This window comes from Methylobacterium sp. Leaf111, from assembly GCF_001423285.1.
GTDB lineage: Bacteria > Pseudomonadota > Alphaproteobacteria > Rhizobiales > Beijerinckiaceae > Methylobacterium.
On record NZ_LMNE01000074.1, the window covers coordinates 55,736 to 148,394 of the forward strand.

Sequence of the window (92,659 nt, forward strand, 5' to 3'; positions counted from 1 at the left end):
GCTCGATGCGGCCCAGGATCTCGTCGCCGCTCAGTACGACGCGGCGCGCCGCGCCGCGCACCGGGCCCGGCGCGCGTTGAAGGACCTCTTCGGAGATTTCGACGCGATCCTGACCCTGTCGGCCCCGGGCCGGGCGCCGGCCGGCCTCGGCACCACGGGCGACGCGCGCTTCAACCGCCTCTGGACCCTGATGGGCGTGCCCTGCGTCACCGTCCCGGTCCCCGGGGACGGCCTGCCCCTGGGTGTTCAGGTCGTCGCCCGCTTCGGCGACGATGGCCGGGCGCTCGCCGTGGCGCGGATGATCGAGCAAGCCCTGTCGGTGTAGCGCCCCGACACCGCAAGCCGACGAGATAGAACGACGACTGCCCCTCGCCCCTGCCCGTATTACAGACGATCGCCCCGATGCATTCCTGGAAACAGGCCGTGGCCCGGGCCTTCGACGGGGCCGAGGGCTATGACGGCGCGGCGGCGATCCAGTCCGTGGTGGCGGAGCGCCTGGCCCGGCGCATCGGGGCCGAGCCCCTGGCACGGGCGCCGCGCACCCTCGAGGTCGGCTGCGGCACCGGCCTGCTGACCGCGCATCTGCGCCGGCGCCTGCCGGGGGGCGTTCTCGTGGCCTCGGACCTCGCCCCCGCCATGGTGCAGCGCTGCCGCGCCCGCCTCGCCGGAACCGCGGACCTGCGCTTCGTCGTCATGGATGCCGAGCGGCCGGCCTGCGCGCCCGGCTTCGACCTCATCGCCTCGAGCCTCGCGGCGCAATGGTTCGAGGACCTTCCCGGAACCCTGGCGCGCCTCGCCGCGCTGCTGGCCCCCGGCGGCCTGCTGGCGGTGGCGACGCTGGGCGCGGGCACCTTCGCCGAGTGGCGGGCGGCGCATGCGGCCCTGGGCCTGGAGGCGGCGACGCCCGTCTATCCGGCCTTGTCGGACCTCGCCGCGCTGGCCTGTCCGGGCTGCACCCTCGCGGTCTCCGCCGAGCCCGTGGTCGAGGCCCATGCCGACGGCCGGGCCTTCCTGGGTTCCCTGCGCGCCATCGGCGCCGGGACGCCCGGCGCCGCGCGGACCCTCGCGCCGGGCACGATGCGGCGGGTGCTGCGAGGCTTCGAGGCGGGGGGCGCGCAGGTCACCTACGAGGTCGCGACGCTGCTCATCCGGCGCGCGCGACAGGGTTAAGGGTTTTCACGTGCAACAGCGGCTCAGGCCGCGGGTTGGGTGTCGCCGTTCGTTCCGCCCCGACGCAGGAGGAACACGCCCTGCGCGCCCATCAGGTTCCAGACCCACCAGGGCATCGCGAAGCGCATCGGCCGGCCCCTGGCATCAAGGGCCGTGGCCTTCTCGATCTCGGCGTTCACGGTCCTGCACAGGCCGACGAAGTCGCGGATCGTGCAGTGATGGATGTTCTGGGTCTCGTACCATTCCTCGGGCATCAGGGCCGTGACCGGCATGCGACCCCGCAGGGCGAGTTCCGAGCGCACCCGCCAATGGCCGAAATTCGGGAAGGAGATGATCACCTGCCGGCCGATGCGCAGGAGGTGCTCCAGCACGATGCGCGGGTTGCGCGTCGCCTGGATGGTCTGGGACAGGACGACCACGTCGAAGGCGTCGTCGGGATAGTTCGCCAGATCGGTGTCGGCGTCCCCCTGGATCACCGGCAGGCCCCGGGCGAGGCAGGCGTTCACGCCCTCCCGCGACAGCTCGATGCCGCGTCCGTCCACGCCGCGCCGGTCGCGCAATAGGGCGAGCAGGGCGCCGTCGCCGCAGCCGATGTCGAGGACCCGGGCGTTCGCCGGCACGAGGTCGAGCACCACGAGGTGGTCGACGCGGGTGCTGCCGGCCTCCTCGCGCGGCAGCGTCTCCGCCGCCTCCCAGGGCCGGTGCGCGAACCTCTCCGATCCCGTCACAGGCCGCGGGCCCGGGCGGCGGCGTCGATGTAGCCGCGTGCGGCGGCGAACATCGCCGGCTCGTCGAGGAGGAAGGCGTCGTGGCCCTTGTCGCTCTCGACCTCCACGAAGGCGACCGGGGCCGAGGCCGCGTTCAGGGCGTGGACGATGGCGCGGGATTCGGAGGTCGGGAACAGCCAGTCGGAGGTGAAGGAGATCACGCAGAACCGGGTCTTCGTGCCCCGGAAGGCCTTGGCCAGCACTCCACCCTGGTCGGCGGCGAGGTCGAAATAGTCCATCGCCCGGGTGAGGTAGAGATAGGCGTTGGCGTCGAAGCGCTCGACGAAGCTGAGGCCCTGGTGGCGCAGGTAGCTCTCGATCTGGAAGTCGGCGTTGAACGAGAAGGTGGGTGCCGAGCCACCCTGGAAGCGGCGGCCGAACTTGCGGTGCAGGGCCGGCTCCGACAGGTAGGTGATGTGCGCGCCCATGCGGGCGACGCCGAGGCCCTTGGCCGGCCGGGTGCCGGCCTCGAGGTAGCGCCCCTCGGCCCAGGCGGGATCGGCCATGATCGCCTGCCGGCCGACCTCGTGGAAGGCGATGTTCTGCGCGGAGTGGCGGGGCCCGGTGGCGATCGGCATCGCGGCGAAGACCCGCTCGGGGTAGCTCGCGGCCCATTGCAGCACCTGCATGCCGCCCATGGAGCCGCCGATGCAGAGGAACAGGTCGCGGATGCCGAGCCGGTCGAGCAGCATGGCCTGGGCCCGGACCATGTCGCGGATGGTCACGAGGGGGAAGTCGAGGCCGTAGGCCCGGCCCGTGGCCGGGTCGATCGAGGCCGGGCCGGTGGAGCCCATGCACGAGCCGATGACGTTGGAGCAGACGACGAAGTAGCGGTCGGTGTCCACGGGCTTGCCCGGCCCCACCAGGGTCTCCCACCAGCCGCGCTTGCCCGTCACCGGATGGGTGTGGGCGAAGTGCTGGTCGCCCGTGAGCGCGTGGCAGATCAGGACGGCGTTGGAGCGGTCCGCGTTGAGGGTGCCCGCCGTCTGGTAGGCGATCTGGAACGGTGCGAGCTGCACGCCGGCATCCATCGCCAGGGGCTCGTCCAGGCCGAACTGCGCCACGAGGCCCTTGGGCTCGCGGGCCTGGGACAGCTCGGCGCCCGGCGCGTCGGCGCGCACCGATTCGTCTTCGGGCGTGCCTGGCTTGAGGGCGGTATCCAGCGACATGGTCATGAAACGGGTTGGAGGAGACGGCGCGTCGGTCCGGGCGGGACGGAAGGGACGGCTCGGCGTGCCATCCGGAGAGAAGACCATGCGTCGTGAGGCGTTGAGGTAGTGTGCGCTCCCTCACGCGTCAACGAAAGGGCCACGCACCGCGCTTGGGGCCCGCCCACGGTTTCACAACCGCCCGGTCGCGCCGGTTCCGGGCAAACGGCTCTGGCCCTTCGGCGCGCGCGATCGTAGACCGGGGCGGTGGCGCCCGGGAGGCGAGACCCCGGCGCCGGCTCCCCCGATCGTCCCCACCGCACCCTCGCGAGCCCCCGATGCGCTTCACGACGAGACCCGCGCCGCCCCTCGACAACCTCGGCGACCTGCGCGCCGAGATCGATCGGATCGACGCCGAGATGCACGCCCTGCTGATCCAGCGCGGGTCGATCATCGACCGGCTGATCGCGGTCAAGCGCACCTCGGCCAGCGGCTCGGCCTTCCGGCCCGGACGCGAGGCCTCGATGATGCGGCGCGTCGCCGAGCGCCATCGCGGGCTCCTGCCCCTCGACACCGTGGAGGGGATCTGGCGGGTCATCATCGCCACCTTCACCTACGTGCAGGCGCCGTTCTCGGTCCATGCGGACATCTCGGGCGGGGATGCGCCGATGCGCGATTCCGCCCGCTTCCATTTCGGCTTCACGGTGCCCTACCGGCCCCACCCCACCTGCCTCGCGGTGATCGAGGCGGTGGCCGCCTCCCGCGGCGACCTCGGCATCTTCCGCCTCGACCCCGACGGCTCGGGCGCCACCACCGACGCCGCGCCTTGGTGGGAAGGGCTCGTGGGCGCCGGCCGGCCCAAGGTCATCGCGCGCCTGCCCTTCATCGAGCGGCCCACCCACCCGGCCGGAACCCCGGTCTTCGTGGTCTCGAACCCGCTGGACGATCCGGCGGCGGCCCAGCGCGACTGGGTCCTCCATGCCACCCGCGTCGCCGCCTGGGAGCCGGAGGCCGCGCGCGCCCTGCAGGACCTCTACGGCGAGGTCGTCGCCCGCGCGCCCGGACCGGGCGGGCACGGCCTGCTCCTCGCCGTCCCCGGCGGGGTCAGCGCCCGGCAGCTGCACGAGGCCCTGACCCGGGCCGGCGCCGCCCCCGAGACCCTCGACGAGATCGGCAGCCACGCCGCCCGCTTCCGGGTCTGAGGCATGCGCGTCTGAGGGACGCGGATCTGAGGCATGCGGGTCCGAGGGACGCGGGCCGGAGGCACGGGGCCCGCTCGCAAAGCCGGGCCAGCTTTGTTAGACGGGCGCTTCGCCGATCCACCGGCGGCCGCCAGGTCCTCGTCCATGTCCTCGTCCCCGTCCTCCGCCTCCGCCCCCGTCGCTCCCTCACGCCCGGTGCCCCGCCCCGGCGTCCTCGCCATCGAGGCCTACGTGCCCGGCAAGAGCGGGGCGCCCGGCCATGCCAAGGTGCACAAGCTCTCCTCGAACGAGACCCCGCTGGGCCCGAGCCCGAAGGCGGTGGCGGCGATGCGGGCGGAAGCCGCCAAGCTCGAACTCTACCCGGAGGGCACATCCCGGGTGCTGCGCGAGGCGATCGCCGCCCGCTACGGCCTCGACCCGGCGCGGATCGTCTGCGGCGCGGGCTCCGACGAGCTCCTGTCCTTCCTGGCCTACGCGTATCTCGGGGCCGGCGACGAGGGGATCTTCACCGAGCACGGCTTCCTGGTCTACCGGATCGCCATCCTGGCCGCCGGCGGCACCCCCGTGGTGGTGCCCGAGCGCGACCTGCGCGCCGACGTCGACGCGCTGCTGGCCGCCGTCACGCCGCGCACCAGGATCGTCTACCTCGCCAACCCCAACAACCCGACGGGCACCTACCTGCCCTTCGACGAGATCCGGCGCCTGCATGCGGGCCTGCCGCCCCACGTCCTCCTCGTCCTCGACGGCGCCTACGCGGAATACGTGCGGGCGAACGACTACAGCGCCGGCCTCGACCTCGCGCTCGAGGCCAACAACGTCGTGATGACCCGGACTTTCTCGAAGATCCACGGGCTGGCGGCGCTCCGCATCGGCTGGATGGTCGGCCCGTCGGAAGTGGTCGACGCGATCAACCGCATCCGCGGTCCCTTCAACCTGTCGGGGGCGGGCATCGCCGCCGGGGCGGCCGCCATCGCGGACGACGTGCACGTGGCCGCCGCCGTCGCCCACAACGACACCTGGCTCGCCACGATGACGGGGGCGGTGCAGGAACTCGGGCTGACCGTGACGCCGAGCGTCGCGAACTTCATCCTCGTCCACTTCCCCGACGCGCCGGGCCGGACGGCCGCCGAGGCCGACGCGTTCCTCTCCGCCCGGGGCGTCATCACCCGGCGGGTCTCGTCCTATGGGTTGCCCCACGCCCTGCGCGTCACCGTCGGCGGCGAGGAGGCGAACACCGCCTTCCTCGACGCCCTGACCGCCTTCGTGCGGGGCGAGACCCGTGGCTGAGATCGACGCGCCCCCCCTGGAGACCCTGGCCATCGTCGGCCTCGGGCTGATCGGCTCCTCGATCGCCCGGGGCGCCCGGCAGTTCGGCCTCGCCCGGCGCATCGTCGCCCTCGACCGCGACGCCGCGGTGCTGGAGCGGGTGCGGGCGCTCGGCCTCGCGGACACGGCCACGGACGACCTCGCCGCGGGCGTGGCGGGGGCCGATCTCGTTATCCTGTGCGTACCGGTGGGCGCCGTCGGCGCGGTAGCCGAGATCCTGGGTCCGGCCCTGAAGCCGGGAGCCATCGTGTCGGATGTCGGCTCGGTCAAGGCCTCGGTGGTGGCGGCCGTCACGCCGCACCTGCCCGCCGGCGTGCATTTCGTGCCGGCGCACCCCGTGGCCGGCACCGAGTATTCGGGGCCGGATGCCGGATTCTCGACCCTGTTCTCCGGACGCTGGTGCATCCTCACTCCGGCCGAGGACACCGACCCGGCTGCGACCGCGCGAGTCCAGGCCTTCTGGGAAGGCCTGCGCGCCATCGTCGAGACGATGACGCCGGAGCATCACGACCTCGTCCTGGCCATCACCAGCCACGTACCGCACCTCATCGCCTATAACATCGTCGGCACCGCCGCCGACCTCGAGGCCGTGACCCAGTCCGAGGTGATCAAGTTCTCGGCCGGCGGCTTTCGCGACTTCACCCGCATCGCCGCCTCCGACCCGACCATGTGGCGGGACGTGTTCCTGACCAACAAGGACGCGGTGCTGGAGATGCTGGGGCGCTTCAACGAGGACCTCGCGGCCCTGGCCCGGGCGATCCGCTGGGGCGACGGCGAGGCCCTGCACGACCTCTTCACCCGCACCCGCGCCATCCGCCGGGGCATCGTCGCCATGGGCCAGGAGACGGCCGAGGCCGATTTCGGCCGCGGGCGCCCGAGCGACCCCGCGGCCTGAGGCGCGTCCCCCGCGCGGGCGGCCGCTCAGTAGAGCGGCGGCAGCTGCACGTTGGGGATCGGGAACGGGCCGAGCATCAGGCGGCCCTCGGCGAGGCGCAGGGGCGGCAGGGGCTTGAGGGCATCGTCGGCCGGGGCCGCGACGCCGGCCTCGGCACTGGCCTGGCTGCGACGCCCGAGGAGCTGGCCGACGAGGCTGCCGATCAGCGCGCCCTTCTCGGCACCGAAGCGCTGGCCCATGACCTGGCCGACCAGGGCCTCGACGCCGGCCGCGCGCAGGTCGAGCTGGCCCTGGAGCCGGTGCGCGGCGTCGAGGTCGAGGCGGCCCTTGGCCTGGAGCCGGCGCTCGCCCTTGGCCAGGGACAGCAGCGCGATGTCGAGGCCGCCGCCGGCCTGGCGCCAGTCCTCCAGCTCCTTGGCCACGGTGCCGGTGCCGAGGGCCGTGGCGCGGCTCACGGTGGCGTCGAGGGCGAGGTCGGCCGGGTCGGCATTGCCCAGCGCCGCGTCGACCAGCGGCAGGCAAATCCGGTTCGCCCGCAGGCTGATGTCGATGGACCCCTCCGATTCGAAGCGGCCCGGGGTCGGACGGGCGTGGAGCTCGAGGTGCTGGGTGTCGAACGCGATCGGCTCGGGACCGGCGCCGCGCACCACGCCCTTGGCGCCGTTGGCCACCACGGAGGCACGCACGAAGCCGTCGGAGGCGCCATGGAAGCTGCCCTCCAGGGAGGTCCAGGTCGCGTCCGCCGTGAGGTCGCCCTGCTCGACGTGGAACGGCCCGCCGACCTCGAGGATGCCCTGGCGCGGCTGGTAGACCTGGGTCACCGCCGTGACCGGCCCGAGGGTGAAGCGGCTGTCGGAGCGGCTGAAGGCCAGGGAGGCGCAGCGCAGCTCGATGCGGAAGGGATAGCCGGTGATGCTGCGGTCGGCGCAGGTCCAGGTCCGGCCCGCGGCCGCTTCCTGCGCGATCCAGCCATCCATCTCGGAGGCGGCCCGGTGGCGGATGTAGAACCACCCGAGCGACCAGGCGATCACGAGGGTGGCGAGGAGAATGTAGGGGAGGAACAGCCCCTTGCGCGAGAGGGGACGGGTCGGGGTCGGGCTCTGCGCCATCGCGTGTCGGTATCCTGCGCTCGCGTCACGGGCCTGCGGCCATCGTCGGGGCAGCCCGGATGCAAGGCTTGGCAGGGTCTCGGCGGCGAAAGCATGGCAGGGCCCCACGGGCGCTGCAAAACGCGAAGCCGTGACGTCAGCGGAGCGACCGCTCCGCCGCGATCAGTTCGCGGCGTCGGCCTTCTGCTCGCTCCCGAGATCGGCCACGATGGCCTCGCGCTCGGCCTCGTCCTCGGCCAGCCGGTGGACGTGCATCTCGGTCGCGCCCCTGTGCCGGGCCCGGGCGATCCAGTTCCGGTGCAGGCGTTCCCGCGGGCTCTGCCCGGCGGAGGCCACCGAGACGAGTTCGCCGACGCCCGAGGCGTCGCGGCGCACCGCCATCACCACGGCCTCGCCCATGTCGTCGAGCTCGGGCTCGGCCAGCTCATGGATGCCGACCACGTAGCGGCGGCCGGACCGGCCGCGCCAGGCGCTGAGCACCAGGGCGGGGGTCCCGCGCAGGCCGGCCGTCGTCCTCAGGCGTTCCTCGCGCACTTCCTGTCTCCGTGCTCGATCGTCCTTCAGGTCGCGCAGGGCGGCCGACCAGGACAGGGCTCTCTTGTTCGCCATTTGTTCCACGTTAATCTTAACGGTTCGTTGGTGTCAAGGACGACGCCCCGGCCTCCAATGAGATGGGGATGACGGAAGTTATCCACAAGTCGTACACAGGGGCAACCCGGCCCCGGCGACCCCCTCAGGCGACGGGCGATCCGTTCCGCCGGGCCTTGGCCGGAGAGGCTGGGACGGCATTCGGAATCGCGTGCCCGGCGGCCGCGAGCTCGTTCCGGCCGGCGGCCAGCAGCGCGTCCGACGCGGACTCGATCCGGCCCTGGACCACCTCGAGGAAGCGGGCCCGGTCCAGGCCCGGCGCGATCGGGGCGAGGAACTCGATCACCGCAGTGCCGGGTCGGCGGACCAGGCGGCGGCGGGGCCAGTGCAGGCCCGTGTTCAGGGCGACGGGCAGGCAGGGCACGCCGAGGGCGGCGTACAGGTGGGTGATGCCGAGCTTGTAGGCGGGGGGCGCGCCGGGCGGGCGGCGGGTGCCTTCGGGAAAGATGATGAGCTGACGCCCGTCCCGGATGGCCCGGGCGGCGGCCTCGTTCATGGCGGTCATCGCCCGGGCCCCCTTGCTGCGGTCGATGGCGACCATGCCGGAGCGCGAGAGGAACCACCCGATCAGCGGGATCCAGAGCAGCTCGCGCTTGAGGATGTAGGCGAAGTCCGGGAAGGCGGTGACGAGGGCCAGGGTCTCCAGGGCCGACTGGTGCTTGGCCGCCACCAGGAGGGGGCCGGACGGGATGTTCTCGACGCCCCGGAACTCCACCGTGATGCCGCCCACCACCCGCAGGAGCCACAGGGTGACGCGGCCCCAGAGCTGGGCCAGCCGGATGACCCCGCGCCGGGAGACGAGGGTCGGCAGCCCACCGATCGCGATGAGGGTCGTGGCGACGTAGAAGGCGAGGTTGAACGCGAGGGAGCGGACGAGGAGCATCGGGAACCTGGAGGAGACAGCCCGGGACAGGGCGCGGCCCGGCTCCCGTGTAGCGTGCGATCTCGTCCCAGACCATCCGAGCGCGGGATTATCCGCCCCCTCAGTCCCCCTCCGCCAGGGTGCCGCGCTGGCGCGGATCGGCGGCGCCCGCCAGCAGCCCGTCGGCGGCCTGCACCGAATTGGCCGAGCCGGAGGTCGCCCCGACCCGGACCGTGTGACCGCGGGCCCTGAGCAGGGCCAGGGTGTCGGGGGAGAGGCCTTCCTCGGCCATCAGCACGTCCGGCTGCCACTGGTGGTGGATGCGCGGCGCGGCCACGGCCTCGGCCAGGTTCATGCGGAAGTCGAGCACGTTGACGATGACCTGCAGCACCGTCGAGATGATGCGGCTGCCGCCGGGGCTGCCCGTCACCAGGACGAGCCGGCCGTCGCGGAAGACGAAGGCGGGGGTCATCGAGGAGAGGGGCCGGGCCCCGGGCGAGACCGCGTTGGCGACGCTGCCGACGAGGCCGTAGGCGTTGCGGGCGCCGGGCTTGGCGGAGAAATCGTCCATCTCGTTGTTCAGGAGCACGCCGGTGCCCTCCGCCACGAGGCCGAGCCCGTAGGAGAAGTTCAGGGTGGTGGTGTTCGAGACCGCGTTGCCGGCCCTGTCCACCACGGAGAAATGGGTGGTCTGGTCGGATTCGAAAGGGAGGGGATCGCCCGCCTTGACCTCGGCGGCGGGCCGGGCGCGGGCGGGATCGATCCCGGCCCGCAGGCGCGCCGCGTAGGGCTTGGCGATCAGGCCCTCCACCGGCACCTGGGTGCGGGCGGGGTCGCCAAGCCAGGTCGCCCGGTCGGCATAGGCCGGCTTCATCGCCTCGGCCAGGGTGTGGAGGGCATCGGCGCTGCCCGCCCCCATGCGGGCGAGGTCGAAGCCCTCCAGCACGTTCAGGATCTCGACGAGGTGGATGCCGCCGGAGCTCGGCGGCGGCATCGACGCGATGGCGTAGCCCCGGTAGGTGCCGCGCACGGGCTCGCGGAGCACCGGGCGATAGGCGGCAAGATCCTCGGCCGTCATCACCCCGCCCGCGGCCCGCACGGCGGCGGCGATGCGCTCTGCGATGGGGCCCGAGTGGAAGGCGTCGGGGCCGGATGTCGCGATGGCCGCGAGGGTGTCGGCGAGATCGGTCTGGACCAGTCGTTCACCGCGCTCCAGGGGTCTATCGCCGGCAAAGAAGATTTTTCGCGAAGACGGCCAGCGGCCGAGCAGGCCGGCGGCGCGGGGCAGCGAGTCCGCGAGGCCCGACTCCACCGGGATGCCCTCGCGGGCGAGTTTCTCGGCCGGGGCGATCAGGTCGGCCAGGGTGAAGCGGCCCGAGCCGTAGAGGCGGTGCGCCTCGGCCAGACCCCGCACGGTGCCGGGCACGCCCACCGCCTTGCCGGTGCGGGTGGAGGCGGCGCGGTCGGGCTCGCCCCGGGGGTCGAGGAACATATCGGAGCGGGCGGCGGCCGGGGCGGTCTCGCGGTAATCGAGGGCGATCGTCTCGTCGCCCTCCGCCCGGTGGATCATCATGAAGCCGCCGCCGCCGAGGTTGCCGGCCCGCGGCAGGGTCACGGCCAGGGCGAAGCCGACCGCCACGGCGGCGTCGATGGCGTTGCCGCCGGCGCGCAGGATCGCGACGCCGACGCGGGTGGCCCGCGCCTCCTGCGAGGCGACCATGCCGTGGGCGCCGAGCACCGGCAGCAGGCGGGCGTCGTCGGACTGGATCGGCGGCGGCTCCGGCAGGGCCGAGACGGGGCCGGGCCCCCCTTGCGCGAGACCCGGCCCCGTGGCGGACAGGACCGTGCCGGCCAGAACCAGGGCGAGGGCGATGCGCGAGGAGGTCAGCCGCATGTCAGGCGCGTCCGTTGTCGCGGGGCGGGAGGACGGGCGCGCCGCGATGGCGCCCCGCGATCAACCAGTAGACGAGGCCCGACGCCGCGCCGGTGAGGAACAGCACCGCGGTGATGCGCCCTTCCAGCGCCAAGGTCTCGGCGCTCGCCCCGGTGCGCGATAGGCCGCGGGCGAGCCAGGGCACGGCGGCGGTGAGGAGACCGGTCCCGGCGCCGTACCAGCTGGCGGCGCGCCAGCCCAGGACCGCCCCGAGGACGGCCACCAGGACCGGCGGCACCACCAGGAGCACGAACAGCGCGCGGGCGATGGCGGCGAGCGCGAACAGCAGGGTCTCGGGACCGATCCCGGAGGCGAGGTCGGTCAACCCGGAGAACAGCCCGACGAGGCCGAGGCGGGACAGGGTCTCGCTGGTGGCCGGGTCGAGCATCGCGCCGAGGGCCAGGACGGCCGCCCCGCAGGGGATCGCCAGGACCAGGGCGAGGCTCGCGATGAACAGGTCGCCGAGGAGACGCACCCCTCAGTCTTCGTCGCCGTCGTCGGCGCCCGCATAGACGCCCTCGGCGCCGATGCCGTCCTCCAGCATCATCCGGGCCCGGGCCCGCAGCTTCTCGGTCTCGCTCTTCAGCTGGCCACAGGCGGCCAGGATGTCGCGGCCGCGCGGGGTGCGCACAGGTGAGGCGTAGCCGGCTTCGTAGATGATGTCCGAGAACTGTTCGATGCGGTCCCAGTCCGAGCATTCGTAGGCGCTGCCCGGCCAGGGATTGAACGGGATCAGGTTGATCTTGGCCGGGATGCCCTTGAGCAGGCGCACCAGCTCGCGCGCGTCGGCGTCGCTGTCGTTCACGCCCTTCAGCATCACGTACTCGAAGGTGATGCGGCGGGCGTTGTTCAGGCCGGGATAGGACCGGCAGGCGGCCAGCAGCTCGGCGAGCGGGTACTTGCGGTTCAGGGGCACGAGGGTGTCGCGGAGGTCGTCGCGCACCGCGTGCAGGGAGATCGCCAGCATGGCGTGGGCCTCGTCGCCGAGGCGCTGCATCTGCGGCACCACGCCGGAGGTCGAGACGGTGATGCGCCGGCGGGAGAGGCCAAGGCCCTCCTGGTCGGCCATCACGCCGACGGCGTCGACGACGTTGTCGAGATTGTAGAGGGGCTCGCCCATGCCCATGAAGACGATGTTGGTGACCTTGCGCCGGGTCTCGTCGGCGCCGGGGGCGGTCGGATTCTGGCCGGCCCAGTCGTTGAGGTGGTCGCGGGCGACGACGAGCTGCGCGGTGATCTCGGCCGCCGTCAGGTTGCGCACGAGGCGCTGCGTGCCGGTGTGGCAGAACGAGCAGGTGAGGGTGCAGCCGACCTGGCTCGAGACGCAGAGGGTGCCGCGCCCGCGCCCCGGGATGTAGACGCACTCGATCTCGGCGCCGCGGTTGTGGTCGTGCTTGCCCGTGGGGGCCATGCGCATGAGCCACTTGCGCGTGCCGTCGCGGGACACCTGCTCGGTGACCACCTCGGGCCGGTCGAGGGTGTAGGCCTCGGCGAGCTGACCTTTCAGGCCCTTGCCCACATTGGTCATCTCGTCGAAGGCCTTGGCGCCGCGCACGTTGAGCCAGTGCCAGATCTGGCCCGAGCGCATGCGCTGCTCGCGCTCGGAGACGCCGATGGCGCCGAGCCGGGCCTTCAGCTGCTCGCGGGTGAGCCCCACGAGGGAGGCGCGCCCGAGAGGGGCCGCCTGCGGCTCGAACTCGGGCAGCTTCTCGATTGCGGGAACGGCGCTCGCGTCGCGCCGGGCGGTGTCGAACGACGCCGTCGCCATGATCTGGATGAACCTTCGGACTTGGGATGGGTCCGATATAGGGGATTCGGCTCGAAAACGCGAATGCGGGCGGGTGTCCCGGCCTCGGGCCTCGTCCCGGACCGGTCCCCAGGGCCGGCCGGCGCGCGCCGCCCGGCCGGCGGGCCCTTACTGTGCCGGCTTGACCTCGCCGGGCTTGGCCTCGCCCGGGGAGGCGCCGGCGGCGGGCGCTTTGGCGGGCGGGGCGGGCAGGAGGACGTTCTTGCTGATGCTGCCCTCGGGACCGTACTCCCCCGCCACGGCAACGCAGGCCTTCTCGCGGTTGAGCTGCATCTGGTTCGACATCAGGGCGAACATGGTCTGCACCCGCCCGCCGAACGGTCCGCGGGGGCTGACGTCGGCGGCGCGCACGTTCTGCTTCTCGAGGAGGGCGTCGAACTCCTCCGTGCCGATGCGGTAGCCGCAGACATTGGCGGCGGCGAAGATGTAGGCGGCGAATTCCAGGGCCCGCGGCGCGGGCGCGTTGCGGATCTGGGCCTGCGCGGCGAGCGGCAGGGCGAGACTGGTGGCGAGGCAAGCGACGCGGCCTGCGGCCTGCGGGAGACGAGCGAACATGCGTGGGGTTTCCTCAGGCGCGGAGGCTTCGCGCTCCGCTTGCGCGCTGAGATAGGCCCCGGGCGCGACGCGTCAAACGCCGGCCCCACCGCGAGTCTCAGCCGAGCCGGCTCAGCAGCCGGTCCATCAGCGGATTGTCCGGCGTGAAGGCATAGTCGATCTTGCGCACGTTCACGGCGCCCGCCCCAGCCTTCACCAGGGCGTCGGCGAGGTCGAACACGGCATCGACAGGGCAGTGCAGCACCATTTCGCCGCGGCCCTCGGGCGCGCCGTAGGGCAGGGCCGCGTCGTGCAGGGCGGCGATGCCGGCGAGATCGATGTCGCCGTCGTCGGGCATGGCGGCGCGGACCTCGCGGGTGGTGCGGGCGCGCTCCTCCGCCTGGATGCGGCCGAGGACGGCGCGCAGGGCCCGGCGCTGGGGCTCGCCCCAGGGAGCGTTCAGGGAGGCGACGAGGTTCGCCTCCGAGCGCAGGATGATCCCGTCCTCCAGGATCTTCAGGGCGTTGGCGGCCAGCGTCGCCCCCGTGGTGGTGATGTCAACGATGATCTCGGCCGAACCCGCCGCCGGCGCCCCCTCGGTGGCGCCCAGGCTCTCGACGATGCGGTAATCCGCCACGCCGTGCTCGGCGAAGAAGCGGCGGGTGAGGTTGATGTACTTCGTGGCGATGCGCAGGCGCTTGCCGTGGCGGACCCGCATCTCGGCGGCGACCTCGTCGAGGTCGCTCATGGCGCGGACGTCGATCCAGGCCTGGGGCACGGCGACCACCACGGTGGCCTGGCCGAAGCCGAGGGGCGTCAGCAGCTCGACCTGGCCGCGGGCGTCGGGCAGCGACTCGCGGATCAGGTCCTCGCCGGTGATGCCGAGATGGGCCGCCCCGCTGGCGAGCTGGGCCGCGATCTCGGAAGCCGAGAGGTAGCGCACCTCGACGCCGGGCACGCCCACGAGCTTTCCGCGGTAGTCGCGCGCGCCGGTGTTCTGGGCGAGCTTGAGGCCGGCCCGGGCGAAGAAGGCGGCGGCGTTCTCCTGCAGCCGGCCCTTGGAGGGAACCGCGAGGACGAGGGAATCCGGTTCAGCCAACGGTCGCGTCCTTCGTGGTGGGGGCGTCCGCGACGACCCGCGAGAGCCAGACGGCGCAACCGACGGCAGGCACGGGCACGGGGCTCCCGAGGTGCTGGAGCAGGCCGTCGTAGCGGCCGCCGCCCACCAGGGGCAGCTTCGGCGCATCGGGCGCCGTGCCCTCGAAGATGAAGCCGGTATAGTAGTCGAGGTTGCGGGCGAAGCCGCCGGAGAAGCGGAAGTTCTCCACGGCCAAGCCGCGGGCGGCCATGAAGCCGGTGCGCTCCTCGAACAGGTCGAGGGCCGCGTCGAGGGGCGGATGGTCGAGGCCGGCCTCCTGCACCAGGGCCCGCACCGCGGCGGCGGCGCTGTCGGGATCGCCCTCGATGGCGCGATAGCGATCGATGAGCGCGCGGTTCTCGGGGTTGAGTCCGGAACCCCCACTCGCCTGCGCGGAGGCCTTGGCGAGGAAGCGCTCGGCGATCTCGCCGGCGCTGCGGCCGCCGACCCGCGAGATGCCCGCGATCGACAGCACGTCCTCCACGAAGGCGCGAACCCCCTTCGGATCCTGGCCCTGGATCGCGGCGAGGAGACCCGCATGGGGGTCTTCCATGCGCAGGCCGTTGGTGACCGCGTCGAGGGAACGGCCGGCGGCCAGCGCCCGCAGGGTGCGGCGCTTGGCGGTGGGCGGCACGCTGAGGGCGTCCAGCAGGGCGTCGACGAGACCCATGTCGCCGAGGCGGACGGCGACGTCGCTGCGCCCGAGCAGGGCAAGGCCCTCGAGGGCGAGGCCGATCACCTCCGCGTCGGCGGCCGGCGTGTCGGTGCGCCCGACCGACTCGATGCCGGCCTGGAGGAACTCGTCCGGCTCGTCGCCGGCGAGCCGGAAGACGGGTCCGAGGTAGCTGTAGTCGGCCCCCTGCGGGTCCCTGGGCGCGGAAAACTTCGGGGCATGCGCGAGGTGGTGGCGGCAGACCGGAATCGTGAATTCCGGGCGCAGACAGAGCTCGCTGCCCGCAGCGTCCTGGGTCACGAAGATGCGCCGGCGGATGTCCTCGCCGGACAGTTCGAGGAACGGCTCCACCGGCTGCAGCACAGGCGGCGTCACGGCGCCGTAGCCGGCCTCCTGGAAATGGGCGAGCAGGCGCAGGTGCTCCTGCGATCGTTCGCCCGCGGTGCCCCCGCCTGCCTCCGGTCTCGTCATCGTCTCGCCTGCCGCCTCGTCGCGGGCTCTAGTAGCAACCGGGCCTGCACTTGGCGATGGCTTTCGGCGCTGCCGTCCGGCCCGGAACGCTAGACCCAGCCCTGCAATTCGCGCCGGACCACGGTCTCGATCACCGTCATGCCGAGGTCGCTGTCGTTCAGGCAGGGGATGTAGGCGAACTGCTCGCCGCCATTGTCCTCGAAGTAGTGCCGGTTCTCGCCGTCGAGCTCCTCCAGGGTCTCGAGGCAGTCGGCGGTGAAGCCGGGCGCCACGATCGCCATGCGCTTGACGCCGCTCTTGGCGAGGGTCTGCACCGTCTCGTCGGTGTAGGGCCGCAGCCATTCCTCGTTGCCGAAGCGCGACTGGAAGGTGGTGCGCATCTTCTCCGTCGAGAATCCCAGCGCCTCGCGGATCAGGCGCCCGGTCTTCACGCACTGGCAATGATAGGGGTCGCCCTTGAGGAGGTAGCTCTTCGGCACCCCGTGGAACGAGGTCAGGATCACCTCGGGCTCGAAGTCGAGCTTGGCCAGGCCCTCGCGGATCGAGGTCGCCATCGCGTCGATGTAGACGGGGTCGTCGTGATAGGGCGGCGAGACGCGCACCGTCGGCTGCCAGCGCATCTGCATCAGGGCCTTGAAGGCCTGGTCGCAGGCCGTGGCCGAGGTCGCGGCGGCGTATTGCGGATAGAGCGGCACCAGGAGGATGCGGTCGCAGCCCTGGTCGAGCAGGGCCTGGATCCGCACGGAGACCTCCGGCTTGCCGTAGCGCATCGCCCAGTCGACCACGACCGAATCCCCCATGGCCGCCTGCAGGCGCTCGGCCTGGCCGCGGGTGATCGTCTTCAGGGGGCCCTCGTCGCGCTCGTTGTTCCACACGCTGGCGTAGTCGCGGCCCTTCGGCCCCGGGCGCTTCGTCAGGATGACGAGGTTGAGGAGCGGCCACCAGATCAGGCGCGGCACCTCGATCACCCGGCGGTCGGAGAGGAATTCCTTGAGGTAGCGGCGCATCGGCCAGTAGCTCGTGCCCTCCGGCGTCCCGAGATTCATCAGGAGGACGCCGACCCGGCCCCAGCGCACCGGCGGATGCTCGGCCGGCAGGGAGGCTTGTCCCGGTGCGGGTCCGGGGGCGGATCCCGGAACCGGTCCGGGAGCGCTTCCGGGTCCGCCCGTCTGGGTCGGGAGCGACAGTCCGTCCTGCGGGAGCGGCGGTGCGACGCGTTCGTTCATCGGGTTTCCGTATCGCCCTGGATGTGAGCGCTTGAGAGCGGCGGGTTCAGAAAGGTTGTGTCGTTGGGGATATCTATCTAGAGCACGGAGCCTTCCAGCGACCACACGATGGATGAAGGCGCGACATGCCGTCTCCCCGGTACTTCCTCAACCACTTCATGCCCTTCACGGGTTATCCCTATACGGGGGGGCCGACCGCCTGCAATCTCTGCGGCTCCGCGGAGTCCGTGGTGGTGGCCGAGAGCGACCGCCGGCTGAAGACGCTGAAATCCATCGCCTGCCGCCAGTGCGGCCTGATCCGCACCGACCCGATGCCGACGCCGGCCGAGCTCGCGGACTACTACGCCAGCGCCTACCGGGCCGATTATCAGCTCGCCTTCGCGGGCGGCCCGCCCCGGGTCCACCTCAAGCGCTCCGCTCGCGAGGCCGCCTTCCGCGCCGGCCTCCTGGCGCCCATGCTGAAGCCGGGCGCCCGCGTGCTCGATTTCGGTTCCGGGTCGGGCGAGTTCCTGGCCGAGGCCCGCGCGAAGGGCTGCGAGGCGATCGGCGTCGAGCCGGGGCGGGACTATGCCAACTACGCCCGCGCCCATCACGGCGTCGAGGTGCTGGACGACGCCGACGAGGATGCGCGCTTCCCCGAGGGGTATTTCGACGTCGTCACCACCCGGCACGTGCTGGAACACCTGCGCGACCCTGCCGACGTGATGGAGCGCCTGTCCCGCTGGCTGAAGCCGGACGGCGTGCTCTTCGCCGCCGTGCCCGACATGGCCACCACGGGCAAGCCGGCGCACGAGCGCTTCCACTTCGCCCATGTCCACGGCTTCGTCCGCGAGACCTTCGACCTCACCGCCCGCCGGGCCGGTCTCGTGCCGCATCCGCACTACCCGCGCGAGAACACCGCGGTGGTCTATGCCAAGACCGACGCCCCGCCCGTGGCCCTGGCCAATCCCGGCCTCGCCGAACGCCTGGCCGTGGCGCTGAAGCCGATGCCGCCCGCCGTCTTCCTGGCCTCCGGCGCCTGGCTCTGGCCGATGGTCCGCCGCAACGCCAAGGCGGTGCGCGACACCTTCGTCTCGCGCTGAGGCGGCCGCGCGCGGGTCGCGGCCGTCGTAGCCCCTTCGTGAACGGCGTCCTAGAACCGGAGTCAGGCGGCGGCATCCGGCCGCCCGCCCGACACCCGAGACGCCGCCGTGACGAACCCCCCCAGGACGCCGCCGAACCGCCGCCAGACCCTTGGCCTCGGGGCCGGTCTCGCCATCGCTCTGGGCAGCCCGGCCGAGGCCGCGCCCGCGGCGACACCCGAACCGACCTTCAGCCTGCTCCTCGTCAACGACCTCTATCAGATGGCCGAGGTCGACGGCCGAGGCGGGTTCGCGCGCCTCGCCGCCATCGTGAAGGCCGAGCGGGCCCGGGGCGTGCCGATGCTCTACGCCCATGCGGGCGACACCCTCTCGCCGTCGCTGCTGTCGGGCTTCGACCGCGGCGCCCACATCGTCGAGCTCCTCAACCGCGCGCCGCCCGACGTGTTCGTGCCCGGCAACCACGAGTTCGATTTCGGCCCGGCGACCTTCGCCGAGCGGATGGGCGAGGCGAGCTTCCCCGTCCTGGCGGCCAACCTGCGCGACGGGGCGGGCCGGCCGCTGGCGGGCGTGCGCGACCGAATGGTGGTCACCCTCGGGGGCATCCGGGTCGGCGTGGTGGGGATCGCGCTGGCGAGCACGCCGGAGAAATCGCAGGCGGGCGACCTGCGCTTCGCCCCCGAGATCGAGACCCTGGCCCGCGAGGTCCAGGCCCTGCGGGAGGCGGGCGCCGACCTCGTGGTGGGCGTCTGCCACACGGCCCGGGCCACTGACGACGCCATCGTGGCCGCCCGCCTCGTCGACATCCTGCTCTCGGGCCACGACCACGACCTCGTGGTTCGCTACGACGGCCAGACCGTGATGGCGGAATCGAGCTTCGACGCCCATTACGTCACCGCCATCGACGTGACCGCGACGGTGACCGGCACCGGGCGGGACCGGCGCGTGGACTGGCGCCCGAGCTTCCGCATCCACGACTCGGCCCGGGTCACCCCCGATCCCGAGACCCTGGCGGAGGTGCAGCGCCTCCAGGGCGCGCTGTCACGGGAACTCGACGTGCCGGTGGGCGTGACCCGCGCCCCCCTCGACAGCCGCATCGCCGCGGTGCGCGTCCGCGAAGCGAGCTTCGGCAGCCTCGTGGCCGATGCCTTGCGGGCGTCCACCGGAGCGCAGGTCGCGATCACGAACGGCGGCGGCATCCGGGGCAACCGGTTCTACCCCGCCGGCGCGACCCTGACCCGCCGGGACATCCTGACGGAGCTGCCCTTCGGCAACACCATCGTGCTGGTGTCGCTGACGGGCGCGCACCTGCGCGCCCTCCTCGAAGGGGCGCTGGCCGATTGGGGCCACCCGGCGGGCCGCTTCCCGCAGGTCTCCGGCCTCGTCGTCACCCTGGATCCCACCGCGCCGGTGGGCAAGCGGATCGTGTCGCTGAGCGCGGCAGGCAGCATCGTCGACCCGGACGCGACCTACACGGTCGCGTCGAACAACTTCCTGTACGACGGCGGCAACGGCTACGGTGACCTCGCCCGGGGCCGGACCCTGATCGGCCGGACCGACGGACAGCTCGTGGCCAATGCCGTGATGGCGTATATCCGCGCCAACGCCCCGCTCCCCGCCCCCGTAGAGGGCCGCATCCTGGTTCGCTGATGTCCGAGACGCCCGTCGCCGACGCCCTCGCCCGCTTCCGAAAGTCGGGCTCGTCCTGGCTCGCGCTGCCGTTCTTCCAGGATGGCGCCGCCGACGCGGTGGCCGCCCGGATCGACGCCCGCATCGCCGCCGGCGCCACCGTGCTGCCGGCGCCCGAGGCCGTCTTCAACGCCCTCGCGCTCACGCCCCTCGACCGCGTGAAGGTCGTCATCCTGGGGCAGGACCCCTATCCCACGCCGGGCGACGCCAACGGCCTCGCCTTCTCGTATGTCGGCCCGCGGCGGCTCCCGGCCTCGCTCAAGGTGATCCTGGCCGAGCTCGCCGAACCGGGCGTCCCGCCGGCCAAGCCCCGGACGGGCGACCTCACCCCCTGGGCCCGGCAGGGCGTGCTCCTCCTCAACGCCGCCCTCACGGTGGAGGCGGGCAAGGCCGGGGCGCACCTGCGCTACGGCTGGTCGGCCCTGACCGACCAGGCGGTCTCGGCGGTCTCGGCCCGCCCGGAGCCGGCGGTGTTCCTGCTCTGGGGCGCCCAGGCCCGCGCCCGCGCCGCCCTGGTGGAGGCCGACCGCCACGGCATCGTCGCATGCGGCCATCCCTCGCCGCTCAACCGCGCGCGGGATTTTCCCGGCTCGCGCCCCTTCGACGCCGCCAATGCCTGGCTGTCGGGCCACGGCGTCGCCCCGATCGACTGGCAGCTCGACTGAGGGCCGGGGGGGCCGGCCTCAGAGCGGCCCCTGCTTGGCGAATTCCGAGAACACGGCCCGCAGGACCTTCAGCCGGCCATCGTAGGCTTGCGTCAGGCAGGCGACGTCGGCGCCGCAGGCGCGGCGCTCGGTGAGCCAGGCCTCCTGGTCCTCGCGCAGCTTGGCGTTGCCGCCCATGGGCAGCATCGCCCGCAGGATCTCAAAGCGGGTCGCCATCTCCACGTCGCGGTCGTTGAGGGGCAGGTGGGCGCAGATCGCCTTCTCGTCGGCGGCCTCCGCCTTCTCGCAGGGGAAGCTCGCGGCCTCGGCCGAGCCGGCCGCGAGGACGAGGAGCAGGCCGCCGAAGAGCGGGCGGAGAATCGTCAGCATGGAGCAGGCCTCGTGCGATCGGGATCAGAACGTCAGATGCTGAGCCAGCCCCGCGCCCGCAGCCGCGCCAGGAGCGGCAGCAGCGGCAGGCCGAGGATGGTGGACTGGTCGCCCGCGACAGCCGCGAACAGGTGGATGCCGAGGCCTTCCAGCTGGTAGCCGCCGACGCTGGAGCACACCCGCTCGGGCCCGGCGAGATCGACATAGCCCGCGATCGCCGCGGCCTCGAGGGGCCGCATGGTCAGGTGCGCGGTCTCGACGAAGCTCTCGACCACGGCCCCGTCGACGGCCAGGGCCACCGCCGCGTGCAGCGCGTGGGTCCGGCCCGCGAGGGCGCCGATCTGCGCGGCGGCGGCGGCGAGGTCCGCCGGCTTGTGGAACAGGGTGCCGTCGCAGGCCAGGACCTGGTCGGCGCCGACGACCACGCGCCCGGGCCGGCGGGCCGCCACGGCCCCCGCCTTGGCCTCGGCGAGTCGCCGGGCCAGGGCCTCCGGCGGCAGACCGGCGCACGCCGCCTCCACCGCGCGCTCGTCGACCCCGGGGCTCTCGGCGTCGACGGCAAGGCCGGCGCTCTCGAGGAGCGCGCGCCGCGTCGCGCTGGTGGAGGCGAGGAGGAGGGGCCGATCCCCGCGCCAGGGCGAGGCGGGCCGCGGGCGGCTTGGGACGCTCACGAGGCGATGAACTTCAGGCGGTGCTCGCGGTGCAGGTCGAGGATGGCGGCCGCCGTCTCCTCGATCGAGCGCCGGGTCACGTCGATGGTCGGCCAGCGGTGCTTGGCGCAGAGGCGGCGGCAGGCGGCGATCTCGTCCGCCACAGCCCCGCGATCGACGTAGAGGGAGGAATCGTCGGCCTTCAGGCTGAGGAGCCGGTTCTGCCGGATCTGGACGATGCGCTCCGGGCTGGCCAGCAGCCCGACGAGGAGCGGCTTTCGCGCCGTCTCGAGGCTCTCGGGCAGGGGCATGCCCGGCACCAGGGGGAAGTTCGCGGTCTTCAGGCCGCGATTGGCGAGGTAGATCGCCGTCGGGGTCTTCGAGGTGCGGCTGACGCCCACGAGGATCACGTCGGCCTCGTTCACGTCGAGGGGCAGGACGCCGTCGTCGTGGGCCAGGGTGAAGTTCATCGCGTCGATGCGCTTGAAGTACTCGGCGTTGAGCATGTGCTGCGCGCCGGGCCGGGCCGTCGAATCCGCCCCCAGATAGGATTGCAGCAGGGCGTGCACCGGCTGGAGCACCGAGAGGCAGGGCGATCCGGTCTCGCGGCAGGCCGCCTCCAGCCGCTCGGTGAGGTCGTGGCCCACCAGGGTGTAGAGCACGAGCCCCGGCGCGGCCTCGATCTCGGAGATCACCCGTTCGAGCTGCGCGGCGGAGCGCACCAGGGGATAAACGTGCTCGATGGCCGAGACGCCCTCGTACTGGGCGGCGGCCGCGCGGCCCACGTTGATGAGCGTCTCACCGGTGGAATCCGAGACGAGGTGCAGGTGGAAATAGCTACGGCTCATCGAAGGGCTGTCTCCTCCGGCCTGAGGTCCAGGATGCATGACGATCACCCGTCATGGTCTTGTCCACCGGGCTCGGTCAGGGGAGTCGATAAGGGTGGATAAGCCGGCTTGCCCGAAGGGTCCAGCGGGCGCCCGGGCCGTCTTGTCGACTCCGGCGTCAACACACCGTCACACCGGCGCGATTCCCAAGCGGTTTTGGGAGAATCCGGGACCGAGGCCCGGTCGGCGACCGCCGGGCAGGGGCAAGGCACTGTGGGCCATCACCTATCCGGGACATTGAACCCAATCCGTTAAAGGCTGATTAACGCCGCGGTCGCGGGGACGCCCTGTGGACGAATTTCCGCTCCCGCCATCCAGCCCTCTAAAAGAAAAAACAGAGTCCTAGAATCTCTCTTTCCTTTTAGAGAGCCGGTGTGGGGATGACGGCCGGGACGCCCCTCCGACACCCGGACGAGCACGAGGTTTCCGGGAGCGAGAGGTTTTCGAGACGCGGCGGTTTCGGGAGGAAGACATCCGACGCTTCGGTGCTACATACCGGCCACAGGGGAATGGAACGTCGGGAGATCGGATGAGCCAGGCAGTTGCAGGGGACCGCACAGGTGGGGACCGGGCGGTCCTGCGGGTTCTCGCGGGCGAGGCCTTGCCGCGTCCCCCCGCCTGGATGATGCGCCAGGCCGGGCGCTACCTGCCCGAGTACCGGGAGGTCCGGGCAAAGGCCGGGTCCTTCCTCGACCTCTGCTACAATCCCGACTTCGCCACCGAGGTGACGCTGCAGCCGATCCGGCGCTTCGGCTTCGAGGCCTCGATCCTGTTCTCCGACATCCTGGTGATCCCGGACGCGCTCGGCCAGCACGTGCGCTTCGTGGAGGGCGAGGGGCCGCGCCTCGACCCGATGGCGGGCCGGCCGGAATTCGAGCGCCTGCGCGAGGCCGGCGATCCGGCGATCTTCGCCCACCTGGAGCCGGTCTTCGAAACGGTGCGGCGCCTGCGCGCGCAACTGCCCCACGAGACCACGCTGCTCGGCTTCTGCGGCGCGCCCTGGACGGTGGCGAGTTACATGATCGGTGGGCGCGGCACCCCCGACCTCGCCCCCTCCAGGGCGCTGGCCCGGCAGGACACCGCCCTGGTGGAGGCTCTGATCGACCGCCTCGTCACGGTGCAGACCGAATACCTGGTGCGCCAGCTCGAGGCCGGCGCGGATGCGGTGCAGATCTTCGAGTCGCATGCGGGCGCGCTGCCCGACGCGCGGGGTGCCGACGCGGCCGGCAGCGAGGAGGCCGTCAACGAGGTCGCCGAGAGCGCGCTGCCCGAGAGCGCCTCGGCCGGGTCCAACGACCGCGACGCCCTGACCCGCTGGTCGCTCCAGCCCATCGCCCGGATGATCGCCGGGGTCCGCGCCCGAGTGCCGGGCGCGAAGATCATCGTGTTCGCCCGCGGCTCCGGCCTCGAGGGTCATGCCCGCGTGGTGCCCGAGACCGCCGCCGACGCGGTCGGCGTCGACTGGTCGGTGGACCTCAAGGCCCTGCGCGCCCGGGTGCCCGCCTCCACGGTGACGCAGGGCAACGTCCATCCCGAGACCCTGATCGAGGGGGGCGCGGCCCTCGACGCGGCGGTGGACGGCGTGCTGGCGGCCACCGAGGGCCTGCCGCACATCTTCAACCTCGGCCACGGCATCACGCCGCAGACGCCGATCGCCCACGTCGAGCGCATGCTCGCCCGATTGCGCGGCTGAGGCGGCGATGGACGGCCTCTACCCCTGGCTCAAGGCCGGGCACCTCGTCGCGCTCATCTCCTGGATGGCGGCGATGCTCTATCTGCCGCGCCTGTTCGTCTACCACGCAGCCCTGGTGCCTGGGCCGCACGCGGCGGCCCAGTCCGAGACCTTCAAGGTCATGGAGCGGCGCCTCCTGAAGGCGATCATGACCCCGGCCATGATCGCCACCTGGATCTTCGGGCTGATCCTGGCCTGGATGAGCGGCTACTACGCCGCCGGCTGGCTCCAGGCGAAGTTCGTCCTGGTGCTCGCCATGAGCGGCATCCACGGCTGGCTGGCCCGGATGGTGAAGGACTTCGCCGCCGACCGGAACACGCGGGGCCACAAGTTCTACCGCGTCCTCAACGAGGTGCCGACGCTCCTCATGATCCTGATCGTGATCCTGGCGGCGGTGAAACCGGCTATCTGGTGAGGGCCTTTGCCCTGTATCCCGGGATCACAGGATCCCTGGAGCCGGCGCCGGCCGCGCACGGGCGGCCCGGCGCTCCGGTACGGCCCAAGGCGGGACTGAAAGCGGGACCGATGGCTGAGCACGCGCACGATCATCACGATCACGACCACGCCGATCACGGGCATGCCCGCGCGCCTATCCCCAGCACTGCCCCTGCCGGGCACGGCCATTCCCACGGAGGCGGTCATGCGCATGGCGCTGGCCATTCCCACGGGGGCGGCGGGCATTCCCATGGCGGGCATTCCCACGCGCCGGCCACCTTCGGGCGCGCCTTCGCCATCGGCATCAGCCTGAACATCGCCTTCGTGGTCATCGAGGCGATCTACGGTTTCGCCAGCGAGTCCATGGCCCTGGTGGCCGATGCCGGCCACAACCTGTCGGATGTGCTCGGGCTGCTGGTGGCGTGGATCGCCTCTGTACTGGTGAAGCGCACCCCGACGCCGCGCTTCACCTACGGTCTGCGCGGCTCCTCGATCCTCGCCGCGCTGTTCAACGCGGTGTTCCTACTCGTCGCCACCGGCGCCATCGCCTGGGAGGCGATCGTGCGTCTGGTCGCCCCCGAGCCGCAGCCGGTGGCGGGGCTGACCGTGATGGTGGTCGCCGGCCTCGGCATCCTCGTCAACGGCGCCACCGCCTGGCTCTTCACTTCGGGCAAGGGCAGCGACATCAACATCCGCGGCGCCTACCTGCACATGCTGGCCGACGCCGCCGTCTCGGCCGGCGTGGTGGTGACCGGCCTCATCATCGTGCTGACGGGAGCGGCCTGGATCGACCCGCTGGTCAGCCTCGTCATCGCCGGCCTCATCGTCTGGGCGACCTGGGGCCTCCTGCGGGACAGCGTGGTGATGTCGCTCTCGGCGGTGCCCCCCGGCATCGACCCGGCGGCGGTGGGTACCTACCTACGGGCGCGCGCCGGCGTGGCGGACCTGCACGACCTCCACATCTGGCCGATGAGCACCACCGATATCGCCCTGACGGCGCACCTCGTCATGGCGGAGGGGCATCCGGGCAACGGCTTCCTCATCGCCACGGCCGAAGAGCTGCGGAGCCGCTTCGGCATCGGCCACGCCACCCTGCAGATCGAGGAGGCGGGCGGCCCCGCCTGCGCGCTCGCCGGAGATTGCACCGTATGATCCGTGCCTTCGTCGTCGGACATCCCATCGCGCATTCGCGCTCGCCGCTGATCCACGGACACTGGCTCGCCGAGCACGGCATCGACGGCCGCTACGAGCGCATCGACGTGGCGCCGGAGGCCTTTCCGGCCTTCCTGGCCGGACTGCGCGCGAACGGCTTCGCCGGCGGCAACGTCACCATCCCGCACAAGGAGGCGGCCTTCGGGCTGGTCGAATCCCTGACGCCGCGGGCGGAGAGGATCGGGGCGGTGAACACCCTGTTCTTCGACGGGTCCGAGCGCCTCTGCGGCGACAACACCGACGCCCCCGGCTTCGTCGCCCATCTCGACCAGAGCCTGGGCCTCGGCTGGACCGAGCGCGGCGGCGGCACCGCCCTGGTGCTCGGGGCCGGCGGCGCCGCCCGCGCCATCGTGGTCGGCCTCCTGGAGCGCGGCCTGTCGCGGGTCTGGGTCGCCAACCGGACGCCGGCCCGGGCCGAGGCCCTGGTGGCCCTCGACCCCACCCGGGTCGAGGGCGTCGCCTGGCACGACCTGCCGGACGCCATGGCCCGCACCGGGCTCCTCGTGAACACCACGTCGCTCGGCATGGTCGGCCATCCCCCCCTCGCCCTCGACCTCCTGCCCCTGCCCGAGGACGCGGCGGTGGCCGACATCGTCTACGCGCCCCTGGAGACGCCCCTCCTCGCGGCGGCCCGGGCACGGGGGCTACCCGCCGTCGATGGCCTCGGCATGCTGCTGCACCAGGCGGTGCCGGGCTTCGCCCGTTGGTTCCGCACGACCCCGGGCGTGACGCCGGCCCTGCGCGCCCGGATCGTCGCGGACCTGGCGCCCGCATGAGCCGGCCGGTCATCCTCGGACTCACCGGCTCGATCGGCATGGGCAAGTCGGCCACCGCGGCGATGTTCGCGCGCCACGGCGTGCCGGTCCACGACGCGGATGCGGCGGTGCATGCCCTCTACGGCGCCGGCGGTGCAGCGGCGGCCGCCATCGGCGCGGCCTTCCCCGGAACCCTGGACGCGGACGGCGCCGTCGACCGGGCGCGCCTGCGGGAGGCGGTGATCGGCGCGCCCGAGCGCCTCGCCGCCCTCGAGGCCCTGGTCCATCCCCTGGCCCAGGCCGCGGCCCGGGACTTCCTCGCCCGCCACGCCGAAGCGCCCCTGGTGCTCCTCGACATCCCGCTCCTGTTCGAGACCGGCGGCGAGGCCCGCTGCGACCGGGTCCTGGTGGTCACCGCCCCGCCCGACGTGCAGCGCGCCCGGGTGCTCGCCCGGCCCGGGATGGATGCGGCGACCTTCGAGGCGATCCGCGCCAAGCAGTGGCCCGACGCCGAGAAGCAGGCCCGCGCCGATTTCGTCCTCGATACCAGCCTGGGTTTCGACCACGCCGAGGCCGAGGTGGCGTCGATCATCCGGCAACTGACCGCGGGATCGGTGCCGGCGGCGCCTTGACGCCGGCCCTGGAGGGCGCAAGGTCGGAGCTTGCGGCCCCTGCCTCCGGGACCCTTCGATCAGGACCCTTCGATGCTGCGTGAGATCGTCCTCGACACCGAGACCACCGGCACGGATGCCAAGAACGGCGACCGCCTGATCGAGATCGGCTGCGTCGAATTGATCAACCACGTGCAGACGGGCAAGGTCTTCCACAAACTGGTGAATCCGACCCGGCCGGTTTCCCAGGGCGCCTTCGCGGTGCACGGCATCTCGGACGCCATGCTCGCCGACAAGCCGCTCTTCGCCGACATCGTCGACGAATTCCGCGACTTCTGCGGCGACTCGCCCCTGGTGATCCACAACGCGCCCTTCGACGTCGGCTTCCTCAACATGGAATACGCCCGCCTCGGCGCGGCGGCGCCCCCGCCCATCGACCTCGCCGACGTCGTCGACACCCTGCAGCTCGCCCGCCGCAAGCATACGGGGGCGGCCAACAACCTCGATGCCCTGTGTTCGCGCTACGGCATCGACACCACGCGGCGGACCAAGCACGGCGCGCTCCTCGACGCACAGATCCTGGCGGAGGTCTATGTCGAGCTCCTCGGCGGCAAGCAGACCAGCCTCGGGCTCGCCATGACGGAGGCCGAGGAGGTGGTGATCCTCGGCGATGGCGGCGAGGTCGTCCCGGTGGGGCCGCGCCCGCTGCGCCATCGGCTCAGCGAGGCCGAGCGCACCCGGCACGCGGCCTTCATCGCGACCCTCGGGGGCGGCGGTGCGGTCTGGCGCGATTATCTCGGCGAGGAGGAGACCGCCTGAAGGCCCCTCGAACCGGTCCGGACCGGCGTAGGTTGTTCGTTCCGTCCCGTCGCCGTCACGATGCTGCGACGCACGAGGCTCCTTATTGCATCGCAACAAAAGTCTCCCATATACCATCCCACTGGATGGTAACGGGAAGGTCCGATGCTCGATCTCGAGGATAAGCCCAGGGCGCCGATTCGGGTCGGCGACACCGAGAAGATCACGATCAATCTCGGCTACGTCGATCTCGGCCACATCGATCTTCTCGTGTCCGAGAGCGTCTACGCCAACCGGAGCGACTTCATCCGTACGGCCGTGCGCAACCAGATCGCGCGCCACGGCGACGTGACCCGGCAATCGGTGGCCCGCAAGGGCGTCGAACTCGGCCTGCGCCGCTACGACCGGGCCGAACTCGAGGCCGCGCGCGCCAGCGGCATCCGCCTCGACATCCGCGTCCTCGGGCTCGCCAGCATCGCGCCCGACGTCACCCCGGAACTGGCCCGCGAGGTCATCGCGTCGATCGAGGTCATGGGAAGCCTGCAGGCGACTCCGGCCGTGAAGGCGGCCCTCGCCGACCGCCTCCTCTGACAATCTCCAAAAACCGCGTTCCCGACCTCGCATGGTTCGACCCGTCGTCGAGCCGGAAAGCGAACCCCATGACCGACCCTTCGAACCGGATGCAGGACCGCCTCGCCGACATGATGGAGGCGACGCGCCTCACGGCAGCCGGACGCCTGCAGGACGCGACGGACCTGCTGCAGCGCGGCTTCGCCGGCACGCCCCCCCGTTCCGCGGCCGACCACGGCGCTCCGGCGCCCCAGCCCCACACCATCGATCTCGTGGCCGAGCGCGTCGAGACCGGCCCGGCGGCCAAGCCGGAATCCAAACCCGCGTTCCAGACCGAGTCCCCGTCGGGTTCGGCCGCCGCCGAGGAGGCGCGCCTCGCCGCGATCCTCCCCGAGAAGCTGCGCAAGGTCGTGGAAACGGTGACGCGGGGCATCGCGCCGGTGCTCGGGGGCCTCGGCAAGGCCGGTCCCGGCGGGGCGACCCCCTCCGGCCTCGTCGGCAATCTCGGCACTCTCGTCTCGGGCCTGGCCGGCGGTCTCGGCCCGTCGGGCTTGAACCAAGTTCGTGCGCCCCTCACCGAGGGCGGCAGCTTCACGGAGCACAGCTTTTCCAACGCGGCCGGGGCACGGGACTACAAGCTGTTCGTTCCCAGCGACGCCCGTGCCGACCTGCCCCTGGTGGTGATGCTGCACGGCTGTACCCAGTCGCCGGACGATTTCGCCGCCGGCACCGGCATGAACGCCCGCGCGGAGGCGGAGGGCTTCCTCGTGGCCTACCCGGCCCAGAGCGGGCGCGCCAACGGCCAGCGCTGCTGGAACTGGTTCCAGCCCGGCGACCAGGGCCGGGATTCCGGCGAGGCGGGGATCATCGCCGGGCTGACCCGCGCGCTCATCGCCGAGCATCGAGTCGATCCGACCCGGGTCTACATCGCCGGCCTGTCGGCGGGCGGTGCGGCGGCGGTGAACATCGCCCGGGCCTATCCCGACCTCTACGCGGCGGTGGGCATCCATTCCGGCCTCGCGGCGGGCTGTGCCCGCGACGTCTCGACCGCGCTCACGGTGATGCGCCTCGGCCCCGTGGCCGCTGCCGACGGCCCGGTCTCCACGGTGCGGGTGCCCACCATCGTGTTCCACGGGGAGAGCGACGGCACCGTGAACCCCCGCAACGGCGACCAAGCGTTGGCCCAGGCCGGCATCGACGGGCTGACGCCCGAGGCGGCGGAGGCGGTGAGCCCGGGCGGCCTGCCCTACACCCGCACCCGCTACGCCGATGCGGACGGACGGGTCGCGGTGGAGGGCTGGATCGTGCGCGGCCTCGGCCACGCCTGGTCCGGCGGAAGCCCGGCCGGCAGCTACACCGATCCGCGCGGGCCCGACGCGACGCGGGCGATGCTCGATTTCTTCCGGGCCAATCCCCTCGCGGCGGGACGGGCCTGAACGTCCGGTGGTTCAACCCACCGCGACGTTGTCGATGAGGCGCGTGCGGCCGAGATAGGCCGCCGCCAGCACCCGGGCCGGCCGCGTGGCGTGCTCCACCGGCGCCAGCGTCTCGGCATCGCGGACCTTGAGATACTGCACGGGCTCGAAGCCCGCCGCCGCCAGCGCGGCCCGGCCTCCCTCGACCAGGGGGCCGGCGCTTCCGCCGGCCGCGAGGCCTGCGGCGATCTCGGACAGGACGGCGTGGAGGCGCGGTGCGCGCACCCGCTCCTCTGGGGCGAGGTAGCGGTTGCGCGACGACAGAGCGAGGCCATCCGCCTCCCGCAGGGTGGGGACGCCCTGGATCTCCACGGGCAGGTCGAGGTCGCGCACGGCGCGGCGGATCACCAGGAGCTGCTGGTAGTCCTTCTCGCCGAACAGCGCGCAGTCGGGCTGGACCTGGTTGAGCAGTTTGGTCACCACCGTGGCGACGCCCGAGAAGTGACCCGGCCGATAGGCGCCGCACAGGCCCTCGGTGAGGCCGCCCACCTCGATCCGGGTCGAGAAGTGCTCGGGGTACATCCCGGAGACTTCCGGCAGGTAGGCGGCATCGACCCCCGCCTCCGCCAGCAGGGCGAGGTCGGCGTCGGTGTCGCGGGGATAGCGCGAAAAATCCTCGTTCGGGCCGAACTGGGTCGGATTGACGAAGATACTCGCCACGACGCGCCGACCGAGGCTGCGCGCCCGCGCCATCAGGGCGAGGTGGCCGGCATGGAGCGCGCCCATCGTGGGCACCAGCACCACCCGCTCGTCGGCCCGGCGCCAGGCGGCGACCGCGGCGCGCAGGGGGGCGACGGACGTGAACCGGAGCAGGGAGACGGGATCGGACATCGGCGGCTCGTCCTCGGCAAGGTCTTCGGCAGGGTCTCGCGGACGCGGATCGCATCCCGGCGCGAGACCTAATCGCCCTGCCGCCGGGACGCCAGACGCCTCAGGGACAATAGGGCCGCAGGGGCCGGCCGTAGGGATCGTCGACCCCGAGGGGCGGGGTGAAGCCGTAATAGCTCGGCTTGCCGAGGCCGTAGGCCGAGCCGACATAGCTCGGGTCGCCGGGGGAATAGGTGGGGATGGGTACCCGCCGCGGGATGCAGCCGGCCAGCCGGCGGCGCGGCACCGGTGCGTGGTGAGCCACGCCACCCTCCTCCTCCGCCCGCGGGAAGTAGCGCGGCAGGCCCTCGGGCTCCGCCCCGTAGCCCTCCACCGCGCGCCCGGGGGTCGGGAAGGCGAGGCCGCCGAGATCTGCCGAACCGGCGGGGGCTGCCGTCAATCCGGCCAGGAGCACGAGCCCCGCCCCGCCCCGTCTGATCGCCACACCGCCACGCCGCATCGGGTCCACTCCTCGCGGGACGACCGTGTCAGGCAGGCGTGAACCGAGTGTTAACCATAGGTCGCGGCGATGACCCGGCCAATCGCCGCATGGGCTGCGTCGCGGGCCTCGCTCGTGGTGTCCGACCCCGTGAGGTAGATGGCCGCCACCAGGGGCGCCCGGGCCGGGGGGCGCAGGAGCGCCACCACGTTGGCGGTGCCGTAGGCCCCGCTGCCGGTTTTGTCGCCGACGCCCCAATCGGCCGGAAGCCCCGCCCGCAGGCGCTTCGTTCCGGTGCGGGAGGCCGTCATCCAGCCCTCGAGCCGGGCGCGACTGGCCTCCGTCAGCGACGGCCCGAGCAGGATCTTCCCGACGGTCGCTGCCATCGCGGCGGGCCGGGTGGTGTCGCGGGGATCGCCGGGCACGGCCGCGTTCAGGTCGGGTTCGGTCCGGTCGAGGCGGGTCACCGGGTCGCCGAGGTCCCGGCCATAGGCGGTCAGGGCCGCGGGACCGCCGAGGGCGGCGAGCAGGAGGTTGGCGGCGGTGTTGTCGCTCCAGACCAGGGCGGCGGCGCACAGAGCCTCCACGGACATCGCCCCGGCCTCCGGTCCGCCCGCCCTCAGGGCGCGCGTGGTGACGGGGGCGTAGGTGTCGAGGTCGGCCTCTCCGTAGGCGAGGCGCCGGTCGAGCCGTTCGCGCCCCGCCTCGACCCGGGCCAGGATCGCGGCGGCGAGGAGCAGCTTGAAGGTGCTGCAGAGCGGAAAGGCGCCCTCGGCGTCGTGCAGCAGGGCGGGGCCGCCGCCCGTGTCGAGGACCGCGATCCCGGCCCGGCCGCCGAGGTCGCCAGCGATCCGCGCCAACGCCGCACCGGCCTCGGCGAACCGGTCCTGGGGGCCGGGATCGGTCTTACCCTGGTTTTGGGCCGTGCTCGGCCATGGCAACAGGGGCAGGAGGGCCCCCGCCCCGAGGAGGATCCGTCGCGTCAGGCTCATGCGGTTCCAGTCGATGGGTCTCGGATGGGTCTTGGCGAGGTCAGGGCCCGGCCGTCGAGGGGCGCGAGGCGCGAGGGGGCCGCCGTCGGCTGCGCTCCCGCAGCGATCGGCCGGCTCAGGGCCCGGGCGAGGCCGGGCAGGTCGGGGGCTGCGACGGTGCCGGGGCCGTAGAGGTGGGAATCCAGGGTATCGAGGCCTGCGGCGACCTCCGGCCGGGCCCGCCAGGCCCGCGCGAGGTCGGGCTGCTCCGTGAGGACGGGGTGGAGATGCGCGCGGAAGGCCCGCGCGTCCCGGGCCGAGGCGGCGCGGCCGAGCGCCCGGCGCGTCCGCGCGTCGAGGCGCCGGCGTCCCGAACGCCCGCCGCTGCCGAAGCCGAGCAGGGCGAGGCCGAGGCCGAAGGCGCCGAGGGCGGCGGTCGCCACCACGAGGGGGGAGGCCGGCAGGACGGGTTTCGCCTCGTCGTCCCGGTCGGGCAGGCCGCCGCCGATCTGGCGGGCGGGGATTTCGGCCTCGCGCAGAGTGCGGGAGACGGTGTCGAACCACGGGATCACGATCGCGTCGAGGGGGATGATCTCCTCGATCGCGGGGCGCACGTCCCACTGGTAGGTCGCCCGCGCCACCGGGCCGGCGGGGGTGATGATCGTCTCGCGGGTCACCGGCCCGGCGAAGGTGAGGATGCCGCGCGTGCGCATCACCGGACGGGGCGGCAGCCCCTCGGCGACCATGCCCTGGGCCTCCAGGGTGACGATGCGCCGTGTGGTCTCGCCGAGCTTCACCGTCTCGGGGTCGGGGCTCCAGGAATCCGTGATCGTCACGTCCTTGGCCGGGAGCCACCAGGGCTCCTTGGCGTCGGGCCCGCCCACCGGCTTCGTCCAGGTGGCGACGGGCAGGGTCACCGGAGCCGAGGGCACGTCGACGACGACCCGCTTGCCGCCGTCGTTGACGGTGAGGCGATGCAGGAACGGATCGATGGTGAAGTCGCCCGGATGGTGCGGGAAGATCGCCACCACCCGGTCGAAGGCGATGGCCACCTGCCCGTCGGGCAGGCGGGTCTTCGACCAGGCGTCGCGGCCGAGCTGCGTCCAGCTGAAATTGGCCAGCGACGGCTGGATCACTTCCTCCAGCAGGATCGGCTGGCGGTAGACCCCGTGGATGCGCAGCAGCACCATCTCGCGGGAGAACGGATCGGCGTTGCCGTTGCGCTCCGGCGTCACCGTGAGGGTGAGGTCGCCGGGACCGATCTCGGCCCGGGCCGGGAGGGGCGCGAGGAGGAAGGCGGCGAGGCCGGCCGCGAGGACGCCCCGCCGGTTTCGAAACGCGGACCGATCGCTCACCATGGGTTGCTTCCCCCCGGCACCGCTGTGCCGGCCTCGACGCGGGCTGCCTGTTCCGCCTTCAGGCGCAGCTTGAGATAGCGTCCGGGATCGTCCGGCAGGGTCTGCAGCCAGAGGCGGTCGGGTCGGATCTCGTGGGCCTCGAAGCTCTTCGTCACCCGGCGCACCTCCCGCTCGGGGGCGGCCGCGACCATGGCCGAGCCCGCCCCGGTGCGGCCGCGCCCCGCCGCGTCGCTGGCCGAGCCGCGGGCCTCGCCCTTGCCGGAATCCACCGAGACCTGCTCGGCCTTGCCGCGCCGGGCGACCTTGCTGTTGCCCGGCGTCGACGAGGTGGTGCCCCCCTCCTTGTTGCCGGCCAGGCCCTCGCCGCTGGAGGTCGCCTGGGTGTCGTCGTTAGGGTCCTGGTTCGAGGTCTTGTTGTAGCGCGCGCCCACCGTGGCGGTGGCGTTGGCCACGCCGCCGCCCTTGCCGGGATCGCCGGCGCCCTCGTCCACGAGGCGGGCGATCAGCGAGCGGTTGGCCTGCGCGTCGGCGTCGCGGGGGTTGTACTGGAGGGCGGCGTCGTAGGCGTCCAGCGCCCCCTGCAGGTCGCCGGATTTCGCGAGCGCGTTGCCGAGGTTGTAGGCGTTGCGCCGGCCGCCGTTGCGGAAGAGGGCGGCGGCTTCCGTGTAGCGCCCGGCCTGGTAGAGGGCCGGGCCGCGCCAAGCCGGGTCGTCGAGCACCCAGGCGGCGGCCCCGGGCAGGCCGGCCCCCAGCAGGGCGCGGCCAAGGCTGGTGCGGGGCTGAGCCGTCGCCGTCAGGGCCAGGATGCCGGCGCCCGCGAGCCCCAGGGCGGCGAGGCGTGCCCAGCGGGTCCAGTCGCGGGGGAGGGCGGGCAGGCGGTCGGACAGGACACCGAGGGCCATCAGGCGCTCCTGCGGAACAGGACGAGGGCGGGCAGCAGGGCCAGCAGCACGAGCCAGCGCCCGAGATCGGCGAAGGCCAGGACGGTGTAGCCCCCGGCGGCGAGGTGCTGGGCGGTGCTGGCGCCCACCGCGTCGAGCACCGGGGCGGGACTGTCGAGGAGGGCGAAGCGGCCCGCCCCCGCGTCGGCCAGGCGCTCGAGGGCGCCACGGTCGGGCTTGGGCGAGCCCGCCGGCAGGCCGGGTCCGGCGGGCACGAAGAGCCCGTGCAGGTGCCAGCCCTTGGCGCGGATCGCGGCGGCCTCGCGCAGGGCCGCGTCGCCGATGCCGTCGCCGTCGGTGACGAGGACGACGTCGCCCGCGATCACGCCGGCCTCCGCGAGGGTGCGGCGGGCCAGGGCGAGGCCGCGCTCGGGATGGGTGCCCCGGTCCGGCACGGTGTCGCCGTCCAGGGCGAACAGGGTGGAGGACAGGGCGTCCCGGTCGGTGGTGGGCGGGGCGGCGAGATAGGCGTCGCCCGCATAGACCACCACGGCGACGCTGCGGGTGCCGGCGGCCTCGGCCACCGCCTGCGCCACCTGGCGCACGTCCTTGAGGTGGCCGCCCTCCGCGATGGAGCGCGACAGGTCGCATACCACCACGGTCGCGTCGAGGTTGCGGAAGGTGGCGGCGTCCGGGCGCTCCACCGCCAGGCCGGTGAGGGCCAGGGCGACGAGCCCGGCCGCGAGCGCCGCGGCGAGGTTCGCCTGCCGGCGTCCGCCGAGCACCGCCCCGCGCCGGGCGAGCAGCGCCATCAGGCCGGGATCGACGGCTCGGGTCCAGTCGCCGAGGGGCGCCGAGCGCCAGGCGGCGCGCAGCGCCAGGGCGGCCACGACGGGAATCGCCACCAGCCACCAGGGCCGCAGGACCGCCAGGGTGTCGAGGAGACTCATGCGATCCGCCGCGACGCGAGGAGGGCGGCCGCCGCCAGGAAGGCGAGGGCGGCGGGCCAGGGCCAGAGGTCCTTGCGCAGGGGCACCGGCGGCGCCTTGGCGCGCCCGCCCTCGATCGCGTCGATGGCGTCCGCCATGGCGATGAGGTCGTCGGTGGTCTTCACGCGGAACATCCGGCCGCCGGTGAGATCCGCGATCTCGCGCAGGGTCTCGGTGTCGACGACGTCCTGCTCGCCGTCGGCGTTGGAGAGGTCGCGGGGGCCCAGCGCGATGGTGTGGACCCGGACGCCGAGCTCCTTGGCGAGGCCGGCCACGTCCCGGGGCGTGGTCTGGCCGGCATTGTTGGCGCCGTCCGTCATCAGGATCACCACCTTGGCGGTGGCCACCGGCGCGCCCTCGGCCTCCGGCCCCGCCGGGGTCAGGCGCTTGAGGGCGAGGCCCAGGCCGTCGCCGATGCCGGTGGAGCGCCCGACGAGGCCGATGGTCGCCTCGTCGAGGGCGCGGGCGACGGTGGCGGTGTCGAAGCTCGGGCTCGCGGCGACGTAGGATTCGTTGGCGAAGATGACGAGACCGATGCGGTCGCCGGCCCGGCGGCGGATGAAGTCGGTGCCGACGCGCTTGACCGCGGCGAGCCGGGTCACGGTCTGCCCGTCCAGGGCGAAGTCGCGCCGCTCCATCGAACCCGAGAGGTCCATCACCAGCATGATCTCGCGGCCCGAGGCCGGCAGGGCGGTGGCCGGCAGGACGAGGCGCGGTCCGGCGAGGGCGACCACCAGGGCCGCCCACAGGGTCCAGACCAGGAGGGTGCGGCCGCGGCCGCGGGCCGCCACGCTGTCGCCCCGGGCGGCCTCGGCCACCAGGGAGGGGGGGACCCGCAGGGCGCCGCTCGCCCCGACCCGCTCGGGCGGCATCAGCCGGGCCACCAGGAGCGGCAGGGGCAGGAGCAGCAGGGCATAGGGGCTCGCGAGGTCGAAGGCCGAGGCGAGGGCGGTAAGCCAGTGCGGCCAAAATTCCGTCAGCATGGCTCAGGCCCCGATCCGGGCGAAGAGCCGCGCCAGCTCGGCATCCACCGGGCCGGGCTCGGACGCGCCGCGCCGGTAGAGCCCCTCGGCGAAGATCCGGCCCGCGCCGGCGCTGAAGAAGGTCGTAGCGAAGAGCCGGTCGAGGGCGGCGGCCCAGGCGTCGCCCTGCGCGTCGGCCGCGGCGTCGCCCTGGAGGGTGCGGGCGAGGCGGCGCAGGAGCTGCGCCTGCGCCACCCGGCGGCGCTCCGGCGGCAGGGCGTTGGCGGCGGCGAGGTCGGCCAGGGCCGCGCGCCGGACCGAACCGCGCCGGCGCGCCCGCAACAGGCGCAGCAGGCCGAGGACGAGGGCCGCCGTGAAGCCCAGGGCGATGGCGAGCATCACCGCCCCCTGCGCCCCGCCGGTCTCGGCGGGCAGGTGCAGGCCGCGCAGCTGGTCGAGGCCGGGCGGAGTGTCGGGCGTCACCGGGCCCCTCCCTGTCGGCTTGGTACCCGAGAGCTTGGCGCCCTACAGCATCGCATCGAGGCGCTCCATCAGCGGCGCGTAGGCTTCCGGGCCGGCCTCGACGTCGAGGCGCAGGCCCTCGATGCCGCGCTGGGCGTAGGCGACGAGGCGGGCATCGGTGCCCGGGGAGGCCCGGTCGGTCCGGTTCGCCTGCACGGTGCCGCGCCGGCCGTCCGGCGTGGCGAAGGGGTAGAAGCCCGGAGGCCGGGCCCGCTCGAAGGCGTCGCTCACGAGGACGAGGCGGATCGACAGGCGCTCGGCCATGATCGTCAGGAGGGGATCGAAATCCGGGCCCGGCGCGTCGAGGGCGCTGCCGATGACGAGGTGACCGCCCGAGGGCAGCAGGCTCTGGGCCAGGGTCAGGGCCGGCGCGAGGGGCGGATCCGCGGCGGATCCGTCGGCCAGGGCCCGGGCATGGGCCAGGGCCAGGGCGCCGGTGAGGGCGGTCATCGCCCGCTCGCCGCCGGCCGGGCGGACCACCACGGGCTCGCCGGCCCCCGCCGCCACGAGGCCGATGCGGCCGCCGTCGCCGACGATGCGCCAGCCGAGCAGGACCAGGGCCTCGGCCGCCGCCACCGAGCGCAGGGCGCGGCGGGTGCCGAAGAGCATGGAGGGCCGGACGTCGACGAGGAGCACCACGGCACGGTCGCGCTCGTCGTGATGGGTGCGCACGTGCAGGATGCCGGTGCGGGCGGTGGCGTTGCGGTCGATGTGCCGGCGGTCGTCGCCCTCGGACCAGAGGCGCACGTCGTCCGGCTCGGAGCCGCGCCCGCGCCGACGGGTCACGATCCCGCCGGGCAGGCCCGCCAGCGTCCGGGTGGCCGGCCCGGAGCCGCGCCGGGCGAGGTGGCGCAGGCCCATCAGCGCCTCGCCCGAGAGGTGGATGCCCGGCGCCATCAGCGGGTCGGTGGCCGGCAGGGCGGCTGCGGCTTGGGCCGGGCTCGGCACGGTCATGGTCGCGCTCAGAGGGCCCGCACCCGCTGGACGAGGCCGCGGATGATGCCCCGGGCCGTCTGACCCTCGGCGGCGGCGCGCCAGGTCAGGCCGATGCGGTGGGCGAGGGCGTCGGCGGCGAGGTCCGCCACGTCCTCCGGGATGACGTGGTCGCGGCCGTGCAGATAGGCCCGCGCCTTGCCGGCGAGCATCAGCGCCAGGGTGCCGCGCGGGGAGGCCGGGTGCTCGATGGCGGCGCGCAGGTCGGGGGCCGCCGCGTCGGTGCGGGTGCCGGCGACCAGCCGCACGAGGTAGTCCTTGAGGGCCGGGGAGACGTAGACGTTGAGGGCGGCTTCCCGGGCGGCCCGGATCTCCGCCACGGAGAGCCGCACCGGCATCGCCTCGGCGTGGTGGTTCAATTCGCCCTCGACGAGGTCGAGGATGCGGCGCTCGGCGGCCTCGTCCGGCATCTCCACCAGGACGTGGAGGAGGAAGCGGTCGAGCTGCGCCTCGGGCAGCGGGAAGGTGCCCGCGTGCTCGATCGGGTTCTGGGTCGCCACCACCATGAACGGGTCGGGCAGCGCATGGGTGTGGCCCGAGACCGTGATCTGACCCTCGGCCATGGCCTCGAGCAGGGCCGACTGCACCTTCGGCGGCGCGCGGTTCACCTCGTCGACGAGGACGAGGGAGTGGAACAGGGGGCCGGGCAGGAACTCGAAGTCGCCGGCATCCTGGCGCCACACGGTGGTGCCGGTCAGGTCGGCGGGCATCAGGTCGGGGGTGCACTGGATGCGGGCGAAGCTGCCGTCGAGCCCGTCCGACAGGCGCTTGACCGCGCGGGTCTTGGCGAGGCCGGGGGCGCCCTCGATGAGGAGATGGCCGCCGGTGAGGAGGCCGATGAGGAGGCGCTCGACCATCGCGTCGGCGCCGATGAGCCCGTGCAGGAGGCCCTCGCGGAGCGCGAGGATGCGGCCGCGCAGGGCGGCGTCCACGGGTGGAGCGCCGGTCGCCGGCCGTTCGGCGAGGGCCGCGCCGCTCATGCGGAGGGGCTCGCGCCGGCCGGCCGGAGCGCCCGGATCGTCGATGGGGCAAGTCTCTGCAGGGCAAGCCTCTGCAAGGCAGGACTCTGCGGAACAGGACTCTGCGGAGCAGGAACGGTGGGCCGGTCCATGCGCGTCTCCTCGGTGATCTTTTTTGGGTCGGATTCTTGCGCGATCCGCCTCCTTCGGGTGTGCCCGCTGCGCGGGGCGGGCGTCAATCCCGCCCCGGCATCCGCGAGGCCGCAGGGCACGGGCCGGGTCACCCGGTCCGGACACAACTCTGCGGGCGCGGCCTCGTTTTCGCGTGCCGCCTCGTCTTCGACCACGGCCTCGGAGGGAGACGTCGTCCGGTCCGGCTCAGAGCTTCTTCGACATCGGGGCCGCGCCGTGTCCGGCCATGCCCGCGCAGCAGCAGGCGGCCTTCTTGGTCCGGGACGGCTTCATGGCGCCCGCCCGCATGTCCATCTTGCCTTGGCCGCACATCATGCCGGCGCCGCCTCCGCAGCACCCGGCGGCCTGGGCGGGAACGAGGCTGGCCAGGGCGAGGCCGGCGGCCAGGGCGAGGGCGGTCACACACGTGTGCATCGGGAAAATCCTGCTGAGGAGGGCGGATGGGGCGGATCTAGTCGGAAAATCGCCCGCTTCCAGCCGAAGCGACGCTGTCCGCGACTGCGAACCGGCGCCCGGCCCCGTGCGTTCCCCCGGCCCCTGCCGGAGGCGCCGCCCGTGACCACCGATCTCTTCCCCCGCTTCGCCGCCCCTTGGATCGACATCCCGGCCGGCCGCTTCTTCGCCCGCATCGGCGGGCCGGAGGACGGGAGGCCGGTGCTGCTCCTCCACGGCTTCCCGCAGAGCCACGCCTGCTGGCACCGGATCGCGCCGGCCCTCGCCGAGCGCCATCGGGTGATCTGCCTCGACCTCAAGGGCTACGGCTGGTCCGCCGCGCCGGAGGGCGACCCGCGCCACGAGGCCTACGCCAAGCGGACCCTCGCGGCCGAGGTGGTGGCGGTGATGGAATCCCTGGGCCACGTCCACTTCGCCCTGGTCGGTCACGACCGGGGTGCGCGCATCGGCTACCGCCTCGCCCTCGACGAGCCCGGGCGGATCGCCCGGCTGGCCCTCCTCGACATCCTGCCGACCCTGGTCCAGTGGGAGCGGATCGAGGCCAACCCGCGCAAGCCCTCGCACTGGCACTTCCTGGCGGAGGCCGCCCCGGGGCCGGAGCAGGCCATCGGTCGCGACCCGGACGCCTATTTCGAGGGGCTGCTGCGCGACTGGAGCGGGGACAAGTCCCTCAAGGCCTTCGCCCCCGCCGCCCTGCATCTCTACCGGCAGGCCTGGGGCGTGCCCGAGCGCATCCACGCCTTCTGCGAGGATTACCGGGCGGGGGCCACCCGCGACCGGGACGCCGATCTCGCGGACCTCGCCGCCGGGCGTCGGCTGGCCTGCCCGACCCTGATCCTCACCGGCGACAGCTATCTCGACCGTGAGCCCGAGACGCCGCTCGCCGCCTGGCAGCGCACCTTCGCGCCGGGCGCCGTCGCCGCCGAGGTCACGTCCGGCCATTTCCTGGCCGAAGAGAACCCCGCCGCGACCCTAGCGGCCCTGCAATCCTTTCTGGGGTGAGCGGGCGAGGCGGCCGGCAGAGCGTCAGATCCGCCCGCACCGGAGCTTCACGCGTGTGATCCTCGCGCGCGTTCGGACGGTATTTCCGTCGCTGTCGAAGACCGAGGGCAGGGTTTCGAGCATTTGGTTCGCCGCGACGCTCCGGCAGGCCTCAGAGCGAGATGGATAAGGGATCATCGCCCGGATCGGAAAACTTCGGAATACAACCAGGTTGCCGCTAAACTTCCATCAGTTGCAGAAAAATTCGCATACGTTAATCATTGTTTCAGCGCCGTATCACAGAAACGTGAGCACGACGCCGCGTCCCTGAGAGACCGATCAAGGTCCTGCGCCGGCGCCGGTCGCAGGGGCCTCATGCGCACGTTCAACAACCTCAAGCTTCTGGGAAAGCTCGCCGTCCCGAGCCTGATCCTCATCCTCGTGGCCGTCGGACTGGTGGTCCTGGCGCGGGCCAACCTCGACACCCTCGGGCGGAACACGACCCAGATCGTCGATGTCCGCGCCGCCCGGCTTTCCCTGGCCCAGCAACTGGCCCTGGCCGTGGACGAGGCGGTGATCGCCGAGAAGAACACCATCATCGAGACCGACGCCGCGCTGATGCAGCAGGACTTCGCCCATTACCAGGCGAGCCGGAAAGCCGCCCTCGAGGCCAGCGACCGCCTGCTCGCCCTGGCCGACACGCCGGAGCGCCGCGCCATCCTGCAGCGCGTCCGCGGCGAGCTGGAGGCGTTCTTCGCCACCGCCGACCGCTCCATCGCCCTCGGCCTGCGCAACGAGAACGCGGCGGCCGCCCAGATCTCGAAGCAGGAGGTCCGCCCGGCCCGGCTCACGATCGCCCGGAGCGTGGCGGCCCGCGTCGCCGCGAACCTGCGCGACCTCGAGATCGCCAAGCAGGCGGCGGCCGAAACGGCCGAGAGCGCCACGCGCACCCTCATCGTCACCGCCACCCTGGGCCTCGGCGTCGCGGTCGGCCTGCTCGCGCTGATCACCCTCTACGGCGTCACCCGCCCGCTCGCCGCCATGACGGCGGCGATGGGCCGGCTCGCGGCCGGCGACCTCGCCGTGACGGTCTCGGGCACCGAGCGGCGGGACGAGGTCGGTCTCCTGGCCCGCGCGCTCCAGGTCTTCAAGGACAACGCCCTGGAGGCCCGGCGCCTCGCCGAGGCGCAGGCGGCCGAGGACGCCGCCAAGATGCGCCGGGCCCAGCGTCTCGACGCCCTGACCCAGGCCTTCGAGGGCAACGTCTCGATCCTGACCCAGGGGCTGGCGGGCGCCGCCACCGAGATGGAGGCCACGGCCCAGTCGATGAGCAGCGTCGCCGCCCAGACCAACCAGCAGACCGTGATCGTCGCGGGGGCGGCCGAGGAGACCTCCGCCAACGTCCAGACGGTGGCCGCGGCCAGCGAGGAGATGTCGGCCTCGGTGCAGGAGATCGTGAGCCAGGTCAGCCTGTCGGCCCGCATCGCCGACCAGGCGGTGGAGAACGCCCAGCGCACCGACGCCACCGTGCGCCGCCTCGCCGGCACCACCGAGCGCATCGGCGCCTTCGTCGAGGTGATCTCCAGCATCGCCGCGCAGACCAATCTCCTGGCGCTCAACGCCACCATCGAGGCGGCGCGGGCCGGCGAGGCCGGCCGCGGCTTCGCCGTCGTCGCCTCCGAGGTGAAGGAACTGGCCGGGCAGACCGCCAAGGCCACGGGCGAGATCGGCGAGCGCATCACCGAGATCCGCACCGCGACCCAGGAGGCCATCACCGACATCGAGACCATCGGCCGGATCATCGGCGAGATGTCGAGCACCGCCGCCTCGATCGCCGCCGCCATGGAGGAGCAGGGGGCCGCGACCCAGGAGATCACCCGCAACGTCCAGGAGGCGGCGCGCGGCACCGAGGAGGTGACCACCAACATCGCCGGCGTGCGCGACGGCGCCGGCCAGACGGGGGCGGCCGCCTCGCAGGTGCTCAGCGCCGCCCAGGAGCTCGCCCGGCACTCCGAGACTCTGACCCGCGCGGTCGGCGGATTCCTCGCCGACGTGAAGGCGGCCTGAGGGGCCTGCGGGGGCGCGCCCATCTCCAGGCGATCTCCAGGGTTGACGCCCCTGGCGGTTGGCGGGAAGGAGAACGCAACCCTTCAGACGGATGCGCGGCCCCTCCCGGAGGCGGGACGGGGCCGCGGCCGCCGCCCGCACGAGAGCGAACCCGCGCATGACGACCTCCTTCCTGCCGATCGACCGCGCCGTGATCGCCCGCGAGGCGGCCAAGATGCTCCTCGAGATCAAGGCGGTGCACTTCTACCAGGAGACGCCCTTCACCTTCACCTCGGGCTGGGCGAGCCCGGTCTACATCGACTGCCGCAAGATCATCTCGTATCCGCGCCTGCGCTCCACCCTGAACGACTTCGCCGCCGCCACCATCGTGCGCGACATCGGCTACGAGTCGATCACCCACGTGGCCGGCGGCGAGACGGCCGGCATCCCCTTCGCGGCCTGGATCTCCGACCGGCTGATGCTGCCGATGCAGTACGTGCGCAAGAAGCCCAAGGGCTTCGGCCGCAACGCCCAGATCGAGGGCGAGGTGGTGGAGGGCGCCCGGACCCTGCTGGTGGAGGATCTCGCCACCGATGGGCGCAGCAAGGCGCTGTTCTGCAAGGCCCTGCGCGATGCCGGCGCCCAGGTCGACCACTGCTTCGTGATGTTCTTCTACGACATCTTCCCCAACAGCCGCGAACTCATGGCCGACCTCGGCGTCCAGCTGCACTACCTCACCACCTGGTGGGACGTGCTGGCGGTGGCCAAGGAGAGCGGCCACTTCGACCCGAAGATCCTCGCCGAGGTGGAGAGCTTTCTGCACGAGCCCGCCAAGTGGTCGGCGGCGCATGGCGGCATCTCCGACTACCCGCAGGCCTGATCCCGGTCGCGCCGTCATGGTCCCGTCACGGGACCGCGTCAGGGCAGGACGATGATCCCCTTCCTGTCCGGGCCGATGCCCGAAGCCGTCAATTCGGCGATCAGCCTCCTCGTCGCCTTCGGGCTCGGCACCCTGATCGGGGCCGAGCGCCAGTACCGGCAGCGCACGGCCGGCCTGCGGACCAACGTCCTGGTGGCGGTGGGGGCGGCCGCCTTCGTCGACCTCGGCATGCGCCTCGAAGGGGCGCCCGGCGGCACCCGCACGGTGGCCTACGTGATCTCGGGCGTCGGCTTCCTCGGCGCCGGCGTGATCATGAAGGAGGGCATGAACGTCCGCGGCCTCAACACCGCCGCGACCCTCTGGTGCTCGGCCGCCGTGGGCGCTTTCGCGGGCGCCGACTTTCCCCTGGAGGCGGCCTTCGTCACCGCCGCGGTGCTCGCCGGCAACACCCTGCTGCGGCCCCTCGTCAACGCCATCAACCGCGCGCCCATCGACGAGAGCCAGACCGAGGCGACCTACGAGGTGCAGGTGACGGTGCAGGCGGACGGCGCCGGCCCGGCCCGCGACCTCCTGGTGGAGCGCCTGGAGGCGGCGCAGTACCCCGTCGGCGGGATCGAGGTGGTGGAGCGGGGCGAGGACACCGTCGAGGTGGTGGCGACCCTGGTGGCGACGGCGGTGGCCGGCGCCGAGCTCGACGCCGTGGTGGCGGGCCTCGCGCGGATGCCCGGGATCGAGCACGCGACCTGGTCGGTGCAGACGGCGGATTGAGGCCCGCGCGGGTGCGCCCGCGCACCTCGGCGCCCGCGGCCCGGATTGCCGGACCGACGCCTTCGTCCAACCTCCCCGGACAGGGGAGGGCGGCGCCGCCCCCGGGCGCCAAGCCCTTCACGAACCCCTTCCGCGAACCAGGGACACGGATCACCATGGCATCCCAGAAGAACGCGCTCATCGTCGGGGCCTCGCGCGGCCTCGGGCTCGGCCTCGTCGAGACCTTCCTCCAACGCGGGTGGCGGGTGACCGCGACGCAGCGCTCGGCCTCCCCGGGCCTCGCCGCGCTGGCCTCCGAGGCCCTCACGGTCGAGACGGCCGACATCGACGACGATCGCGCGGTGTCCACCCTGCACGACCGCCTGGCGGGCCAGAGCTTCGACCTGATCTTCGTGGTGGCGGGCGTGGCGACTCAGGCCCACGAGCCGCTGTACCTGGTGCCACGCGACGTCGCCGCCCAGGTCTACCTGACCAATGCGATCAGCCCGGTGCGTTTCGCCGAGGCCTTCCTCGACCGGCTGGCGCCGAAGGGCCTCGTCGCCTTCATGAGCTCGATCCTCGGCAGCGTCGGCCTCAACGAATCCGGCGGCTGGGAGAACTACCGGGCGAGCAAGGCCGCCCTCAACACCCTGGTGCGCAGCTTCGAGATCCGCCACCGGGAGGCCGGCTTCGGCGTGCTGCTGCTGCATCCGGGCTGGGTCCGCACCGAGATGGGCGGGGCCGATGCCGACATCGACGTCGCCACCAGCGTCACCGGCATGGCCGACGTGATCGCGGCCCGGCTCGGACAGAGCGGTACGGCCTATCTCGACTACACCGGCAAGACTTTGGACTGGTAGGGTCCCCTGGACTGGTCGAGCGGCGAAAGACCCGGAGGGCCGGCGGAAAGCCGGCCCTCCGGTCAAGGGCGCCCGATCGGCGGTCGCCCGCGCCGCTCGACCACCACCGGCGGCCGGGTCCGGCGCTCGACGATGACGGTGCGCGGTGCCCGGCTCGGGCTGGCGGCGGTGAAGATGCGCTCCGGCATCCGCTCGGAGATCCGATCGGGCTTGGCCTCGGACCGGACCTTGGCGGCGGCGACCACGTGCTCGCGCACCGCCTCCGGCGGCAGGCCGATGAGGCCGGCGGCGATCTCCACCTGCTGCTCGATGTCGTCGGCGAGGTCCTGGGCCGCGGCGACGGCCTCCGGGATGGTCGGCGGCTCACGCCGCACGCGGATCGGCGGGAGATCCTGGAAGGACTTCGAGGGCTTCTTCACGGCGCGACTCGCTTGGGGCATCACCGGACCATACGCGCGATCTTAGCGTTTGTGCAGTGCACACATGCGGGGCGAGCCGCGCGTCCGATGCATCCCGGGGGCGTGATGGATTTTCGATCAGCGCCTTCGGCGAGCCGTTGAAGGGACCTGCCTGGACGAGAAGCGCCCTGCCGGCCGAATGGGCAGGGCCAGGCGTCGAAATGCCGCGTGCCCTCGGGACGCGTCCGGGCTGTTGCGATGCGGTCGGCGAGCGTCGATAGTCGGGGCCATGAGAGTGGGGACTATGGCGGATTCTCTGTTCGATCTCTCCGACGCGCGTCTCGTTCCGGCCCGGCCCGAGATCGCCGATGTGCGCCTGCGCGGCCATGTGGCGGCCGAACGCTACGTCGTGGGCGAGGCCCGCGCGGTGGTCGTACCCTCGGCCCCCTTGCGCCGGACGCCCCGCTTCGATGCCGGTCTCGAGACCGAGGCGGTGATGGGGGACGCGGTGACCGCCTACGGCGCCGAGGAGGGCTTCGTCTTCGTCCAGTTCGCCCATGACGGCTATGTGGGCTACCTCCCCGAGGCGGCCCTCGGCCCCGCGCAGGCGCCGACGCACCGCATCACCGCCCTGCGCAGCTTCCTCTATCCGGGCCCCGACCTGAAGCAGCCCGCCAGCGGCTGGCTGACCCTGGGCGCCCGCCTCCGACCGACGGAGACCCGGGGCGACTATCTCCGGATCGCGAGTGGCTACGTCTTTGCCGGTCACTGCGCGCCCCTCGACGCCGTCGAACCCGATTACGCCGCCACCGCCGAACGCCTCGTCGGCACGCCCTATCTCTGGGGTGGGCGCACCAGTCTCGGCCTCGACTGTTCGGGCCTCGTCCAGCTCTGCCTCGCGCAGGCCGGGATCCTGGCGCCGCGGGACGCCGACCAGCAGGAGCGCGGGCTCGGCGAGGCCCTGCCCCCGGACTTCGAGGGTCTGCGGCGCGGCGATCTCGTGTTCTGGCGCGGCCATGTCGGGCTGATGCTCGACGCCGCCCGCCTCATCCACGCCAACGGCCACCACATGGCGGTGGCGGTGGAGCCCCTCGCCGAGGCCGTCGCCCGCATCCGGGAGAAGAGTTTCGGGCCGGTGACGTCGCTCCGGCGGCTCAGCCCACGTGGCACTGATTCCAGTTGGAGGCCATGACCGCCGCGTTCCCCCGACGTCTGCTGCCGTGCAGGCCGGGCGCTCGCTCGTCCTGATCGACGAAGGCCTTTCGGTCCGGACTGTTCTGGCGGAACGCGACGCGCGCGCGGGGATTTCGTCGATGGGTTCGGCTCACGCGGAAGGCGGTCAGAGCGTCCGAATTCGATGGCTCGTCGGCGGCAGTTCGTACATGGACCCCGCCGCGCTGCGTTCGCCGAAGGTGACGATGTCATCCCAGAGGGCCAGGATGCGCTCGGCGTTCTTCACCAGCGGTGCCTTGTTCAGGCCCGCAGACAGGAAGAAGCCGATCAGTCGGGAGGTCCGGAAGGCCTGGAATTCGGACCTGTTCTTCCTGTTTCTGCGATCGGCCGAGAGGACGACCCAGCGTCCTTCGTGTCCGAGTTCAAAGATCCACTACAGGTCTCTCACCCCGGGCCCATAGCGATCCCGAATATGGATGATGTCGTGCTCACCGGCGAACAGGGCGTGAAGGGCACGGGCGAGGGCGGGCGGAAGGTTTTCATCGACGACGATCTTCACGCGGCCTGCAGATCGGCTTCGAAGCGAACGGCGTCCCGGACGATCGCGGACGGGATCTCGTAGAGGCGCGACACGCGCTCCACCGATCCTTCCGACGTCACGGCCTCGGCCAAGGCGACCGTCGGGACGCCGTATGCCGCGGCGATCGGCTGCCCGAACGCGCGCTGCGGGTCGATCACGATGGTGTCCTTGCCCCGAAATGGCCGCCACCGAGCGACGACCTCATTGTCGAGGTCGAGATCCTTGAACGTCCGCTCGATGACGGACTTGATGACGAACTGGCCCCGTTTCAGATCCAGGAGTTCGCTCTCGCCGGTTGCCTTGAGGGTGTCGAGGAAGATCGTCCGTCCGTCCGTCCGGAAGCGCCGTGTCGAGAATGGGCGCGGGTCCTGCACGGCCTCGCGGGCACGCTCCAGGCAGCTCCGGATGATCCGCAGATCGACACCTTCTTCCGCGAACGCGTGGACGAAGCGAAGTTCAATGAGGTCCCGGAAGCCAAGTTCGAGGTGGGCGTCGCTCGTTGCCAACTCGGGCAACCAGAGGGGCGGCATGCGGCGGGACGTGCCGTCCGAAGTGAACGCATAGCCGCCGAGCCAGCGCCGGATGGTGATCCCCGGCATGCGGACGAGCCGTGCCGCCTCGGGAACGGTATAGTAGCCGATCCCGAGAGGGGGCGCTTCGGGGGCATCCGACGATGTCATGCGCTCCAGCATCGGGTCGACCGTACGCGACGGCGCTGGGCGCCGCTATGGAAATCCGCACGGATCTTCGTCGTTTGAAATGCGCAGTCCAGTCCGCAGGCCATCGTATTTCGGCGGCCCGGCTCAGCCCTTCAGCCGCATCTTGATCCGGTAGACCAGACCGTCGCGGACGTCGCGGTAGGCGTCGAGGCGCTGCTCGCGGGTGCCGTCCTGGATGTGGGTCGGATCGGGGGTCGGCCAGTACTCGACCTCGACCGCGTTGGTGCGGGTCAGCTCCAGGGCGGCGTGGTGGGCTTCGGGCGCCAGGGTGACGATGAGGTCGAAGTTCAGGCCCTCCCACTCCTCGAGCTGGGCCAGGGTGCGCGGCTTGTGGCGCGTCGCGTCGATGCCGATCTCGTCGAGGGCCGCCACCATGAACGGGTCGGCGGGCTCGCCGGAGCGGACGCCGGCCGACTGCACGTAGATCGACTTGCCGAAGTAGTGGCGCGCGATGGCCTCCGCCGCGAGCGAGCGCACGGCGTTGAAGTTGCACATGAACAGGGCCGACTGCACGCGCGTCTTCTTCGGGCCGGTCGCGTCCGCCATCCGGTCTTCTTCTCAGCCTCGCGCTTCGAGTGGGGTCGCGGCTCAGGCCTTCCAGTGCAAGGCGAAGACCAGAGTGAAGAGGCGGCGCGCGGTGTCGTGGTCGAGGTCGACCTTGCCCTCGAGGCGCTGGCGCAACAGGTCGGACGCCTCGTTGTGCAGGCCGCGCCGGCCCATGTCGATCGCCTCGATCTGGGTCGGCGAGGCGGTGCGGATGGCGTTGTAGTAGCTCTCGCAGATCATCTCGTAGTCGCGGATCACCCGGCGGAACGGGGTCAGCGACAGGAGGTGGGTCATCACCGGGTCGCCGTCCGCGCGCTTGATGACGAGGGCGAGCTTGCTTTCCACGAGCCCGAGCGTGAGGGCGTAGGGCCCCTCGCGGCCGGGGACCGTGAAGCTGTTGTCCTCCAGGATGTCGAAGATCGCGATGGCGCGCTCGTGCTCCTGGTCCGGGTTGCCCCGCCCGATCGACTCCTCGTCAAGGGTCACCACCGCGAGGCGATGCGGCGACTTCGCCTCCCCCGCCTTCACGTCCGCCGCCTTGGCGTCCGCCGCCTCGGCGTCCCGGGATTTCGCTTCGCTCGAATTGGCCGCGCCGGACATCAGGCCCTCACAGGTTCAGGCGGATCGCCACCGAGCGGGCGTGGCCCTCCAGGCCCTCCGACCGTCCGAGGGCGATGGCCGCGGGGCCCAGCGCCCGGAGGGCCGCCGGGTCGCAGCGCAGGATCGTGGTGCGCTTCATGAAATCGAGCACGCCGAGCCCCGAGGAGAACCGCGCCGAGCGGGCGGTGGGCAGGACGTGGTTGGGGCCGCCGACATAGTCGCCGATGGCCTCCGGCGTGTGCGAGCCGAGGAAGATCGCGCCGGCGTTGCGGACCTTGGCGGCGAGCCCCTCGGCGTCCCGCGTCTCGATCTCCAGGTGCTCGGGGGCGAGGCGATCCACCAGCGGCACCGCCTCGTCGAAGTCCCGCACCACCACGATGGCGCCGTAGTCGCGCCAGCTCGCCCGGGCGATGTCGGCCCGCGGCAGGGTGCCGAGCGCCCGTTCCACCGCCTCGGCCACGTCGCCGGCCAGCGCTTCGGAATCCGTGATCAGGATGGATTGGGCCGCCGTGTCGTGCTCGGCCTGGGCCAGGAGGTCCGCCGCCACCCAGTCGGGATTGGCATGGGCGTCGGCCAGGATCAGCACCTCGGAGGGGCCGGCGATCATGTCGATGCCGACCTGCCCGAACACCCGGCGCTTGGCCGCGGCCACCCAGGCGTTGCCGGGCCCGACGATCTTGGCCACCGGTGAGATCGTCTCGGTGCCGTAGGCCAGCGCCGCCACCGCCTGGGCGCCGCCCACCCGGTAGACCTCGTCGACGCCGGCGAGCTGCGCGGCGGCGAGCACCAGCGGGTTCATCGTGCCCTCCGGCATCGGCACCACCATGACGACGCGCGGCACCCCGGCGACGCGGGCCGGAATGGCGTTCATGAGCACCGAGGAGGGATAGCTCGCGGTGCCGCCGGGTACGTAGAGGCCGACCGATTCCAGCGCCGTCCAGCGCCAGCCGGCGGTGACCCCCAGGCTGTCGGTGGCGCTGTGGTCGGCGGGCACCTGGGCGGCGTGGAACGCCTCGATCCGGGCGGCGGCGAAGCGCAGGGCCTCCAGGGCGTCGGGCGGGCAGGCCGCGACGGCGGCCTCGATCTCGGCCGGGGTGACGCGCAGCGACGCGACGGTGAAATCCTCGCCGAGCCGGTCGAAGCGGCGGGTGTAGTCGACCAGCGCCGCGTCGCCGCCCGCGACCACGCCCGCGATGATGCCGCGCACGGTCTCGTCGACATCCTCGGAGATCTCACGCTTGACGCTGAGCAGGCGCGCGAAGGCTTCGGCGAAGTCTTCGTCGCGGGAATCGAGGCGGACCATCAGGTGTTTCCTTCTCGGGCGTCGCCCGCGATGGCGGCGCGCCCGGCGACCACGGCCTCGTGGTCGGGGCGCCCCTCGACCTCCCAGACCGGGCCGAGATCCTTCAACTGGACCTCGATGCATTCGAGTTCGAGCTGGATCGCCGCGCCGCCGGCGAAGACCAGGGTGGCGATGCCGGACGGCGCCTCGGTCGGCGCGAAGGTGACGGCGAGGAGTTCGAGGGGCGTCTCGGCATCCGCGCCGGGCGTGATGCCGCGCGTGCGTACCTTCAGCACCCGTTCGAAATGGATGCCCGTCAGGCGCCGGCGCGGCGGCGCACCGTCCTCCGCCGACCAGTCGAAGCGGCGCGCCACCAGGACGAACCGATGCTGCGCGCCCAGATAGGCGAGGTCGCTCCCCTTCAGGATCGCGTCCTGCAGGTGGGCGGAGATGACGCCCAGATCTTCGGCGTCGAGGGCGGCGAGCCTGAGAAGCTCCATGATCGGATGTCGCGCTCTTGTCGGCGGGCCGGCCCGGTGCGGGCTCGGCCGTTCGCGGTATGGGAGCCGTAGGTAGCGAGGGGACCCGCCCACGGCAACAGGCGGGGGCGAACTCCGCCATTGTCCCGTTTGCCGGACCTGCTAGGGACGCGTCGCTGCGCCGGCTCCGTGTCGGCACCGGCGAACGGAGTTCGCACCGTGTCTCTTCCCCCTCTCACCGAAGCCGCCGGCTCCCCGGGCCAAGCCGAGTCCCCGGGCCAAGCCGAGACCCCGGGCCAAGCCGAGACCTCGGCCAGATCCACCGGTCCCGCCCTGGCCGCGCCCGGCGCGGTCGTCGCCATCCCGGTGCGCAACGAGGCCGAGCGCATCGCGGCCTGCCTGCGCGCGATCGACGCCCAGACGGGGATCCCGCCGGGGAGTCTCGGCGTCGTGCTGTTTCTCAACAACTGCACCGACGCCACCGAGGCGATCGTGGCCGATCTCGCGCCGCGGATGTCGGTGCCGGTCCGGGTCACCCACGTCACGTATGCCGGCGCCCATGCGGGCTGGGCCCGACGCGAGGCGATGAACCGGGCGGCCGACTGGCTCGGCGGGGACGGCATGATCCTCTCGACCGACGCCGACAGCCGGGTTCCGTCGGACTGGGTCGCACGCAACCGGGCCGCCCTCGACCGGGGCGCCGACGCGGTGGCCGGCCGCATCGCGCTCGATTCGGACGAGCGCGCCCTGCTGCCGCCCTCCCTGCACTGGCGCGGCGAGCGGGAGGACCTCTACAGCGACCTCCTCACCGAGGCGGAGGCGCGCATCGACCCCGATCCGCACGATCCCTGGCCCTGCCACCGCACCACCATCGGCGCCACCCTGAGCGTCAGCCTCGCGGCCTACCGGGCGGTGGGGGGCATGCCGGCGATCGCGCTCGGCGAAGACGGCGCGTTCGTGGCGCTGCTGCTCGCGCAGGGGCTGCATGTCCGGCACGACCCGGCCATCCTGGTCACGGTCTCGGGGCGCCTCGTGGGCCGGGCCCCGGGCGGCGTCGCCGACACCATCCGGGCGCGCTGCGAGAAGCCCGACAGCCTGTGCGACGCCCGCCTCGAACCGGTGCCGCGGGCGCTCTTCCGCTACGCCTGGCGGCGGCGCCTGCGCCGCCTGCACGCGGCGGGCCGGCTCGGCACCGAGCGTGGCTGGGCCCGGGCCCTGCGGATCACCGAGGCGGATGCCGTCCGCGTCGCGGCCCATCCCCTGGCGGGCCACGCGGTGGCCGAGGCCGAGCGCGCCAGTCCGCGCCTCGTCCACCGGCCGCTCGGGCCTCGGCAGCTGCCCGGCCAGATCCGGCTGGCCCGGGCGGTGCTCCCGGCGGTGCGCCTGGTCACCCGGTTCCTGGGCTGAGATGCGCCTCCCCGATCGCCGCATGCCCTCAGGGAGCGTTCAGCCCGGGGTCGCTAGATCGAGCGCCACTTCCGAGGGGATGCAGCCATGACACGCAAGGCCATGACGTCAAAGACCATCAGGACCGCGATTCTCGCCCTCGCCACCGCGGCGACGCTCGGCACCGGCCTCGGTGCTTTCGAAGCGCGGGCGCAGTATTACGGCGACGACGATCGTCCCCATCGCTTCGAGCGCCGCTACGACGAGGATCGCTACGAGCGCCGGCGCTACGACGAGGACCGGTACGACCGGCGCCCCCATGGCTACGGCGGCGGATTCGGACGCCTCTGCCTGACCCAGCGTGGCAACTGCATCACCCGCCCGCAGCCCTACGGCTCGCGCTGCGGCTGCGACATTCCCGGTTTCGGTCGCAAGCACGGCGAGATCGGCGGCTGATCCGACCCGCCCGCCGCCCGGAGCGGGCGGCGGGCGGGTCCCGTCAACTGCGGACGCGGGTGATCTCGGCGCCGCAGCGGGCGAGCTTGGCCTCCAGGGCCTCGAAGCCGCGGTCGAGGTGGTAGACCCGGTTGATGCTGGTCTCGCCCTCGGCCGCCAGGCCCGCAATGACGAGGGAGACGGAGGCGCGGAGGTCCGTGGCCATCACGGGCGCGCCCTTCAGGCGCTCGACGCCCTCGACGATGGCGAGGTCGCCCTCGAGCCGGATCCGGGCGCCGAGGCGGGCCAACTCCTGCACGTGCATGAAGCGGTTCTCGAAGATCGTCTCGCGGATGTTGGACTGGCCCTTGGCCAGCGTCATCAGCGCCATGAACTGCGCCTGCAGGTCGGTGGGGAAGCCGGGGAACGGGTCGGTGGTGATGTCGACCGCGGCGATGCCCCCGCCGTTGCGGCGGATGCGGATGGTATCGGTGCCCGTGGTGATCTCGGCGCCCGTGGTCGCCAGCACGTCGAGGGCCGCGTGCAGCAGGTCCGCGCGGGTGTTCTCCAGGGTCACGTCGCCGCCGGTCATGGCCACCGCCATGGCGTAGGTGCCGGTCTCGATGCGGTCGGGCAGCACGTCGTGGCGGGCGCCGTGCAGGCGCGAGACGCCCTCGACGGTGATGCGCGGCGTACCGGCCCCCTCGATGCGGGCGCCCATCTTGGTGAGGCAGGCGGCGAGATCGACGACCTCGGGCTCGCGGGCGGCGTTCTCGATCAGGGTCGAGCCGTTGGCCAGGGCCGCCCCCATCAGCGCCACGTGGGTACCCCCCACCGTCACCTTGGGGAAGTGGATCTCGCCCCCGCGCAGGCCGTTCTTGGCCTTCGCGACGACGTAGCCGCCATCGACCTCGACGGTGGCGCCGAGGCGCTCCAGCGCCATCAGCAGCAGGTCGACCGGGCGCGTCCCGATGGCGCAGCCGCCGGGCATCGAGACCCGGGCCTCGCCGAAGCGGGCGAGCAGCGGCGCGATCACCCAGAAGCTCGCCCGCATGGTCGAGACCAGCTCGTAGGGCGCCGTGGTGTCGATGACGTTGGAGGCGGTGAGGCGGATGGTCTGGCCGGTCTCGGTGGTCTGGCCCGGGCGCTTGCCCACCACCATGTGGTCGACGCCGTGATTGCCGAGGATGCGCAGCAGCGCGTTGATGTCGGCGAGCCGCGGCACGTTGCCGAGTTCCAGGGTCTCGCCGGTCATCAGGCTGGCGATCATCAGGGGCAGCGCGGCGTTCTTGGCGCCCGAGATCGGGATCACGCCGTGCAGCGGGCGGCCGCCGATGATGTTGATGCGGTCCATCGTCTCTACAACCTTGCCTAAAATCTTGCCCGCCGGGGGCGCAGGCCGCGCCGCGGGCCGGAGAAATCGAACGTGAAACCTGGCGGGACGCGAGCCGCCCCCGTGGAAACAGCACCGTTATAGCCAAGTTTTGTCGAAAAGGAGGTTCGGGGCGCCCGATTAGGCTTCGCCGCCGGACCCGGGTGTTTCGTCGGGTCCGGAGCCGAGCGAACGCCCGCGCACCTGTGCCTTGCGACGGCGCAGGTTGTCGCGCAGGGCAGCCTTCAGGCGCTCGGCCCGCTGCTCGGCGGCGCTCTTGGGCGGCGCCTTAGCAGAGGTTTCGGGAGACTCCTTCCCGTCGGGTCCGGTCTCGTCGTCCGTCATGGCGCGGAAATCGGGTCAGGCTGGGATCGGATGCGGCGGCGATCCGGTTTGAAGGCTCGCATGGTCCCGGCGCGTTCCATGGTCTCAATCGGGTTCCAGGGTCTTATCGGGTTCGAGATCTTGTCGGGTTCGAGATCTCGTCGGGTTCTAAGGTCTCGTCGGATTCATCTGGCGAAGGGTCGGGGCCGGCACGGCCCGCGCGACCCATCGTCGCCACGTCACCGTGTCGGCTTTGCAGGCCCTGGTCGATGGATGCAAAGCAGGAATGCGGATGTCGACTTGAACCAATTCCAAGTTCACCTGTATCGTCGCCATCGCGTCGGGGAAACCCGCGTCAGGACGAGCATCGTCAGCAACTCCTTCACGGAGTCGGCGCCACGCTCGTCAACGAGACCGATTGCATCAAGGGCCCCCCGCACGAGGGTCCGCGTGGAAACGATCCCGCCAGAGGCCGCGATCCCACCGCCGGCCCCTCAGCCCAAGCGTGAAGGACGGATGCCCGTGAACCGCATGCCCGCGACGATCAAGATCAGCGACACCAAGCAGGGAACGGGCCAGGGAGCGGGCTGCGAGGCCAAGTCTGTGGGATCCATCGGTCAGGGCCGGACCGACTACGAGGCGCATTTCCGCACCGCCCTGGATCGCCTGCACGGCGAGCGTCGCTACCGGGTGTTCGCCGATATCGAGCGCATCGCCGGCCGCTTCCCGACCGCGCATTGGCGCAAGCCCGACGGCGGCACCTCCGAGATCACCGTCTGGTGCTCGAACGACTACCTCGGCATGGGCCAGCATCCGGACGTGGTCGGCGCCATGACCCGCACGGCGGCCCGCTGCGGCGTCGGCGCCGGCGGCACCCGCAACATCGCCGGCAACAATTCGCCGCTGGTCGACCTGGAGCGGGAGCTCGCCGACCTGCACGGCAAGGAGGCCGGCCTCGTCTTCACCTCGGGCTACGTCTCGAACCAAGCCGGCATCTCGACGATCGCCAAGCTGATCCCGAACTGCCTAATCCTATCGGACGCCTTCAACCACAACTCGATGATCGAGGGCGTGCGCCATTCCGGTTGCGAGAAGCGCGTCTTCCGCCACAACGACCTGGCCCATCTCGAGGAGCTTCTGATCGCGGCGGGCGACCGCCCGAAGCTGATCGCCTTCGAGAGCGTCTATTCCATGGACGGCGACGTCTCCGACATCGGCGCGATCTGCGATCTCGCCGACCGGTACGGCGCCCTGACCTACCTCGACGAGGTCCACGCGGTCGGCCTCTACGGGCCGCGCGGCGGCGGCATCTCCGAGCGCGACGGGGTGATGCACCGGGTCGACGTGATCGAGGGTACGCTGGCCAAGGGCTTCGGCTGCGTCGGCGGCTACATCACGGGGTCCGCGGTCCTGTGCGACGCGGTCCGCAGCCACGCCCCGGGCTTCATCTTCACCACCGCCCTGCCGCCGGCCATCGCCGCCGCCGCCATCGCTTCGGTGCGCTACCTCAAGCGCTCGAACGCCGAGCGCGAGGCGCACCAGCGCCAGGCCGCCCGCACCAAGGCCGCCCTGGAGGCCGCCGGCCTGCCGGTGCTGCACACCGACACCCACATCGTGCCCGTGATGGTGGGCGACGCCGAGCTGTGCAAGGCGGCGGCCGACCACCTGCTGGAGCATCACGGCATCTACATCCAGCCGATCAACTACCCCACCGTCCCGCGCGGCACCGAGCGCCTGCGGATCACGCCCTCGCCCTTCCACGACGATGCCCGCATCGCCAAGCTGACGGCCGCGCTCGCCGAGACCTGGGACACCCTCGACCTCCCGCGCGCCGGGACGGTGTTCGTCGAGGCGGCCGAGTAGCCGGCCTCGCCTCAGTTCAGGCGCCAGATCGCGCCGGTGAGCACGGTCGCGAAGCCGACCCAGGCGGCGTAGGGCACCAGCAGCCCCGCCGCCGCCCGGTCGAAGCGCCAGGACAGGCGGATCGTCCAGAGGATCATCACCCACATCGCGGCCGAGACCACCAGCGCCGCCCCGAGGGCGTGCGCGGCGAAGAAGGTCGGGGTCCAGGCGGCGTTGAGGGCGAGCTGCACCGCGAAGGCAACCAGTGCCAGCCGCCACGCCCCCTGGCTCGGACCCGTGCGCGGCTTCACCCCGAGGAGCCGGAAGGCCGAGAGCGCGATCATCCCGTAGAGGATCGTCCAGGCCACCGGGAACGCCCAGTTCGGCGGGTTGAAGGCCGGTTTCGTCAGCCCGGCATACCATCCGTCGATGTTCGGGCCGGTGGCGGACGAGCCGAGCACGGCCGTCAGCACCACCGGCAGGATCGCCGCCGCCAGCCGCCCGGGCAGGGCCAGGGCGGGCGCGGTGGGAATGTGGATCGGCGACGAGGCGGGTGCACGGGACATGACGAACGGGATTCCTTGCCTTGGGCGAGATTTCTCTCACCTTTAGAGGGAGAGGACGCCGCACCTGCGGGTCCGTGCACCGGTCGGCGCGGGCCGGTCAACAGAACCCTGACGGACGAACACGCCCCATGTCGGAACCGAACGCACCGAAGCCGCCTTCGGATGCTGCGCCCGCGTTCGCGAAGCGCAGTCTCGCCGCCCAGGCCCTGGGCCATGTCGACCCGGTGACGCGGGCCGTGGTGGCACCCCTGCACGTGGCGACCACCTTCCTGCGCGATCCCGACAACGGCTACAGCTCGGGCTTCTCCTACGCGCGCCCCGACAACGCCACCGTGCGGGAGGCGGAGGCCGTGCTGGCGATGCTGGAGGACGCGGCGGCCGGCGCCCTGCTGTTCGGCTCCGGCATGGCGGCGGCCACCGCCGTCTTCACGGCCCTGGAGCCCGGCGACCACGTGGTGGCGCCCCGGGTGATGTACTGGGGCCTGAAGCGCTGGCTCGACGCCGAGATGCCGCGCCGGCGGATCGCGGTCGATTTCGTCGACATGGACGACCTGCCCGCCCTGGAACGGGCGATCCGGCCCGGCACCACGACGCTCGTCTGGATCGAGACCCCCGGCAACCCGCTCTGGACGGTCACCGACATCGCCGAGGCCGCCCGCCTCGTGCACGCGGCGGGCGCCCGTCTCGCCGTCGATTCCACCGCCGCCTCCCCGATCCACACCCGGCCGCTGACGCTCGGCGCCGACATCGTGATGCACTCGGCCACCAAGATCCTGAACGGCCATTCCGACGTGGTGGCGGGGGTGCTCGCCGGGGCCCGGGCGGACGCGTTCTGGGAGCGCCTCGCGGCGATCCGCTCGGGCGGCGGGGCCATCCTCGGCCCGTTCGAGGCCTACCTGCTGATGCGCTCGCTGCGCACCCTTCCGCTGCGGGCGGCGGCGCAGGCCGCCAGCGCGGCCGAACTCGCCCGCCGCCTCCAGGCGCATCCGAACGTCTCGCGCGTCCTCTATCCCGGCCTGCCGGACGATCCCGGCCATGCGGTGGCGGCCCGGCAGATGCAGGGCGGCTTCGGCTTCATGCTGTCGATCCGGGTGCGGGACGGCGAGGCGGCGGCGATTGCCGCGGCGGCGCGGGTTCGGTTGTGGAAGCGGGCGACGTCGCTCGGCGGCGTCGAGAGCCTGATCGAGCACCGGGCCTCGGTGGAGGGGCCGGATTCCCCGTGCCCGCCGGATCTCCTGCGGCTGTCCACGGGGATCGAGGCGGTGGACGACCTGTTCGCCGACCTCGACGCCGCCCTGCGGGACGCGTGAATTTTCGCGTGGTGCGGGGAAGGGGCTTCGCGCGTTGGTGGGCAGAATCATCGCGAGAGACCGCCCGACCATGCCGAAGCCTGCCCTGCTCACCGGAGCCTTCGCGCTCCTCCTCTTCGGCGTGCCCGCCCGTGCCGACAGCGGGCCGCCCGAGCTGAACATCGAGAAGACCTGCCAGTCGGCGGCCTCGGCGAGCGTCAGCGACAATGCCAGCCAGGAAGGTTGCCTGCGCTCCGAGCGTGCCTCGCACGACGAGGTCAAGCGCCGCTGGAACGAGTTCACCCCCGCTGCCAAGCGCCAGTGCGAGAAGCAGTTCGAGGCCGGCGGCTTCCCATCCTACGTCGAGATGGTGACCTGCCTCGAACTGGCGAGCGGCACCGGCCTGCCGAGGCAGGCCGACGATTCCCGCGCCGGCAAGGGCACCGGCAGCGCCACCAAGGAGCCGAGTCCGGCCCAGCGCACCGACCCGATCAAGGTGCTCGAGAAGCAGTGACGCGGGTCCGGGCCGGACGACTCGCGGGGCGGACGTCGTCCCGGTTCAGCTCGAGGAGGCCGGCACCTCGTCGGCGAGCCAGGTCGGCTCGGCCCGACCACGGCCGGCCTCGGCTGCCCCGCCGCGGCTCTGCGCCAGGGCGGTGAGCTCCGGCGCGCGGGCGGTGTCGTCCACGGTCAGGAACAGGCACCGGGTCTGCGAGATCCGGCCGAGGCGGGCGCTGCTCGTCAGCACGCTCTGGGCCGGGCTCGACAGCAGGCCGAGCGCCACCGGAGCCATCCAGAGGGCGAGCCAGGGATCGCCGGCGAAGGCGAGGCCGCCCGCCAGCAGGGCGCCCGCCACGAGGGTGTCGACCTGGAGCCGGCAGGCCTCGGCCCACGGTACGCGGCGGTCGTCGCGCACCTGCGCGTCCCAGCGCACGACGCGCCCCACGAAGGTGGTGGCGACGGCGCCCGCCGCGAACAGCGTCATCACCGGCCAGAGCAGGACCCAGATCGCCTGTTCGAGGACGGCGCTCTTCAGGAGCGCGGCGGTGCCGCCGAAGGCCGCGCGGCGTTCGGCCGAAGCCAGCACGTGGCCGAGGCTGAGGAGCTTCGGCACGGCCAGGATCGTGACCACCAGGGCGGCGAGGGCGTGGGCGGCGGCGCCCGTGCCGGTCAGGCCGTAGCCGAGCAGGCCGAGATCGCCGGTCCGTGCCGCCTGGAGCGTGCCGAAGGCGAGGAACAGCACCCAGAGCGGGCAGGCCACGTAGGACAGGATGCCGACGGCGAGGTGCCAGCGGCTGGCGGGGCGCAGGCCCGGCATGGCGGTGACGCGCAGGTGCTGCATGTTGCCCTGGCACCAGCGGCGTTCGCGCCCGAGGAGGTCGACGAGGTTCGTCGGCATCTCCTCCCAGGTGCCGCCCATCTCCGGCAGTAGGCGAACCTCCCAGCCGGCCCGGCGCAGGAGCGCGCCCTCGACGATGTCGTGGCACAGGATCTCGCCGCCCAAGGGGGCCTTGCCGGGCAGCACGGGCAACGCGGCATTGTTGACGAAGGCCGCGACGCGCACGATGGCGTTGTGGCCCCAGTAGCTGCCGTCCGGCCCCTGCCAGGTCTCCAGGCAGCGGATCGCCAGCGGCGCGTAGAGCCGCACGGCGAATTGCTGGATGCGGGCGAACAGGGTGTCGCGCCCGGTGGCGTAGGACACGGTCTGGATCAGCCCGACCCGGGGGTTCTCCTCCATCAGCCGGGCGAGGCGGCGCATGGCGCTGCCGGTCATCAGGCTGTCGGCGTCGAGCACGATCATGAAGTCGTATTCGGGCCCGTAGGTCTTGCAGAACTCCGCGATGTTGCCCGCCTTGCGGCCGGCATTGTCCCGGCGGCGCCGGTAGCGGATGCGCGGCAGGCCGGGGCCGTGCTGGCGGGTCCAGGCTTCGATCCGCGCGAATTCATGCTCCTCGATCGCCGCGATGGCCCCGTCCCGCGTGTCGGAGAGAACGAAGATGTCGATGTCGCCGCCGTCGCCCCCGGCCCGCTGCAGCGAGCGGGCCATGACGCGCAGCGCCGCGAACACCGCCACGGCGTCCTCCGCGTGGATCGCCACCACGGCCGCCGTCCGGCTCAGGCCCGAGGCCTCCGCCGGCACGGTGAGGGAGCGTCGCTCCAGGGCGGATTTCGCCCGGTCGCCGAAAGCCGTGGCGACGAGGCCGTAGACGTATTGCCAGGCCACGAAGGCCTGCCAGGTCATCACGAGGGCGAACAGCCCGAGCACCGCCCCGCCGAGGAGGCCGGACGGCGTTCCATAGGCGCCGAGCGCCAGGGCGGCGACGAGAGCGCCCAGGGCGAGGGGCGGGAGAGCCAGCAGCAGCCGGCGGGCCAGGACCGCGGCGGAGAAGGAACCGCGCGCCTCGGGCGAGAATTCCAGCGGACCCGGGATTTCAGCCGCCGGGGCGTCGTGCGACAACCTGTGGGACATGGGGCGCGGGAAACTCGAAGGAGGGGACACCGTGATCCCTCGACCGGGCGGGCCGGCGAAAGGGAACAGATGCGCGATGGCGAGGGTCTCGAGGGACGCGGACAGACCGAGTCCTTCTCGCGGCGGCAGACCCTTCGGACCACGCTCAGCGTGGCCGTCGGGATGGTCCTGCCTACCGCACACGATCTGAATGCGGGCCGAACGCGCGCGGCGGCTCCCGATCCCCTATCATTCGAGGTCGTGAAGGCGAAGGCGCGGGCGCTCGCGGCGCACCCCTACCAGGCCCAGCCGGACGATCTGCCGCCGCCGCTCGCCGGCCTGTCCTACGACGGCTACCGCGCCATCACCTTCCGGCCGGAGGCGAGCCTGCCGCTGGGCCGCCGCTTCTCGGCCCAGCTGTTCCATCGGGGCTTCCTGCAGCGCAAGCGCGTCGCCCTGTACCGGCAGCCGCGCAACGGTCCGGCCCAGCAGATCCCCTACGCCCCCGACCTGTTCGACCTCGGACCGAGCCTGAAGGGGCAGAGCTTTCCCTCCGACCTCGGCTTTGCGGGCTTCCGGCTGCATCATGCCTTCCAGGTCGACCGGCCGGCGGACCAGGAGGAATTCCTGGTCTTCCTCGGCGCCTCCTACTTCCGGCTGCGCGGGTTCGGCCAGGAATACGGGCTCTCGGCCCGCGGCGCCGCCCTGCGCACCGGGGGACCGGGCGCGGAGGAATTCCCGGACTTCACCGCCTTCTGGATCTGCGAGCCGGAGCCCGATGCCCGCACCATCGAGATCTATGCCCTGCTCGATTCCCCGAGCCTCGCCGGGGCCTACCGCTTCCGCGTGGCGCCGGGCGACCCCTCGGTGATGCATGTCGAGGCGTCCCTGTATCCCCGCACCGCCCTGGAGCATCTCGGGCTCGCCCCCCTCACCAGCATGTTCCTGCACGGGGCGAACGGGCCCGGCGCGCGGAGCGCCGCGCCCTTCGACGACTTCCGTCCGCAGGTGCATGATTCCGACGGGCTGGCGGTGGTGACCCGGGGCGAACGGCTGTGGCGGCCCCTGGTCAACGGCCGGGCGCAGCCGCAGATCTCGGCCTTCGGCGTCGACCCCCTGGAGGGCTTCGGCCTGCTCCAGCGCGCCCGCGACTTTCCCGCCTATCTCGACGTGCAGGCCCGGCACGAGGCGCGGCCCGGACTCTGGATCACGCCGGAAGCGGGGTTCGGGGCCGGCGCGGTCCGGCTCTTCGAGATCCCGTCGCGCGAGGAGTACATGGACAACATCGTGGCGGCCTTCGTGCCCGGCGCGCCTCTGCCGGCCGGGACCGAGCGAGCCGTGTCCTACACCCTCACGACGGTCGGGGCGGAGCCGGCGACGGTCGTGCCCGGCACCCTCGGTCGGGTCGTCTCCACACGGGTGGGTTCGGCCGAGCGCCTGCGCCCGACCACGCCGCCGAGCCCGGATCGTCGCCTCTACGTCATCGATTTCGCGGGGCCGGGCCTGCCGGCCGACCGCGGGGCGGACCTGGCCGCCGACGCGTCCGCCAGCGCCGGCACGATGGTCGACCCGGTGGTGGAGTTCGTGCCCCAGACCGGCGGCTGGCGGCTCTACGTCGAGTGGCGGCCGCCGACGCCGCTGCCGGCGGGCGACGTGATCCTGCGCGCCCGCCTCGTCCGGGACGGCCGGGCCGTAACGGAGACTTGGGACGCGGTCGCCTGACGATCCGCCCATACGATCTGGCCATGCCGGCGGTGGGTTTGACCTCCCGGCGGCCGGCCCTGTAGACACCCGGCCCCACCCGGAGACGCCTCATGGCCGCCATCAACACGAGTCTCGCCGCCGAACTCGGCGTCGCGGAATGGCAGGTTAAGGCCGCGGTCGACCTGCTCGACGGCGGTGCGACGGTGCCGTTCATCGCGCGCTACCGCAAGGAGGTCACCGGCACTCTCGACGACGCGCAGCTGCGCACCCTGGAGGAGCGCCTCGCCTACCTGCGCGATCTGGAGGCCCGCCGGGCGGCGGTGCTGGAGGCGATCGAGGCCCAGGGCAAGCTCGAGGCCGGCCTGAAGGCGCGGATCCTCGCGGCCGACACCAAGGCCCGGCTGGAGGACCTCTACCTGCCCTTCAAGCTGAAGCGGCGGACGAAGGCGCAGATCGCCCGCGAAGCCGGGCTCGCCCCCCTCGCCGAGGCTCTGCTGGCCCGGCCCGACCAGTCTCCCGAGGCGGCTGCCCGGGCCTACGTGGACGCGGGCAAGGGCGTCGCCGACGTCGAGGCCGCCCTGGAGGGTGCGCGCGCCATCCTGATCGAGCGCTTCGGCGAGGACCCGGAGCTGGTCGGTTCGCTCCGCGAGACCGGCTGGCAGCGGGGCCGGATGGTCGCCACGGTGAAGCCCGGCAAGGCGGCGTCCGGCGAGAAGTTCTCGGATTACTTCGACTTCTCGGAAGCCCTCGCGAAGCTGCCCTCGCACCGCATCCTCGCCCTGTTCCGCGGCGAGAAGGAAGAGGTGCTCGACCTCGCCATCGCCGACGCGGTGGGCGAGGAGCCTGCCAAGGGCCAGCCCGGTTCGCAGGAACTGCGCATCGCCAAGACCTTCGGCATCCGCGACCAGGGCCGACCCGGCGACGCCTTCCTGATGGAGACGGTGCGGCGGACCTGGCGCACCCGCCTGAAGCCCGCCACGGACACGGACCTGCGCGCCCGGCTCTGGGCCGTGGCGGAGGCCGGCGCGGTCACGGTCTTCGCCGGCAACCTGCGCGACCTCCTGCTCGCGGCCCCGGCCGGGGCGCGCCCGACCCTCGGGCTCGACCCGGGCTTCCGCACCGGCGTGAAGGTCGCGGTGGTCGACGCCACCGGCAAGGTGGTGGCCACCGACACGATCTACCCGCACGAGCCGCGCCGCGACTGGAACGGCGCCCTGATCGCTCTCGCCAAGCTCTGCCGGACGCACAAGGTGGAGCTCGTCGCCATCGGCAACGGGACCGCCTCGCGCGAGACCGACAAGCTCGCCGCCGAACTCATCGCCAAGCAGCCCGAGCTGAAACTAACCAAGGTGATGGTCTCGGAGGCCGGCGCCTCGGTCTACTCGGCCTCGGCCTATGCCAGCGCGGAGCTGCCCGAGCTCGACGTCTCGATCCGCGGCGCGGTCTCCATCGCCCGGCGCCTGCAGGACCCCCTGGCCGAGCTCGTCAAGATCGAGCCGAAGGCGATCGGCGTTGGCCAGTACCAGCACGATCTGGCCGAGGGGAAGCTGGCGCGCTCCCTCGACGCGGTGGTGGAGGATTGCGTGAACGGCGTCGGGGTCGACGTGAACACCGCCTCGGCGCCGCTGCTGGCCCGGGTCTCGGGCCTCACCGCGCGGGTGGCCTCCAACATCATCGGCCACCGGGACGCCCACGGCCCGTTCCGCAGCCGCGCCGGCCTGAAGAAGGTGGCGGGGCTCGGGCCCAAGGCCTACGAACTCGCCGCCGGCTTCCTGCGCATCCGCGGTGGGACCGATCCCCTCGACGCTTCGGGCGTGCACCCGGAGGCCTACCCGGTGGTGCGCCGGATCCTTACCGCCACCGGCCAGCCGATCCAGGCGTTGATCGGCAACACCGGCGCCCTGCGCAGCCTGGACCCGAAGGTCTTCACCGACGCGACCTTCGGCCTGCCCACCGTCACCGACATCCTGTCGGAACTGGAGAAGCCGGGTCGCGACCCGCGCCCGGCCTTCCGGACCGCGACCTTCCAGGAGGGGGTCGAGAAGATCGCCGACCTGAAGCCGGGCATGCGCCTGGAGGGTGTCGTCACCAACGTGGCGGCCTTCGGCGCCTTCGTGGATGTCGGGGTTCACCAGGACGGTCTGGTGCATATCTCGATGCTGGCCGACCGGTTCGTGAAGGACCCCCGCGAGGTGGTGAAGCCCGGCGACGTCGTGCAGGTCCGGGTGGTCGAGGTCGATCCCAACCGCAAGCGCATCGCCCTCACGATGCGCTCGGACGAGGCCGGCGCGCCGCGTCCCGCCGCCCGCCGCGAGGCGCCGCCCGCTCCGGCTCCGGCCGCGAGACCGGCACTGCGGGCTAATCCGGCGCCGGCGCCCGAGGCCGGCGGCGCCCTGGCCGAGGCTCTGCGGCGCGCGGCCCTCGCCAAGGGAATGCCGAAGCGCTGAGCGCCCCGTCCTCGCCCGGCGGGTGCCGATGGCGCGCCGCCGGGGACGGGCTCACGGGGACACGTTCAGTGGAAGAACGGCAGCGCGTGCGGCGCGTAGAGGCCGAAGCCCAGCAGGGCCAGGCCGGCGACGCCCAGGAGCCCGCCGCCGACCACCAGGGCGAAGATGCCGGTGATGACCTCCGCCGAGGCGAGCACGATGCCGATCTGGAAGGCGGCCGAGGCGATCTCGTAATGGTGGTAGCGGTGCAGGGCGAGGTCGCGCACCTCCTGCGAGTGCCGCGCCTTCTCGGCCAGTTCCTTGCGCCCCTCGCCGGTGGCGGGCTCGCTGTCCCAGCGGGCCATGGTCTTGGCCCACTCGGCGCGCTTGGCCTTCACGGCCTCGGCATTCGCCACCTCCGGCGGCAGCAGCGCCAGGGTCTCGTCGGCGGTCTTGAGGACCGTGCCCCGGATGGTGCGGGCCTGGAAGTAGGCCCACTGGTTGGAGGCCTCGACATTGGCCCCGAGGGCGTCGGTCTGCGCGCCCTTGGCCAGGGTCTCGGCCAGCGCCAGGAACAGCGCCAGCACCGAGATCAGCAGCGCGACGCGCTTGTTCGAACCGCTGCCCGCCCCGTGACCACCCGACATGCTGCCTCCTCCTGATTTGGATGGCGGCAGTCACACCCGATCGCGTCGGCGAGCGCAAGACGCTTTCCCGTCAGTCCGGAAAACCCACGCTAGTTCGGAAACACGTGGCCGCCGATGATCCGCAGGCCCACGGGGCTGCCGGCGGCGAAGCGGTTGGTGTCGGCGGCCTCCACCACCACGGTCTTGCCCTCGGGCCGGTCGACCTCGATGCGCTGACGCCCCTGCGTCCGGTAGGATGAGCGCACGACGCCCTGGAGATGGGCCTGATCGCCCTCGGCGAACTGGAGCTGCCAGGGGCGGGCATAGAGCTTGACCGGACCGACGAGGCCCTCGGGGGCCCGCACCGGCGTCAGGCGGCCGTCGACGCGGACCTCGCCGCCCTGCGCGATCGCCTCGACCTCGATGGTGTCGCCGAGGAACTTCAGCACGGTGGCGGAGACCGGCGCCTCCTGGACCTCGTCCGGAGTGCCGACCTGCTCCAGACGGCCCTTGTCGAGCACCGCGACACGGTCGGAGAGCTCCAGGGCCTCGTCCTGGTCGTGGGTCACGAAGATCGTGGTCTGGCCGGTGCGGTCGTGGATCTCGCGCAGCCAGCGGCGCAGGTCCTTGCGCACCTGGGCGTCGAGGGCGCCGAACGGCTCGTCGAGCAGGAGGACGCGCGGCTCCACCGCGAGCGCCCGGGCCAGCGCGATGCGCTGCCGCTGTCCGCCGGAGAGCTGGCTTGGATAGCGGTCAGCGAAGCCGGAGAGCTTGATGAGGTCGAGGAGGTCGCCGACCCGGCGCTTGATCTCGGCCTTGGCCGGGCGCTCGGACCGCTTCCGGGCGTTGAGTCCGTAGGCGATGTTCTCGGCGACACTCATGTGTTTGAAGAGGGCGTAGTGCTGGAACACGAAGCCCACCGCGCGCTGCTGCACGGGGAGCCGGGTCGCGTCCTCGGCCCCGAAGACGATGCGGCCCGCATCGGGGAAATCGAGGCCGGCGATGATGCGCAGCAGCGTGGTCTTGCCCGAGCCCGAGGGGCCGAGCAGCGCCAGCAACTCGCCCGCCCGCACGTCGAGAGAGAAGTCGTGCAGGACCGCGGCCGTGTCGAACGTCTTCGACAGCGCCTCGACCCGGATGGCGGTGGAGCCGCCCACCCGCTCAGTGGCCCCGGGCGCCCGCGGCGATCTCGTCGGCGTAGCGCCATTCGAGGAGGGATTTGACGCAGAGGGTGACGAGGGCGAGGCCGGCCAGGAGGGAGGCGACGGCGAAAGCGGCAACGAAGTTGTACTCATTGTAGAGAATCTCCACGTGGAGCGGCAGCGTGTTGGTGAGGCCCCGGATGTGGCCGGAGACCACCGAGACCGCGCCGAACTCGCCCATCGCGCGGGCATTGCAGAGGAGCACGCTGTAGAGGAGGCCCCAGCGGATGTTGGGCAGCGTCACCGTCCGGAAGGCGTGCCAGCCGGACGCCCCGAGGGTCAGCGCCGCCTCCTCCTCCGCCGTGCCCTGCTCCTGCATCAGCGGGATGAGCTGGCGGGCGACGAACGGGAAGGTGACGAAGATGGTCGCCAGCACGATGCCCGGTACCGCGAAGATGACTTGGACGTCGTGATCGAGCAGCCACGGGCCAAGGATGCCCTGCGCCCCGAAGACCAGCACGTAGATCAGGCCCGAGACTACCGGCGAGACCGAGAACGGCAGGTCGATCAGGGTGACGAGCAGGTTCTTGCCCCAGAACTCGAACTTGGCGACGGCCCAGGAGGCCATGATCCCGAAGACGAGGTTGAACGGCACCGCGATGGCGGCGGTCAGCAGCGTCAACCGGATCGCCGCGTGGGCGTCGGCCTCGGTGAAGGCGGCGAGGTAGGCGGCAAAGCCCTTGGCGAAGGCCTGCGCGAACACGGTGAGGAGCGGCAGCACCAGGAACAGCGCCAGGAACAGGATCGCGACGGCGATCAGCAGCCAGCGGATCCAGCGCCCCTCGGTGACGACGCTGGCCGGACGCGCCTCGGCGAGGGTGACGGGGGCGAAGGTCTCAGACATAGCCGAATCTCCGCCGGCTCCAGGCCTGGATCAGGTTGATGGCGAGGAGGGTGAGGAACGAGATGCCCAGCATGATCGTGGCGATGGCGCAGGCGCCGCCGTAATCGTACTCGGACAGCTTGATGACGATGAGGAGCGGCGCGATCTCGGAGACGTAGGGCAGGTTGCCGGCGATGAAGATGATCGAGCCGTACTCGCCGACCCCGCGGGCGAAGGCGAGGGCGAAGCCCGTGAGCACCGCCGGGATCAGCGGCGGCAGCACCACCCGCACCAGGGTGTGGACGCGCCCCGCCCCGAGGGTGGCGGAGGCCTCCTCGATCTCCTTGTCGATCTCGGCGATCAGCGGCTGCACCGTGCGCACCGCAAAGGGCAGGCCGATGAACACCATGGCGATGTAGATGCCCACGGGCGTGTAGGCCGCCTCGATGCCGATCCGCGCCAGCTGCGCGCCGACGAGGCCGTTGGGGGCGTAGAGGGCGGCCAGGGCGATGCCGGCCACGGCGGTGGGGAGCGCGAAGGGGAGGTCCACCACCGCGTCGACGATCTTGCGGCCGGGAAACCGGTAGCGTGTCAGCACCCAGGCGATGAGGAAGCCGAACGCCGAGGCCGTCAGCGCCGCCAGGAGGGAGACGCCGAAGCTGACGCGCAGGGCGCTGGCCACGCGTGGATCGGTGGCGACCTCCCAGATGCCCGCGAAGCCGAGGCCGGAGGCACGCGTCACCAGAGCGGCCAGTGGCAGCAGCACGATCAGGCCGAGGCAGGTCAGGGTGTAGCCGAAGGCGAGCCCGAAACCGGGGATCACGCTCGGACGGAGGAAGCGGCGCTTCGCACGGGTCGGCGGGTTGGCGCGCGGGGGCGGGGCCATGGTGGTGTCCTGCTCAGGTCTCGGGCCCCGCCCGGGTAAGCGCGGGGATCGGGGAGCGCCGGGTCAGCGCCCCGCCTTGCTCAGCTGGTCGAACAGGCCCCCGTTGTCGAAATTCTTCTTCTGAATCTCGTCCCAGTCGCCCTGCAGATCCTCGATCTTGAACAGCTTAAGCTCGGGCAACTGCGCCAGGTCCTCGGGCTTGGCCGCCGCGCGGTTGAGCGGGCGGTAATGGTGCTTGGCGAAGATGGCCTGCGCCCGGTCGGAATAGAGGAACTGAAGATAAGCCTCGGCCTGTTTGCGGGTTCCCTTCTTGTCGACGTTGACGTCGACCAGGGCGACCGGGGGCTCGGCGTAGATGGAGGTCGGCGGCACCACCACATCGAACTTGTCGCGGCCGAACTCCTCGAACACGAGGTAGGCCTCGTTCTCCCAGGTGGGCAGCACGTCGCCGAGGCCGCGCTGCGCGAAGGTCACGGTGGAGCCGCGGGCGCCGGTGTCGAGGACCGGGACGTTCCTGTAGACCGCCCCCACGAAGGCGTTGGCCTTGTCGGCGTCCTTGCCCTCCTTCTCGTAGGCGTAGCCCCAGGCTGCGAGGAAGTTCCAGCGACCGCCGGCGGAGGTCTTCGGGTTCGGGGTGATGACCTTGATGTCGGGTTTCACGAGGTCGCCCCAGTCCGTCACGCCCTTCGGGTTGCCCTTGCGCACGAGGAACACCACGGTCGAGGTGTAGGGCAGGCCCTGGTTCGGCAGCTTCGTCCGCCAATCGGGGACGATCTTCTTCGAGATCCGGCTGATCGCGTCGATGTCGGACGGGATGCCGAGGGTCACTACATCGGCCGGAATGCCGTCGATCACCGTGCGGGCCTGCGAGCCCGAGCCGCCATGTGCGGCGCGCACGGTCAGGGTCTCGCCGGTCTTGGCCTTCCACTCCTCGGAGAAGGCCGCGTTGATCTCCCGATAGAGCTCGCGAGTCGGATCGTAGGAGACGTTGAGGAGCTCGGTCTGGGCGCAGGCCAGGGTCGGCGCGAGCAGGGCCGCGGCGAGGCCGGCGCCGAGCAGGACTGCATGGCGGCGGGTGCGGCCGGTGGTCCGGGAAGAAGTCTCGCTCACGGGGGTCTCCGAATCTGGCTCGCGCAGCCGGAGCGGAGGCATCCGCATCGCGACCCCGGCGGTGCTGGTTTCGTTCGTTTTAACGAACGTTGTCAAGCGTCGGACTTGGGTCGGATAAGCCGGTATGGGTCCCTTCGTTCCCCGGAGACCCCCCGATCGAAAGCGAATTTACCTCGGGGGAGAACAGGATACTCCCTCGGTTCTCGACGGAAGAAGAAACTGCTGGTCGCGTCGGGGTTCTATAGAAAGGACATTTCCATCATTTTTCGAAGCTGGTCGGGTGTCCTGCGCCGGGGGGAGGCGATCGCCGCGATCGGTTGGCTTCACCGCGGAAGAAGGGTGCCCGGTGCCCGCCCCCTCGAGGATGAGGTCGGGGGCGCGGGCCCACCCGGCCGAGGCCACGCCGAACACCCCGCAGGCGGGAGCCTCGGGGCATCGGGGACCGCCTCAGGGCAGGATCCCGGCTACCGCTGGCGGCAGGCGGGAATGTGAGGGTGGCTGAGGAATGGGGCGCGCCGGCCTCAGGCTACGGCGCGGAACGCTCAGTCCGTCGCGACGGCGATGAGCGAGAACAGGGACGCCAGCAGGATGTTGCCGACGACGACGAGGGCGAGCGTGATCATGGAACTGCTTCGTGTGAGAGCGCGGCGGAGTGCGCGTGCTCATCGGATCAACGCACCACTAGCGATCCCGGCGTGAACCGTCCGTGAATTCACGCACATGCGAGGGCAAGATTCGGAAACGCGGTAAACGGGCCACACCCGGGGCTCAGCGCTTACCCTTGCCGAGCCGGGCGAGCAGCGCCTCGAGCCGTGCGCTCGGCGGATCGGCCACGATCTCGGCGTAGAAGGAGCGAAGGGTGTGCCCGAGATGGCGGCGGACGCTGGGGCCAAGCGTCGGCGTGGCGGGCCGCACCCCATCGGCTCCGGACGAATATTCGCTTCGGGTCTTGGGCATGACTCGGACCCCGGCCTTCGCATCCCGCGCTGCGCACGAGGCAGGGCGGTCGAAGCGTGACAGTGGCACCGATCGGTTAAGGATACGCTGACGCCGCGATGGGTCCGGCGCGCCGGTGTTGCAAGCGCCGCAAGACTTATCAAAGGTTGTCAAGCGCATAGGATAAAATCGCAGGGCTAAAAAAAACCTCTGCCGGCGCCCTTCGGCGGAAATGGCGACCGGCCAAAGACTTGGCCGTTCAAGGGCGGTTCGGGTCGATGGTGAAACGGCTAACGGAGGGTTTCCGGTGATGGACGAATCCGTCTGGATTCGCTTACAACATCCAAGCTCACGGCGCCGCAGAGTGGTTGTTTCTCGAACTCCCGCAACCAATAACGGGAATTATAACCGGCATGCAGAATATTACCATTACTGATCGAGAACGTGATGCTGTATTAGCCGCGCTTCGCTATTATCAATTCTATCGTTTGCAGGGGCATCCCTTCAGCCCGCATCAGGATCACTTGATTGATGCTATTGCGAGCGATTCCGGGGAAGCTCTTGATCTGGCAGAGATCGATGATCTCTGCGCTGGCCTGAACGGAAACGACCACGCTCTCGCGGCCGTCACCAGCGCCTGAAATCCGTAGGCAGGTGGGGCGGATGCCGTCGCCGCCCCCGATTCACCCCAACCCGTAAGACCCGCGCCGGCCCCTGATGACGGGGCCAGCGCTCCCCCGGGCCCCATGGCCGGGGCCCGCGCCTCAGGGCGCGCCGTCCACTTGCTTCTGCGCCCGATCGACCGCTTCGCCGCAGGCCTTGGCATCGCCCTTCTTGTCGGCCGTGCGCGCCTCGTCGAGGGCCACCTTCGCCTGCATCGCCTTGTCGCCGCCCTCTCCGGCCTCCGCCGACTTCTCGGGGGCCGCGGCCTCGGCCGAGACGCTGCCGCCGCTTCCCGTGATGCCCTGACCGCTGCGCGCGCTGGCCGTGGCCTTGCCGCTGGTGTTGGCGGAGATCGCCTCCTTGGCCAGATCCTTCACTGGTCCCTCGAGCTTGGCGATGCGATCGCCGCAGGGCGAGGCGAGGGCGGGCGCCGCACCCGCTGCGAGGAAACCGGCGGCGAGACACCCGGCAACGGGCCACAGGAAACGGGTCATCGATTGCTGTCCTTGATTCGGATGGTGGGGTCGGCTCGACCGAGGCCGCCTCCGTCGGAGGGTCAACCCCCGGGAGCGAGGCCGGGCTCCCTTGGCGGGGCGGGAAAACCGCCGGCGGGAACACGGTTCGCCGACCCGAGGCCGAATCGGCACGAGCGTGCGTGGGCGTCCGGACGCCTTCGCCTCCGCCAGGGTGCGGTCGGATCCGATGGGGCCGGATATGAGACGGGGCGCAGGACGGCACGAATCCGCCCTGCGCCCCGAACCCTCCCGGAACCCGGGAGGGCGATGCCCGATCAGGCGCTCAGCTGGTCGCGAATCGGCAGCTGCCGGATGCGCCGGCCGGTGGCGGCGAAGATCGCGTTGGCGATCGCCGGAGCCACGGGCGGAACGCCGGGCTCGCCGACCCCGCCGAGGGGACGGCTGTAGTCCGGGTTCGGCAGCAGGTGGACATGGATCTCCTTCGGCGCCGCATCGATGCGGGTGATCTCGTAGCCGTCGAAGTTGTTCTGCTGCGCGCGTCCGTCCTTGAAGGTGATCTCGGCCGTGAGCGCCAGGCCCATGCCCATGACGACCGCGCCCTCCATCTGCGAACGGATCCGCTCCGGATTGACCTGCGGTCCGCAATCGATGGCGATGTCGACGCGCTTGACCTGCACCTCGCCCTTGGGGCCGACCGCCACCTCCGCCGCCACCGCCGTGTGGGTGACGAAGCTGTAGTGGCCAGCGATCCCGAGGCCGGTGCCCTTCTCCATCTTGCGACCCCAGCCGATGCCCTTGGCTGCCGCCTCGATCACGCGGCGCAGGCGCCCCGTATCGATCGGGTAGCGGGCGGGATCCTCGCCGTAGTTCCAGACGTCGCTGATGCTGGTCGGGTCGATGAGCCGGTCAGGACCGATCAACGCGAGCAGGTACTCCTTCGGGTCACGTCCCGCCGCGTGGGCGAGTTCGGATACGAAGGACTGGATCGCGAAGGCGTGCGGGATGTTGGAGACCGAGCGGAACCAGCCGATGCGCACGTGGGCATCCGCCGCCGGGTTCTCGAGACGGATGTTGGGCACGGCGAACGGCGTGTTGGTCAGGCCCATGCCGAGCTCGAACGGCAGCTCGTGCTTCGGGTCGGGGGCGAAGATCGACCCGATGGTGGGCGCCGCCGAGCGGTGCAGCCAGGCGACCGGCATGCCCTTGTCGTCGAGCCCGGCCTCCAGGCGCTCCACCGAGATGGTGTGGTAGTAACCGTGGTGGAGGTCGTCCTCGCGGGTCCAGATCAGCTTGACCGGCGCCCCGTCCACGGCCTGGCTGCACAGGGCCGCTTCCAGCACGTAGTCGGGCTTCGACTTGCGGCCGAAGCCGCCGCCGAGCAGCGTCACGTTCACCTTCACCTTGTCGGCAGGCAGGTTCAGCTTCTTGGCGAGGCGATCATGCGTCGCCTGGGGCGCCTGGGTATTGGCCCAGGCCTCGCAGAACCCGTCCTTGATCCGCACGGTGGCCGCCGGCGGCTCCATCGGGGCCTGGACGAGGTGGGGCACGAAGTACTCCGCCTCGAGCTTCGTCTTGGCCTTGGCCATGGCCCCGGCGACGTCGCCCTGGTCGCGCACGACCTTACCGGGCGCGCGCGCCGCCTTCTCCAGCTCGCCCCGGAAGGCGACGGAATCGTAGGTGGCGTTCGGGCCGTCGTCCCAGGTGATCTTGAGGGCCTCGCGGGCCTTCATCGCCGCCCAGGTGTTCTTGGCCACCACGGCGACGCCGCCGACGGGCTGGAACTCGGACGGGATCTCGGGCGCGTCGATGGTGAAGATCTTGACCACGCCCGCGACCTTCATGGCCTCGGAATCGTCGACGCTCTTGACCTTGCCGCCGTAGACGGGCGGGCGGGCGATGAGGGCGTAGAGCATCCCGTCGAGGCGGGTGTCGATGCCGTACATCGCCTTGCCGACGGTGAAGTCGTGGTTGTCGATGAGGCCGATCTTGCCCTTGCCGATGTAGCGGAAGGCGTCCTGCTTCTTCAGCACGACGCTCTCGCGGGCCGGCACCGGCAATTCGGCGGCGGCGGCCGCGACCTCGCCGTAACCGAGGCTGCGCTTCGACTTGGCGTGGGTGACGATCGAGTTCTCGGCCTTCACCTCGCTCGCCGGCACGCCCCACTGCTTGGCGGCGGCCTGGACCAGCATGGCGCGGGCCGCGGCACCGGCATGGCGCAGGTGCGGGAAGAAGTGGCGGAGCGAGCGCGAGCCGTCGGTGTCCTGGTTGCCGAAGCGGGCCTCGTCACCCCAGGCCTGGGCGACCTTCACCTTGGACCAGTCGGCCTCGAGCTCGTCGGCCACCACCAGGGCGATCGAGGTGCGCACGCCCTGGCCCATCTCGGAGCGATGGCAGGTCACCGTCACGGTGCCGTCGGACGCGATGGCGACGAAGACCTTCGGGTCGTCCTGCCAGCCATGCGGCATGGCATCGGCGCCGTATTTCTTGGGCTCGTCCTTCTTGTCTTCGGCCTGGGCCGGGTCACGCCAGGACAGGGCGAGCACCAGGGCGCCCATGCCGCCGAGCATCGCGCGGCGGCTGACATTGGCGAGGGCGCTCGGACCGGGGCCGGTCTCCACGGGTGCAGCGTCGGCCGGCGCGGTGGCGCGGGCCGCCATGGTTTGAGCTTCGTGGATCACAGGCGCTCTCCCTTGTTCACGGCGGGCTTCTGGCCAGCGGCCTGGTGGATCGCGGCGCGGATGCGGGGGTAGGTGCCGCAACGGCACAGGTTCCCGCTCATGGCCTCGTCGATCTGCGCGTCGGTGGGCTTCGGGGTCTCGGTGAGGAGGGAGGCGGCCTGCATCATCTGCCCGCACTGGCAGTAGCCGCACTGCGCCACGTTGAGGTCGCGCCAGGCGACCTGAACCGGATGGTTGCCGTCGGGGGACAGGCCCTCGATGGTGACGACGGCCTGCCCCTCGGCGGCCGAGACGGGGGTGACGCAGCCGCGCACGGCCGTTCCGCCCACATGGATGGTGCAGGCGCCGCAGAGGGCCTGCCCACAGCCGAACTTGGTTCCGGTGAGCCCGACCTCGTCGCGCAGGTACCACAGCAGCGGCATGTCGGGATCGCCGTCGAAGCTGCGTTCAGCTCCGTTCACGGTCAGTTTGATCATCGGTGTATCCTGTCATGGATCAGGCCACGGACCGGTCGGGATCGGCGTCACGCCAATCCATCAACCGGCGGGAAGCCGTCGGGGTCACATGTCGGGCGTTGGCACGGTCGACGTGGCGTCGCCGTCCGCATCGAAAGGTCCTGAGATGCGGCGGCGGATCCGGCCTCTCCGATCGGGAGAGCCGTCGCAGCGCACGAAGCCCCCACGCCCCGCACCTCGGAATGAATCCAATTAAACGTCCGGGCTGTTGCGGCGCAACCGGAGGCTGGCCCCGTCATCCGTCCCCGGACGGGCGATGCGACCTCCATGTGCCGTTGCGCACGGGGCGAAGCCGGACGGGTGGTCCGGATCGCCGGGTCGCACGTTGCTTTTGCCGGCTTCCACGCAAATCCCAACCGGTGACGGTCGGCCCTCCCGGCTCTCGCGTCTCGCGGTTCAGGTCTCGACCAGGCCGGCGCTCGACCCGCTCGCGCTGGAATCGCCGGCCCCGTGCGGCAGGGCGAGGTATTCCGAGGAGCGCATCTCGATCAGGCGGGAGACCGTGCGGTCGAATTCGAAGGCCTCGCGCCCCTCGGTGGCGGTGTAAAGGGCCTGGGGCTCGGCCGCGGCCGAGGCGACGAGCTTCACGTGAGCGTCGTAGAGGGTGTCCACCAGGGTGATGAAGCGCTTGGCCTCGTTGCGGTTGTCCGGCCCCATCACGGGGATGTCCGAGACGATCACCGTGTGGAAGGCGCGGGCCACCGCCATGTAGTCGGAGGCGCCGAGCGGCTGGGCGCAGAGGTCGGCGAAGCCGAAGCGGGCAACGCCGCCGGTCTCCTCGGGCACCGGCACATCGTGCCCCTTCACCCGCAGGGTCGCGGGCCGGCCCTTGGCCTTGCCGGTGAGGCCCTTGAACGCGGCCGCCAGGGCCGCCGCCGCCGTGCCGTCCGCGGGCACGTGATAGACCGAGGCGCCCCCGAGCTTCTCCAGCCGGAAATCGGTGCGGGAATCGAGGCGCAGCACCGCCACCCGATCCTGCAGTTCGGCGACGAAGGGCAGGAACAGGGCGCGGTTCAGGCCGCCCTCGTAGAGCCGGTCGGGCTCGACGTTGGAGGTCGCCACCACCGTGACGCCGCGCTTGAACAGGGCGCCGAACAGGCGGCCGAGGATCATCGCGTCGGCGATGTCGGTGACGGTGAACTCGTCGAAGCAGAGCAGCGTCGCCTCGTCGGCCAGGGCATCGGCCACCACCGGGATCGGGTCGTCGCCCTTGGCGGTGCCAGCCTTCAGGGCCTGGCGATGGGCGTGGATGCGCTCGTGCGCGTCGGCGAGGAAGCCGTGGAAGTGCACCCGGCGCTTCGGTTCGGGGGCGGCCTCGTGGAAGAGGTCCATCAGCATGGTCTTGCCCCGTCCCACCGAGCCCCAGATGTAGACCCCCTTGGGCGTCGTCGCGGCATCGTCCCGGCGGCCGAACAGCCAGCCGAGCGCGCTGCCCTTGCGGGCGCGCTTGCGGCGGCCGAGCTCCAGCACCAGGCGGTCGAGGGCGCGCACCAAGTGGATCTGCGCCGGGTCGCGCTCGATGGCCGCGGTGCGGACCAGGGCCTCGTAGCGGTCGGAGACCGGACCGGGGGACACGGCGCCGGCCTTGGCCTGGCTCGACGGCGCGAGGCCCGAGGAGGAGGGGGCGTTCACGGGGTGTGCGACCTGTTCGCGGAGGAGGGGATCGGGCGGCCGGCGGATCTGCCGGTCTGACGCGGCCACCCCGCGGGATCAAGCCCCGGATCCGGTTCCGGCGCCGGACGCGCGGCAGCCGGTCGCTTTGCTGCATTGCACAAATGTGGCAGCGATGCCAGATCTGATCCGCCTTGATGGAGGCTACGCCCGGAACCGGCACGTCCTGCGCGCCCCGAAACCGGAGACCGGCACCCGATGCCCGATACGCATCCGACCCTTCAACCGATCCTCCGCCGCCTGTGGCCCAACGATGGCCCGGCGGTGGAATCCTACTTCCTGCGGCTCGACCCGGAGACCCGGGCCAACCGCTTCATGGGCGCGCTGAGCGACGCGGCCGCGCTCACCTATGCGCGCAACGCCCTGAGCGCCGAGGGCCTGATGTTCGGCTGCTTCGTCGACGGCACCCTGCGGGGGCTCGGCGAGTTGCGTCCCACCTCCGCGCCGCCGCCCGGTTTCGTCCTCGGGACCGAGGCGGAGGCCGCCTTCGCGGTGGAGAAGGCTTATCGCCGCCATGGCCTCGGCCAAGCCCTGTTCCGGCGGATCGCCGCCGCGGCCCGCAACCGCGGCGTGCGCGACCTGCACGTGCGCTGCCTTGCCTGGAACCGGCCCATGCGGGGCCTCGCCGCCAAGGTCGGCGCGGACCTGCGCATCACCGGCGGCGAGGCGGACGGCGCCCTGCATCTCGCCCGTCCGACCCCCGTCTCCCTGTGGCAGGAGGGCGTCACCGAGGCGGTGGATTTCACCCTCGCCCTCACGGCGGCGTGAGTCCGGCTTTGCCGCACGGGGGCCGGGAGGTATCGTGGCCGGTATGACGCCGCCCGGACGAGTTCCCCCCGCCCGGGCTCGGCCAGGGGGCACCATGATGGATCTTTCGCGGCGGAGCCTGTCCGTCCTCCTCGCCTGCACGGCTCTCCTGCCGGGCGCGGCCCTGGCCCAGACCGATGCCCCGGCCCGTCCCGACACCCGCGCGATGACCTGCGCCGAAGCCGCGGCCCTGGTGGCCCGGGCCGGCGCCATCGTGATGAGTACGGGGCCGGCGACCTACGCGCGCTTCGTGCGCGACGGCGGGTTCTGCCCGCTGCCGGAAACCACCCAGCCGTCCTGGGAGACGACCCGGGACGATCCCAAGTGCTTCGTCGGCTATACCTGTCGCGACAAGTTCAACGAGGGCCAGGGCCGGGACTGAGGTCCGGGGGCATTCCGTCGCCTGACGCCGACCTGCGCCCGCGCTTACGGCCACGCTGCCTTGTTGCCGCCCCGCCCTCTGCCGATGGTCGCCGCCGGGACCCGCCCCGGGAGAGGACGGGCTCGCCGACGAGGGGCCCAGCATGGACCGGACCGAGACCACCCAGACCACCCGCCCGCTGAGCCGTCCGGCCGAAGCGCGCCTAGAGCGTTCCGTGGCCGATGCCCTGCGCATCATCAGGGCCGCCTGCGACGAGCGGAACGAAGCCCCCGTCAAGGCTGCCCGGCGCCAGCTCGCCGCGATCTACGGCGCGACCCGCCTCAGCCGGCAGCGCGAGCGCCGGAGTGCCTCGGCCTGAGATTCCGTCACCGGGCCGGTCGCTCGGCGAGCCAGATGGTGTGGCGCGCCCCGCGCGAGCGCCCGGCCCGCACGCCGACCGCCTCCACCCGGAAGCCGCCCCGCGCCAGTCGCTGGGTGAAGGCTGGATCGGGATGGGCCGACCACACGGCCAGAACCCCGCCGGGGCGCAGGGCGGCCCGTGCGGCGGCGAGGCCCGCGGCGTCGTAGAGCTGGTCGTTGGCGCGGCGCGTCAGCCCGTCCGGGCCGTTGTCGACGTCGAGGAGGATCGCGTCGTAGGTCCCGCGCCCTGCGCGGATCACCGCGGCGACGTCCGCCACCCGCGCCTCGGCGCGCGGGTCCGACAGCGCCTCGGACGAGAGGCCCGCCAGGGGGCCGCGGCCCCAGTCCAGAACTGCCGGCACGAGCTCGGCCAGCACGATCCGGGCCTCCGCGGGCAGGGCGTCGAGGGCGGCCCGGAGGGTGAAGCCCATGCCGTAGCCGCCGATCAGCCAGCAGGCATTCGTCCGGAGCCCGAGCCGCCCGGCGGTCAGGGTCGCCAGCGCCTCCTCGGAGCCGCTGAGCCGGCTGTTCATCAGCTCGTTGTGGCCGAGCTGGATCGAGAATTCGGTGCCCCGCTGCAGCAGGCGCAGGGAGTCCGACCCGCCCGGCACGGACGCGGTGCCGAGAACGACCCAGGGGATCACGAGGGGGACTGGCGGGTAGGGCGGATCATGCGAACTTGGCTAGCACGGGTCGCCGACCGGATCACGTGGCACCGCGCGCCGACCCGCCCCCCGCCCGACGCGGGGGGCGGGTTCTTGCGGGCTAGAACAGCCCCTCGATCTGCCCGTTGGCGTCGAGGTGGATGCCCTCCGAGGCCGGGATCTTGGGCAGGCCCGGCATGGTCATGATCTCACCGCAGATCACCACGACGAAGCCCGCGCCCGCCGAGAGGCGCACGTCGCGCACCGCGATGAGGTGGCCCGAGGGCGCGCCCATCAGGCTCGGGTCGGTGGAGAACGAGTACTGCGTCTTGGCCATGCAGACGGGCAGGTGGCCGTAGCCGTCCTTTTCGAACTGGGCGAGCTTGGTGGCGGCCTTCGACTCCACCTGGATGTCGCCGGCGCCGTAGAGCTTGGTGGCGATGGCGAGGATCTTGTCGGTGAGCTTGGTCTCGGTCTCGTAGACGTAGCTCAGGGGCTTCTGCTCGCCGTTGGCGAGCTTGACCACGGCGTGGGCGAGCTCCTCGGCGCCGGCACCGCCCTCCGCCCAGTGCTTGCAGGTGATGGCCTCGACCTGGAGCTTGTCCCGGCACAGCGTCTTCAGCTTGGCGTGCTCCGCATCGGTGTCGGCGTAGAAGTGGTTGACGCCCACGACGACGGGCAGACCGAAGCTGCGCACGTTGGCGACGTGGCGCGCCAGGTTGGCGAAGCCCTTCTCCAGGGCCTCAAGGTTCTCGGAGCCGAGCTCCTTCTTGGAGACGCCGCCATGCATCTTGAGAGCGCGCACGGTGGCGACGATGACCACTGCGGAGGGCTTCAGGCCGGCCTGGCGACACTTGATGTCGATGAACTTCTCCGCACCGAGATCGGCGCCGAAGCCGGCCTCCGTGACCACGTAGTCGCCGAGCTTGAGGCCCGCGCGGGTGGCGATCACCGAGTTGCAGCCATGGGCGATGTTGGCGAAGGGGCCGCCGTGGATCAGGGCCGGGTTGCCCTCCAGGGTCTGCACGAGGTTGGGCTGCAGGGCGTCCTTCAGGAGCACCGTCATGGCGCCCGTGGCCTTGACGTCCTTGAGCGTCACCGGCTTGCGGTCGCGGGTCTCGGCAATGACGATGCGGCCGAGGCGCGCCTCGAGGTCGTCCAGGTCCTTGGCGAGGCAGAACACCGCCATCACCTCGGAGGCCACGGTGATGTCGAAGCCGTCCTCGCGGGGGAAGCCGTTGGCGACGCCGCCGAGGGACTGGGTGATGGCGCGCAGGGCCCGGTCGTTCATGTCGACCACGCGGCGCCAGTGGATGCGGCGCACGTCGATGTTGAGCTCGTTGGCCCAGTAGACGTGATTGTCGATGAGGGCGGCCGCCAAGCTGTGGGCTGAGGTGATGGCGTGGAAGTCGCCGGTGAAGTGCAGGTTGATCTGCTCCATCGGCACGACCTGGGCCTTGCCGCCGCCGGCCGCGCCGCCCTTCATGCCGAAGCAGGGCCCCAGCGAGGGCTCGCGCAGGCACATCACGGTCTTCTGGCCGATGCGGTTGAGCGCATCGCCGAGGCCGACCGTGGTGGTGGTCTTGCCCTCGCCGGCCGGCGTCGGGCTGATCGCCGTCACGAGGACGAGCTTACCCTCGGACTTGGTCTCGAGCGACTTGATGAAGGCGTGGTCGATCTTGGCGATATGCTTGCCGTAGTGATGCAGCGCGTCGTCCGGGATGCCGATCTTGGCGGCGACCTCGGTGATCGGTTGAAGCGTGGCCGCGCGCGCGATCTCGATATCTGAGGGCATTGGTGCGTTTCTCCCGGATTGTTCTTGCGCGATCGGGTCCGGCAAGGCCGCATTCCGTCCGCTGGCGTTCGTCGTTCGCCGCCAGGACCGGATCCGCCGACGTTGGGCCGTGCGGATCGGCCAAGCGGCCACGCATCATCGATCGCATCAGTTTGCGTGAAGGGACAAGCAAAAGCGCGTCGGAAATTTTGAATTTGCAGGCAAAAATTTGTTTGGGATCAGACCTGTGTCAGCCCGTCATGGCACTCGCTGTGTATCCGGCCTCGTTCAGCGCCTCCGCGATGCTCAGGGCCTGAGCGGTGGTCGTCACCGCGACGCGTCCGTGATCGAGGTCGACCGCGACCTTGGCCTCGGGGTCGAGGCGCTGGATGGCCCGGCACACCGCCGCGGCGCAGCCGTCGCAGGTCATGCCCTCCACCTGCATCAGGAGGTCCGATGGCGTCGCGTCCATGAGGTTCGCTCCGGGCTTCTCGTTCCGCGGGGCGCATTGTGGCGCCTCGCGACGCCGATGCAAGCGGTCCGGCGCGCGCCGCGTGGGACGTCCCGGAAGCACAGGACACAGTTCGGGAAAATCCGTTTGCGGGGCCGTCCGGTGGCTTGTGGGCCGGGAGCGTCTCGGCAACAAAAGAACGCCGGACCGGCCGAGGTCGGACCGGCACCCGTATTTCCCTGTCGTATCGAGGATCGAAGACTCCGATGGCCCGGATCATCGGCCGGCGTACGAGCCTGTGGGCCCTCGGTCTGCTCGGGCTCTGCCTTCTCGGGCCGCTCGCGGTCTTCTCCCCGCTCGGGGCGAGCCTCGGGCTCGCGGGCCTCGGGCTCGTGGCGGCCCTCGTCGCCCATCGCCGCGCGGGCACGCTGACCGCCCGGTGCGAGAAGCTGTCGGGCGAGGTGGACGTGCTGTCGCAGCGGCTGGTCCGGCTGGAGACGGTGACCCGCGCCCTGGCCGAGCAGCAGGTTCGGGCCGTCGATGCGGGGCTTCCCGCGAGCGCCCCCGGCCCGGATCCCCGCGACCTCAGCGCCGGCATCGAGGAGGTCACGGCCGAGATCGGTCTCCTCAGCGGCATCGTGCGGGAACTCGCGGCCGTGGTGGCGGCGCAGGACGGCGAGATCGCCGGCCTCAAGGCCGTGCCCGCCCCCGTCGTTCCACCCGTCGCTCCTCCGCTCAGCCCCGTGCCGCGGGTCATCGCTCCGGAGCCTGAAATTCGCCCCGAGCCGCGCTTCGACGCGCCGCCTCTCCGGCGCACCGATCCGCCGCTGGTCGCGCCCTGGACGCCGCGGGCCCTCGGCCGGGCCGAGGCCCCGGTGCGCGACCCCGCGCGCGACGCGGCCCTGATCGCCGCCTTCGACGCCGCCGGCCTGGAGGTCCACCTCCAGCCCATCGTGTCCCTGCCCCAGCGCAAGGTGGTGTCCTACGAGGCGATGGCACGCCTGCGCCTAGCCGGCGAGACCCTGATGCCGGAGGCGTTCGTGCCGGTGCTGGAGCGCCACGGGCGCACCACCGACCTCGACCGCCGCATGCTCCAGCGGGTCGCCACCATCGCCCAGCACCTCGCCGGGCGGGGCAGCCAGGCGGCGGTGGCCTACGGCCTGTCGCCGCGCTCCCTGTTCGAGCCGGGCTTCCTGCGCTCGCTCGGGCGCCTCGTCGAAGGAGCGCCGGACCTGTCGGGACGGGTCATGCTGGCCCTGCCGCAGGCAAGCTGGCGCAACCTCGACGCGGAGCAGGCCGGCGCCCTGGCCGACCTGCGCGGACGCATCGGCTTCATCCTGGACCGGCCCCTCGACCTGCGCCTCGATCCCCTGGCCCTCGCGGATCGCGGGGTCGCACAGGTGAAGGTCCCGGCCGACCTGCTGCTGCGCCCGGATTCGCGCCAGGCCATGCCCGACATCGCCCTCGAGGACCTCGTGGCTTCCCTGGCGCGGGCCGGCATCCGCCTCGTCGCCGAGGGCGTGGAGCGCGAGACCGATGTGCCCGACCTCATCGAGCTCGATGTGCCCCTGGCGCAGGGCAGCGTGTTCGCGCCGGCCCGGGTGGTGCGCGCCGAGGTGCTCCAGGCGGCCCCGGCCTCGTCCGAGCCGACTCCGCCGAGCGAGGATCCGGAGCCGCCGCCCCAGCGCCGCCCGTTCCGCGACTTCCTGCGCCGGGCCGGCTGAGACCCGCGCGGCGTTGCTTTTCCCGGAGGTCCCGCCTAACCGGGCGGCGCTCCCCGAAACGCCCGCCCGTCAGCTCGAGGCCCGCCGCATGCCCGATACGCCCGCCCGTCCCGGCCCGTCCCGGCCCGTTCCGACCCTGGACGGCTTCGCGACGATCGCCGCGGGCTACGATCTCATCCTGTGCGACGTCTGGGGCGTGCTGCACGACGGCACCAACGCGCATCCGGGAGCCGGCGACGCCCTGACGCGATTTCGCGCCCTTCCGGAGAGCGGGCTGCCCCGCCGGGTGATCCTGGTCTCGAACGCGCCGCGTCCCTGGGCCGGGGTACAGGCGATCCTCGACGGATTCGGCGTGCCCCGGGGCGCCTACGACGCGATCCTGACCTCGGGCGACCTGACGCGCAGCCTGGTCGCCGCCCACCCGGGCGAGCGCCTGTATCATCTCGGACCGGAGCGCGATGCCACGATCTTCGACGGCCTCGACGTGACCCTGGTCGACGTGGCGCAGGCCGAGCGCGTCATCTGCACCGGCCTGTTCGACGATACCTGCGAGACCGCCGAGGATTACCGCGGGACGCTGGAGGCGATGCGGGCCCGGGACGTGCCGATGATCTGCGCCAATCCCGACCTCGTGGTCGAGCGCCGGGGCGAGCTCATTCCCTGCGCGGGGCTGATCGCGGAGGCCTACGCGGCCCTCGGCGGCGCGGTGACCTATGCCGGCAAGCCCCATCGCCCCGTCTACGAGGCGGCGCTCGCGCTCGCAGGCAGTCTCGACGACCGGGCGCCGCCGGAGCCCGCCCGGGTGCTCGCCATCGGCGATGCGCTGCGCACCGACATCGCCGGGGCGACGGCCTTCGGAATCCCCAGCCTGCTGGTGGCGCGCGGCATCCACGCCGAGGAGCTCGGCGTCTCGGCGGCGCATGCGTCGCTCGGGGACATTGCGGACTGGCTCGATCGTCAGGCGGTCCGGCCCGACGCGGTGATCGAGCGCCTGGTCTGGTGATCAGGCGAAGAGGGCGTCGATCTCGTCCTGGGCGACGGCCGGGCCGTGGAGCTGCGGACCGTTGAGGATGAGGAGTTCCTTGCGGACCCGGCGCTCCACCTCCTCCGGGTCGATGCCGCCCTCGTCCTTGGCCTTTACGGCGCTGGCGAAGCGCGAGAGCCGGCTTTCGAGCTGGCGCAGGGCCTCCACGACCTTGGCGATGCGCTGCCCGGTGATGTCCTGGAAGGTGCAGGCCTCGAAGATGTCGTTCATGCGCGCCTCGACGGTGGCGCGGTAGTTCTTGTCGTCCGGCAGGCCGAGGATCTCCTCGGCCGTGTTCATGATGGAATTCGTGGCGCCCGCGGTGGCGGCCACCACGCTGCCGAGCTCCTCGTGCGCCATCGGCAGGCGATCCCGGGTGAGCTCGTTGGCCCGCAGCGCGGCGATCTCGTTGCGCAGATGGGCGATGTAGTCCGCGATCTCGACCAACTCACGGATCAAGGACGGCTTATCCGACGCGGGATTCACGTTCCGCGCCCGCTTGGCGAGTGCCATGGGCTCCCGGCTCCTCGATTCGGTGTTCCTGGGCTACGTCTCGAATCGATCAGGCGCCGCAGACGGCTTCGATCTTGCTCTTCAGGGTGGCAGCGTTGAACGGCTTGACGATGTAGTTGTTCACGCCGGCCTTCTTGGCGGCGATGACGTTCTCGGTCTTCGACTCGGCGGTGACCATGATGAACGGGGTGGTGCGCAGGGCCTCGTCGGCCCGGACGTGGCGCAGCAGCTCGTAGCCCGTCATCGGCTCCATGTTCCAGTCGGAGATGACGAGGCCGTATTTGCGGTTCTTGAGGCGAGCCAGGGCGGCGGTTCCGTCGGAGGCGTCGTCGACCTCTTCGAAGCCCAGCTGCTTGAGGAGGTTGCGGATGATACGGACCATCGTCTGATAATCGTCGACGACGAGGATCGGCATGCCGAGATCGAGGGCCATGGGTCGGTGTGCTCCGTCAGGGGAGGGCCCGTGCCTGGGCACGACCCTCCGGGAATGGGCCGGAACGCCAAGGTTTGGGCGCCCCTTGGCGATGAAACTACGCAGCTTCGCATTGCGAAGCGGTTAACTGCCCACGCGGCCCATCTTGTCTTGACTTCGGGAATGTCCGGGCGTGGCGGGGATGGACTCCGTTCGCCTTGACAAGGCCGCCCCGCTCGCCCCCATGCGGGGGGCATGTCCCTCGCGCCGCCCCCGCCCGACACCGCGGACCCCGCACCGTCCAGCCTCGACGCTTTCGCCCGGCAGGCCCTGGACGACCTCGATGCGCGCGCCCTGCGCCGCCGCCTCATCGACACCGCGCGCGGACCCGGTCCGATCGCGCACCGGGACGGCCGGACGCTGATCTCGTTCTCGTGCAACGACTATCTCGGGCTCTCCGACGATCCCCGCGTGATCGCCGCCGGACAGGAGGCGCTGGCGCGCTACGGCGCCGGCGCCGGCGCCTCCCGCCTCGTCACCGGCAATCATCCCGTCCTCGCCGCCCTGGAGGCGCGGCTGGCCGCCCACAAGGGCAAGGACGCGGCCCTGGTCTTCGGCAGCGGGTACATGGCCAACCTCGGCATCGTGCCGGCCCTGGCCGGCGCCCGGGACCTCGTCCTCGTGGACGCCCTCGGTCATTCCTGCCTGTTCGCGGGGGCGCAGGTCTCGGGCGCGACGATGCTGCGCTTCCGCCACAACGACGTCGGCCACCTGCGGGACATCCTGGCGGCGCGCCGCGGCCGGCACGGACGCGCGCTGATCCTCACCGAGCGGGTCTTCAGCATGGATGGGGACCGCGCGCCTCTCGACGCCATCCTGGAGGTTGCCGCCGCCCACGATGCCTGGACGCTGGTGGACGATGCGCACGGTCTCGGCGTGGTGGAGGCGGGGGTCCGCGCCCCTCTGGAGATGGGCACGCTGTCGAAGGCGCTGGGCTCGTATGGCGGCTATCTCTGCGCCTCGCGCGACGTCGTCGACCTCATGACCAGCCGGGCCCGCAGCTTCGTCTACACCACCGGCCTGCCGCCCGCCTCGGCCGCGACCGCCCTGCGCGCGCTGGAGATCATCGAGGCGGAGCCCGAGCGGGCTGCCCGCCCCCTGGCCTTGGCCCGCCGCTTCACGGCGCGCCTCGGACTGCCCGAGGCGACGAGCCCGATCGTGCCCGTCCACGTCGGGACGGCGGAGGCGGCGCTCGCGCTCTCGGCCGCCCTGGAGACGCGCGGCTTCCTCGTCGTCGCGATCCGGCCACCCACGGTGCCGGCCGGCACCGCCCGCCTGCGCGTGGCCTTCTCGGCCGCACACGACCCGGCGCAGGTCGACGGCCTGGCCGACGCGCTGCGGGCGCTCGGCATCGGCCCACGGGTTTCGCCGGAGACCTGACCCGGACGGATCAGGAGTTGGAGCGTGCGCCGACGGACTCGTGATGCCGGTCCTGGAGCCGGTTCGATCGCTCCCGCGCCCGCCGGCGCTGGGCCGAGAAGCCGATCCAGCGCGTGACCAGGGGGCCGCGACGGCGAACGATCGGTGCCGCGTCCCCGGTCTCGCCCGTCAGGACGGTCACATCGGTATCCGCTGTTCCATCCGCGAGGTGGCTCTCTTCGGCGGGAGGGGCGTGACCGAAGGCTTCGGGATGGGTCTTTTCCGTCACGACGATGAGTCTCCTCCGGGAATCCTGGGTGTTGCCGTGGGTGGGGAGGGCCGCGCGTGCGACGGCGCCGATCCCTGCCGTCGCGTTCGTCGGGCCGGGCCCGTCGCCGAGAGGTCGGAGCTTGCGAATGTCAGCGGTCATCACGCCTGTTGCCATCTGCGCGGGACCCAGCGCGGCGCGCCGTGCGCACCCGTGATCCCGTCCCCCTGCACGGCCCGCTCGTCGGGTCCTGCAGCGTCTGCAACAGCATAAGCAATCCCGCCGCCGGGTTGAGTCGGTTGCTTGGTCTGTGAGTCCATATCTGTTGTCTCGGCGTCCCAAACAGACGTCCAACCGGCCGTTTGCCGGGCTATGGGGACGCTGCCCGGCCCACGGGACCGCGCGGTCCGCGTGTGATCCGGGCCGGCGACCCTGCGCTCCGACCTGTCGTGTGCGGGCCGATACGGCGTCGTTTGGGGGCGCCGCGGGGCTTTCGGCCGCCGCGGATCCGTCAGGCGGCGGCGGGCGCTTGGCCGGCCGCGCGCTCGTGGGCGAGCTTGACCACGCTGACCTGATCGACTTTGCCGGTCCCGAGCATGGGCACCCGCTCCAGCACCACCACCTCCGCGGGAATCGCGATCTCCGGCACGCCCTTGCCCTTGGCGAAGCTCTGGTAGGCGGCGCGGGTCGCGTCCTTGCGTTCGGTGAACAGCACCAGCCGCTCGCCCTTGCGGGCATCCGGCACGGCGGCGACGGCGCTCGGGGTATCGGGCCACAGCTCGGCCGCGAGGGCCTCGACGCTGGCCAGCGACACCATCTCGCCGGCGATCTTGGCGAAGCGTTTGGCCCGGCCCTTGATGGTGACGAAGCCCTGGGCGTCGATGGCGACGATGTCGCCGGTGTCGTACCAGCCCTCGGGGGGCGCCTCGATGCTGCCGGGGCGCTCGGGCCGCAGGTAGCCCAGCATGATGTTGGGACCGCGCAGGACGAGACGTCCGCCCTCCGCGATGCCGGGCACCGGCTCCAGCCGCCAATCCTGGCCGGGCAGGAGGCGGCCCACGGTGCCGAAGCGGTTGAACATCGGGGTGTTGAGCGCGACCACCGGGCCGCATTCGGTGACGCCGTAACCTTCCAGGATGCGCAGGCCGAACTTCTCGCCCCAGGTCTTGCGGGTGGATTCCTTCACCGCCTCGGCCCCGGCCACGACGTAGCGCAGCGAGCGCAGGTCGTAGGAATGGGCGGTCTTGGCATAGCCCGCCAGGAAGGTGTCGGTGCCGAACAGGACGGTGGCGTTGGAGCCGTAGATCAGCTCGGGCACGATCCGGTAGTGCAGCGGCGAGGGATAGAGGTAGACCGGGACGCCCGAGACCAGGGGCAGCACCAGGCCGGCCGTCAGCCCGAAGGCGTGGAACACCGGCAGCACGTTGAACACCTTGTCGCTCGGCCCAAAATCGATCCGGGCGGCCACCTGCGCGGTGTTGGCGAGCATGTTGCGGTTGGCGAGCACCACGCCCTTGGGTGCGCCTTCCGAGCCTGAGGTGAACAGGATCGCGGCCGGGTCGTCGCCCCGCCGGGGCACCAGGGGCGCCCGCTTGGAGAGGAAGCCACGCAGCTTGTCGCCCGTCGTGATGCCGGCGCGGATGTCCTCGAGGTAGACGAGGGTGACGGCCCCCCGGATCGCCTCCACGAGGGCGCCGAGGCGGCCCTTCTCGATGAAGGCGCGGGAGGTCAGGATGGTGTCGACCTCGGCCGTTTTGCAGGCCGACAGGACGTTGGCGGCGCCCGCCGAGAAGTTGATCATGGCCGGAACCCGCCCGGCTGAGGCCAGGGCGAACAGGGTCACGGCCGCACCGTTGGCGTTCGGCAACATCACGCCCAGGGGCTTGCCGGGGGTGCCGAGCCCCTGCAGCTTCCGCCCGAGGATGTTGGCGCCCATCACCAGCCGGGAGAAGCTCAACGATCCGGTCGGATCCTCGACGGCCGTGCGGCGCCAGCCGTGGCGGTCGCCCGCCTCCACGAGGGCCTGCATCAGGCCGCGGTCGATCTCGGTGGTGCGGAAGACGAGGTCGGACATGATTCCGTAGAGTGCGGCGCCCGCCGCCTGCCGGCGAGCCTTGCCCTTGAGGGCCGGGTCCACGCTAAGGGCGACCGGCGAAAGGATCGTGACGGTGACCTTCGGCCACCAGCGCCGCTTCACCTGGTTCTTCGACAGGCGCGAGAAGACCGTCTTCTCCAGGCCGTCGATCTTCACCGGCACCACCATGGCCCCGGACTTGTCGGCGATGAGCCCGGCCCCGTCATAGACCTTCATCAGGCTGCCGGTGACCGTGAGGCGCCCCTCGGGGAAGATGATCAGCGTCTCGCCGCTCTTGACCGCATTGATCAGGGTGCGGGTGGCCAGCGGCCGTGTCGGGTCCAGGGGCATCGCCTTCGTCATCGCCAGGAACGGCTTCACCCACCAGCGCTGCGCGATGCCGTGGTCCACGGCGAAGACCGGTTCCTGGTCCAAGAGGGAGAGCGCGAGGGGCGCGTCGAGGAACGAGACGTGGTTGAGGGCGATGATGGCGTTCGGGCCGGCCTTCTCGACGTTCTCCAGGCCGCGCACCTCCAGGCGGTAGAAGGCCCGGAACAGGATCGAGAGGAAGTCGCGGAACGGGCTCGTCGGCAGGACGGCCAGGATGACCACGCCCGCCACGAGGTTGAGCACGCCGAGCAGGGTCAGGAGCGCAGCCATCGACCAGCCGGCGCCCTGGAGGGCGGCGAGGCCCAGCGCCCCCGTCACCATGAAGGCGGCCGTGAGCACGTTGACGGCGCCGATGACGCGGGCCCGCTTGTCCTTGTCGGTCCAGGCCTGCACGGCGGCGAAGGAGGGCACGATGTAGAGGCCGCCGGCGACGGCGAGGCCGAACAGGTCGAGGGTGACGCGCAGGCCCGTCCCCGTGGTGAGGAACTCCCAGGCGTCCGAGGGATCGCCGGAGACGGGCCCGAGATGCGCCACCGTCCAGGCGAGATCGAGCCCGAAGGCGCCCATCAGCAGGGCGCCGACGGGGGTGGGGAGCAGCACGATGCGACCGCTGGCGAGCCAGGAGGCCAGCCCCGAGCCCACCGCGATGCCGATGGAGAATACGGCGAGCAGGGTCGTCACCACGGTCTCGGAGCCGTTGAGGCTCTGGCGCACCAGGACGGGGAGCAGCGACAGCACCACGGCGCCCACGAGCCAGAACCAGCTCACGATCAGCGAGCCGCGCCACAGCCGGGTGTCGCTCCAGAGATCGCGCAGGAGGGCACCGGTGGAGCGGGCGACGTTGGGGTCGACCCGCAGGGTCGGCGCGCCCTCGCCGGTGGACGGGATCGCCCGGGCCGAGAGCCAGCACAGGACGGCGAACACCATGATCATCGTGCTGAAGGCCAGCGCGCCGCCGCCCATGGCGGTGGCGAGGCCGGCCACGATGGTGCCGAGCAGGATGGCGAGGAAGGTCGCCGCTTCGACCAGGGCGTTGCCAGCGGTCAGTTCGTCCCGGCGCAGGTGGTCGGGCAGGATGCCGTACTTGATCGGCCCGAACAGGGCCGCGATCGTCCCGAACAGGCCGAGCGCCACGAAGAGCACCGGCACGGAGTGCAGCCAGAACCCCAGGGCCGCCGCCGCCGCACCGAAGATCTCGGCGAATTTCAACCGCTTGGCGATGAGCGCCTTGTCGTAGCGGTCCGCCATCTGTCCGCCGAGGCCCGACAGGATGAAGAAGGGGCCGATGAAGACCGCGCCCGCCAGGGTGACCAGCATCGGCGAACTGCCACCGCCCGCACCGCCCACCTTGAACAGGATCAGGAATACGAGCGCGTTCTTGAGGAAGTTGTCGTTGAACGCCGAGAAGAACTGGCACCAGAACAAGGGTGCGAAGCGGCGCGTCGTCATCAAGGTACGAAACATGGAAGTCTCCTCGGACGACGCATGACTGCCCGCACGCGGCGATAGCGTCAAATGGTGAACCACGCGTCATTTGAACAACGTTCAAAACATATCGCCGCCGCAGATGGGGTTCAATGGCGCGATTGCACGGCGTGCAATCTGAGCGGTCGGCCGGTGCGGTGCCGCACGGGGACGATGACCCGACCTCGGGATCCACGGAGCGGGAAACAGGATGGCACGGGTGGAGAAACGGGGCACGGGCCCGCGCGGCGAGCACAACCGCGACGAGTTCCTCGCGCTGGTGACGAAGGCCGCCGAGAACCTCGTCCGGCGGGAGGGCCTGCGCGGCCTCGGGATGCGGCGGCTGGCCAGCACCATCGGGTATGCGCCGAACTCGATCTACAATGCCGTCGGCGACCTCGATGCGGTGATGATGCGGGTCAATGCCCGCACCCTCGCCCGCCTGCACGCGGCCCTGGAATCCGCAGTGACGCCGGACGCCGCCCCGCGCGACAAGGCTCTGGCCCTCGCCGATGCCTATCTCGGCTTCGTCGCCGCGGATCCCCAGGTCTGGAGCCTCGTCTTCGAGCACCAGATCGCGCCCGACAGCCCCTTCCCGGACTGGTACGCCGAAGCCCTGGGCCAGACGACCGACCTCGTCGCCCGCGTGCTGGCCCCCATGATCCCCGACCCGGACGAGCGCCGGCAGGCAGTGGCGGCCCTCTGGGCTGCCCTGCACGGCCTCGCTTCGCTCTCGACTTCGCGCAAGCTCGCGGTGCTGACACCGGAATCGCCCCGGGACCTCGCGCGTTTGCTTGTCCGACGCTTCCTCGACGGGCCGGACCGGGGAAGGCCCGAGACCGCGGGCGCCTGAGCGCCCTCGGGCCGGTGGATCCTACAGGACGCTGCTGCGGCGCGTCCGCATCCCCTTGAAGAGGGCGGGATGGGGATCGGTGAGACCGCGTGATGCCGGCGGCTCCGGCGCCTTGTACGCCGGCTCCGCCCAGGCCGGGACCTCGCGCGCGTCGTCCGTCCTCGGCCGGCCGCCGCGGCGCTTGGCGGTCGAAGACCCCGAGTCGTGTAACTCGGACCGCGGCGCAGGCAGGAGCGACAGGCCGCCGAACGCGAGGAGGCAGGCGAGGCCGATGCCGGCGGAATGCCAGCTCGGCTCCGGCGCGATCATCATCGTCACGAGACCCCCGAAGGCGATGGCCGAGGCGAGATTGCGCGGTGTGAAGGGATCGATGGCCATGACACCATCATCCGCTGCCTCGCTCGCGATTTCGTGAACCGCATGATTCAACTTGTAGGGATTAGATCGCCGTTGGGCCGGAGCCCTCCGATCGTATTCGGCCCCATGCCGACGGCGCAAAATCCGTGACGCCAGTTGGGGTTTCGCCCTGCGACAGGATTGAGACTTCGATCGGCGCAAGGTCCGAGACCTCGGACTGATATCAGTGCTTCAACAAATCGCGAGATTTCCAGAAGCTCTGATGGGTTCTCGCTGGTGCAACCAGGGGTTCAGAACAATTCATTCGTGAACGCAAGATTTTAAGCATCCGCGATGCGTTGTGGCTGCTCGCCGCGCGTGTTGATTTGCTCCAGGCGGCACCCGATGAAGTTCGTCGTGTCCGTCCAAAATCTCTTCATCCGCCGCCGTCTGATCGCGGCCTTCTCGCTCCTGACCGTCTTCGTGGTCGGCCTGGGCCTCTTGGCACTCTTCAGCACTCAGCGCATGCGCGCGCAGAGCCTGGAGGTCGAAACGAACTGGCTTCCGAGCATCCGCGCCCTGGGCGAGATCGATACGGTCACGGCCCGCATCAGCGCGGTCGTGCTTCGGCATATGCAGGCCACCGACCCGAAGCTGACGGCCTCGATCGAGGCGGACCTCGTGCGCTTCGACCAGAAGCTGGCCGATCGCCGGGCGATCTACGAGCCGATGATCGCCTCGCCGGAGGAGCGTGCTCTCTACGACAGCTACCGGCGCGATGCGGCCGCCTTCCTGCCGATCCGCCAAGCCATCCTGGATCTCTCGCGCGGCGGACAGAAAGCAGACGCCTTCGAGCTCTACGAGAGCAAGGGCCTGCCAGTCCGCCGCGCCGCGTCGAACACCCTGGAGAAGCTCGCGGCCCTCAACAATGACGGCGCCGCGCAGGCGCAGGCCCGCAGCATGGCCATCTTCGAGCAGACCCAGACCCTGGGTCTCACCGCTATGTTGGTGGCTCTCGTAATGTCGGCGCTGTCCGCCTTCCTGATCATCCGCGGCGTCACGCACGGCATTCGCGCCGTGGTCCGGCCCATGCAGGCGCTGGCGGGCGGAGACCTCTCCGTGACCATCCCGCACCAGGGCGCCCGGACCGAGATCGGCACCATCGCGGACGCCGTCCAGGTGTTCAAGGACGGTCTGATCAGGATGCGGGCCCTGGAGGCGGAGACGGTCCTGGCGCGGGCGGGGGCGGAGGCGCAGCGCCAGGCGGCGATGCGGGCGATGGCCGACAGCTTCGAAGGGGCGGTGGGCGGCATCATCGGCATGGTGACGAGTTCGGCCACCGAGCTGCAGGCCACCNCGCCAGGCGGCGATGCGGGCGATGGCCGACAGCTTCGAAGGGGCGGTGGGCGGCATCATCGGCATGGTGACGAGTTCGGCCACCGAGCTGCAGGCCACTGCCCAGAGCATGGCCGGCACCGCCACCCAGACCGCCAACCAGACGACCAGTGTCGCTGCTGCGGCGGAAGAAGCCGCTTCCAACGTCAACACCGTGGCGGCCGCGGCCGAGGAACTCGGCTCCTCGGTGCAGGAGATCGGCCGCCAGGTCGGCAGCTCGGCCGCCATGGCCCAGACC

92 protein-coding genes and 1 pseudogene (1 of these 93 only partly in view) are annotated in these 92,659 nt (G+C 71.9%); 38 read left to right on the plus strand and 55 right to left on the minus strand.

Annotated features, from left to right (window positions below; all coding sequences use genetic code 11):
- Positions 1 to 325, plus strand: partial view of an amidase gene (locus ASF41_RS22965; RefSeq protein ID WP_056497437.1) — the final stretch only. 914 nt of this gene lie to the left of the window's left edge; only the last 325 of its 1,239 coding nucleotides appear in the window; its start codon lies beyond the left edge, outside the window; its stop codon occupies positions 323 to 325.
- A gap of 77 nt (positions 326 to 402) precedes the next feature.
- Entirely contained in the window at positions 403 to 1,170 is a 768-nt protein-coding gene (locus tag ASF41_RS22970; protein ID WP_056497440.1) for a methyltransferase domain-containing protein, read from the plus strand.
- A 23-nt stretch (positions 1,171 to 1,193) separates the two neighbouring features.
- On the opposite strand, the gene metW is transcribed toward ASF41_RS22970, so the two are convergent.
- Both metW and ASF41_RS22980 read right to left on the minus strand, forming a co-directional pair.
- A complete protein-coding gene (gene metW / locus ASF41_RS22975; protein WP_156653454.1) occupies positions 1,194 to 1,898 on the minus strand; it encodes a methionine biosynthesis protein MetW in 705 nt (234 codons plus the stop codon).
- Positions 1,895 to 3,100 carry a homoserine O-acetyltransferase gene (locus tag ASF41_RS22980; protein ID WP_407067316.1) on the minus strand — a complete coding sequence of 402 codons (1,206 nt, stop codon included), beginning with the start codon at positions 3,098 to 3,100 and terminating at the stop codon, positions 1,895 to 1,897. The genes metW and ASF41_RS22980 overlap by 4 nt, the downstream gene beginning before the upstream one ends.
- Positions 3,101 to 3,423: 323 nt before the next feature.
- On the opposite strand from ASF41_RS22980, the gene ASF41_RS22985 reads away from it, so the two are divergent.
- The 3 genes from ASF41_RS22985 to ASF41_RS22995 all read left to right on the plus strand — a co-directional run bounded on the left by ASF41_RS22985 (position 3,424) and on the right by ASF41_RS22995 (position 6,508).
- The gene (locus ASF41_RS22985) at positions 3,424 to 4,287 is read left to right on the plus strand and encodes a chorismate mutase (RefSeq protein WP_056497443.1); all 864 of its coding nucleotides are present in this window, start codon (positions 3,424 to 3,426) and stop codon (positions 4,285 to 4,287) included.
- A gap of 144 nt (positions 4,288 to 4,431) precedes the next feature.
- Positions 4,432 to 5,574: a histidinol-phosphate transaminase gene (locus ASF41_RS22990; protein ID WP_056497445.1), complete on the plus strand. Its 1,143-nt coding sequence runs from the start codon at positions 4,432 to 4,434 to the stop codon at positions 5,572 to 5,574.
- A gap of 1 nt (position 5,575) precedes the next feature.
- Positions 5,576 to 6,508: a prephenate/arogenate dehydrogenase family protein gene (locus ASF41_RS22995; protein WP_056219443.1), complete on the plus strand. Its 933-nt coding sequence runs from the start codon at positions 5,576 to 5,578 to the stop codon at positions 6,506 to 6,508.
- A 26-nt stretch (positions 6,509 to 6,534) separates the two neighbouring features.
- On the opposite strand, the gene ASF41_RS23000 is transcribed toward ASF41_RS22995, so the two are convergent.
- The 10 genes from ASF41_RS23000 to hemH all read right to left on the minus strand — a co-directional run bounded on the left by ASF41_RS23000 (position 6,535) and on the right by hemH (position 16,909).
- Entirely contained in the window at positions 6,535 to 7,617 is a 1,083-nt protein-coding gene (locus ASF41_RS23000) for a DUF2125 domain-containing protein (RefSeq protein WP_056497448.1), read from the minus strand.
- 162 nt (positions 7,618 to 7,779) lie between these two features.
- Positions 7,780 to 8,226, minus strand: coding sequence for a hypothetical protein (locus tag ASF41_RS23005; protein WP_056497451.1), 447 nt, complete (start codon positions 8,224 to 8,226; stop codon positions 7,780 to 7,782).
- Between the two features lie 124 nt (positions 8,227 to 8,350).
- A complete protein-coding gene (locus tag ASF41_RS23010; protein WP_056497454.1) occupies positions 8,351 to 9,148 on the minus strand; it encodes a 1-acyl-sn-glycerol-3-phosphate acyltransferase in 798 nt (265 codons plus the stop codon).
- Positions 9,149 to 9,248: 100 nt separating this feature from the next.
- Entirely contained in the window at positions 9,249 to 11,021 is a 1,773-nt protein-coding gene (ggt, locus tag ASF41_RS23015; protein ID WP_056497457.1) for a gamma-glutamyltransferase, read from the minus strand.
- Position 11,022: 1 nt separating this feature from the next.
- The gene (locus tag ASF41_RS23020; RefSeq protein WP_056351840.1) at positions 11,023 to 11,535 is read right to left on the minus strand and encodes a hypothetical protein; all 513 of its coding nucleotides are present in this window, start codon (positions 11,533 to 11,535) and stop codon (positions 11,023 to 11,025) included.
- 3 nt (positions 11,536 to 11,538) lie between these two features.
- The gene (gene rlmN, locus ASF41_RS23025) at positions 11,539 to 12,828 is read right to left on the minus strand and encodes a 23S rRNA (adenine(2503)-C(2))-methyltransferase RlmN (protein ID WP_056276363.1); all 1,290 of its coding nucleotides are present in this window, start codon (positions 12,826 to 12,828) and stop codon (positions 11,539 to 11,541) included.
- A 147-nt stretch (positions 12,829 to 12,975) separates the two neighbouring features.
- Positions 12,976 to 13,422, minus strand: a complete 447-nt coding sequence (locus ASF41_RS23030; protein WP_056497463.1) for a hypothetical protein — start codon at positions 13,420 to 13,422, stop codon at positions 12,976 to 12,978.
- A gap of 97 nt (positions 13,423 to 13,519) precedes the next feature.
- On the minus strand, positions 13,520 to 14,500 hold the full coding sequence (gene hisG / locus ASF41_RS23035) for an ATP phosphoribosyltransferase (RefSeq protein ID WP_056218509.1): 981 nt from the start codon (positions 14,498 to 14,500) through the stop codon (positions 13,520 to 13,522).
- A complete protein-coding gene (locus ASF41_RS23040; protein WP_056497466.1) occupies positions 14,493 to 15,683 on the minus strand; it encodes an ATP phosphoribosyltransferase regulatory subunit in 1,191 nt (396 codons plus the stop codon). Before ASF41_RS23040 ends, hisG begins: the two co-directional genes overlap by 8 nt.
- An 89-nt stretch (positions 15,684 to 15,772) precedes the next feature.
- Positions 15,773 to 16,909 (minus strand): ferrochelatase, encoded by a 1,137-nt coding sequence (gene hemH / locus ASF41_RS23045; RefSeq protein ID WP_244472679.1) that lies wholly within the window; start codon positions 16,907 to 16,909, stop codon positions 15,773 to 15,775.
- Between the two features lie 125 nt (positions 16,910 to 17,034).
- Between hemH and ASF41_RS23050 the strand changes: the two genes are divergently transcribed.
- The 3 genes from ASF41_RS23050 (at position 17,035) to ASF41_RS23060 (ending at position 20,342) form a co-directional block, all read left to right on the plus strand.
- Positions 17,035 to 17,991: a bifunctional 2-polyprenyl-6-hydroxyphenol methylase/3-demethylubiquinol 3-O-methyltransferase UbiG gene (locus tag ASF41_RS23050; RefSeq protein WP_056497470.1), complete on the plus strand. Its 957-nt coding sequence runs from the start codon at positions 17,035 to 17,037 to the stop codon at positions 17,989 to 17,991.
- Between the two features lie 108 nt (positions 17,992 to 18,099).
- A complete protein-coding gene (locus ASF41_RS23055; protein WP_056497473.1) occupies positions 18,100 to 19,638 on the plus strand; it encodes a bifunctional UDP-sugar hydrolase/5'-nucleotidase in 1,539 nt (512 codons plus the stop codon).
- Positions 19,638 to 20,342, plus strand: coding sequence for a uracil-DNA glycosylase (locus tag ASF41_RS23060; RefSeq protein ID WP_056218521.1), 705 nt, complete (start codon positions 19,638 to 19,640; stop codon positions 20,340 to 20,342). The genes ASF41_RS23055 and ASF41_RS23060 overlap by 1 nt, the downstream gene beginning before the upstream one ends.
- 18 nt (positions 20,343 to 20,360) lie before the next feature.
- On the opposite strand, the gene ASF41_RS23065 is transcribed toward ASF41_RS23060, so the two are convergent.
- Genes ASF41_RS23065 through ASF41_RS23075 form a run of 3 tightly spaced genes read right to left on the minus strand, consistent with a single transcriptional unit; the run spans position 20,361 to position 22,209 of the window.
- The gene (locus ASF41_RS23065) at positions 20,361 to 20,711 is read right to left on the minus strand and encodes a lysozyme inhibitor LprI family protein (RefSeq protein ID WP_056497477.1); all 351 of its coding nucleotides are present in this window, start codon (positions 20,709 to 20,711) and stop codon (positions 20,361 to 20,363) included.
- Between the two features lie 32 nt (positions 20,712 to 20,743).
- Positions 20,744 to 21,382, minus strand: a complete 639-nt coding sequence (locus tag ASF41_RS23070; RefSeq protein WP_056497481.1) for a Maf family protein — start codon at positions 21,380 to 21,382, stop codon at positions 20,744 to 20,746.
- Positions 21,379 to 22,209 (minus strand): pyruvate, water dikinase regulatory protein, encoded by an 831-nt coding sequence (locus tag ASF41_RS23075; protein WP_056218528.1) that lies wholly within the window; start codon positions 22,207 to 22,209, stop codon positions 21,379 to 21,381. Before ASF41_RS23075 ends, ASF41_RS23070 begins: the two co-directional genes overlap by 4 nt.
- Before the next feature lie 568 nt (positions 22,210 to 22,777).
- On the opposite strand from ASF41_RS23075, the gene ASF41_RS23080 reads away from it, so the two are divergent.
- The 8 genes from ASF41_RS23080 (at position 22,778) to ASF41_RS23115 (ending at position 29,797) form a co-directional block, all read left to right on the plus strand.
- Complete coding sequence (locus ASF41_RS23080) at positions 22,778 to 23,941, plus strand: uroporphyrinogen decarboxylase (protein ID WP_056497491.1); 1,164 nt, start codon at positions 22,778 to 22,780, stop codon at positions 23,939 to 23,941.
- A 7-nt stretch (positions 23,942 to 23,948) separates the two neighbouring features.
- A complete protein-coding gene (gene hemJ, locus ASF41_RS23085; protein ID WP_056218533.1) occupies positions 23,949 to 24,395 on the plus strand; it encodes a protoporphyrinogen oxidase HemJ in 447 nt (148 codons plus the stop codon).
- 110 nt (positions 24,396 to 24,505) lie between these two features.
- Positions 24,506 to 25,567 carry a cation diffusion facilitator family transporter gene (locus ASF41_RS23090; protein WP_082504755.1) on the plus strand — a complete coding sequence of 354 codons (1,062 nt, stop codon included), beginning with the start codon at positions 24,506 to 24,508 and terminating at the stop codon, positions 25,565 to 25,567.
- Complete coding sequence (locus ASF41_RS23095; protein WP_056497494.1) at positions 25,564 to 26,403, plus strand: shikimate dehydrogenase; 840 nt, start codon at positions 25,564 to 25,566, stop codon at positions 26,401 to 26,403. The genes ASF41_RS23090 and ASF41_RS23095 overlap by 4 nt, the downstream gene beginning before the upstream one ends.
- The gene (coaE, locus tag ASF41_RS23100) at positions 26,400 to 27,014 is read left to right on the plus strand and encodes a dephospho-CoA kinase (RefSeq protein ID WP_056381835.1); all 615 of its coding nucleotides are present in this window, start codon (positions 26,400 to 26,402) and stop codon (positions 27,012 to 27,014) included. The genes ASF41_RS23095 and coaE overlap by 4 nt, the downstream gene beginning before the upstream one ends.
- Before the next feature lie 72 nt (positions 27,015 to 27,086).
- A complete protein-coding gene (gene dnaQ, locus ASF41_RS23105) occupies positions 27,087 to 27,812 on the plus strand; it encodes a DNA polymerase III subunit epsilon (protein WP_056218542.1) in 726 nt (241 codons plus the stop codon).
- Between the two features lie 144 nt (positions 27,813 to 27,956).
- Positions 27,957 to 28,382 (plus strand): hypothetical protein, encoded by a 426-nt coding sequence (locus ASF41_RS23110; protein ID WP_056218545.1) that lies wholly within the window; start codon positions 27,957 to 27,959, stop codon positions 28,380 to 28,382.
- Positions 28,383 to 28,471: 89 nt separating this feature from the next.
- Positions 28,472 to 29,797, plus strand: coding sequence for an alpha/beta hydrolase family esterase (locus tag ASF41_RS23115; RefSeq protein ID WP_407067317.1), 1,326 nt, complete (start codon positions 28,472 to 28,474; stop codon positions 29,795 to 29,797).
- Positions 29,798 to 29,809: 12 nt separating this feature from the next.
- On the opposite strand, the gene panC is transcribed toward ASF41_RS23115, so the two are convergent.
- The 11 genes from panC to ASF41_RS26350 all read right to left on the minus strand — a co-directional run bounded on the left by panC (position 29,810) and on the right by ASF41_RS26350 (position 39,383).
- Positions 29,810 to 30,667 (minus strand): pantoate--beta-alanine ligase, encoded by an 858-nt coding sequence (panC, locus tag ASF41_RS23120; RefSeq protein ID WP_056497501.1) that lies wholly within the window; start codon positions 30,665 to 30,667, stop codon positions 29,810 to 29,812.
- A gap of 100 nt (positions 30,668 to 30,767) precedes the next feature.
- Positions 30,768 to 31,163 carry a hypothetical protein gene (locus tag ASF41_RS23125; RefSeq protein WP_056497505.1) on the minus strand — a complete coding sequence of 132 codons (396 nt, stop codon included), beginning with the start codon at positions 31,161 to 31,163 and terminating at the stop codon, positions 30,768 to 30,770.
- 50 nt (positions 31,164 to 31,213) lie between these two features.
- Positions 31,214 to 32,134 carry a class A beta-lactamase gene (gene bla, locus ASF41_RS23130; RefSeq protein ID WP_056497508.1) on the minus strand — a complete coding sequence of 307 codons (921 nt, stop codon included), beginning with the start codon at positions 32,132 to 32,134 and terminating at the stop codon, positions 31,214 to 31,216.
- Positions 32,131 to 33,471, minus strand: a complete 1,341-nt coding sequence (locus ASF41_RS23135) for a BatD family protein (protein WP_056276313.1) — start codon at positions 33,469 to 33,471, stop codon at positions 32,131 to 32,133. The genes bla and ASF41_RS23135 overlap by 4 nt, the downstream gene beginning before the upstream one ends.
- Positions 33,465 to 34,373 (minus strand): tetratricopeptide repeat protein, encoded by a 909-nt coding sequence (locus ASF41_RS23140; protein ID WP_056497511.1) that lies wholly within the window; start codon positions 34,371 to 34,373, stop codon positions 33,465 to 33,467. Before ASF41_RS23140 ends, ASF41_RS23135 begins: the two co-directional genes overlap by 7 nt.
- Positions 34,373 to 35,302, minus strand: coding sequence for a VWA domain-containing protein (locus ASF41_RS23145; protein WP_056497516.1), 930 nt, complete (start codon positions 35,300 to 35,302; stop codon positions 34,373 to 34,375). The genes ASF41_RS23140 and ASF41_RS23145 overlap by 1 nt, the downstream gene beginning before the upstream one ends.
- Complete coding sequence (locus tag ASF41_RS23150) at positions 35,299 to 36,324, minus strand: VWA domain-containing protein (protein ID WP_056497519.1); 1,026 nt, start codon at positions 36,322 to 36,324, stop codon at positions 35,299 to 35,301. The genes ASF41_RS23145 and ASF41_RS23150 overlap by 4 nt, the downstream gene beginning before the upstream one ends.
- 3 nt (positions 36,325 to 36,327) lie before the next feature.
- The gene (locus ASF41_RS23155; protein ID WP_056497521.1) at positions 36,328 to 36,786 is read right to left on the minus strand and encodes a DUF4381 family protein; all 459 of its coding nucleotides are present in this window, start codon (positions 36,784 to 36,786) and stop codon (positions 36,328 to 36,330) included.
- A gap of 42 nt (positions 36,787 to 36,828) precedes the next feature.
- Entirely contained in the window at positions 36,829 to 37,722 is an 894-nt protein-coding gene (locus ASF41_RS23160) for a DUF58 domain-containing protein (protein ID WP_244479764.1), read from the minus strand.
- A 65-nt stretch (positions 37,723 to 37,787) separates the two neighbouring features.
- Positions 37,788 to 38,798, minus strand: coding sequence for a MoxR family ATPase (locus ASF41_RS23165; RefSeq protein ID WP_056218574.1), 1,011 nt, complete (start codon positions 38,796 to 38,798; stop codon positions 37,788 to 37,790).
- 357 nt (positions 38,799 to 39,155) lie between these two features.
- Positions 39,156 to 39,383, minus strand: coding sequence for a hypothetical protein (locus ASF41_RS26350; protein ID WP_200917621.1), 228 nt, complete (start codon positions 39,381 to 39,383; stop codon positions 39,156 to 39,158).
- 141 nt (positions 39,384 to 39,524) lie between these two features.
- Between ASF41_RS26350 and ASF41_RS26355 the strand changes: the two genes are divergently transcribed.
- The 5 genes from ASF41_RS26355 to ASF41_RS23195 all read left to right on the plus strand — a co-directional run bounded on the left by ASF41_RS26355 (position 39,525) and on the right by ASF41_RS23195 (position 44,936).
- Positions 39,525 to 40,424 (plus strand): alpha/beta fold hydrolase, encoded by a 900-nt coding sequence (locus tag ASF41_RS26355; RefSeq protein WP_056351901.1) that lies wholly within the window; start codon positions 39,525 to 39,527, stop codon positions 40,422 to 40,424.
- A 354-nt stretch (positions 40,425 to 40,778) separates the two neighbouring features.
- A complete protein-coding gene (locus ASF41_RS23180) occupies positions 40,779 to 42,470 on the plus strand; it encodes a methyl-accepting chemotaxis protein (RefSeq protein ID WP_056497529.1) in 1,692 nt (563 codons plus the stop codon).
- Between the two features lie 157 nt (positions 42,471 to 42,627).
- A complete protein-coding gene (locus ASF41_RS23185; protein WP_056218588.1) occupies positions 42,628 to 43,329 on the plus strand; it encodes an orotate phosphoribosyltransferase in 702 nt (233 codons plus the stop codon).
- Positions 43,330 to 43,380: 51 nt separating this feature from the next.
- Positions 43,381 to 44,097, plus strand: a complete 717-nt coding sequence (locus tag ASF41_RS23190) for an MgtC/SapB family protein (protein WP_056218592.1) — start codon at positions 43,381 to 43,383, stop codon at positions 44,095 to 44,097.
- 155 nt (positions 44,098 to 44,252) lie between these two features.
- On the plus strand, positions 44,253 to 44,936 hold the full coding sequence (locus tag ASF41_RS23195) for an SDR family oxidoreductase (RefSeq protein WP_056497530.1): 684 nt from the start codon (positions 44,253 to 44,255) through the stop codon (positions 44,934 to 44,936).
- Positions 44,937 to 44,998: 62 nt separating this feature from the next.
- On the opposite strand, the gene ASF41_RS23200 is transcribed toward ASF41_RS23195, so the two are convergent.
- Positions 44,999 to 45,355, minus strand: coding sequence for a hypothetical protein (locus ASF41_RS23200; protein WP_244472681.1), 357 nt, complete (start codon positions 45,353 to 45,355; stop codon positions 44,999 to 45,001).
- A 283-nt stretch (positions 45,356 to 45,638) separates the two neighbouring features.
- Between ASF41_RS23200 and ASF41_RS23205 the strand changes: the two genes are divergently transcribed.
- Positions 45,639 to 46,526, plus strand: a complete 888-nt coding sequence (locus ASF41_RS23205) for a C40 family peptidase (protein ID WP_244479760.1) — start codon at positions 45,639 to 45,641, stop codon at positions 46,524 to 46,526.
- Between the two features lie 303 nt (positions 46,527 to 46,829).
- Here the strand turns inward: ASF41_RS23205 and ASF41_RS26360 are convergent.
- From ASF41_RS26360 to ASF41_RS23235, 6 genes and pseudogenes are all read right to left on the minus strand, one after another.
- A pseudogene (locus tag ASF41_RS26360) lies at positions 46,830 to 47,066 on the minus strand (hypothetical protein); the annotation flags it as partial.
- Positions 47,063 to 47,767 carry a hypothetical protein gene (locus tag ASF41_RS23215; RefSeq protein ID WP_056497601.1) on the minus strand — a complete coding sequence of 235 codons (705 nt, stop codon included), beginning with the start codon at positions 47,765 to 47,767 and terminating at the stop codon, positions 47,063 to 47,065. The pseudogene ASF41_RS26360 and the gene ASF41_RS23215, both read right to left, overlap by 4 nt.
- A 123-nt stretch (positions 47,768 to 47,890) precedes the next feature.
- Positions 47,891 to 48,352, minus strand: coding sequence for a low molecular weight phosphatase family protein (locus ASF41_RS23220; RefSeq protein ID WP_056276291.1), 462 nt, complete (start codon positions 48,350 to 48,352; stop codon positions 47,891 to 47,893).
- A gap of 42 nt (positions 48,353 to 48,394) precedes the next feature.
- Positions 48,395 to 48,952, minus strand: a complete 558-nt coding sequence (locus ASF41_RS23225; protein ID WP_082487453.1) for a UPF0262 family protein — start codon at positions 48,950 to 48,952, stop codon at positions 48,395 to 48,397.
- Positions 48,953 to 48,959: 7 nt separating this feature from the next.
- Positions 48,960 to 50,255 (minus strand): histidinol dehydrogenase, encoded by a 1,296-nt coding sequence (hisD, locus tag ASF41_RS23230; protein WP_056497532.1) that lies wholly within the window; start codon positions 50,253 to 50,255, stop codon positions 48,960 to 48,962.
- Positions 50,255 to 50,734: a DUF2948 family protein gene (locus ASF41_RS23235; protein WP_056218609.1), complete on the minus strand. Its 480-nt coding sequence runs from the start codon at positions 50,732 to 50,734 to the stop codon at positions 50,255 to 50,257. Before ASF41_RS23235 ends, hisD begins: the two co-directional genes overlap by 1 nt.
- A 312-nt stretch (positions 50,735 to 51,046) precedes the next feature.
- Here ASF41_RS23235 and ASF41_RS23240 point away from each other — a divergent pair, with 312 nt between their 5' ends.
- Both ASF41_RS23240 and ASF41_RS23245 read left to right on the plus strand, forming a co-directional pair.
- Positions 51,047 to 52,120, plus strand: coding sequence for a glycosyltransferase family 2 protein (locus ASF41_RS23240; protein WP_056219462.1), 1,074 nt, complete (start codon positions 51,047 to 51,049; stop codon positions 52,118 to 52,120).
- Positions 52,121 to 52,207: 87 nt separating this feature from the next.
- On the plus strand, positions 52,208 to 52,555 hold the full coding sequence (locus tag ASF41_RS23245; RefSeq protein WP_244472682.1) for a hypothetical protein: 348 nt from the start codon (positions 52,208 to 52,210) through the stop codon (positions 52,553 to 52,555).
- A 43-nt stretch (positions 52,556 to 52,598) separates the two neighbouring features.
- Here ASF41_RS23245 and murA read toward each other — a convergent pair whose 3' ends face one another.
- Positions 52,599 to 53,888 carry a UDP-N-acetylglucosamine 1-carboxyvinyltransferase gene (gene murA / locus ASF41_RS23250; RefSeq protein WP_056218613.1) on the minus strand — a complete coding sequence of 430 codons (1,290 nt, stop codon included), beginning with the start codon at positions 53,886 to 53,888 and terminating at the stop codon, positions 52,599 to 52,601.
- Positions 53,889 to 54,047: 159 nt separating this feature from the next.
- Positions 54,048 to 54,251: a hypothetical protein gene (locus ASF41_RS23255; protein ID WP_056497535.1), complete on the minus strand. Its 204-nt coding sequence runs from the start codon at positions 54,249 to 54,251 to the stop codon at positions 54,048 to 54,050.
- Positions 54,252 to 54,746: 495 nt separating this feature from the next.
- Here ASF41_RS23255 and hemA point away from each other — a divergent pair, with 495 nt between their 5' ends.
- Positions 54,747 to 56,093: a 5-aminolevulinate synthase gene (hemA, locus tag ASF41_RS23260; RefSeq protein WP_056276278.1), complete on the plus strand. Its 1,347-nt coding sequence runs from the start codon at positions 54,747 to 54,749 to the stop codon at positions 56,091 to 56,093.
- Positions 56,094 to 56,104: 11 nt separating this feature from the next.
- Here hemA and ASF41_RS23265 read toward each other — a convergent pair whose 3' ends face one another.
- Complete coding sequence (locus ASF41_RS23265; RefSeq protein WP_056218624.1) at positions 56,105 to 56,638, minus strand: TspO/MBR family protein; 534 nt, start codon at positions 56,636 to 56,638, stop codon at positions 56,105 to 56,107.
- A 128-nt stretch (positions 56,639 to 56,766) separates the two neighbouring features.
- Between ASF41_RS23265 and ASF41_RS23270 the strand changes: the two genes are divergently transcribed.
- Both ASF41_RS23270 and ASF41_RS23275 read left to right on the plus strand, forming a co-directional pair.
- Positions 56,767 to 57,948, plus strand: a complete 1,182-nt coding sequence (locus tag ASF41_RS23270; protein WP_056497540.1) for a PLP-dependent aspartate aminotransferase family protein — start codon at positions 56,767 to 56,769, stop codon at positions 57,946 to 57,948.
- A 70-nt stretch (positions 57,949 to 58,018) separates the two neighbouring features.
- On the plus strand, positions 58,019 to 58,441 hold the full coding sequence (locus ASF41_RS23275; protein WP_056276272.1) for a hypothetical protein: 423 nt from the start codon (positions 58,019 to 58,021) through the stop codon (positions 58,439 to 58,441).
- A 45-nt stretch (positions 58,442 to 58,486) separates the two neighbouring features.
- Here ASF41_RS23275 and mdoH read toward each other — a convergent pair whose 3' ends face one another.
- On the minus strand, positions 58,487 to 60,397 hold the full coding sequence (gene mdoH / locus ASF41_RS23280; protein ID WP_082504757.1) for a glucans biosynthesis glucosyltransferase MdoH: 1,911 nt from the start codon (positions 60,395 to 60,397) through the stop codon (positions 58,487 to 58,489).
- A 240-nt stretch (positions 60,398 to 60,637) separates the two neighbouring features.
- Here mdoH and ASF41_RS23285 point away from each other — a divergent pair, with 240 nt between their 5' ends.
- Positions 60,638 to 62,098, plus strand: a complete 1,461-nt coding sequence (locus ASF41_RS23285; RefSeq protein WP_056497608.1) for a glucan biosynthesis protein — start codon at positions 60,638 to 60,640, stop codon at positions 62,096 to 62,098.
- Between the two features lie 92 nt (positions 62,099 to 62,190).
- Entirely contained in the window at positions 62,191 to 64,527 is a 2,337-nt protein-coding gene (locus ASF41_RS23290; protein WP_056381858.1) for a Tex family protein, read from the plus strand.
- Positions 64,528 to 64,592: 65 nt separating this feature from the next.
- Here the strand turns inward: ASF41_RS23290 and ASF41_RS23295 are convergent, their stop codons facing one another.
- The 6 genes from ASF41_RS23295 to ASF41_RS23320 all read right to left on the minus strand — a co-directional run bounded on the left by ASF41_RS23295 (position 64,593) and on the right by ASF41_RS23320 (position 70,110).
- On the minus strand, positions 64,593 to 65,153 hold the full coding sequence (locus tag ASF41_RS23295) for a DUF4337 domain-containing protein (protein WP_056218638.1): 561 nt from the start codon (positions 65,151 to 65,153) through the stop codon (positions 64,593 to 64,595).
- An 89-nt stretch (positions 65,154 to 65,242) separates the two neighbouring features.
- A complete protein-coding gene (locus ASF41_RS23300; RefSeq protein ID WP_056276262.1) occupies positions 65,243 to 66,289 on the minus strand; it encodes a sulfate/molybdate ABC transporter ATP-binding protein in 1,047 nt (348 codons plus the stop codon).
- Between the two features lie 4 nt (positions 66,290 to 66,293).
- On the minus strand, positions 66,294 to 67,178 hold the full coding sequence (gene cysW / locus ASF41_RS23305) for a sulfate ABC transporter permease subunit CysW (protein ID WP_056497543.1): 885 nt from the start codon (positions 67,176 to 67,178) through the stop codon (positions 66,294 to 66,296).
- Positions 67,171 to 68,043, minus strand: coding sequence for a sulfate ABC transporter permease subunit CysT (gene cysT, locus ASF41_RS23310; protein WP_056497546.1), 873 nt, complete (start codon positions 68,041 to 68,043; stop codon positions 67,171 to 67,173). Before cysT ends, cysW begins: the two co-directional genes overlap by 8 nt.
- A 63-nt stretch (positions 68,044 to 68,106) precedes the next feature.
- Complete coding sequence (locus ASF41_RS23315) at positions 68,107 to 69,153, minus strand: sulfate ABC transporter substrate-binding protein (RefSeq protein ID WP_056497613.1); 1,047 nt, start codon at positions 69,151 to 69,153, stop codon at positions 68,107 to 68,109.
- Between the two features lie 768 nt (positions 69,154 to 69,921).
- Entirely contained in the window at positions 69,922 to 70,110 is a 189-nt protein-coding gene (locus tag ASF41_RS23320; protein WP_056218648.1) for a hypothetical protein, read from the minus strand.
- Positions 70,111 to 70,502: 392 nt separating this feature from the next.
- Here ASF41_RS23320 and ASF41_RS24535 point away from each other — a divergent pair, with 392 nt between their 5' ends.
- Positions 70,503 to 70,730: a hypothetical protein gene (locus tag ASF41_RS24535; RefSeq protein WP_082487457.1), complete on the plus strand. Its 228-nt coding sequence runs from the start codon at positions 70,503 to 70,505 to the stop codon at positions 70,728 to 70,730.
- Between the two features lie 123 nt (positions 70,731 to 70,853).
- Here the strand turns inward: ASF41_RS24535 and ASF41_RS23325 are convergent, their stop codons facing one another.
- The 4 genes from ASF41_RS23325 to zapE all read right to left on the minus strand — a co-directional run bounded on the left by ASF41_RS23325 (position 70,854) and on the right by zapE (position 75,996).
- A complete protein-coding gene (locus ASF41_RS23325; RefSeq protein ID WP_056497549.1) occupies positions 70,854 to 71,246 on the minus strand; it encodes a hypothetical protein in 393 nt (130 codons plus the stop codon).
- A gap of 296 nt (positions 71,247 to 71,542) precedes the next feature.
- Positions 71,543 to 73,906 carry a xanthine dehydrogenase family protein molybdopterin-binding subunit gene (locus tag ASF41_RS23330; RefSeq protein ID WP_056497552.1) on the minus strand — a complete coding sequence of 788 codons (2,364 nt, stop codon included), beginning with the start codon at positions 73,904 to 73,906 and terminating at the stop codon, positions 71,543 to 71,545.
- Positions 73,903 to 74,382 (minus strand): (2Fe-2S)-binding protein, encoded by a 480-nt coding sequence (locus ASF41_RS23335; RefSeq protein WP_056218655.1) that lies wholly within the window; start codon positions 74,380 to 74,382, stop codon positions 73,903 to 73,905. The genes ASF41_RS23330 and ASF41_RS23335 overlap by 4 nt, the downstream gene beginning before the upstream one ends.
- Positions 74,383 to 74,817: 435 nt before the next feature.
- A complete protein-coding gene (gene zapE / locus ASF41_RS23340; RefSeq protein ID WP_056497616.1) occupies positions 74,818 to 75,996 on the minus strand; it encodes a cell division protein ZapE in 1,179 nt (392 codons plus the stop codon).
- A 294-nt stretch (positions 75,997 to 76,290) separates the two neighbouring features.
- Here zapE and ASF41_RS23345 point away from each other — a divergent pair, with 294 nt between their 5' ends.
- From ASF41_RS23345 to ASF41_RS23355, 3 genes are all read left to right on the plus strand, one after another.
- Positions 76,291 to 76,860, plus strand: a complete 570-nt coding sequence (locus ASF41_RS23345) for a GNAT family N-acetyltransferase (RefSeq protein ID WP_056218658.1) — start codon at positions 76,291 to 76,293, stop codon at positions 76,858 to 76,860.
- Between the two features lie 94 nt (positions 76,861 to 76,954).
- Positions 76,955 to 77,281, plus strand: a complete 327-nt coding sequence (locus tag ASF41_RS23350; RefSeq protein ID WP_244479762.1) for a hypothetical protein — start codon at positions 76,955 to 76,957, stop codon at positions 77,279 to 77,281.
- Between the two features lie 142 nt (positions 77,282 to 77,423).
- Positions 77,424 to 77,639 carry a hypothetical protein gene (locus ASF41_RS23355; RefSeq protein ID WP_056497554.1) on the plus strand — a complete coding sequence of 72 codons (216 nt, stop codon included), beginning with the start codon at positions 77,424 to 77,426 and terminating at the stop codon, positions 77,637 to 77,639.
- Positions 77,640 to 77,646: 7 nt separating this feature from the next.
- Here ASF41_RS23355 and ASF41_RS23360 read toward each other — a convergent pair whose 3' ends face one another.
- From ASF41_RS23360 to ASF41_RS23370, 3 genes are all read right to left on the minus strand, one after another.
- The gene (locus ASF41_RS23360) at positions 77,647 to 78,324 is read right to left on the minus strand and encodes a spermidine synthase (RefSeq protein ID WP_056497557.1); all 678 of its coding nucleotides are present in this window, start codon (positions 78,322 to 78,324) and stop codon (positions 77,647 to 77,649) included.
- 121 nt (positions 78,325 to 78,445) lie between these two features.
- Complete coding sequence (locus ASF41_RS23365) at positions 78,446 to 80,119, minus strand: formate--tetrahydrofolate ligase (RefSeq protein WP_056497561.1); 1,674 nt, start codon at positions 80,117 to 80,119, stop codon at positions 78,446 to 78,448.
- 229 nt (positions 80,120 to 80,348) lie between these two features.
- Complete coding sequence (locus tag ASF41_RS23370; RefSeq protein ID WP_056218669.1) at positions 80,349 to 80,570, minus strand: heavy-metal-associated domain-containing protein; 222 nt, start codon at positions 80,568 to 80,570, stop codon at positions 80,349 to 80,351.
- 245 nt (positions 80,571 to 80,815) lie between these two features.
- On the opposite strand from ASF41_RS23370, the gene ASF41_RS23375 reads away from it, so the two are divergent.
- Complete coding sequence (locus ASF41_RS23375) at positions 80,816 to 82,273, plus strand: EAL domain-containing protein (RefSeq protein ID WP_056497565.1); 1,458 nt, start codon at positions 80,816 to 80,818, stop codon at positions 82,271 to 82,273.
- Positions 82,274 to 82,361: 88 nt separating this feature from the next.
- The gene (locus ASF41_RS23380; RefSeq protein ID WP_056497566.1) at positions 82,362 to 83,276 is read left to right on the plus strand and encodes a TIGR01459 family HAD-type hydrolase; all 915 of its coding nucleotides are present in this window, start codon (positions 82,362 to 82,364) and stop codon (positions 83,274 to 83,276) included.
- Here ASF41_RS23380 and ASF41_RS23385 read toward each other — a convergent pair whose 3' ends face one another.
- Positions 83,277 to 83,810 (minus strand): protein phosphatase CheZ, encoded by a 534-nt coding sequence (locus ASF41_RS23385; RefSeq protein WP_056497569.1) that lies wholly within the window; start codon positions 83,808 to 83,810, stop codon positions 83,277 to 83,279.
- A gap of 49 nt (positions 83,811 to 83,859) precedes the next feature.
- Positions 83,860 to 84,243 (minus strand): response regulator, encoded by a 384-nt coding sequence (locus ASF41_RS23390; RefSeq protein WP_018046001.1) that lies wholly within the window; start codon positions 84,241 to 84,243, stop codon positions 83,860 to 83,862.
- Positions 84,244 to 84,477: 234 nt separating this feature from the next.
- On the opposite strand from ASF41_RS23390, the gene ASF41_RS23395 reads away from it, so the two are divergent.
- Positions 84,478 to 85,662, plus strand: a complete 1,185-nt coding sequence (locus tag ASF41_RS23395) for an 8-amino-7-oxononanoate synthase (RefSeq protein ID WP_056497572.1) — start codon at positions 84,478 to 84,480, stop codon at positions 85,660 to 85,662.
- A 10-nt stretch (positions 85,663 to 85,672) separates the two neighbouring features.
- Here ASF41_RS23395 and ASF41_RS23400 read toward each other — a convergent pair whose 3' ends face one another.
- Together ASF41_RS23400 and ASF41_RS23405 are read right to left on the minus strand one after the other, a co-directional pair.
- On the minus strand, positions 85,673 to 86,071 hold the full coding sequence (locus ASF41_RS23400; protein ID WP_056497574.1) for a hypothetical protein: 399 nt from the start codon (positions 86,069 to 86,071) through the stop codon (positions 85,673 to 85,675).
- A gap of 349 nt (positions 86,072 to 86,420) precedes the next feature.
- The gene (locus ASF41_RS23405; RefSeq protein WP_056497577.1) at positions 86,421 to 89,837 is read right to left on the minus strand and encodes an acyl-[ACP]--phospholipid O-acyltransferase; all 3,417 of its coding nucleotides are present in this window, start codon (positions 89,835 to 89,837) and stop codon (positions 86,421 to 86,423) included.
- Between the two features lie 334 nt (positions 89,838 to 90,171).
- On the opposite strand from ASF41_RS23405, the gene ASF41_RS23410 reads away from it, so the two are divergent.
- The gene (locus ASF41_RS23410) at positions 90,172 to 90,690 is read left to right on the plus strand and encodes a TetR-like C-terminal domain-containing protein (RefSeq protein WP_244479766.1); all 519 of its coding nucleotides are present in this window, start codon (positions 90,172 to 90,174) and stop codon (positions 90,688 to 90,690) included.
- A 21-nt stretch (positions 90,691 to 90,711) separates the two neighbouring features.
- Here the strand turns inward: ASF41_RS23410 and ASF41_RS23415 are convergent, their stop codons facing one another.
- Positions 90,712 to 91,068, minus strand: coding sequence for a hypothetical protein (locus ASF41_RS23415; protein ID WP_056276221.1), 357 nt, complete (start codon positions 91,066 to 91,068; stop codon positions 90,712 to 90,714).
- A 375-nt stretch (positions 91,069 to 91,443) separates the two neighbouring features.
- Here ASF41_RS23415 and ASF41_RS23420 point away from each other — a divergent pair.
- Positions 91,444 to 92,382 (plus strand): MCP four helix bundle domain-containing protein (locus tag ASF41_RS23420; protein ID WP_244479767.1); only part of this gene is annotated, 939 nt, incomplete at its 3' end.
- Positions 92,383 to 92,659: the final 277 nt, after the last annotated feature.

Bases quoted from the DNA above. Each gene is read 5' to 3' on its own strand.
- ASF41_RS22970 (WP_056497440.1), top strand. From the start codon at position 403: ATGCATTCCTGGAAACAGGCCGTGGCCCGGGCCTTCGACGGGGCCGAG.
- ASF41_RS22985 (WP_056497443.1), top strand. From the start codon at position 3,424: ATGCGCTTCACGACGAGACCCGCGCCGCCCCTCGACAACCTCGGCGAC.
- ASF41_RS22990 (WP_056497445.1), top strand. From the start codon at position 4,432: ATGTCCTCGTCCCCGTCCTCCGCCTCCGCCCCCGTCGCTCCCTCACGC.
- ASF41_RS23000 (WP_056497448.1), bottom strand. From the start codon at position 7,617: ATGGCGCAGAGCCCGACCCCGACCCGTCCCCTCTCGCGCAAGGGGCTG.
- ASF41_RS23005 (WP_056497451.1), bottom strand. From the start codon at position 8,226: ATGGCGAACAAGAGAGCCCTGTCCTGGTCGGCCGCCCTGCGCGACCTG.
- ASF41_RS23010 (WP_056497454.1), bottom strand. From the start codon at position 9,148: ATGCTCCTCGTCCGCTCCCTCGCGTTCAACCTCGCCTTCTACGTCGCC.
- ggt (WP_056497457.1), bottom strand. From the start codon at position 11,021: ATGCGGCTGACCTCCTCGCGCATCGCCCTCGCCCTGGTTCTGGCCGGC.
- rlmN (WP_056276363.1), bottom strand. From the start codon at position 12,828: ATGGCGACGGCGTCGTTCGACACCGCCCGGCGCGACGCGAGCGCCGTT.
- ASF41_RS23030 (WP_056497463.1), bottom strand. From the start codon at position 13,422: ATGTTCGCTCGTCTCCCGCAGGCCGCAGGCCGCGTCGCTTGCCTCGCC.
- ASF41_RS23040 (WP_056497466.1), bottom strand. From the start codon at position 15,683: ATGACGAGACCGGAGGCAGGCGGGGGCACCGCGGGCGAACGATCGCAG.
- hemH (WP_244472679.1), bottom strand. From the start codon at position 16,909: ATGAACGAACGCGTCGCACCGCCGCTCCCGCAGGACGGACTGTCGCTC.
- ASF41_RS23050 (WP_056497470.1), top strand. From the start codon at position 17,035: ATGCCGTCTCCCCGGTACTTCCTCAACCACTTCATGCCCTTCACGGGT.
- ASF41_RS23060 (WP_056218521.1), top strand. From the start codon at position 19,638: ATGTCCGAGACGCCCGTCGCCGACGCCCTCGCCCGCTTCCGAAAGTCG.
- ASF41_RS23065 (WP_056497477.1), bottom strand. From the start codon at position 20,711: ATGCTGACGATTCTCCGCCCGCTCTTCGGCGGCCTGCTCCTCGTCCTC.
- ASF41_RS23075 (WP_056218528.1), bottom strand. From the start codon at position 22,209: ATGAGCCGTAGCTATTTCCACCTGCACCTCGTCTCGGATTCCACCGGT.
- ASF41_RS23080 (WP_056497491.1), top strand. From the start codon at position 22,778: ATGAGCCAGGCAGTTGCAGGGGACCGCACAGGTGGGGACCGGGCGGTC.
- hemJ (WP_056218533.1), top strand. From the start codon at position 23,949: ATGGACGGCCTCTACCCCTGGCTCAAGGCCGGGCACCTCGTCGCGCTC.
- ASF41_RS23090 (WP_082504755.1), top strand. From the start codon at position 24,506: ATGGCTGAGCACGCGCACGATCATCACGATCACGACCACGCCGATCAC.
- ASF41_RS23095 (WP_056497494.1), top strand. From the start codon at position 25,564: ATGATCCGTGCCTTCGTCGTCGGACATCCCATCGCGCATTCGCGCTCG.
- coaE (WP_056381835.1), top strand. From the start codon at position 26,400: ATGAGCCGGCCGGTCATCCTCGGACTCACCGGCTCGATCGGCATGGGC.
- dnaQ (WP_056218542.1), top strand. From the start codon at position 27,087: ATGCTGCGTGAGATCGTCCTCGACACCGAGACCACCGGCACGGATGCC.
- ASF41_RS23110 (WP_056218545.1), top strand. From the start codon at position 27,957: ATGCTCGATCTCGAGGATAAGCCCAGGGCGCCGATTCGGGTCGGCGAC.
- ASF41_RS23115 (WP_407067317.1), top strand. From the start codon at position 28,472: ATGCAGGACCGCCTCGCCGACATGATGGAGGCGACGCGCCTCACGGCA.
- panC (WP_056497501.1), bottom strand. From the start codon at position 30,667: ATGTCCGATCCCGTCTCCCTGCTCCGGTTCACGTCCGTCGCCCCCCTG.
- ASF41_RS23125 (WP_056497505.1), bottom strand. From the start codon at position 31,163: ATGCGGCGTGGCGGTGTGGCGATCAGACGGGGCGGGGCGGGGCTCGTG.
- bla (WP_056497508.1), bottom strand. From the start codon at position 32,134: ATGAGCCTGACGCGACGGATCCTCCTCGGGGCGGGGGCCCTCCTGCCC.
- ASF41_RS23135 (WP_056276313.1), bottom strand. From the start codon at position 33,471: ATGGTGAGCGATCGGTCCGCGTTTCGAAACCGGCGGGGCGTCCTCGCG.
- ASF41_RS23140 (WP_056497511.1), bottom strand. From the start codon at position 34,373: ATGGCCCTCGGTGTCCTGTCCGACCGCCTGCCCGCCCTCCCCCGCGAC.
- ASF41_RS23145 (WP_056497516.1), bottom strand. From the start codon at position 35,302: ATGAGTCTCCTCGACACCCTGGCGGTCCTGCGGCCCTGGTGGCTGGTG.
- ASF41_RS23150 (WP_056497519.1), bottom strand. From the start codon at position 36,324: ATGCTGACGGAATTTTGGCCGCACTGGCTTACCGCCCTCGCCTCGGCC.
- ASF41_RS23160 (WP_244479764.1), bottom strand. From the start codon at position 37,722: ATGGCGCCGGGCATCCACCTCTCGGGCGAGGCGCTGATGGGCCTGCGC.
- ASF41_RS23165 (WP_056218574.1), bottom strand. From the start codon at position 38,798: ATGAGCGGCGCGGCCCTCGCCGAACGGCCGGCGACCGGCGCTCCACCC.
- ASF41_RS26350 (WP_200917621.1), bottom strand. From the start codon at position 39,383: ATGCACACGTGTGTGACCGCCCTCGCCCTGGCCGCCGGCCTCGCCCTG.
- ASF41_RS23180 (WP_056497529.1), top strand. From the start codon at position 40,779: ATGCGCACGTTCAACAACCTCAAGCTTCTGGGAAAGCTCGCCGTCCCG.
- ASF41_RS23185 (WP_056218588.1), top strand. From the start codon at position 42,628: ATGACGACCTCCTTCCTGCCGATCGACCGCGCCGTGATCGCCCGCGAG.
- ASF41_RS23190 (WP_056218592.1), top strand. From the start codon at position 43,381: ATGATCCCCTTCCTGTCCGGGCCGATGCCCGAAGCCGTCAATTCGGCG.
- ASF41_RS23195 (WP_056497530.1), top strand. From the start codon at position 44,253: ATGGCATCCCAGAAGAACGCGCTCATCGTCGGGGCCTCGCGCGGCCTC.
- ASF41_RS23205 (WP_244479760.1), top strand. From the start codon at position 45,639: ATGGCGGATTCTCTGTTCGATCTCTCCGACGCGCGTCTCGTTCCGGCC.
- ASF41_RS23215 (WP_056497601.1), bottom strand. From the start codon at position 47,767: ATGACATCGTCGGATGCCCCCGAAGCGCCCCCTCTCGGGATCGGCTAC.
- ASF41_RS23220 (WP_056276291.1), bottom strand. From the start codon at position 48,352: ATGGCGGACGCGACCGGCCCGAAGAAGACGCGCGTGCAGTCGGCCCTG.
- ASF41_RS23225 (WP_082487453.1), bottom strand. From the start codon at position 48,952: ATGTCCGGCGCGGCCAATTCGAGCGAAGCGAAATCCCGGGACGCCGAG.
- hisD (WP_056497532.1), bottom strand. From the start codon at position 50,255: ATGGTCCGCCTCGATTCCCGCGACGAAGACTTCGCCGAAGCCTTCGCG.
- ASF41_RS23235 (WP_056218609.1), bottom strand. From the start codon at position 50,734: ATGGAGCTTCTCAGGCTCGCCGCCCTCGACGCCGAAGATCTGGGCGTC.
- ASF41_RS23245 (WP_244472682.1), top strand. From the start codon at position 52,208: ATGACACGCAAGGCCATGACGTCAAAGACCATCAGGACCGCGATTCTC.
- murA (WP_056218613.1), bottom strand. From the start codon at position 53,888: ATGGACCGCATCAACATCATCGGCGGCCGCCCGCTGCACGGCGTGATC.
- ASF41_RS23255 (WP_056497535.1), bottom strand. From the start codon at position 54,251: ATGACGGACGACGAGACCGGACCCGACGGGAAGGAGTCTCCCGAAACC.
- hemA (WP_056276278.1), top strand. From the start codon at position 54,747: ATGCCCGTGAACCGCATGCCCGCGACGATCAAGATCAGCGACACCAAG.
- ASF41_RS23265 (WP_056218624.1), bottom strand. From the start codon at position 56,638: ATGTCCCGTGCACCCGCCTCGTCGCCGATCCACATTCCCACCGCGCCC.
- ASF41_RS23270 (WP_056497540.1), top strand. From the start codon at position 56,767: ATGTCGGAACCGAACGCACCGAAGCCGCCTTCGGATGCTGCGCCCGCG.
- ASF41_RS23275 (WP_056276272.1), top strand. From the start codon at position 58,019: ATGCCGAAGCCTGCCCTGCTCACCGGAGCCTTCGCGCTCCTCCTCTTC.
- mdoH (WP_082504757.1), bottom strand. From the start codon at position 60,397: ATGTCCCACAGGTTGTCGCACGACGCCCCGGCGGCTGAAATCCCGGGT.
- ASF41_RS23290 (WP_056381858.1), top strand. From the start codon at position 62,191: ATGGCCGCCATCAACACGAGTCTCGCCGCCGAACTCGGCGTCGCGGAA.
- ASF41_RS23295 (WP_056218638.1), bottom strand. From the start codon at position 65,153: ATGTCGGGTGGTCACGGGGCGGGCAGCGGTTCGAACAAGCGCGTCGCG.
- cysW (WP_056497543.1), bottom strand. From the start codon at position 67,178: ATGTCTGAGACCTTCGCCCCCGTCACCCTCGCCGAGGCGCGTCCGGCC.
- cysT (WP_056497546.1), bottom strand. From the start codon at position 68,043: ATGGCCCCGCCCCCGCGCGCCAACCCGCCGACCCGTGCGAAGCGCCGC.
- ASF41_RS23320 (WP_056218648.1), bottom strand. From the start codon at position 70,110: ATGCCCAAGACCCGAAGCGAATATTCGTCCGGAGCCGATGGGGTGCGG.
- ASF41_RS24535 (WP_082487457.1), top strand. From the start codon at position 70,503: ATGCAGAATATTACCATTACTGATCGAGAACGTGATGCTGTATTAGCC.
- ASF41_RS23325 (WP_056497549.1), bottom strand. From the start codon at position 71,246: ATGACCCGTTTCCTGTGGCCCGTTGCCGGGTGTCTCGCCGCCGGTTTC.
- ASF41_RS23335 (WP_056218655.1), bottom strand. From the start codon at position 74,382: ATGATCAAACTGACCGTGAACGGAGCTGAACGCAGCTTCGACGGCGAT.
- ASF41_RS23345 (WP_056218658.1), top strand. From the start codon at position 76,291: ATGCCCGATACGCATCCGACCCTTCAACCGATCCTCCGCCGCCTGTGG.
- ASF41_RS23350 (WP_244479762.1), top strand. From the start codon at position 76,955: ATGATGGATCTTTCGCGGCGGAGCCTGTCCGTCCTCCTCGCCTGCACG.
- ASF41_RS23355 (WP_056497554.1), top strand. From the start codon at position 77,424: ATGGACCGGACCGAGACCACCCAGACCACCCGCCCGCTGAGCCGTCCG.
- ASF41_RS23365 (WP_056497561.1), bottom strand. From the start codon at position 80,119: ATGCCCTCAGATATCGAGATCGCGCGCGCGGCCACGCTTCAACCGATC.
- ASF41_RS23370 (WP_056218669.1), bottom strand. From the start codon at position 80,570: ATGGACGCGACGCCATCGGACCTCCTGATGCAGGTGGAGGGCATGACC.
- ASF41_RS23375 (WP_056497565.1), top strand. From the start codon at position 80,816: ATGGCCCGGATCATCGGCCGGCGTACGAGCCTGTGGGCCCTCGGTCTG.
- ASF41_RS23380 (WP_056497566.1), top strand. From the start codon at position 82,362: ATGCCCGATACGCCCGCCCGTCCCGGCCCGTCCCGGCCCGTTCCGACC.
- ASF41_RS23385 (WP_056497569.1), bottom strand. From the start codon at position 83,810: ATGGCACTCGCCAAGCGGGCGCGGAACGTGAATCCCGCGTCGGATAAG.
- ASF41_RS23390 (WP_018046001.1), bottom strand. From the start codon at position 84,243: ATGGCCCTCGATCTCGGCATGCCGATCCTCGTCGTCGACGATTATCAG.
- ASF41_RS23395 (WP_056497572.1), top strand. From the start codon at position 84,478: ATGTCCCTCGCGCCGCCCCCGCCCGACACCGCGGACCCCGCACCGTCC.
- ASF41_RS23400 (WP_056497574.1), bottom strand. From the start codon at position 86,071: ATGACCGCTGACATTCGCAAGCTCCGACCTCTCGGCGACGGGCCCGGC.
- ASF41_RS23405 (WP_056497577.1), bottom strand. From the start codon at position 89,837: ATGTTTCGTACCTTGATGACGACGCGCCGCTTCGCACCCTTGTTCTGG.
- ASF41_RS23410 (WP_244479766.1), top strand. From the start codon at position 90,172: ATGCGGCGGCTGGCCAGCACCATCGGGTATGCGCCGAACTCGATCTAC.
- ASF41_RS23415 (WP_056276221.1), bottom strand. From the start codon at position 91,068: ATGGCCATCGATCCCTTCACACCGCGCAATCTCGCCTCGGCCATCGCC.